Origin of the sequence: Paenimyroides baculatum, assembly GCF_008629655.1 — a bacterium.
GTDB classification, from domain to species: Bacteria; Bacteroidota; Bacteroidia; order Flavobacteriales; family Flavobacteriaceae; genus Flavobacterium; species Flavobacterium baculatum.
Genome location: NZ_VWSG01000001.1, coordinates 230,686 through 346,028, shown reverse-complemented (window position 1 = coordinate 346,028; position 115,343 = coordinate 230,686). Strand labels below are relative to the sequence as shown.

The window sequence follows — 115,343 nt, the reverse complement described above, 5'->3', positions numbered from 1 at the left end:
TTAGCAGAAAAAGATGTACTTTAAATTTTGTTTTATAAGATTTTTTTTGGACTTTTGAAGGGATGTAAAAATTTTAACACAACGAAAGGACTATGAGAGACCATGAAATGCTAGAAAAAGAGGAAATTTTTTCGAAAGTATTAAGAGCCGGCAGAAGAACTTACTTTTTTGATGTAAGATCTACAAAAGCAGATGATTACTATGTAACCATTACTGAAAGTAAAAAGTTTACTGAAGAAGACGGATCATTCCACTTCAAAAAGCACAAAATTTACCTTTATAAAGAAGATTTTGTTTCTTTTAAGGAAATCTTAAACGAAATGACTGATTATGTTTTAGATCAAAAAGGTGAAGAGGTTATCTCTGAAAGACATCAAAAAGATTTCAAAAGAGAACTAGCTAACGTTGAAGAAAAAAGCTATACAAACGTAGAATTCGACGATTTTTAATATCGTTTTCATTATAATTAATACCGGCTTTTGTCGGTATTTTTTTTAAGCTTATGAAACACTTCTACACGATTATTTTACTTTTAAGCACTATTTTCACATGGGCGCAAAAAAAGTACGAACCGGAAAACATTACATGGAACGGCACAACTTATCCGTATCGTTACCACCACATGGAGCAATATTTCAGGTATTATCCAGACAAACGTCCTGTTCCTAATATTGACACCACTATTGTTAATAGAAATTACATTGCAGCGTTTGAAGTTAAGGATAAAAAATTCTTTCTGAACAATATGTACATCACTGGAAGAAATCCTAAAACAAAAGATTTATCGGTACTTGCCGAACTAAACAAAAAAGACGAAGCCATGTTTTTAAGCTGGGTAAGCGGTTTGTTTGATATTGGTTTGGGTGCAGAAAAGTTTTCAGTAAACGATTCTTTAGTTCCAATTTATGACAATTACATTGTGTTTGAAGTTCAAAAAGGAAACATTGGCAGAACAGAGACTTTTACTTACAACCAATTAAAGCTTTTTAAAGATTATCAGCACAGGCGATTTAAGGAAACTGAAGATTATAAACGTTTAGTCCGCAGGTTAACCTACAACGGAATGACTGAAGGAGAAGCATCACTACATGTTTACCAGTTTATACTGTTCTATAGCAAATCGAACTTTTTAAAGAAAACATAAAAAAGCGTTTCAAAATTGAAACGCTTTTTGTTATTATATATTCATCAAAGATTATTGCCAACTGCTGTACAATACATAATTATTACTTATACGGTCAATTTCTCCAGCAAAATCAGATGCGTTTAATTCTTTCACTCTTTTAGCGGGAATTCCAGCGTAAATTCCATTTGGTAATAACTCCATATTCTGTGTAACCACCGCACCAGCACCAACAATAACATTGCTGTGAACAACGCAATTATCCATAACAATTGCTCCCATACCAATCAATACATTATCATGAATAGTACAGCCGTGCACAATAGCATTATGACCAATAGAAACATTGTTTCCTATTATTGTCGGATGTTTTTGATACGTACAATGTATTACTGCGCCATCTTGCACGTTTACTTTGTTGCCCATTTTAATATAATGAACATCGCCACGTACCACTGCATTGTACCAAACACTACAGTGTTCGCCCATTTCAACATCGCCTAACAAAGTTGCGTTTTCTGCAATAAAACAATTATCGGGAAATTTAGGTTCTTTTCCGTTTATAGATTTAATTAAAGCCATATTATAAAATAAAAAATCCCGATAAATATCGGGATTTTCTGTTAATATTAAAAGTTAACTGACGGACAGTTACATTTGTAATTACTTTCTTTACATAAGAAGTTAAATCCTAGAGTTAACTGATGAAACCCTCCTTTCGCAAATCCAATTTCTCCAAACTGGTGTGAGTAAGTATAACCAACCATTATTTGTTTAAACTTAACACCTAACAATGGTGAAACCGAATGATAGTTTTGTTTTTTAACGTCTGCATTATTCTCCATGTATTCAGCGCCTTCAAACATTGTTCTGTAAGAAACACCTGCAAAGAATTGTCCGTTTGCAAATTCTTTATACATTTTTAAATTCACATCTAACATTTTTTCCTGTGTTTGCTCTGTATATTGAAACAACACAGATGGTTCCCATGAAAAACCTTGATCTCTATAAGATCTGTATCCTCTGTTTTTTGCAAAAACATATCCTGCAGAAACAATATACTTACGTAAATTATCACTTTCTATATCTGAATATATCTCACGATCAGAAGTAATAACGTTTTTAGCTGTTGCGTGTGCATAAAAATCCAAATAATGGTAAGATGCACCGATATCAACATTAAAATAATTGTATTTCAATTCAGCTCCGTTTACAGAAGGATCAAACACACCATTACCCCATTCAGACTGGTCTAATTGAGAATTAACCATACCTCCGCTAATACCAAACGAAAGTTTATTCAAATCGTAATCGCTTCGTGAAAAAGTAATATGGTGTGCATATGTTATTTTTGCTCCGGCTTGTTTATGATATCCATTTCTATCGTTAAATGCTACAAAACCCACACCAGATCTTTCAGAAATCGAGGTGTTAAAACTGGCTGTTTGCAAAGCAGGTGCATCTTTTTCACCAAACCATTGTTGGCGCGCCGTTAATCGAACTTTTGCACAATTTGCTATACCAGCCATTGAAGGGTGGATAAGATAATAGTTATCTGTTAAATAATCTTGATACACTGCAATTCCTTCTTGCGCGTTACTTACTTGCGACACAAATAATGAAGATATAACAACTACTAAGGATTTAGTAAATATATTCATAAATTCTTTTTTTCTCTTTAGAAATGGTTAACAAATATATATAAAAAGTATAATATTTTATATCATGATTATAAAATATATTCTACAAAATCATGAATTCAAATATGTTAATTTTACGTTTAATTTCCAAATATAAATATTCAATTGATATTTCTTTGTTAATTTTGAAAAAAATCTTAAAAAATGTTTAAAATAAATATAAAAGAAACCCAAAATCCAGCAATAATCAAGTTTGAATTCCCTGATTTTATTAGCTATGGATCTAATTTTGAGTTCAAAAACATCGACGATACGGCAAATTCTCCTTTAGCAAGACAGTTATTTTACCTACCATTTGTAAAATCGGTTTATGTTTCAGGGAATTTTGTGGCTGTTGAACGCTTTTCTATTGTGGAATGGACAGATGTACAGGATGATGTTAAAAAGCAAATTGAAGACTTTGTTACTAACGGTGGAAAGGTTTTAATTGAATCGCAGAAAGAAACTACCAAAAAAATCCCGGTAACTGTTTATGGCGAAACTACTCCGAACCCGGCGGTTTTAAAATTTGTAGCAAACAAATCGCTTACCAAAACGGCGGTTGAATTTAAAAACATCGATGAAGCCAAACCATCGCCTTTAGCGATAGAATTATTCAAACTTCCTTATGTAAAAGAAGTCTTTATTGATGAGAATTACGTTTCGATCACTAAATTCGAAAGTTATTCATGGGATGAAATCACTATTGAAGTGCGAACTTTCATTAAACAATTCATTGAAAACGGTGGAACGGTTATAGATGAATCGTTAATTGTTGAAACAAAAGCTCATGAACAACAGCAGGAGCAATACTTTGACAATTTAGATGTAACATCGCAACAAATCATCAATATTTTAGAGGAATATGTAAAACCGGCAGTTCAATCAGACGGTGGAAATATCACTTTTGAAAATTACGATGACAAAACAAAACGAGTTACCGTAATCTTAAAAGGTGCTTGTAGCGGTTGTCCGTCGTCAACATTTACGCTGAAAAACGGTATCGAAAACATGTTACGCCAAATGCTGCATAACAACGATATTGTTGTTGAGGCTTTAAACGGTTAAAAAATAAGGTTGAGTTTTCTCAACCTTTTCATTTCTAAAATAGTTCTATGCGCAATCAGTTAATCAATTCGTACTCTCCTTATTTGCTTCAGCACGCAGAAAATCCGGTGTATTGGCAACCTTGGAACAATGAAAATATTCAAGAAGCAGAAAGCAAAAACAAGTTGCTTATTATAAGTATTGGTTACGCAGCCTGCCACTGGTGTCATGTTATGGAAAAAGAGTGTTTTGAAAATGATGAAGTCGCGGCTGTCATGAATGCTTATTTTACCAGTTTTAAGATCGATCGGGAAGAATTACCGGCTGTTGACGCATATTACATGCAGGCTTTGCAGTTAATGACTAAACAAGGTGGCTGGCCGCTAAACATAGTGGCTTTACCTAACGGATTGCCGCTTTGGGGTGCAACGTATGTTCCAAAAAGTCAATGGATCGATATTTTGCAGCAATTGAATGTATTGTTTGAAGAAGAGCCTGAAAAGATGTATGATTATGCAGAGAAACTTCAAAACGGAATATCGTTAGCGAATAATACATTAGAGATTTATCCTAAAGAAACAACAGATTTCAACCTTGAGCCACTGCTTGAGAATTGGAAAAAAAGTTTTGATTTGGAATTGGGAGGATACCAACGCGCACCAAAATTCATGATGACCACCAATTTAAATTTCCTTTATCAATATGGTTTAATTAACAAGGATACTTTTTTAACCAATTATGTAGAATTAACGCTTACTAAAATGGCTTACGGCGGCTTGTTTGATGTTGTTGAAGGCGGATTTTCAAGATACAGCGTAGATCACAAATGGCATATTCCGCATTTCGAGAAGATGTTGTACGACAATGCACAACTTTTAGTCACTTACAGTAATGCTTACATCGCTACTAAAAATGAACTTTTTAAAGAAGTTGTTGAAAAAACCGTTAGCTTTATATTGAATAATTGGCAGGATTCTTCTAGTGGATTTTATACCGCTTACGATGCCGACAGTTTAAACAGCAACAACAAATTAGAAGAAGGTGCGTATTATTTTTGGACGAAAACTGAACTTGAACAATTAATCAGCAAAGATGAATGGAAGTTATTTGTTGATGTATTTTCAATTAATTCCGATGGATTTTGGGAAGAAGCAAATGCGTATGTTTTATTTCAGAAAGATGATTTAAAAACCATTGCAAAAAAGCATAATTTCGATGTAGATCAACTTAAAATTCTAAAAGCAAATTGGGAGAATCTTCTTTTGAAAAATCGTGAACAGCGAACAAAACCATTGCTTGATGATAAAATAATTATCTCATGGAATGCGCAACTTTTAAGCGGATTTTTAAGTGCCCGAAAAATTATTTATTCAACAGAATTAAATACTGCAATTGAAAATTTAACAACATTTTTACAGTTTAAAGTATATAAAAATGATAATTTAGGACACGTTTATAAAAACAACCAAAATTACATTTCAGGAAATTTAGAAGATTACGCTTTTACAATTAAATCTTTTTTAGAATTATTCAATGAAACGCAAGATTTGCAGCATTTAAAATTTGCACAAAATCTTACTTTTCAAGCACTAGATTTATTCTTTGACACTAAACAAGGTTTCTTTAAATCTTCTGAAAATGAAACAATTGGTACAGTTTTTGAAATTGAAGACAATGTAATACCTTCTGCAAATGCAGTAATGGCAAAAAATCTATTTTATGTAGGTTTTCTATTTAAAAACGATTATTTCATGCAGTTATCAAAAGAAATGACCACTCGAATTTTAGGTCAGATTAATTATGGAAGTGCGTATTCAGAATGGTTAACAAACAACTTAATCTTTAAAGATGATTTTGAATACATTGTTTTAAAAGGTGTTTCAAGAGAAGAATTAACAATAATTAATCAAAAAAGTGCGTTTAAAATAGTTTTAGACAATTCACTAAATATACCTATTTTAAATGACTATAAAAGTCAAGATAAAAAATTTCAAATCTGTAATATAAATAGTTGCAGATTAGCAACAAATCACATTAACAATATTTAAGTAACAACAAATTTTATAAAGTAAAAATGAAAAAAATAATTTTAATCTTTTCAATTGGAATATTTTCTATAACCTCTAACGCACAAGTAAACTTAGGTAGTAGTGGTGGAACTCTATCTTTTAGAAAAAGTGCCGATTTCAAAGAAACAGAAGCAGCTGGTTCAAGATATTACATTGATAGATATCAAAATGCAAGAGTTAACAAAGGAGATCAGAATTTTTTAATACGTTATAATGCCTACAGCGATATAATGGAGTATAAAAATGGCACTGACATGTTAGATTTAATCAAAGAAAAAAACGCACATTTTACTTTTCAAGATGGCAGCGTTTACGAATTATTTGTATATGATTTAAAAGGTACATCTGTAGATCGCTATCATAAAGTACTTGTTTCTAACAATAACATAAAAATATCGAAATTCCAAAGCATTAAATTAATTCCTGCTTCAAAAGCATCTAACAGCTACGACAAAGACACACAGGCGGAATATAAACCAAATGAAGAAGTTTACTTTATAACTTACAATAACCAAACATTTGAATTTGATGGTAAGCAAAAATCTTTAGAGAAAATTATTCCGGGTAAAAGTGATGCGATTAAAGCTTTTTACAAGGAAAATAAAATTAAAGAAAACGATAGCGATATGATTAAGTTAGGAAATTTCTTAGCGACTATCTAGTAACAAAAAGACTCCAAATTGGAGTCTTTTATTTTTTTGTGGTAAGCATAAAATCTTTTAAATAATACGGCTCAAAATAGGCAACGTCTTCAAAAGTGTTTTCTACATATTTTTTATATGATATTCTACTCATTTCATTTGCCGACGGATAGACAACATCTTCATGATAAATAAATTTATTGTCTGTTAAAACAATTTTACATTTCAAGGCTCCGTCACCTATTAAATGAATATATTCCGTTATATCAGCAAAAGCAGTTTCATCAACGATTAGAGCTTCGGCAACTGATAAAGGTGCATAATCTTTATCAAACATTTGAGTAAAAACTTCCATTCTTCTGGCATCAATCATTGGGATTATGATTCCTGAATTAATCGAAACCTTTTCAGCTAAAACAGCCAATGTATCAACTGCAATTAAAGGAATATTTAAAGCATAACAAAGACCTTTTGCAGCCGAAACACCAATTCGCAAGCCTGTGTAAGATCCCGGACCTTTGCTTACAGCGACAGCGTTTAAATTTTCTAATGAAATATTTTCTGTTGCTAAAACTTCCTTTATAAATAAATGCAATTTTTCGGCATGGCTAAATTGCTCTTCGCTCACCTCTTTAATTGCAAAAGTTTGTCCGTTTTTACTTAAACTTACCGAACAGTTTTTTGTAGCTGTTTCAATATTTAAAATATAAATCATCAAGCTAAACTTTATTCTTCTTTTTACCTTTCATGATTCGGAAAATAACAATTCCGCCAACCAGCAACAATAAATAGGGAAATGCCATTAAATAGACAATTCCATCGTTTACGGCTCCAGCCTGCATTCCGGTTTCTTCGGTTTCTAACGCCGCACGACACATGGCACATTGAGCGAATCCTTCAATAGAAAATAGAAGAAAGAAAATAGAAAATAGATAGTATGTTTTTTTAGTGAACATAGTAAGGAGAGATCATTAAATAAACAATAACGCCAGTTACAGCTACATACAGCCACATTGGATACGTAATGCGCGCCAGTTTTTTATGACGTTGGTACGAACCCGAAATTCCGCGAACAAATGTTACCAATACAAACGGAATAATGATAATTGATAATAAAATATGGGTTATCAATATAAAAAAGTAGATGTAACGAACTGCACCTTCTCCACCAAATTTTGTTTCAACCGATGTCATGTGATATGCAACATACATAGCTAAAAAGGCTACCGAACATGCAATACAAATCTTAATTAATCGTTCGTGTAACGCCTGATTTCCTTTTTTAATTGCCCTAACTGCCGAGAACAACAATATTGCCGTTAAACCGTTAATTGTAGCGTAAATTGGAGGTAGAAACGAAAGAGGTTTAACATCGTAACCTAAATCGTGCAGGTTTACACTAAATAATATGGCAACAACAACCGGTATTGCTATTGATAAAATCCAAATCCAGATACTGTATTTTTTTTCAGTTTGTATATGATCCATTATTCTTTAATTAATTGTTGAATATCTTCGCGAAGCATTTGCACACCTTCTTCTGTAGTTCCATCGTAATATATAATCGGATAATCCATGTTTTCCATATTACGTGAACGGATTTTTCCTTTTTTATCGATCAAAGCAAATAAGCCTGAATGTTCAAAACCACCCGGAGCATCATCGTTTTTACCAACATACATATTGAATTTTTTAGCAAGAGCGAAAATAGCATCTTCAGACCCTGTTAAAAAATGCCAGTTTTTCATAGTTACCTTTAAAAATTTCGCATGTTCTTTTAGATGTTCTGGTGTATCGGTTTCAGGATCGATCGTGATAGACGCAATTGCAAAACGATCGTCTTTACCAAATTCGCCTTGAAGTTTGACCATGTTTTCATTCATTACAGGACAAATTGTAGGACATGTACTGAAGAAAAATTCAACCAAATGAACTTTTCCTTCATAATCGGCATTTGTAATGGTTTTATTATCTTGATTAGTAAACGAAAAAGCAGGTGCTTTACCAATTTCTTTCAGTTCTCTGCGGTTCGCTACATTTAAACGATCGCTTTCTACTACCGAAGCAGTTTTAAAACGAGCTACAATTTTTGGAACAAAATAGATTCCGAAAATCAAAACGATCAGCGAAATCCAGATGTATGAATAATTTTTTTTCATTACTAATTTGTTATGTTGTCTTTATTGTTGTTTTTCTTAAGTGCCAAACGATATTCTGCCAGAATTACCTTTACATCGTCTGACATTTCGTTATGCAGGTCGGCTGCAGAAATGGTGTTGTATCCTTCACGATACTCGTCTTCTCCTTTTTTGTTCTTGCCTTTTCTACCGCGAAGATTTAGTTCTTTATCGATAATATATACGTTTGATGTACCAAATTTTGAATCTAATCCACCAACTAAATTCAATTTTTTAAAGTACTCTTGAATTTCGTTTTCAGTTGCCATTACGTAATGCCAATGTTTTAAATCGATATTAACACTTAACTGCTGATCCAATTTATTGATCTCTTCTTCGGTTCCTTTCGGTGCAATCATAATCACCTGAAAATCGACAAAGTCTTTATTTTTATCGTAAATTTTATGAGCTAGGTTGGTTATGTTTCCTTCGACATATTTAATATCGTTTCCTGCAAAACCTAAAATGGTAATTTTATTTTTCATTTCAACAGGATTTCCCGAAAGTGGTTCCCAGCTTGCAGAAAGTTCAGGGATTTTTTCTGTAACAACAGGTAGTTTTATAAAAGAGTTTACACCTGAGGCAAAAAATAGGTAAGCAACAACGGGCACTACAAAAAGAGCGACCAAAAGAAGTACTTTTTTCATTATAAAAAGTTTTTACAAAAATAAAAAAAGGCGGTGTAATTACCGCCTTTTTAACTCTTATTTATGGATTAAAATATCCATCTCATTGATGATGTTTTAAATACATCGTGAATATATTCTCCTTCAATTAACAACAAACAAACAAGGTAAGCTATTAAGAATACCATTGGTGCTACAATTGACCAGCGGAATGATGATTTTTCGCCTTCTAGGTGCATAAACGCCCACATAATGTAGTAAGCTTTTACGATTGTTAAGATGATGAATATCCAGTTTAAGTAACTTAAGCTAAATAATTCGTTATGAAATAAAGCATCTGGTTTTAAAATACCCAAGATAACTTCAACTATAGTAAGTACAGATAAATAAATGAATACCTGCCAAATTCTTTTTGTATTTGATGCGTGTGCTCCCATTTTTTTAATTTTTAATAGATTATACTAAATAGAAGAATGTAAATACAAACACCCATACTAAATCTACAAAGTGCCAATATAATCCAACTTTTTCAACCATTTCGTAAGTTCTTCTTTTTTCGTAAGTACCTAACAACACATTAAAGAAAATAATGATGTTTAACAACACACCTACAGAAACGTGGAATCCGTGGAAACCTGTAATGAAGAAGAATAAATCTCCGAAACTTTTGTGACCGTATTCGTTACGAACCAAGTTTGCACCTTCTACCACAAATTTAAAATCGTTTGCACGCTTTAAAGTTTGTTCACGGTTTAAAGTTATTTTCTCGTGTTTGTTACCAGGAACAGTATGTTGTGTTCTGATTAAAACATCTGGATTTTTTTCTAATCCGGCTTTTACCTGACTTAAAGAAACAGAAGTATTGCTACCGCCTGACATTCCCCAAACACCTTTGTTTTTTGTTAAAGCAGCATCTTCTCTTGCCATTGTAGTATCAGCAAAATCTGCCAACGCCAAACGTTTACCGTCTTTATCAACAAACTGCAGTATTTCACCACCTCTTGTTTCAACAGCACCGTAAGTACCTGTAATAAAGTTTTTCCACTCCCATGCCTGTGATCCAACGAAAACAAGACCACCAACAATGGTTAATAACATATAAGTTGCCACTTTCTTTTTCTTCATCTGATGACCAGCGTCTACCGCCAATACCATCGTTACCGATGAAAAGATCAAGATAAATGTCATTAATGCTACGTAATACATTGGTGCATCTACACCATGCATAAACGGAAAGTGATTAAAAACCTCATCGGCAATTGGCCAAGAGTCCATAAATTTAAATCTTGTAAATCCATACGCAGCAAGAAATCCTGCAAAAGTTAATGAATCTGACAAGATAAAAAACCACATCATCATTTTCCCATAGCTCGCTCCAAGAGGATGAATATCTTCCCCACCTTCCCAGATTTTTTCTTTAGTCGCTGCTGTAGTAACTGTCGCTCCCATAAAAAGTTTAAGTGTTAAAAAGTTCCCAAATTTACATCTTTTTTCTTTTAAAGAAAAGTAAAAAGACTATTTGTAAAAAGTAAAAAATAAAAACAAATACAACCACAAGAAACCTAAAAAGTGCCAAAACATCACACTTAACTCAATTCCAAGGGTTTGAGATGCATTATATTTTTGTTTATAATGATTATAAATTACAATTAATAATGAAATTAATCCGCCTGCCAAATGGGCAATGTGTACTAAAACCACCACATATAAAAATGATGTTGTTATGGTACTTTGACTACCCGTGAAAAAATATCCTGCTTCGATTACCTGATTGAATCCTTGAAACTGTAATGCTACGAACGCAAGACCTAAAATCAACGTGGCACCCAACATGGCACTTGTTAAAGATCGGTTGTTTTTTTCGATAGCTTTTTTAGCTATGTGAAATGTAACACTGCTTAAAACAATTACCAAAGTACTCCATAAAAAAGCCTGTGGCAAATCGAAATCTTTTAACCAGTCCGGACGGTTTTTACTGATTACATAAGCACTTGTTAAGCCCGCAAAGATCATTACGATACTTCCCATTGCAAAAATAAGCATGGTTTTGTAAGCCTTTGCTTTTTGCATTTGTTCTCTGTTAACCTCTTCAATATTCATTATCGCAGGAATTTATCTAAAATAAAAATTATCTGAATTAAAGTAATATATGTTACGCTTATCAACATTAATGTTTTTGCCGATTTATCGGTCTGTTTTCTATACAACTGCACGCCACCATACAACATCCACAAACCTGCTACCAATACCAATACTGCTGCAACTGGCGATAAATACAATCTGCCGGTATAACCTGTTGCCGGTAATAACGACGCAATGATCAACCAAACACAGTACAAAATAACCTGTAATGCTGTTTTCTTGTCTTTTTTACGCGTTGGCAATAAATAGAATCCTCCTTTTTGATAGTCGTTAAATAAGAACCAACCCAATGCCCAGAAATGAGGAAACTGCCAAAAAAACTGAATCAGGAAAAGTGTCCCGGCTTCGATACCAAACTGATCGGTATGTGCCACCCAACCCAACATAAAAGGAATGGCTCCGGGAAAAGCACCTACGAAGACAGCCAATGGTGTTAACGGTTTTAAAGGTGTGTAAACGCTTGTATATAAAAAGATAGAAATAGCGCCGAACATTGCCGTTTTTGGACTTACAATGTAAAGAATCAACAGTCCGACCACAGTTAATGCCGAAGCTAAAATAAATGCGGTATTTTTTGAAACGCGCCCCGATGAAATTGGACGGTTTTTAGTACGATCCATTTTAGCATCCAAATCTTTTTCTATGATCTGATTAAATGCGTTTGATGCACCCACCATACAATATCCACCCACCGCAAGCATCATCAGTTTCATAAAATCGATCTGCTGCCAGTCTTCTACCGCCAGCAGATATCCTGCCAAAGTAGAAAAAACCACGCTAATGGCTAAACCTACCTTGGTCATGCTTTTAAATTCTGATAGCGCTGAAACTTTTATTGTTGATGAAGGTGTTTCCAAAATGACTTGTTTGCTGATGAAATTTGGTTTGCAAATATACTTTAAAAAAAATCTTAAAACTAACTATTTACGCTTTTAAAGTGTTAAACAAAACCGAAAAAAGGTTTACAACAGTTCGGTTTCAGCAATAATTTCGTTTTGTGCAGAAGTACCAATACGCTTTACGCCCATTTCCAAATAAAACAAAACTTCTACCAAGGTTTTTATTCCGCCCGATGCTTTTACAGATAACGGCGTAGCATTTTCCAACATCAAAGTAATTGCATTGGGTGTTGCTCCGTTTGGTTGATTATCTTTTGTTTTATAAAAACCTGTAGATGATTTAACGAACACGTTTGCGTAATCGGTTTCTTTAAAATTTCGAATCACCACGTTTTTGACTAAAGCGGTAATCTGAATAATTTCTTTGTTTGATAATGCTGCGGTTTCAATAATCCATTTTACGGTTTTGTGATGTTGCAAACCCAATAGAGTACATTCTTTCACCTGATTTTGAACCAAAGCAAGCTCTCCATTTTTAAACGCCTGATAATCTATTACAAAATCCAGATCATCTGCACCGTTATCAATAGCCAATTGTGCTTGTGATAATTTTTCTTGTAAATTGGCTGTTCCTTCGGGAAAATCGATAACTGTTCCCACCAAAATCTTGCTTTTATTTTTAACCAAATACTGTTTAGCAGTTGCAACATATTCCGGACGAATCATTACACATTTGTATTTGTTTTTTACAGCATTTTGCAACAACTCTTGTACAACGGCATCATTTTCTAATTTAGAAATATTTGCTTGTTCAGGTGTTTTAAGATAGGTGGCGTCTAAAAAATCGTTTACATTCTTCATGTTACTAAAATAAAAAAACCTCACGAATTGTGAGGTTTAAATTTTGTATATATTAAATAAACGGTGGTTCCGAATAAAACGCCCAAGGTGTTACAAAGCACATCCAACCATTCAAACGAACGCTGTGTTGGCAGTATATCCTGTAAAAACTCGACCATCAATCCAAATAAAATCAAACCAAAAACAATTAAGGTAAGATTTAATTTAAAGGTGGATGCTTTTTTATTCAGCAACGCCCAAGACCATAAAAAAGACGATGTTGTGTAAAATATAAAATGAACAACTTTATCTAAATTTGGAATGCGTATTTTTTGAACTTCGTTGATGTTTGATAAATTTATCAAACAGAAAATCAATATTAAAACATTCCAGCTTATGGCAATAAGCTTTTTATTATGCACCTATTAATTCTTTATATTGATCAGCTGTTAATAAAGCATCAACCTGTGCAGTATCGGCAACTTTTACTTTAATCATCCAACCTGCAGCATAAGGATCGGTATTTACCAATTCTGGTTCTGTTTCCAGGTTTTCGTTAAATTCTACCACTTCGCCAGAAACAGGTAAAAACAAATCAGATACTGTTTTTACGGCTTCTACCGTTCCAAAAACCTCATCCTGATCTAACGTTTGGTCAAGCGTTTCCACTTCCACATAAACGATATCTCCTAATTCTTTCTGTGCAAAATCGGTAATTCCAACCGTTGCAATGTCGCCTTCTAAACTAACCCACTCGTGGTCTTTTGTATACTTTAAATTAGCTGGTATATTCATTGTTTATTATTTTAAAAGCAAATGTATAACTTTATTGATGATTGAAAAATTTTTAATGTTTAATTTCCGAAATTATATCGTAAAGTAATTCCCGAACGCAAGTTTGTAATTGGATACATGGTTGAAATTACCGCTTTACTAAACATATGTTCGTAATAAAAACGTGCGGTAAAATTCTTACTAAAATCATATTCGGCACTTACCTTAATGTTTTTAATATCCTGCCCTGCCCCAATCTGGTTGTTGTTATAATCTAAATAACGAATAAGTGTTTGGTTGCGGCGCCATGAAAATTCGGTTACAAAACGCATATCGCTTATAATTCTACCTCCATTAGCAACACCTTCAAAATTAGTGGTAAAACCAACATCTTTAATAATAAAACCTAACTTAAAGTTGTATTCGCTACCTTGAACTTCGGTTAACAAGTTATTATCAAAACTCATAGACAACATTCTGTCTTTATTTATTCCGAAACCAAAATCGAGACCCGACTTTGTTAAGAAATCAATTCGCATCAATGGTCTAAATTCTTCTGTCATAGTAATATTACTAACTACATTTTTAGTAGGATAATTACCCCCAGCATTCAATACATTTGGGTTTTCCAGATACTCATAATTTGTTTGGAAATTGTTTACAGCATAACCTGAAGTATATTTATGCGATAAAGTAACCCTTGTAAAAGTATTTTTAAACCAGCCCAATTTAGCCAGTCCGTTATACCTTAATTCCCAGTTTGGCAACGGAATACTTCTTAAAAAGCCGTTGTCTTGTTTTGATATATCTCTACCCGAATATGCCGCCAGGAACGAAGGCATTAATACTTCTTGATTGGTTCTACTGTAGCCAACCGGATAACCATATTCATCGATATTTGCAGGATCTGATAAATCAATACCGCGTGCTGCAGCTAAACGATTTGCTACTACTATTCTATTTGCTTTAAATTGTTCAAAAGCAGCCGATCCGTTAACATCGCTTCTACCAAATGCAGTTCCGATCATGATGTTTGATGTTTGAAACATTCCGTATTCGTAAGGCGAACGCGAATTATACATCCCGTCTACCACATCATATTGTTCAGACATGTTTGAACTATATTGCTTTCTGGCATCAATCGTAAGAGTTAAATCAGTCACAGGACGAGCTTCGGCTCTGAACGATAAATTTTGAGTATGCATACGGCTGAACTCTTGGTTAAATTCTGGATAGTAAGTTAACCAACCTTTACGAGCGGCATCGTAACGAACATCTTCTTGCGAACCAAACACATAACCCAATGTAGGACGCGATGTTCCGAAAAATCCTAAACCACCCAAATAACCTGGCAATACCGTACCATTAGATTCTTCGTAAGTTACACTTGCGTTCTTAACCATGGTAACTACATTAATAAGGGCATCTAAAGCAGCCGAACCTTTTTCTTCTTGCTCTTTTTTCTCTTTATCGGTCAACTCTTTATTGCGTTCTACTTTCTCTCCAGGTTTTGGTTTTTGAGAAAGAGATGCTGCAGCTTTTTTAGGATTTTGTTTACTTGTTACCAAGCCTAAATATTTATACAGCACATCCATCTGTATGTTGGTATTTAAACTATGTCTGTTTGCATTTTGAATGGTGTTACCCAACTGGTAATTTACACCTTCGTAGTCAACACTTGAAAAAGCATCGGTTGCACGTTGCCAGCTGTAATCGCCAGTATATGAATAATCACTGTTGATGAACGACAAGAAAGGCAATTTATCAAAAGGTAATTTATAGTTTAACTGTAACGTTTGCATGCGCATATTAGGCGTACCTTGATCAAAATAACCATCCCATATTCCTAGAGAATTATCTACAAAACGGTTTTCATCCATAAAATTACGAACCACATTATTGTTAGATGCCGTGTAATTAACAGTTAAACTTTTTGTCAGGTTAAAATTAAGCCCGTAGTTGTAATTAAAGAAATAATTTCTTCGATACAACGGTTGAATTTCGATACCTTCAACATCAATCATTCTGTATTTCTGCTGGTTGTATTGACGTAATACATCAGAATGAAAAGTTACGTTTGTTGGCAAAAGATTCAAATTAAAATCGGTTATCAACTTTAAATAGCGATTCTTTTTTAAACCTTCCGCTTTTTTAAACGGTTCGATATTCCAAGGTTTGAATGAGTATGCATAATCTACAGATGAACGTGCCTGTTGATCTAACATTTGTTCCACTTCAAAATTGTGCTGCTCTACCTGATTGAACGAGTGTGAAAGCGTTAAATTTTCTACATCGTAAAAACGTTGTTTCTGGTTTTGTCCGCGTTGTTTGTTTACCCCAATAAAATTGATACTTGTACGTTTGGTATATTCTATGGCACGATCTTTAATCTGTTTACGTTCATCGGCACTTTGTGCTTCGTCCATTTTTGTTTTTAAACGAACATCCGGATCGTTTGGATCGTATTCTGGCGTAATTTTTTCTTCGGCAATAGAATAACTAAACGGAATATTCAAATTCCATTTTTTAGGTAATACCTGATGTGCATTAACTGCCGTTGTAACATTATAGTTAAAAATATCTTCACGACTGCGTTCTTGCGGACCTTGTTCTAATGAACCAAAGCCCATAGTTTGCTTGTTAACCGTTGCCGTTACCGCAGCAAAATCTGCTACTTTAGCATCAACAGTTGCAACAGCTGCCCAACCGCCTTTATTGGTCATATCGGACATACGGAGTTCGTTAAACCAAACTTCCCCGCGAATATCTCTTGGCGATTGCGGAGAATCCTGATAAAGTACTCTTGTATTATTTCGAACCCCAATCATAATGGTTCTTAACATTCCAAAGTTCGGATTTCCTTTTACACCAATTCGCAGCTTGTTGATTTTACTTGCCAATTCCGGCGCCAGTTCGTCTTCGTTTTTAAAATAGATAAAATTAGGATCTTGATTTTGATCACGGTTACGCATCAGCTTCAACTTGGTAAGCAATTCTAACTGTAATTCAATTTCATTGGCTAACGGCCAAATTTCTTCTGAAATAGTTCTACCCCATTCTGTTGTTTTCAATGGAATTTCCACCTGGTAGAAGTTGTTAGTAAAATCGTTACCAAAACGAATAAATGCTACCATTTCATCATCTTTCAACCTAGAAGCATCTGTAGCACTTTCTAATGCTTCAGCGTGTAAAAACATACGCAGTTTTTTGTACTGACGCATATCAATATTCCCTACATTTTTAAATACTGCTCTTGAATCATCAGGTTCTAAACCATCAGGAGTAACAGTTGAATTTGCCTTATACACACGTAAAGACAATGCCTGCTCGTTTTGGTTGATGATAGTATTATTTTGGTTTACACGTTCACGGTTAATACCCGGAGGCAAAACATAAGGTATAGGCGTACGCGAATAATTATTCAATATATTCAAAGTAGTAACATCGAAACCTGTGTTTGTTCCCTGCACTACAACATTTGGATCTTCTACTAAATTATCGGTGTATCTTCTCCAATCGCTTCGAACCAAATTCAAAGTTGCAAAACGCAATGTTACTTCTTCAGAGAAACCTGTAAGGAACATACGCATAAAACGTACCGACTGTAAATCTGAAATGGCTCCAACAGCATATTCCTGACTTGCAATAATTGGCACTTTATACTGCACCCATTTAACCGGAGTTGTATTTCCGTTTAAAAACTTTTCGGTAGTTGTACGAACGTCAACCACATAATTTTCACCGATTACCGGATTTGAATTTACATTAATTTCGTACTGATAATACGCATTAATGGTGTTCATGGTATTGTCGTTATCAATATCTTCTACATCGGGTAAATTGGTACTACCTCTGTTTGTATCCGAAAACTGAATAGGCGTATTGCCTTGTAAACCATTGTAATTTTTATAGCGCGAAATAATATCGCCTTGCGCAGTCAGGAAAAACTCATAATTATCTGCAGCAGGATCCGCCATGCCCGCAAACTGCGTAAACTTGGCTTTTTCTTCCTCATCGTTCAATCCGTCTAAACCTACATCCTGATAAATACGGTTGTTTGCATCGGTATCAAAAGCATAAATTAAAGCGGTTGATGCAGGAACTTTACCCCAAACCGAACTAATCGTTGGTGCGTTTGTTCCAGGCGTTGGCAATCCGTTTTCGTACTGCTTCATACCGTCCTGCAAAATATCTTCTGAAATGTATCCCAAGTTAAAATAAACCTTACCGGTATTTGCAGTACTTGTAACATCGCCCGCATTTCCTGTATAAGGATCCATCATCCAAAACTCTATGTATTCCACATTCGCTTGTTCAAAATTGGTTGATGCAATGGAACGCATAATACCTGCCCAGTTTTGTTGTGGATTTGGCAATTCGTTACCATTCAAAAACTGTGGATTAAAGTTGTAAGGTCCACGTTCTTTAGGATAATAAGTTAAGTTCAACGGATTTACCGTTAACAACTCACCTTGCGCCACATCCATGGTAGGGAATAATTCTTCTTTATTGATTCGGCGGGTTTTGTTCGATGAAATCATGGCATCGGTAACATTGTCTGGACGACGATACGGACTATAAAAAATTTGATCGATGTTGTACCACGACATTTTTGCACGACGATAGCCCGACTGTAAATCGGTAAAGTTCTCTCCGAAACCAACCGGCACCGATGATAAAAACCACATGGTGGGATTTAATACATCGATGTTACTTTGCGTTCCTTCGAAATTTTCAATGAAAGAAGTTGCTTCACCATTAAGTCGATCCATTTTAGATGCACCCGGTTTTAAATAAGCAAATTCTCCTTTAAAAGTTAAGGTTGACATTACATCGGTATCGATATTTGGCAACTTGTTTACCCAACGTGTTAAGAAAGGTAAATCGGTAGAATAATTGGCATTGAAACCGTAAATAGTGTTGTTTACAGATTCTTCGCCATAGTTTGATTTTACGGTTAAAGGTTGTTCTGTTAAGCGTAAATAGGTGGCACCTAAAATTAATTTATCGTTTACCTGATGATCAACATGAACCCCGAAAAAGTTTCTGCGGTTTTGAGAGAACATCGAATTCTCTTCCACAGAAATCTCAATAGGCGTATTACTATCTCGTAAGCCCGGATCTAAAATCTGAACCACTGCACGCTGGTAATCAACGGTATAATCGGCACCTTCCATCAATGTTCTACCACCTGCCGTAACAACAACAGATCCCTGTGCAATGTTAAATCCATTAATTGGAATCCCATCGCCTGCTGCGCTGCTTGATTTTCCTTTTAACTGAAATTTATTTTTTTCGCTTTCCTGTAATGCTTTAGTGTACGTATTACGGTATAAATTTTTGTAAACGTATTTTTTCTGGTTAGGGTTATAACTTGCATCAACTTCATAATTTTCTGTTGTTCCGCCAGAAAGTTTCTTGAATAAGTGTTCCCCAAAAGGTTCAACCGTTGTAAAAATAACACGCCCGTTTTCTTCGTCGATCGTTATACCTTCAAACTTATTGGTATTTTGTAACGCAGAGTTGTTGTTTCCATAACCACCCTGATTGCTATTATTGTTATTTGAAGGATTATTACTGGTTGGGCTGTTTGCAATATAATCGAACCAACCATCACCACCAGCTTGGGGATCATCGGTAGAATTTAATCTATCTAAATTAAAAACATTCAGTAACGGCGTATTTGCAACATCTGCTGGCAATGTAGTTCCTGCAACCGGAGAAATATAATTTAACGGAGAAGGATCGGTGTACATGATGTTTAAACGGAAACCCTCTTTTTCGATAAAACTTGTATTTGGAATTTTATACATGTTTTTCATCATTAAATCCCAAACAGGTTCGTCTACAGATGCCAAAGTACTCTTCAACATTTTTAAAACCAAGCTCTGCGTTGTTGGAATATCCTGATTGTTTCCATCCTGACCAATTACGGTAGCATCTACTCCATCGGTACCAAATTCTCCAACTTTATAAACTTTTCCACCAATGGTATATTCAAACGCTACAGCCAAAACCTCATCGTTATTCAATGGTTGCTGTAAGGTAATGTATCCCAACTGTGGATGAAACTTAAATTCGTTTCCGACTAATTTACGGGCATTTTCTAATTTCACGTAATCGCGACCTTCGGTCACCGGAATATTGAAACCTGCCTGTGCGGTATTGATCTGACGGATGCCTTCGTTTAAAAAGTTGGTACCGATTGCTCCCGGATTGAACTGGTTATTTTTATTATCAACCGGTGCATTAATTTGCGAAGTTCCAAAAAATGTAGGATTTGCTGTTACATCTAACCCAATGATACGATCGGTACTTGCGTTGCTTAATCGTGCCTCACCCAAATCTTGAAGCGCGATAATATTACGCATGTTATTGTTTGTTTGCCCAACACGGTTTTGACGGTTGGTTACCCAAACTTCCACACGGGTAATACGCACACGGCTGTCGATATACGGATAATTTCTTAATGCATTATCGTACTGATATCTAAAAAATTGCGATAAAAAGAAATTTCGGTTTTGCTCATATTCCAAAGCAAACATTTCAAAGTTTTGAACCGTTCCACCACCTTCGGCAACAATAGTTCTGCGTTCTGATGTTTGTTTAGAAACTACTCCTGTAATTGTTGTACGACCAAATTGCAACTTGGTTTTTATACCAAAAAGATTTTGCGCACCACGTACCAATGAGTTGTTTACAGGCATGCTTACGTTACCAACTTCGATTCCTTGAAGAATAGCATCTTCGTCTGGTTCATAGTTTAACTTCAGCATTTGCTTTTGAAAATCTAACGTTGACTGATTGTTAAAGTTGATATCGGTATTTAATCGCGTTCCTACTTTTCCTTGTAAACTTAAATTAATACGTTGGTTAAAATCTAACGCAAACGTACGGCGGTTTCTTGGCGATATAATCGGGTTATCTTGCTTTGTAAATCGAACCCCCAAATCTAATTCTACGTTACCGCTTGGCTTAACATCAATAGTATTACCACCAAAAATGGTTTCAAAAAGTTTAGAATTTACATAATATCCCGGTAATAAATCTTTCTTTTCATCTTCTGACAAACGGTCTTCGGCTGCTGCCAATCGTTTTGCATAGTATTCGCGCATGGCAGCTTTCAGTAAAATATCCTCGTATTCTTTACGGGTTAAAACCATAGGATATTCCAAATTGTACTCATTGTTGGTAACGGTGTACAAGTACTTGTCTGAAACCGGATCATAGGTATACATTTTCATGATACTGTCTACATCTTTCAAAGAAATAGCACCGCGCATAATTACGGTTTCTTCGTCGGTTTCTTCAATTTGTGCCAAAGCAGGTGCGGCGTTACCCAAAAAGATAACAACCAAAAAGTATTTTAAATAAATGTATATACGTGAAGATGCTCTCAAAATCTTACAACCCTTTTAATGCCAATTTAATAATTTGCTCAACAGTAGCTTCCGGATTTTGCTCTACGATTTTTTTGACTACTTTTTCGGTAGCTTTTCGTACAAAACCAAGAACTTCTAAAGCAGATAACGCTTCTTCTGCATTTGTATTGTTTACAGGTACAGATAAATCTTCTAATCCGTACAATTTCAGCACTTTTTCCTGTAAATCTAATATAATGCGTTGTGCTGTTTTTAGTCCGATTCCTTTGATCGACTGAATTGTTTTTAAATCGTTTGATGCAATTGCATTTATAAGATCTTTAGGCGTAACGTACGAAAGCATGTTGCGTGCTGTATTACCACCGATCCCCGAAACAGAAATTAGCAGCTTAAAAAGCTCGCGTTCTGTTTTTTCTATAAAGCCGTATAAAATATGTGCATCTTCCTTAATCTGAAGGTAGGTGTGAATTTGAATTGCTTCAGCATCTTTGATTAAAGAATAAGAATGCAACGAAATATGGACCTGATAGCCAATTCCGTTGCAATCTATTATAATATCTGTGGGAGTTTTTTCAACCAATCTACCTTTTAAAAACGCAATCATTTTAATGCTTTATATTTTCTTCAAAAATAGAAAATTTTATTAATAAATTAACGCTTAAAGGCTTTGGTATATTTTATAAAACTATATGTTCTTTTTTCGGGCGATTTTTTCCTGCGCATCAATCACCGCTACGGCTGTCATATTCACCATTTCTTCAACACCTGCACCTAACTGAAAAACGTGTACAGGAGCATCTAAACCTAATAGAATAGGACCTATTGATGTAGCGCCGTTCAATTCTTTCAGCATTTTATAGGTTGTATTTGCAGCATCTAAATTAGCAAAAACCAACGTGTTAACTTTCTTGCCTACAAGTTTTGAAAACGGAAACTTCTCTTTCAACATTTGTTTGTTCAATGCAAAATCCATTTGAATTTCACCGTCAACAATCATTTCAGGATACTGTTGGTGTAAAAACTCTACCGCTTTACGCATTTTCTTCGGAGATTCGTCTTTAGAAGATCCAAAATTACCAAACGATACCATTGCAACCGCCGGATCAAAACCAAACATTTTTACCACATGGCTTGTCATTAAGGCAATTTTAGCAATTTCTTCTGCTGTTGGGTTTGGATTTACCGCTGTATCAGCCAAAAATAAAGGTCCGTGATTGGTAAGCATTAAGTTGGTTGATGCTACTTTTGATACACCGTTTGCACGCGGAATTAAATCTAATACCGGTTTTAGTGACGTTGGATAACTGCGTGAATAGCCCGAAAGCATTGCATCAGCTTCACCTTGTAACACCATCATTGATGCAAAATAACTACGATCGCGCATTAATTTTTGAGCATCGATTATTGTTACACCTCTGCGTTCTCTTGATTTCCAGAAAAATTCAGCGTAACGGTTTCTGCGTTCTGATTCTTCATTGGTTTTTGGGTCAATGATCATCACATCGGCATCAAAACCAATTTCTTCTTTCAATTCTAAAATAATCTCTTTATTTCCTAATAAAATCGGAATAGCAATACCTTCTTCGTAAGCAATCTGTGCCGCTTTTAATACATTCAGCTGATCAGCTTCGGTATAAACCACTTTTTTAGGATCTAACTTCGCACGGTTCATTAACATACGAACCAATTTATTGTCTGATCCCATACGGTCTGACAATTCATCGCGGTACGCTTCCCAATTGGTGATAGGTTCTGTAGCCACACCCGATTCGATCGCTGCTTTTGCAACTGCCGGCGGAATTTCAGTCATTAAACGCGGATCAAAAGGTTTAGGAATGATATAATCTTTTCCGAAACTTAATTTCTTTGCTCCGTATGCTATATTTACTTGTTCTGGTACGGTTTCTTTTGCCAGATTTGCCAATGCATAAACGGCAGCCAGCTTCATTTCTTCGTTAATTTTAGTTGCACGAACATCCAAAGCGCCACGGAAAATGAAAGGGAAACCTAAAACGTTGTTAACCTGATTTGGAAAATCAGATCGACCTGTTCCCATAATGATATCTTTACGAGTAGCCATTGCCAAATCGTATGCGATTTCAGGGTTTGGATTTGCCATTGCCAAAACAATAGGATCTGGAGCCATGGTGTTTAACATATCGGCAGAAAGTACGTTTGCTGCAGACAAGCCAATGAAAACATCGGCATCTTTCATGGCGTCTTCCAACGTATGAATGTCGCGGTTGGTTGCCCAAACAGCTTTTGAAGGGTCTAAATTTTCACGATCGGCACGAATAACACCTTTACTGTCTAGCATAACGATGTTTTCTTTTGTTGCACCTACCGAAATATACATTTGCGTACATGAAATTGCTGCGGCACCGGCACCGTTCACAACAATTTTAACGTCTTTAATTTCTTTTTTCTGCAACTCACATGCGTTGATTAATGCCGCACCGGAAATAATTGCCGTTCCGTGCTGATCGTCATGCATTACAGGAATATTCATTTCTTCTTTTAAACGGCGTTCAATTTCAAAACACTCGGGAGCTTTGATGTCTTCCAAGTTAATTCCGCCAAAAGTAGGTTCCAAAGCCTTTACGATCTTAACAAAATCGTCTACATTCTTTGTGTCTACCTCAATATCAAAAACATCGATATCAGCAAAAATCTTAAACAACAAACCTTTACCTTCCATTACCGGTTTTGATGCCAATGCACCAATATCGCCCAAACCTAAAACTGCGGTTCCGTTACTAATAACTGCCACCAAGTTTCCTTTAGCGGTATATTTATAAGCGTTTTCAGGATTTTTTTCGATTTCCAGACAAGGTTCAGCAACTCCGGGTGAATAAGCCAATGCCAAATCGCGTTGTGTGCTTGTAGGTTTTGTTGGTACTACGGCAATTTTACCGGGTTTTGGTTTTGCGTGATATAATAAAGCTTCTCTTCTTTTTGAATCTTTGTGCATGATTTCGTTTTTTGATAAGTAACAAATATAACAAGCTTAAAATTAAGAACGAAAAAGTTTTGCTTACTTTTTTTGAAGAAATGGAATAAATAATAGCATTACACAAGATTTTGTTGTTTGTTACAAATGCTATTAATTATTTTTTACACATTTTAATAGTTCCATTGTAATTGTTCATTTTAAATAAAATAATACTGACATTTATTATAAAACTATAATACCTTACAACACTTAAATTTACAATATAAAACAAATCATACTTTTTTTAACATTTAAATAGTATATTGCGTGGATGTATATTTAAGCAGACATTTTTAGAAAACGTATGAAACAAGTTATAGCATTTGCGGATGAATTTGGTAATAATTCATTTAGATTTAATACTGAAAGTACCCATTTTATAATCGCTGCTATAATTGTAAATTATGAAGATCTTCCTGAATTTTATGAAAACATAGAAAATATTAGAAAAAAATATTTTCAAACAGGTGAAATTAAATCTTCCAAAATCAAAGGTAATTACAAAAGAAGAGAACTTATCTTAAAAGATATTGTTAAATTAAAATTTAATATTTATTCTGTCGTAGTCGATAAAACTAAACTATTTGGAGAAGGTTTCAAATTTAAAAAATCTTTTTATAAATATTTAAATGGTATACTTTACAAGGAATTATTTAAAACTTTCCCAAAATTAGAACTTAAAGTAGATGAACACGGCGGAAATGACTTTATGCTTGAATTCAAAAATTATGTTCAGCAAAACCATATCAGTACATTATTTGAAGGTTCAGAGTTTTTAGTTAACAAAAGTCATAATGAATTAGGTGTACAAGTTGCTGATTTAATAGCTGGTACTTTAGGTTATATTTTTGATGAACATAAAAAAAGTGAATACTCAGAAACATTTATGAATATAATCTCTAAAAGATTAATTTCTATAAATCAATTTCCTAAACCATACTTAATTCAAGAATATACAATTGATGATAATTTTAATCAAACTATAACTGATTTAAGTTTAAGAAGTATTTTTGACTATTTAGATACAATTCTTATAGATAACCAACAAAAACAAGATTCTGTTAATTTTTTAAAATTGCTTGTAAGATATCACGAATCAAATCATTTTAAAAATTACACAACTGCACAAGAATTTATAAATCATTTGAACGTAAATAGAGAAACTAATATTAGTAAAGAACAATTTGTGAATATGATAGGTAATTTGCGAGATAAAGGAATACTAATTGGTAGTAGTCGTGAAGGATATAAAATCCCTGCAAATTACTTAGAAGTAAAAAAATATGTTCAGCACGGAAACTCAATAATTATGCCTTTATTAAGACGAATAAATGTTTGTAGAGAGTCTATTTTGTTGGCAACTAACAAAGAACTTGATATCCTTGATGATCCAGAATTTGAAAAACTTAAAGAAATAATAAAGAATGTCTGCTAAAATCGTATTGTCTCAATATCGCAAAAAGGAGAAACTTTTCAGTTTCTTCTTTTTTATATAACAAATTACAAATCTTCTTTCTTTAAAAACGCTATATTCCGAGTTAAACCAGAAAACTTAGTACGTTTAACCGCCGATTTTTTAAAAATTTCGTTGAACAATTCGTTTGTTAAGTCGTTCCATTGCTGTTTGTCGTAATCAATCAACGTAGGTTTTGGCTTAAACAGCGGTTCTGAATTTGGTTTTGTAAAACGGTTCCACGGACAAACATCCTGACAAACATCGCAACCGTACATCCAATCGTCTAACTTACCGGAAAATTCATCGGGAATGGCATCTTTCAGTTCAATTGTCAAATACGAAATACATTTGCTACCGTTTACAATATAAGGTGATTCTATTGCCTGTGTGGGGCAAGCATCGATACAAGCGGTACACGAACCACAGTGATTTGTTGTTGCGGTATCGTACATCAAATCCAAATCAATGATTAATTCAGCCACGAAAAAAAACGATCCTTCAGTTTTTCTGATTAAATTGTTGTTTTTACCAACCCAGCCCAAACCGCTTTTTGCTGCCCAAGCTTTATCTAACACCGGAGCCGAATCGACAAAAACGCGACCATCGACCTCGCCTATCTCATCGTTAATAAAATGAAGCAAATCTTTCAATTTGTCTTTTATCACAAAATGATAATCTTCGCCGTACGCGTATTTTGAAATTTTATAAGAATCCTGATTTTGCTGTTCGGAAGGAAAATAATTCAATAGTAAAGACACAACCGATTTTGCACCGGGAACCAGCAAACGCGGATCTAAACGCTTATCGAAATGATTTTCCATATACTTCATTTCGCCGTGCATGTTGTTTTTTAACCAACTTTCTAAACGCGGCGCTTCTTCTTCTAAAAAAGTAGCTTGGGAAATACCACAATAAGAAAAGCCCAAATCGCGGGCTTTATCTTTTATAAACTGTGTATATTTTTCTTTGTTAGTCATGATCGTTAAACAAACCTGCTTGCTTGCCTAAATTCTGTTTGCCCAAATGGGTGTATGCTTTTTCGGTAACTTCACGTCCGCGCGGTGTACGGTAAAGAAATCCTTCCTGAATAAGAAATGGTTCGTACACTTCTTCAATGGTTTCCGAATTTTCTGAAACGGCTGTCGCCAACGTTGATAAACCTACCGGACCGCCTTTAAATTTTTCGATAATAGTCGAAAGGATTTTGTTATCCATTTCGTCTAATCCGTATTTATCAACATTCAATGCTTTTAAGGCGTAACGTGAAATTTCAATATCGATACTTCCGTTACCTTTTATCTGCGCAAAATCACGCACTCTACGCAACAACGCATTGGCTATACGAGGTGTTCCACGGCTTCGACCTGCAATTTCAATGGCAGCTTCCATATCAATAGGAACCTTTAAAATGGTTGCACTACGCTCTACGATGGTTGATAATAATTCGATATTGTAATACTGTAAACGACTTTGAATGCCGAAACGTGCACGCATTGGTGCGGTTAACAAACCAGAACGTGTGGTTGCACCAACCAACGTAAAAGGATTCAGGTTGATTTGAACCGAACGTGCATTTGGACCAGATTCGATCATTATATCGATCTTAAAATCTTCCATTGCCGAATACAGATATTCTTCTACAACGGGACTTAACCTGTGAATTTCATCGATAAACAGAATATCACGTTCTTCCAGATTGGTTAACAAACCGGCTAAATCTCCGGGTTTATCCAACACCGGACCCGATGTAATCTTGATTCCTACATTTAATTCGTTCGCCAAAATATTAGACAAAGTTGTTTTTCCCAAACCCGGAGGTCCGTGAAACAACGTGTGATCTAGAGCTTCGCCACGCAAATTGGCAGCTTTTACAAACACCTTTAAATTTTCTAATACCTGATCTTGACCCGCAAAATCATCAAACGAGAGCGGACGCAGCTTTTTTTCTACATCGATTTCTTCGTTCGAATAATTTTCGTTGGTTGGATTTAAATGTTCGTTCATAGTGCAAATATACTATTTTTACACAAGAAAAAATTTTCTGTTTTGTGATTGTAAAAAATGATATTACAAATTAACCCGTTGTATCTTTAGTCAAAATCACTATTAAAATTATCAAAATGAACTGTACGCTTTGCTCTACTTTTTTGACCGAAAATGCTGATGTTGATTATTACATCTGCTCTAAATGTAACGCTTATTTAAAACGTGATGATTTGTATTTTGATAAAGCAAATGAGAAAAATCATTACGAGCAACACAACAATGATGTAAACGATGTAGGTTACAAGAATTTCACCGCGCCTGTTACAGATACTGTTTTAGAATACTGTTCTAACGAAATGCTTGGGTTAGATTATGGTTGTGGTAAAGGTCCGGTGATTAGCAAACAGCTTATAGAAAAAGGATATCGCGTTGATTTGTACGATCCGTATTTTTATCCGGATACTTCGTACTTAAACAATACCTACGATTATATTTTTAGTTGCGAGGTGTTTGAACATTTTTATAATCCTTTAGAGGAAATAACTAAACTGTACAGCATTCTTAAACAAGGCGGACTTTTAATTGTGAAAACTCATTTATACAACAACCAAACCGATTTTAAAAACTGGTATTATCGTAAAGATCAAACACATGTTTTCATCTACACCTTTAAAACTTTTGAATATATAGCCGAGCATTTTGGATTTGATATCGTTACAATAGAAGAAAAATTGGTGGTTTTGAGGAAGAGGTAAAAGGATTTTTTTATTCATTTGATGCATCTAAAATAATCCACATTAAAAATACTTCGTAACTGTTTGTTGTTTGCTGAATTTGGAATACAACGCATTAATAAATTTCTAACATAAATAGAAAAATTACATATCTCCCTAAATTACAGCACTTTCATTTGATCCTTTTTAAAACTTTGAGACACTATGCCGGAAACCTTGTTTACAAAAGTCAATAAATTGTACAAAATATTATATTTTCTTTTAATTTCTAAATCCAAAACAGTAATTGCTTCGTATATAATTTAAAATTCTAAATTGAAAGTTATGAAAAAGAAAACAATTCAAAGAATCTTAAAAACATCTGTTTTATGTTTGGCTTTTGTTGGCTGTAACGATGATATTTTACCGATCGACCAAATTGGCAATCCGGTTCAAGCTCCTGATGTTAATTTTACTGCTTTAACAAACAATAACAAACTGGCATTTTATAATGCTAAAAATCTTAACAATCCTATAAGTACGGTTTCAATAACTGGTATGCAGTCTGGCGAAACAATTACGAGTATCGATTATCGTCCGGCAACCGGTCAATTATACGGTTTAGGCAGCACCGGCAGGTTGTACTTTATTCATGAAGTTTCTGGCTTAGCAACTGCTTTAAGTGACCAACCATTAAATCCTGCTGTTTCGGGTGCAAATGCTTCTATTGATTTTAATCCAACTGTTGACAGAATCAGATTAGTAACCGAATCGGGACAAAATTTAAGATTACACCCGGAGCTTGGTACGGTAGCGGCTACTGACGGATCAATAAACGGTGGAAATTCTCCAAGAATTGGTGCTGTTGCCTATACAAACAGTGTGGCAGGAGCTGCTTCAACACAATTGTACGATATTGATTTTGAAGAAGATAAACTTTACATTCAAACTCCGCCTAATGATGGTGGTTTACAATTTGTCGGTAATTTAACAGTAGATTTTAACGGTGTAGGTGATTTCGATATTAATCCCGATAATTCTGCGGCTTTAGCTGTAACCCGCAATAATGATAAATCAACACTATATACTATTAACCTGACTTCAGGAAAAGCAAGTATGGTTGGAATGTTTGCCGAACCTGTTATAAGTTTGGCATTTAAAACAAACCCAGTTGCATTTGCTACCACATCTGATAACAAGCTTATTCGATTTAATCCAATTAACGGTTCGTCTTCTCAAGCTGATCTTTTAGGTCTTGAAAGCAATGAAATGATTGTTGGTTTAGATTTTCGTCCTGCAAAAGGAATGCTATATGCCATAACTAATAAAAGCAGGTTACTTACTATTAATACATCTAACGGTCAAACAACCGCGATTGGTGCTACTCTGACTCCTGCTTTATCAGGAACCACATTTGGTTTTGATTTCAATCCAACTGTTGACCGTATAAGATTAGTTAGTAACAATGGTCAAAATTTAAGGTTACACCCAGATTTAGGAACTGTTGCAGCAACAGACGGAAATCTAAATCCCGGATCTCCCAATATTACAGGAGCCGCGTACACAAATAGTGCAGCGTCTGCAACATCAACATTATTATATGTAGTTGATTCTGAAACCAATATGTTATACACCCAAACCCCACCAAATGACGGCGTTTTAGTTTCTGTTGGGGCTTTAGGAATAAATATTGAAGCAGATAACGGATTTGATATTGGAGGAACAAGTAACAGTGCTTTCGGGTTGTTTACAGTGAACGGTGCAAAAGGAGTTTACAGTATTAATTTAATGACCGGGCAAGCTACTTTAGTATCAAGTTTTCAAAATAATATAACAGCAATGGCTGTTGGGCTTGGATTTTAAAATAAACAACAAACAATAATAAGTGTAATTTAATTAAGTAAGAAGCCATTAAGTTGGCTTCTTTTTTTATTATGTCGAATAAAAATCATTTCCAGTTTTAAGAGCACAAAAGACTTGTAAATATAATAACTCTAGCGTGACTCCAACTTCGGCAAGTGTAAACAAAATAACCTGCTCCATAAATTACGCAATCGGACAATTTTATTTAAATAGCCATGCATGTTTTTTTGCACTGAGTAATAAAAAAATACATCTGTTGATATTCATAATCAACTGTGGAATTCTTGGTTCTTTTAACTTCACGATACTCTTCACTTTTTTGCGTTTCCTAAGGAGCATACATTTTAGATATGCCTTTTGTTATTAAAAAAAATGAGTATATTTGAATTTATCAAAATACAGAGGACTTATGGAGACGACTCAAAAAAAACATTTAGGACGTAACATTAGCCGTATACGCGAAATGAAAGGAATGAAACAAGAAACACTTGCGGAGCTTCTGGGTATCAGCCAGCAAAAAATGTCGGTAATTGAAAATACAGAAGAATTAGACGATGCCAAGCTAAACGAGATTGCTAAAGCTTTAGACGTGCCAGCGAACGCAATAAAAGAATATTCGGACGAACGAATGATTAATATAATTTCTCATAATACTTTTCAAAATGATTCTTCTGCTGTGAAGAATTTGTACAATCCAACTTTCAATCCTTTAGACAAACTAGTAGAAGCGTATGATGAGAACAAGAAATTATACGAACGTCTTTTACAAGCAGAAAAAGACAAGACACTTTACTTAGAACAATTGTTAAAAAAATAAGAATTACTCAATTAACTTAATATCCCACAAAAAGTAATAAATTCTACTATTTCATAAAGAGGTAGTCGAATTTTTTGCTTTTTATCCATTTTACCGAAAATATGTTTCATACACTAGGGTAGCCTTAACCATGCTTTATCTACGGAGCATCCCCCTAGCTGCTATTTTAGAAAATCTTTCGGTTATTCGTTTTTGAGTAATTATTAGTTATGTAACCGATATATGGTAAAAATGTATGTTTTTCATAAATATCTTAATCGGCTGTTGATTTAGACTATTCACATTGTAAACATTTAGCAAAAATTTAAAATAACCTTCTCACTTCGGTCCATAGGGATGGTCCATATAAGATAAACCACATTCGGTACCAAGTACATAAAGAAAAGAAATCCTTCATAAAGGTAATGTACTTACAGAGCTAAAGATTTAAAGAAAGCCCGAACATGACTTGCATAACGCCTGCTTTTTTTGTACTTATAAGTCTTAGCTACAAATTCACTGATTGTTGAAAATCTAGGAAAAATAAATATTTAAAACAGCCTTGAGCATAACTTCTCTTTTACTAAAGCAGATGGTTTTACGGTTCAATCTTTTTAAATGCGTACGCAAGGTGCAAAAAACACACCATTTTTAAACTAATTGATAAAATGATTACCAATAAAAAGTTTAAAGATTTCTTTAATAAAAATATAGCTGCCATTTATTATAGCACGAGCAAGATGCTCGCGCCAGCGTGGGGTTATAAATTCTATCAACACTTATGATACATTACCTTACTTTTACGGTGTATCTATAATAACTTTACTACTAATTCCTTAAATAACCCACTTTAAAAATACTTTCTAACTGTTTGTTGTTAGCTGATTTTGGAATACAACGCATTAATAAATTTCTAACATAAATAATAAAACTATTTTCGAGATGAGCTATTTTACCAATTCTCCAGCTTGATTTTACAATTTCATGTGCTTTCTTGATTCGTAGCTTTTGATACTCTTTAAAAACAGTTTCTATTGGCTTATCTTCCTGATAAAGTTTGGCAAGCAAATAGGCATCTTCAATTGCCTGACAAGCTCCCTGACCTAAATTTGGAGTAGTAGCATGTGCTGCATCCCCCAATAAGCATACGTTTTTATTATACCATTTATGAATAGGTTTTAAATCTATGATTCCGTTTTTAATAACAGTACCATTAGACGTACTTTCAATAATATTTAGTACATCGTTACTAAAATCTGAAAATAAATCCTCCAAGTCATTATCATGCTGATTGATTAAAGATTCGTTTACAACGGCATACCAATAGATGTCTTGACTATTAATTTGAACAAAACCAAAGCGTTTTCCTTTACCCCAAGCTTCTACAGCTTTATTGTTGTAATCTTTAGGCAACAATACTTTTGAAACACCTCGCCAACATATCTGCTTTGTATCGCGTATTTGTGATGGATCAAACAACTGATTTCGCACAAAAGACTTAATACCATCGGCAGCAATAACAATATCGGCAGTTTCAATTGAGCCATCTTCAAAAAACAATTTGACGTTTTCGCTTTGTTCAATCTTTAAAAGTCGTTTTGATAATTTTATATTTTTAAAACCGATTTCTTCTGCCAAGATATTTTGTAAAACTGCACGGTGAATAGAAACATTACAAACGCCGTATTTAACTTCAAACTCTTTAAGATCCATAACCGAAAGTGATCGCAACTTATGATCAGTAATATTCATTGAAGAAACCTTTACGCCTGCGTTTTCAATCTTTTCGTGAATACCCAACTTTTTAAAAATCTGCATGGCATTGTTCGCTATTCCGATTCCGGCACCAACCGGTTTAATCTCAGTAGCACTTTCGTACACTGTAACATTAAAACCTTTTTGTTTAAAAGCTAAAGCAGCAGTTAGTCCGCCAATTCCTGCACCTATAATTGCAATTTGTTTCATATTAATCTTTTTATGAGCACGAGCAAGATGCTCGCGCCAGCATGATTTTTAAATTCACGGATTACAAATCCGCGTCACGGGATTTCTCTGATACAGATTTTACTTAATCTACCATGAAATAATTATAATTTATAGCTTTATAAACTTCAAAAAGATCTGATTTAGGGATTTTATATTTATTATCTATAGTAATTGGACTGCTCATTATTACGATCTTTTTATTATTATAATAGTCTCTATCACTCTTATCAGTCAAATTCCCAATGCAATATTCACTTTTTATTATAGTATAATATATTTTTATGTTCTTGGAATAAGATAAATCTTTAATCTTAATTGATGATAAATAATTCATTTCTTTTAGATTATCTATTATTCTTTCCAGATTATCCCCTCCGTAATTGCTTACAGCATTAAATGTATCTGTCGTATACACATCATTAATATTAAAAGATTTGCCTCGTTTACAATCTTCAAGTTGAACGTCAGCAAAATCATCTATTAATACAGGCATCATTCCACTATCTTTCAATGGGATATTTATCGAATCAACTTCAATAACGAAAAATTTTGTTTGATATTTATCAATAGTAAGATCATTGATCTTATCTACTCGTATAAACAGTAAATTATTATTCATTTCTTGTGGATAAACCACACCAGAAAAGATACATACAAACATATATATAAAACCAACTTTTAATTTCATGAGAGTGTCTTCATTTAAATTTAAAAAAATTCAACTATAAATATAAGCCTATTTAGCAAAATAACATCCATAAAAAAACTCCCACAAATTGCGGGAGTTTTATATATATTAAAGATGTCCACCATCTTTTTCGCCATCTCTTAAAGGCACAGTCTGCGGAACAAAATCTTCTTCGTAACCAGGCTTAGAATAATCATAAGGCCAACGGTATACTTCTGGAATTGCCCCCGGCCAGTTACCGTGCATGTGCTCTACCGGTGTAGTCCATTCTAAAGTTGTAGCTCTCCATGGGTTTCTTGGCGCTTTCTTACCATAGAAAATACTATAGAAGAAGTTAAACAAGAATACCAATTGGAACGCTGCTCCTACTAATGCAAACATGGTAATTAAGATATTCACATCTACCATATCGTCGAACATTGGGAACGCTGAGTTGGTGTAGTAACGACGTGGTAAACCAGCCATACCAATAAAGTGCATTGGGAAGAAAACTCCGTAAGCACAAACTACCGTTACCCAGAAGTGAATATAACCTAAGTTCTTATTCATCATACGTCCGTACATTTTAGGGAACCAGTGGTAAATACCAGCGAACATTCCGTAAAGAGCAGATATACCCATTACTAAGTGAAAGTGTGCAATAACGAAATACGTATCGTGTACGTTGATATCCAACGTTGAATCTCCTAATATAATACCTGTTACACCACCTGTAATGAACGTTGATACGAAACCAATACAGAATAACATAGAAGGGTTCATTTGTAAATTACCTTTCCATAATGTAGTAATGTAGTTGAACGCTTTTACTGCCGATGGAATTGCAATTAACAATGTTGTAAAGGTAAATACCGAACCTAAGAACGGGTTCATACCTGATACGAACATGTGGTGACCCCAAACAATTGTAGATAAAAATGCAATTGCTAAGATAGATGTAATCATGGCACGGTAACCAAAGATAGGTTTACGAGCGTTTGCCGAAATTACTTCTGACGTAATACCCATTGCTGGTAAAATTACGATATATACCTCAGGGTGACCTAAGAACCAGAACAAGTGTTCAAATAATACCGGAGATCCACCTTGATAATGTAACACCTCTCCTGCTAAATAAATATCAGACAAGAAGAAAGACGTACCAAAGCTTCTATCCATAATTAACAATAATGCAGCCGATAATAATACAGGGAACGATACAATACCAATAATTGCAGTTACCCATAAAGCCCATATTGTTAACGGCAAACGTGTCATAGACATACCTTTTGTACGCATGTTTAACACCGTTACCACATAGTTTAATGACCCCATTAACGATTGTGCAATGAACAATGCCATAGAAACCAACCACAACGTCATACCTGTACCAGAACCTGGAATTGCTTCAGGAACTGCCGATAACGGAGGATAGATAGTCCAACCTGCCGAAGCCGGTCCAGACTCTACGAACAATGAAGAAATCATTACGATACAAGCAATAAAGAAGATCCAATATGATAACATATTCATGAATCCTGAAGCCATATCGCGCGCTCCGATCTGTAATGGAATTAATAAGTTAGAGAACGTACCTGATAAACCTGCAGTTAATACAAAGAATACCATGATGGTTCCGTGAATGGTAACTAAAGCTAAATAAATATCGTTACGCATTACACCACCCGGAGCGAAATCGTCTCCTAATAACCAAGAGAATACTTTGAATGATTCTTCTGGCCAAGCGATTTGGATACGGAATAATAATGACATTGCAATACCAATGATTCCCATAATAATACCTGTTACAAGGAATTGTTTGGCAATCATTTTATGATCCTGACTAAAGATGTACTTTGTTACAAAAGTTTCTTTATGGTGGTGATCATCGTGTGAGTGATCGTGTGTTAATTCGTGTCCTACTACTGCTGACATACTAATAATTTTATATTGGTAAACAAATTATTTAATTACTTGAGCAACTACTGCTGTAGTATCAACTACAATTTGTGGTTCTGCTACTGGAGTTTGAACCGGCTGTGCTTCAACTTTCGGAGCTGCAGCAGCAGCTTTTTCTTCAGCTACTTGTTTTCCTAATTTAGGTTGTTGACCTATCCATTTTTTAAACTCGTTTTCTGTTTCAACTATAACTTTTGCTTGCATGTTATAGTGTGAACGACCACATATTTTGTTACACAATAAAATATAGTCAAACGTATATGGCTCTAAACCAGGCTCACCTTTTTCAACCAGCTTTTTGCTGTGTTTGTTGCGTGCTTCGTTGATTTTGTTTACACGGTCTACAATTTCTTCACGGTCTCTCATTTCTGTAGTAGTAACCGTTGGTGTCATTGCAAACTGCGTAACCATACCAGGAACAGTATTCATTTGTGCACGGAAGTGTGGGAAATAAGCAGAGTGTAAAACGTCTTGAGAACGCATTTTCAACACTACTTTTTTACCAACTGGCAAGTGTAATTCTTTTGTTACAACATCGTCTTGTGCATTTGGATCTGCCATATCGGCACCAACAACGTTGATTCCTTCAATAAAACGAACGTTTGCTTTACCTAATACGTTATCGTCACCTGCATAACGGAAATCCCAGTTGAACTGTTTTGCGTAAACTTCTACGTAAATCACTTCTTCTTCCTCGTCGTAATGCATAATGTTGTTCCAAGCGTATAATCCGTATAAGATCAATCCTGCTAAAACAATTACCGGAATAATTGTCCAGATAAACTCTAACTTATCATTATCAGCAAAGAATTCTGCTTTTCTGTCTTTATTACCACGGTATGCAAATGCAAAGTAGTGTAATAAAAACTGCGTTAAGAATTGAACAAAGAAGACAACTAATAAAGTAATCCACATTAGCTGGTCAACATCTTTACCATGTTCAGAAGCAGAATTGCTTAACAACGGCATATAACCCCATTTAACACAGCTATAAATTGTGAAAATGTAGATGAATGCCAGGAATCCGAACATTAAATATCCGTTGATATTATTGTCTTTATGTGTAGCAACCTGTGTCTTGTAATCTTCGCCAACGTGTTGTTTGCTCTGAGTTAAGTCGAAAATCTTAGTTAATTGCCAAACTGCAATTCCTAATAAAGCTACAATAACTAATATTAATAAACTCGTCATTTGTTTATTACTTTAAATATTAATAATGAAAATGTTTACTTTCTTCTACCATTGGATTATTCTTAACCAATAACGGAGCTTTAGCAATTGCCGAGAATCCGACAAAGATAAACAATCCGCCAAAGAACAATACAGATCCTATTTCGGCAGCACCAATAAACCAAGATGCACCAACAGTTCCAGGCATAATCATATTAAAGAAGTCTAAATAGTGACCTGCAATAATACATGCACCTGCCATAACGATAATCCAAGATAATCGTTTAAAGTCTGTATTAATTAATAATAATATAGGTAATAAAAAGTTTAACGCCAGCATACCAAAGAAAGGCAAGTTGTATTCTTCTATTCTGAAAATGAAGTACGTTACCTCTTCAGGAATGTTTGCATACCACATTAACATGAATTGAGAGAACCATAAGTACGTCCAGAAGATAGATAAACCGAACATGAATTTAGCTAAATCGTGAATGTGTGATGTGTTTACAAATTCTAACAATCCTTTGTTTTTAAGATATAATGTTGCCAACGCAATAATAGTTACCGCTGTTACAAAGAATGATGCAAATACATACCAACCGAACAATGTTGAATACCAGTGTGTATCGATTGACATGATCCAATCCCATGACATGATAGATTCTGTTATGATGAAAAACACCAAGTAACCTGCTGCCAATTTAAAGTTCTTTTTGAAGTACGTTAAATCGCCTGTTTCATCTAATGCCAATGAATTTCTACGAGATAAAATTCTAAATAAATTCCATCCTCCTAAAAACAATACAGCACGGATTAAAAAGAACGGTATGTTTAAGAAACCTGTTTTTCCTGCGATAAGCGGATCGTTTGCTACAACATCAGCATCCATCCAAATAAATAAATGGTTCAAATGTGCCGAACTAGCCAATAATAGTAAGAAAAACAATACAGAACCTGGTAACAAGTAAGCTGATAAGCCTTCCATTACACGGAATAATACCGGTGACCAACCTGCTGATGCAGCATATTGTATTTGATTGAATGTAAAAATACCTAAAGAAATAAGCATGAAAAAGATACACCCAACGTAAACAGCAGCCCAAGGTTTGTTTTGTAACTGGTGTAATACGTGCTCTAAATGTTTTGTGTGTTCTGCGTGCGCATCATGCGTATCTGCTTTTGCAACGTGTGCATTCGCTTCAGCATGTGCCGGAGTCACTTCTGTTACATGTGCAATGTGTGTTTCCGTTGAATCTGCAGCGTGAGCAGTACTATCATTAATAACAGCAGTTACAGTTGCAGTGTGTTCCTCATGATTTGCTGCATGTGCATCGTGACTAGCTGTATTTGCTCCATGAGCAGTAGCTTCGCCATGTGCAGGTGCTGCATGAGCATCGTGCGAACCATGACCACCATGATGTTGCTCGCTTAAAATTGCTTCAACCTCTTCAACTGTTTTAGGTGCCGTAAGAAAGCCATAAGCTATCCCGATGATCCCCAAAGCCATTAAAATAATAGAAAAGGTTTTTAATTTGCCTGAAAATGTGTACATATCTAAACTTTCAAATAAGTTTTACAATTATAATTCCGATTTCAATTTTAACACATAAGCAGCTACCATCCATCTTTCGGTTTGTGTTAACTGGTTCTTATGTGATCCCATTGCGTTCAATCCGTACGTTACAACGTGGTAAATACCACCTTCTGTCAACTCACGTTCAGCATAACTTGGTACTCCCAGGAATTTTTCTCTCTTAACTAAATTACCTTTTCCGTCTCCTGCATCACCGTGGCAAATTGCACAGTAAATAGTGTATAACTGCTTTGCTTTATCTAAATCGCCTGAAGTAATTGAATCTAAAGGAGATTTTGAATTTAGTCTTGCCGCAGCTAAACCTGCCGGTGTATTTGGATACTCTTCAGGTGTAAATCCGCGAGGTACTGATCCCTGTGCAGGCACCTGACCCTCTTTTCCGTTTTTAAATGCGCTTGATTCAGAATATGTTTCGTAGGCTACAGACTCGTACATATTAGGAAATAACTGATAATTAGGTTTTTCCTTATTAAAACAAGATGTAGCTAAAGTTGAAACTGCTGCCAACGCAACTATTTTATATAAACTCTTCATTTTTACTACTAATGTTTATCGATTACTTTAACTTCTACTGCACCGGTGTTTCTAAAGAACTCTAAAGCTTCTTCTTCGCTACCGTGTAAAGCAACTTCCATTAAAAAATGATCATCGGTTGTTCTTACATCAGGGTTTTCTGCTTTTTTAAACGGCCATAATCTACTTCTTAAAAAGAAAGTAATAACCATTAAATGGGCTGCAAAGAAAACGGTTAATTCAAACATAATAGGCACAAATGATGGCATATTTTGAATGTAACTGAAACTTGGTTTTCCACCAATATCCTGTGGCCAATCTTGAATCATAATGTAATTCATCATGAAGGTTGCGAAAGACAAACCACATAAACCATAGATAAATGCACAAATTGCTAATCGCGTTGGTTTTAATCCCATTGCTTTATCTAAACCGTGTACAGGAAAAGGTGTAAAAACCTCTTCGATATGATGATGTGCAGCTCTGGTTGTTTTTACTGCATCCATTAAAACATCATCATCATTGTATAATACGTGTAAAACTTTTGTACTCATAATTTATTAATGATTATGTGAATGGTTTTCGTTCTCTCTCTTTTTCTTGTAATTCTCACCAGAAGATTTTAAAATTGTTTTAACCTCTGCTTGTGCAATTACAGGGAATGTTCTAGAGTATAATAAGAATAATACAAAGAAGAACCCTATTGTTCCGATATAAATACCTGCATCTACAAATGTTGGTTGGAACATTGTCCAAGACGATGGTAAATAATCACGGTGTAATGATGTTACGATGATCACGAAACGCTCAAACCACATACCGATGTTTACGATAATTGATATAATGAACGATCCTAAAATTGATGTACGTATCTTTTTAAACCACATTACCTGCGGAGAAATTACGTTACACGTCATCATTAACCAGTATGACCACCAGTAAGGACCTGTTGCACGGTTTAAGAAAGCGTATTGTTCATACTCTACTCCCGAATACCAAGCTACCCATAACTCTGTGATATATGCAATACCAACAACCGAACCTGTAATCATTACAATGATGTTCATTAATTCGATATGCTGAATGGTAATATAATCTTCTAAACTTACAACTTTACGCATAATGATCAAAAGCGTGTTTACCATGGCAAACCCAGAGAAGATCGCACCCGCAACGAAGTAAGGTGGTAAAATGGTTGTATGCCAACCTGGAATTACCGACGTAGCAAAGTCAAAAGATACAATGGTGTGTACCGAAAGTACTAATGGCGTCGCTAAACCTGCCAATACTAAAGATACTTCTTCAAAACGTTGCCAGTCTTTTGCACGACCAGACCATCCGAATGATAAAGTAGAATAAATTCTTTTTGAAAAAGGTGTTACCGCTCTATCACGTAACATGGCGAAATCTGGTAATAAACCTGTCCACCAGAAAACCAATGATACAGATAAATACGTAGAGATCGCAAATACGTCCCATAATAACGGTGAGTTAAAGTTAACCCATAACGACCCGAACTGGTTTGGCATTGGTAATACCCAGTAAGCCAACCATGGACGACCCATGTGAATAATTGGGAACAAACCTGCCTGAACTACAGAGAAAATGGTCATTGCTTCTGCAGAACGGTTAATAGCCATTCTCCATTTCTGACGGAATAATAATAATACAGCCGAGATAAGTGTACCTGCGTGACCGATACCTACCCACCAAACAAAGTTGGTAATATCCCAAGCCCATCCTACAGTTTTATTTAATCCCCATGTACCAATACCTGTACCAATTGTATAAACCATACAACCAGCTCCCCAAAGGAATGCAATTAAAGCAATAGTGAAAACAGTCCACCATTGTTTATTCGCACGTGTTTCTACAGGTCTAGCAACATCTACCGTTATATCGTGATATGATTTATCACCAATAACTAAAGGTTTTCTAATGGGTGCTTCGTAATGTGACGACATAATCCTTTATTATAATGTTTCTAATTAATACTAACTTATACGTTTCTAACTTTAACATGGTAGAACACATTTGGTTTAGTACCGATATGCTCTAACAAATGATATCTTCTGTCATCTTCAAACAATGTAGCAACTTCAGACTCTTTATCGTTAACATCTCCAAAAACCATTGATCCTGATGTACATGCTGCAGAACAAGCTACTTCAAACTCATCTCCGCTTATTGCTCTACCTTCTCTCTTCGCTTTTAAGATGCTCGCTTGTGTCATTTGAATACATAATGAACATTTTTCCATAACTCCACGAGAACGTACATTAACATCTGGGTTTAATACCATACGTCCTAAATCATCGTTCATGTGGTAATCAAACGCATCGTTTTGGCTGTATAAGAACCAGTTGAAACGACGTACTTTGTACGGACAGTTGTTTGCACAGTAACGTGTACCAACACAACGGTTATACGCCATATGGTTTTGACCTTGACGACCGTGAGATGTTGCAGCAACCGGACAAACCGTTTCACAAGGTGCGTGGTTACAGTGCTGACACATTACCGGTTGGAAAACTACCTGTGGATTGTCTGCTGGATGCTCTAAACCGTTAAATGTACTGATGTTTTCCATTAAACCTTTAGCAGCATTCTTTGTAGTTACATCTTCTGCAAAAGTATCTTCAGAAGAATAATATCTATCGATACGTAACCAGTGCATATCGCGTGATCTTCTTACTTCGGCTTTACCAACAACAGGAACGTTGTTTTCTGCGTGACATGCAATAACACATGCTCCACAACCTGTACAAGAATTCAAATCGATAGACAAGTTGAAATGATGTCCTGCCGAACGATCAAACTCTTCCCAGATATCAACTGTTGATGCTTCAACCGACTGGTGATCTAAAGATACATGTGGTTTAACATTCCACTCTTTAACATCTTTTGTATTAAAGATCTCTAATGTAGTATCCTTAACAATATCTCCACGACCCATTAAAGTTCTTTGCAACTGAACACAAGCAAACTCATGATCACCTGTACCTACTTCAACAGATACGTTTTGTGTATTATTAAAATCTTTGTATAATTTGTAAGCATTAACACCTACTTGCATTTCTTCTTTTAAGGCAGATTTACGTCCGTAACCAAACGCTAAACCTAAAGTACCTTTTGCCTGACCTGGTTGGATAAATGCAGGAACATCCTCTAAAACAGTATCACCTACTTTTAAAGTAACGTAAGATCCGTTTAAACCACCGTTTGCAACATTGTAGTTTTTAATACCTAATGCTTCCGCATCAGCTTTAGAAACTGTTAAATAGTTATCCCAAGAAACACGTGTGATAGGATCAGGAAACTCTTGTAACCAAGGGTTGTTTGCCTGTTGACCATCTCCCATTCCTGTTTTTGAGTACAATACCAACTCTAAACCAGCAGCTTTTTTAGTTGCAGCTAAAGCAGATGCAGCTCCACCAAAATCAGCAGACGCAGCAGCCGAACCTGTAACTTCTACAGCAGAAAAACCGTCATGAACCATTTGGTTCCAAGTTTTCCCGTTAGTTAAACCAGCACCAGCTGTTTTTAAATAATCGTAGAAAGATTCTGTTTTACCTAACCAAGTTAATAAACCTTCTTGGAATTGTTTTGTATTGAATAACGGACGAATTGTTGGCTGCGTAATAGAATAATGTCCTTTGCGCATTTGAACATCGCCCCATGATTCTAAATAATGAGGTGCTGCAGCAGCGATTGTAGTTAAAGATACTGTTTCGTCTTCACGTAATGAAAAAGCAGCAGAAAGCTTCACTTTTTTCAATCCTTCAGCAAAAGCAGCTCCGTTTGATAATGTATAAACCGGGTTTACATTGTTCATAATTAATGTATGAACCAAACCTGCATTCATGTCTTTTACCAACTGGGTAACTTCTTTATTGTTACCACCGCGTACATATTTAGCTTGTGCAGGGTTAAAAGCAACCGAACCTAATGCCTGGTTAATAGCAAAAACTAATAACTGTGCATTTACATCGTCTAAACCTGAAACCAACACACCCGCAGAACCTGCAGCTTTTAATTGTTGTGCCGCTTTTGTAACTTCTGCATCGGCAGCAGTATTTGTAACTGCTACAGCATTACCTGTAACAATATTGTATATCTTAACTAAAGCTAATTTTTGATCTGCAACAGTTAACGGAATACGTTTGTCTGCATTTGCACCAGATAAAGACATGTTTGCCTCGATCTGAATGTGTTTAGACATTTTTCCGTTTTTAGGAACGCGGCCTTTAGCATATTCGCTATCGTATCCGCCACCTTGCCAGTCTCCTAAGAAATCTGCACCAACAGAAACAATTACATCAGCTTTTCCAAAATTGTAATCAGCCATTGCTCGTTCACCGTAAGCCTGCTGATAAGCATCTAAAGCAGCATCAGATCCTACCGCATCGTGTACGATATGCTTCGCTGTTGGATAAGCAGCTTTGAATTCTGCTATTAACTTATCTGTAGACGGCGATGCCATAGTGTTTGTTAATAAAACAATCTGACCTGTCGCAGCTGTTAAACTTGCTTTTATTTTCTGATCAACATCAGACCAAGAAGCAGCTTTGCCTTCAATTTTTGGTTGCTTTAAGCGTAAACTGTCATATAAAGACAATACAGAAGCGTGTACACGTGCGTTTGCACCTGTTAATGCGCTTTCCATAAAGTTATTTTCTACTTTAATAGGACGGCCTTCACGTGTTTTAATTAACACGTTTACGAAATCAAATCCATCTGCAACAGTAGTTGCGTAAAAATCAGCAACACCAGGAATAATTTCCTCTGGTTGAAATACATAAGGAATAGACTTTTTAACTGGTCCTTCACACGCTGCTAAAGAAGCTGCAGCTGTAGAAAATCCAACGTATTTCAAAAAGTCTCTACGAGATGTTGATGAAGACGACAACGCATTTTTGTCTCCAAGAAAATCCTCGGTTGGAATCTCTTCAACAAACTCATTGTTTCTTAGCGTCTCAACAATAGAACTGTTCTCGTTAAGTTCCTCAACACTTTTCCAGTATTTTTTGTTTGATGCCATTGTATATATATTAGCTTCTTAAATTATTATTAATAGTGACATTTACCACACTCTAAACCACCTAACTGTGCTGCTGTTAATTTCTCAACACCATACTTTTTAGATAATTCTTCGTGAATTTTAGCGTAGTACTCGTTATCCTTAACGTTTACTTCCGTTTCACGGTGACATTCAATACACCAACCCATTGTTAATGGCGAATGTTGTCTCATAATTTCCATAGATTCAACAGGACCGTGACAAGTTTGACATTCTAAACCTGCAACAGAAACGTGTTGTGAGTGGTTAAAGTAAACAAAATCTGGAAGATTGTGAATACGTACCCATTTAACTGGTTTCTCTTTACCTGTGTATGCCTGTTTTGCCGGATCCCATCCTACTGCGTCATAAATCTTTTGAATTTCTGCAGTATAGAATTCTTTACTGTAATCTACATAAGTAGAATCTGCACTTCCTGTAAACTCTGTAATATTCTTGTGACAGTTCATACAAACATTCAAAGAAGGAATTCCCGATGTTTTAGACGTACGTGCCGAAGAGTGACAATATTTACAGTCGATACCGTTTTCACCTGCGTGAATTTTGTGCGAGAAGTGAATTGGCTGGATAGGCTCGTAATTTTGATCAACACCAACCTGCATCATAAACCCGAAAGCAAAGTATGCACCTGTTAACATTAACAAGATTACTGAAGTAATTACCAAGAACTGGTTTTTTACAAAAGCTTTCCAAATTGGCAACGATTTAGTTTCGTTTACCGTTAAGTTGTTTCTATCGGCAACTTTGTTTAACACTCTTCTTACCAATACCAGCATTACTACCAACATTGCAAGAACAACGATTAAACCGCCTAAAACAACCATTTCAGAAACACCGCTTGATGCACCACCACCCGCTTGAGCAGTTCCTGGCGCTGGAGCTTTCACTTCTGGTTTTGGTTCTGATGTATAAGCGATGATGTTATCGATATCTTCATCAGATAAATTAGGAAACGAGTTCATTGGAACCTTGTTCCACTCGTTAAAAATCTTAACAGCTGCTGCATCGCCAGATTTGATTAAACCTGAACTGTCTTTAATCCATTTATGCAACCAATCGGTTGAATGGCGATCAATAACACCTCTTAAAGAAGGTCCTGTTGAATTAGCATCCAGCTTGTGACAAGCTGCACAGTTTGCATTAAATAACTCTTTACCTTTTGCAACATCTTGAGCAAAAGATCCTGTAGAAAATGTTAACACAAATGTTAAACACAAGAAAAGAATCCTTGAAAACGAAGTATGGTTACCCACTTTTTTCATAGTTAAAAAAATGATTATCAACTAATTTTGGCACCGGTTTTCCTATATTTTACTATAGTATTTGCGTTACCTTATTTATAAACTTTGACAAAAATACAACATAACACGCAGTAATTAAAACCTAATAAAAGGCAAAACTTAATTTATAACAATTCTAAATAAATTCTTAAATTCTATTTTGACGATAATTTTTTAATTTTGTAGTAAAATTTACTCATTATGAAGAATTTAAGAACTTATAAAGTTTTTATTATATTTATTTTAACATTTGTTGCAGGGCAAAATGTCAACGCACAAATTAATGTTATTGAAAACAGCGAACAAAAAACCATTGATCTGTTATTGGAACGAAAAATGAGCCAGAACAATCAGTTTTCACTTTACACAAATTATTCGGTACAGCTTAAAAACGGTTTAAAAGAAGATGTTGAAAGCATGTATAAAGATTTTACAACGCAAAATCCTGATATCGATGCTACCATTATTTATGCTAACCCTAAATTTAAATTGGTTGTAGGCAATTACAAGAATAAAATTGAAGCAGAACATCTGTTGAAAAAAATTGCAGGCAAATATCCCGATGCTTTTGTAGTAAAGCTAAAAAATTAAAAAAGCAGCACAATTGTGCTGCTTTCCGTTTTAATTAGGGTTTGGTTGGTTGTAATAATTATTTAAGGCTTTATTAATAGTAGCGATGTAGTATTTTTTAGCCAGTTGTATTTTTTATCGATCATATTACGCCACGATTTTACGGTTGTAAGAATAAGATCCTGTTGCTGGATCAGATTCAAATCGATTTCCGTGTCAGACAATACTGAAATATGATTAGGCTTTGCTTGTTCTATCAAACGGATTTCTTCTTTAATAAACGTATTTGTTTTTAAATGACCTTTAATATCCATAATTACAATCTGCGAATCGTTGTTCTGAATAAACTTCAATATAAACGGAATTAACTTTTTATCGCTTTCATGGAAAAACGGCACAAAGATCTTATTCACTTCTTCCAGGTTTTTGTCGATAAAAATTCCGACAGGTATTTTAGAGTTGGTGATTACGTAACGCGTTTGATCGTCGAACGGAGAATAATCAAAGAACTTTTCCTTACCAATTACTTTATCAACAATGATTTCGGGATTAACAATACGCGTGGTAAAGCCTAACAATCTTCCCAGAATAGTGCCATCGTAAATAGACGAACCTAGTTCCATTAAAATTAAATCATAATTACCTTTGTGCGCTACATCAACAATTTCTGAATTTACGTCGGTAGATACTTTATAAAGATTGATTAATTTCTGATTGATCTTATGAGCTTCTTCTTCGATAGGCGAAAATATCTTTTCCTCGTATTTGTTATCCATTAAATCAACATCACTACTGTTTACCAAATGCAGTGCAGTAACAACCGAATTTTCCTGCTGGTTTTTGGTAAACGTATTCGCAAGCTTCAACAGATTTTTTCCGGTAGTGATTCGTTCAAAATAAAACAGAATCTTAAACTTGGTTTCATTCAGAATTTCTTCGGCACTCTGGGTTTTATCCTTATAAATTCGGTTCAGAAAATCTAATATCGGTCCGGTCATAAAAGTAGTAACCAATGCCATAATTACCATCATTGCGAAAACTTCGGGCGTTAAAACGCCTAATTCGTAACCAATGTTCAAGGCAACCAGTTCCATTAATCCGCGGGTATTCATTAAAGCACCAATGGTTAAACTATCTTTCCAACTTTGTCCTACATACTTGGCGGCGGCGGCACTACCAACAAATTTTCCTACCACGGCAACCAGAATAATGACTCCGGTCATTTTCCATAACGATATATCGTTCAATAAACCTATTTCGGTTCTTAAGCCGGTATAAACAAAGAATAACGGTAAGAACAGTATCACAGCAACGTCTTCTACTTTCTCAACGAATATGTGGCGGAACTTATGATTATCGGGCATGATCGCACCTGCCATAAACGCACCGAACAGCGCATGAATACCAATGATTTCTGTTAGGTACGATGATAAAATCAACACCAGTAAAAATATGGCAACAACCGGCTTGCTCAATGTTTTGTTATTAGCATTTAAATTACCTATGTGACGCAAAAACGGACGAACCAGTTTAAGCATTACTATTACATACACAATTGCCAGCACAATTACATACAAAGCACTTACAAACGAACCTGCTTTTACAATGGCAATTACTACTGCCAGAATACACCAGGCAGTGATATCATCGGCAGCGGCAGCTGTCAGTACTACAGTACCCAATTTTGTTTTCTGTATACCGCGTTCTTGAACAATACGTGCCAACACCGGGAAAGCCGTAATACTCATTGCAATTCCCATAAAAAGGGCAAACGATAAAAAGTTGATTCCGTCTGGGGCGTACTGCGTGTAGGTATAATATGCCAGCACCATGCCTAATGTAAACGGAATAATGATACTTGCATGACTAATTACAACAGCATCCTGCGCCTTGCTTTTAAGAACCTTTAGATCAAGTTCCATTCCAATGACGAACATGAAGAGAATCAATCCAACCTGACTTAAAAGCTGTAAATTCCCTAATGATTCTAATGGAAACAAAGCTGCCGAGGCTTCGGGAAAATACATTCCGAATAAGGATGGTCCCAAAACAATACCTGCAATGATTTCGCCGATTACTGCGGGCTGACCAATTTTGTTGAACAGCCAACCGAAGAAACGAGCGGCTATTACAATGGCAATGATCTGCATTAACAGTAATGCCAACGGATGATGAAGATTATTTATAAACGAATCTAAAAATTCCTGCCAATCATTTTTATCTGAAGCTACATTTACGACATCGACTTCAAGGAATTTTCCCCTGTTAACCGTTAGGTACATTATAAAGGAGAAAACAACAATTACAGCCCCGTAAAAAATAGAATTCTTGTACTTGCGCATGTGTGTTATTTTAAATTTCACACAAAAGTGCTAAACCTAGCTCAAACACTTGTTAACGTTGTAAAATAAAACGCAGATAATGTAACAAAACGTAAAAAAGTTGTAATAAAGACGAATGAATAACTTTTACTTTGCAGTGCATGTCATTCCGTGCTTGACACGGACACGAGCTTGCGAACTGGCGAAGCAATCGCATCATAAATATCATCATTTTTTAATCTTGTGAGATGCTGAAACAAGTTCAGCATGACCTAGAAGCGTAAAATTAAAGCTTGATATGACTTTCACAACAATCTCCTATATTTATAACAGCATTAAAAATTCGTTTCTAAAGTTGATGCCTATTGTAAAGGTTTTAGGTTTACCATCGATTAAAATTTTAGATACAATTTCATCATGCGAGTAGTAGTTCACACTGTTCATAGCAATGATTTCGCGCTTGTTGATACGAGAAAATTTTCCGGTTGGTAGAATTTCCTTTAGTTTTTCAAAGGAATTATTTTTAACCAATAGTGTGGTTTCATCTTTAAAATGAATGATTTTATCGCGGCTGTCAACATCGGAAACCGTAATATAAAAAACATCGTTGGTGTTGATGATGCTTTTTCCTTTTTCGGAATTCAGCGTAATATATTCCGAAACCTGTTTGGCTTCTTTTGTTAGCTTTTCAATTTTACGGAATGCTTTTTCCAATCGATCTTTCTGTACCGGTTTCGTAATGTAATCGATCACTTCCAAATCAAACGCTTCTACGGCAAAATCGCGATAGGCTGTGGTAAAAACAATGTGCTTCTCCGATAATAAATTTGCAATCTGCAAGCCGTTGATCGACGGCATTTCGATATCGGAAACACAAACATCAAAATCCAATTCGTCTTTTTCCTGAATAAATTTTTCGGCGTTATTGTAGGCTTTCACAACCTCAACCCCGCTAATCTGCTCGCACAACAACTTCAAATATTGCAGTGCAAGCAACTCATCATCTAACAAAACACAGCGCAGCATTATTCTTCTAATTTAATTTTTAATGATACAGAATAAACCTGATCGTGGATACTTTTCTGCAGTTTGTATCGATCTTCATAAAGATGCTTCAATCGTTTTTCCAAACTGCTAACACCAATCCCGCCGCTTGTTTTAGCCAACGGAGTTTGAACCGATATTTTGTTGGATACCGAAAGCGTAAAATAACCGTTGTTCAATTCGACAACTATCGAAATAAAAGAATCGTTGTTCTGGGCATCGGCATGTTTAAAGGCATTCTCAATTAAATCGATTGCTACTAAAGGCGCAATAACTTTTCGTTCTAAAAACGGATCGCGGTCATCTATCAAAATTTTGGTTCGCAAATCAAAAAGCGGACTCAACTTTATTTTATTGATCTCGATTAAATTCTTTATAAAATTGATTTCATCGCGCGGTGTTACCAGCTGTTTTGGGGTTTTATATAAAACATAATCCAACACATTCGATAATTTCTCGATGGTATAATACGATTGATAAACGTGCGACTGTATAGAATTCAGTACATTTTTAAACAAATGCTGGTTTAAACGCGTATCGATATTTTCTAACTCAATAGTTTCGTACTTGCGTTCTAAATAACCGGTTGATTTATTATAATCTTCGATTGTTTGCTTGTATTTGCGCATTCTGAACCAGAAATAGCCAACAGCAACAATCAGCACTAAAATTATATAGTCTTTAAAGCCCATTAGTCGTTTACAACAATTGGTTTAGCAGGTGCTTTTGTGCTTACATCCATCACAGGAACCAAACCTTCTGCAGGCATATAGATGATTTGAGGAAGCGAGCCTTTATCTGCCAATTTCTCTAAAGTTCTAATAAACAAATATTGATTATAAGTTGTATTTAATGTTCCGTTTTCCAACTTCATTGCTTCTGCCATACCACGTGCGCGCTCAACTTCTGCCTGTGCATTTAGTTTTTCGGCTTCTAAACGGGCTTTAGCTTCTTCAATTAAAATTTTACGGTTTTGTTCTGCCTTTGCCATTTCTGCTTTACCAGCCATTTCCTGTTGCCAAACATTGTAAACCGGCAACCCAACCATTAACACCACAACCAGAATTGCAATGGCTACAAATACAATTACTAATGCTTTTGAATTTTTCATAATTAATCTAATGCTCCTTTTATTGTAAAGCCTAAAGATACAATATAATTTCTAAAATCGCTTGGTTTTGTAAAGTCGCCCTTGCCGAAAGCAAACTGATAACCCGCATTTCCGGTCACATATATTGCGGTATTACTTTTAGGATCGATGTTTGCCAATTTTACAGATAAATCAATATTAGGCGTTAATGAAAAATAGGCATCTCGGTTTAAACGAACAGGTGTTTTAACTACTGTTGTTACTCCTGTTTCTTCGTCATAATGTTCCTCTATTTTCAGCTGATTTTTATCGCGCAACGTACTTAAAGAAAGTCCCGGAGAAATTCCCATTGCAAACTGAAACTTACTTTCGTTAACCACATCGTACTGCAACGGTACATTGATACCCAAATAATGCATAATAGAATTATTGGTATCGTACCCAAAACCATGCGTAAACTTATCGTTTGTATAGATGTAGTTGTTCCCGATAGAGAAAGCATCGGTGATGTAATATCTTAAACCGACTTCGGCTCCTAAACGGTTGCTGTTAAAAACCGGCAAAACAGTTGCTTTTGCGGTAAACGCCAAATCGTTTTGTTGCGATTGAGCGAATGTTATTTGTGTAAACAAAAATGCTGATAAAAGTAGTGCGTGTTTCATAATGTTAGATTTTTCTTCTGCCAATACAAAAAGCAAGCCAAAAAGAAAACCGCTCGGTTTATTGAGCGGTTTTTGTATAAATTAATTCGAATTCATATCGTCACTTCGAGTAACGAAACGCAGTGAAGTGTATCGAGAAGTTAAGTTCTCGACAAGCTCGAACTGACGAAGGTTTCTTTTAAAACCCAGCCAAATTGATGATTTTACCAGGAACGATAATTACTTTTTTAGGAGTTTTACCTTGTAATTGCGCCTGTGTGCGTTCATCGTTCATAATAATTTCTTCGATTTGTTCTGCGGTTAAATCTAAAGGTAATTCTATTTTAAAACGCATTTTTCCGTTGAACGAAACCGGATATTCTTTTGAACTCTCTATCAAATATTTCTCCTCGAACTTTGGAAATGGTTGTTGTGAAACTGAATCAGTATGACCCAACATATTCCATAATTCTTCTGCAATGTGCGGTGCATAAGGCGAAATTACAATTGACAACGGCTCTAAAATAGCTCGGTGGTTGCATTTTTGCTGTTGCAGTTCGTTTACACAGATCATGAATTGAGAAACCGATGTATTGAACGAGAAATTCTCGATATCTTCGGTTACCTTTTTGATTGTTTTATGTAACGATTTATACATTTCAGCCGTTGGTTCATCGTTGGTAACGATTAATCCGTTATCGTCTGCATACAAACGCCAAAGTTTTTTAAGGAAACCAAATACACCAGTAATTCCCGCAGTATTCCAAGGTTTAGATTGTTCTAACGGACCTAAAAACATTTCGTATAAACGCAAAGTGTCTGCACCGTATTCGTTACAAATATCATCCGGGTTTACTACGTTATACCAACGTTTAGACATTTTTTCAACTTCACGCCCAACATAGTACTTTCCGTTCTCTAATATAAATTCTGCTTCTTTAAATTCAGGAATCCAATTTCTTAATCCTTCAATATCAATTTCATCAGAAGCATTTACTAAACTTACATCAACTCGTAATTCTTCAACTTCATAATCGCCTTTAAGATTTTTAGAAACATATTTATTTGTTCCAGAAACTCTGTAAACGATTGCACTCATTCCCAAAATCATTCCTTGATTGATTAATTTTTGGAACGGTTCTTCGGTTGGTACTATATTAAAATCTTTTAAAAACTTGTTCCAAAAACGAGAGTACAGTAAATGTCCGGTTGCGTGTTCGCTTCCACCAATGTATAAATCTACATTTTGCCAGTAATCAATAGCTTCTTTCGATGCGATTTCGTTTTCATTATCAACATCCATATATCGCAACCAATACCAAGACGAACCTGCCCAACCCGGCATGGTGTTTAGTTCTAAAGGGAAAATGGTTTGAGATCCCTCACTTTCGTTCGGGATGACAAGATCACTTGAAACTACTTTATTATTTACGGTATCCCAAGCCCAATTTATCGCGTTACCTAATGGCGGCTGTCCGTCTTCGGTTGGTAAATATTTTTCTACTTCGGGTAATTCAATCGGTAAATATTTCGGATCGATCATTTTAGGTAATCCGTTCACATAATAAACCGGAAAAGGCTCACCCCAATAACGCTGACGCGAAAAAACAGCATCACGTAAACGGTAATTTACTTTGGCTTTGCCCTGCCCTATCTTTTCTAATTCGTCGATAGCTTTTTTAGTCCCTTCCTTGTAATCCATTCCGTTTAAAAAATCGGAATTCTGTAATTCAAAACCAGCTTTTTCGGTGTACGCTTCTTCAGAAATATCCTTATTAAAAATATTAATGATTTCAGGCATTCCGTTTTGTAAGGCAAAGTGTTTCGCAAACGCATAATCGCGCTCGTCACCACACGGAACCGCCATAACCGCACCCGTGCCGTAGCCTGCCAAAACATAATCGCCAATCCAGATTGCAACCGGTTCTTTGGTGAAAGGATGTTCTGCATACGCACCGGTAAACACACCCGAAATGGTTTTAACATCTGCCATACGCTCACGTTCTGATCGTTTTGACGTTGCTTGAATATACGCATCAACAGCCGCTTTTTGATCAGCAGTTGTAATTGCAGCAACCAATTCGTGTTCCGGAGCCAATGTCATGAAATTAACACCGAAAATAGTATCAGGACGCGTTGTGAACACTTCGATTGTTTCGTTTGATTCTTTTACATTAAAAGTTACAGACGCACCAACAGATTTTCCGATCCAGTTACGTTGTGCTTCTTTGATAGATTCACTCCAGTCGATCGTATCCAAACCTTGCAACAAACGTTCTGCATAAGCAGAAATACGCATGCTCCACTGAGTCATTTTTTTACGAATCACCGGATGCCCACCGCGTTCTGAAACACCGTTTACAATTTCATCGTTCGCCAAAACCGTTCCCAATGCAGGGCACCAGTTTACTTCGGTTTCAGCCAAATAGGTCAATCTGTATTTTAATAAAATTCTTTCTTGATCATCGGCAGAAAAAGCATTCCACTGATCGGCAGAAAAAACTTCGATATTTTCATCGGATACTGCATTTACAGTCGCATTTCCTTCTTTCGAAAATAAATCGATCAACGTACAGATGCTTTCTGCTTTATCGGTATTTTTATTGTACCACGCATTAAACAACTGAATAAAAATGCGCTGTGTATGTTTATAATATTCCGGATTTGATGTACGCACTTCGCGGTTCCAATCGAATGAAAAACCAATCTTATCCAGCTGTTCGCGGTAACGGTTTATGTTTGTTTCGGTTGTAACTGCAGGATGTTGCCCTGTTTGAATTGCGTATTGTTCTGCCGGCAAACCAAAAGAATCGTATCCTTGCGGATGCAGTACGTTAAAACCCTGATGGCGTTTGTAGCGCGCATAGATATCTGACGCAATGTAACCTAGCGGATGCCCAACGTGTAAGCCTGCACCAGACGGATAAGGAAACATGTCTAACACATAATATTTTGGTTTATTAGATTGATTACTTGCTTTGAACGTATTGTTATCGCTCCAGTATTTCTGCCATTTGGCTTCTATTTCTTTTGGATTGTATTTCATTTTGTAAGCCTGTGATTTTTAACAATTACAAAATTACTTTAAATTCTTTAGATTACTAATTTTTTATTATATTAACCAATCGTCGAAATTAATCTTGATTAATTTTAAGCGATTATTTTTTTTATACATTTGATTTAATCAAAAAAATCACAAACTTGCTTGAAATAACAAAAAACTTAATTATTTTAGAAAAAATTATCTTTACAAAAATAAATTACATTATAAAGTATTAAAAACATTTGAATATGACTACAACATTTAAACCTATAGAAAAAGAAGATATAGCAAAACTGCATTTTCCTGCCGAAGATGTTTTGACAGACAAACACGAGATTTTTCAACGCAAACAAGATCTTGAAAAAGCAATGGCAATGGGAAATACAGATCACGTGAAGATTGAAATTTTCTTTGAAGACGATAAAAACCAGCTGGTAGCCAATACAACTGTTTGGGCGGTAACACCCGAACATTTGGTGCTTAAAAAAGGCGTTACCATACCCGTGAACAGAATTTACCGCATCATATAAAAGCAGTTTTAAAATATTTATTTGTGTTATTCCGGACTTGTTCCGGAATCTCTTTTTTAGTTAAGAACGTAATTAGAAACATTAGTTTTTCAACATTCTAAAGATTGGTTAAGTATATTTTTAAATTGTTTATTATCTTTACCCATTAAAAAATAAAATTATGGCTACAGCGTACGAAAAATATCAAAAGCGCAGATTAATATCGTCTTACTTTTCGGTTATTTTAAGTATTTTTTTAGTGTTGTTTTTGTTGGGATCATTAGGAATGTTCGTTATTAATTATGGAAAAATATCGAACAATTTTAAGGAAAACATTCCAATGTCGATCTATTTTAAAGAGAATGTAAACGAAACACAGCTTGCAGCCTATCAAACCGAATTAGGTCAGCAGAAATTTATTAAAGACCTTACTTTTGTTCATAAAGATTCGGCAGCAAACGCACACCAAAAAACAATTGGCGAAGATTTCGTGAAGTTTTTAGGTTTTAATCCGCTACAACATTCGTTCGATTTACATTTTAACGGAGCTTACGTTGAAAAAGATTCTATTAAAGATATTGAAATAAGCATTAAAGAAAACCCGTTGGTTGACGAAGTTGTTTACGACTCGCAATTGGTTGATTTAGTGAACAAAAACATAAAAACAATCAGTTTCTGGATATTGATTATCAGTGGCGTATTTGCTTTTATATCAATACTTTTAATTAACAGTTCACTTCGATTATCGATCTATTCAAAACGTTTCATCATAAAAACCATGCAAATGGTTGGCGCAACAAAATCGTTCATTCGTAAACCATTCATCGTTACAAGCGTTAAATTGGGTGTAATAGGATCGGTTTTGGCAATTATTGGTATTTTGGCGTTAACAGCTTATGCAGACAGCAAACTGCCTACTTTGGGATTAATGAGCGATATACAGTCGATTGTTTTAGTATGTGGAACCGTTTTTATTGTCGGAATAATCATTACCTACATTAGCACGTATTTTGCAACACAGCGCTTTTTAAATTTAAAATCAGACGATTTATACCTGTAACTTATGGAAAATAATACCGAAAAATCATTTTTGTTTAGCAAACAGAACTACATACTTTTATTGGCAGGTGTCGCAGTAATTGCTTTAGGCTTTTTACTGATGGCAGGCGGAAACAGTGAAGATCCGAATGTTTTTAACGAAGCTGTTTTCAGTTTTAGAAGAATTCGTTTAGCACCAACCGTAATTTTTATTGGTTTTGGAATCTGCATTTATTCGATCTTTAAAAACCCTGCAAAAAAATCATAAAAAACTTTTAAATGGATTTATTACAAGCCATCATCATTGCAATTGTTGAAGGACTAACCGAATATTTACCTATATCATCTACAGCTCACATGGGCTTTACCGCGGCTCTTCTAGGAATGGAAGAGTCTGAGTTTTTAAAGATGTTTCAGGTTTCGATACAGTTTGGAGCCATATTATCGATCGTTGTTTTATACTGGAAAAAATTCTTCGATTTCAGCAACCTGCAATTCTATTACAAACTGGCATTTGCCGTAATTCCTGCATTGGGATTGGGCTATTTGTTAGATGATAAAATTGAAGCCGTTTTAGGAAATCAAATTGCCATTTCATCGGTTTTAGTCATCGGCGGAATCGTACTTTTATTTGTGGATCGCTGGTTTAAAAATCCTAAAATCATTCACGAAAAAGACATTTCGTTTAAAACGGCAATCACCATAGGTTTTTGGCAATGTTTGGCAATGATGCCCGGAACATCGCGTTCGGCAGCATCGATCATTGGTGGTATGACGCAAGGTTTAAGCAGAAAAGCAGCGGCTGAATTTTCGTTCTTTTTGGCAGTTCCAACCATGTTAGCCGTTACGGTTTACTCAATTTTTGTAAAAACCTGGGGTAAAGGAACAGCAACCGAAATGAAAGGTTACGAAATGATTTTACAAGATCAGCACCACATTATATTGTTCATAATTGGTAACGTTATTGCATTTATCACCGCTTTAATTGCCGTAAAAACATTCATTGCCGTACTTACTAAATACGGTTTTAAATTTTGGGGCTGGTACCGAATCATTATTGGTATTGGGTTGTTAATTTATTTTTATACGAAATAATGCAGAAGTTATCAAAGGAAGATTTTCTGGAAGGACATATTTTACTGATAGACAAACCGTTAACTTGGAGTTCTTTTCAGGCGGTAAACAAAATAAAATACGCGTTACTAAAAAATTTAGATCTACCGAAAAAGTTCAAAATTGGTCATGCGGGAACGTTAGATCCTTTAGCATCGGGACTTTTAATTATCTGTACAGGAAAATTCACCAAACGAATTGCCGAATTGCAAGGTCAGGTTAAAGAATACACCGGAACGATTACTGTTGGGGGAACAACACCGTCGTACGATTTGGAAACCGAAATTAATCAGGAATTTCCTACAGATCATATATCGAACGAATTAATAGAAGAAACTCGCAAGAAGTTTATTGGAATTATAGATCAGTTCCCTCCTATTTTTTCAGCGTTGAAGAAAGACGGAAAACGTTTGTACGAACATGCCCGTGCTGGCGAAGAAGTTGAAATTGCATCGAGAAAAATTGAAATTACCGAGTTCGAAATTACCCGAATTGCCTTACCTGAAATTGATTTCAGAGTGGTTTGCAGCAAAGGAACTTACATTAGATCTTTAGCTTTCGATTTTGGAAAAGCTTTAAATTCAGGCGGTCATTTAACTGCTTTACGAAGAACCAAAATAGGCGATTTTTCTGTGGATGATGCCACAGAACCGTTAGCCTTTGAAAAAATATACAATCCAAATTTTAAAGAAGCCGAATAAGCTTCTTTTTTGCTTATGAGAAAGATCTTTCAGATAAGTTTATTAATTTCTATATTTCAAGTAACTGCTCAAGAGAAGAAACCTGCTTTTGAACAATATCAGGCAATAGATTACATGTTACTATTCAACGCAAATTCAGACAAAGAAAGTTATTACGATGCCAATACCGGGCAAATGGAAGAACCTTCTAAATTTGTAATTGGCGGAATTGCCGGGCATTATGAATACGGAATTGCTTACAAGCAATGGATTCGCCTTGGACTACTTACAGGAATTCATGCAAACTATTTTGACAGTGCTTATACAATTCCAATTGCTCCGACTGTAACTTTAGCACCATTAATTGGCGGCGAAACCAGAATTTACGGTAAGGTAGCATATGGCTGGAATACGGCGATTGGCAGAGGAAACTTAAACGGAGTTTTTTCTCATTATCATTTTGGGGTTGAACTTGGCGGTGGTTCCAGAATTTTCTTATTTGCTAACGACCATCAATTTAGATTAAAACAACAGGTTTACCGTACATTAGGTATTGGTTTTGGCGGTACGCTTTTTAAAGATAAAAAATAATCAACTATGAAAAATATTCTATTCTTTTTACTTTTCTCCATATCTATTTTCGCTCAAAAAACCGAATTAAAAAATGGCGATCTGCTGTTTATCAATATAAATTGCGGCGGCATGTGCGATGCTATTAATGCAGTTACAAACGGTTATAAAAACAACGATTTTAACCACATGGGTTTGGTTGTTACCACAAATAATAAAGATTTTTTTGTTTACGAAGCTATTGGCAGTGCCGTTGTAAAAACCCCGTTGAATAATTTTCTGGCTTACACCAAAAACACGGTTTATGTCGGCAAATTAAAAAGTAAGTATACTGATTTAATTCCAAAAGCTATTTCGTTTTGCGAATCACAGTTAGGCGTTCCGTACGATGATGATTTTTTATACGATAACGGTAAATATTATTGTTCGGAATTAATTTACGATGCGTTTAAATTCGCCAATAAAAACAAACCGTTTTTTAAATTGTTCCTAATGACGTATAAAGAACCAAAGTCTGACAACTTTTTTCCTGTTTGGACGGAACATTTTGCAAAACGCGGAATAGAAATACCCGAAGGAAAACCGGGCTGTAACCCAGGCGGAATGAGTCTTGATAAAAAAATAACTTTGAAAGTTTTTCAAATGTAAAAGGTGCCTAAAAATAATCATTTGTCAAGCTGAACTTGATTCAGCTTCTCATAAAGTAGATAATGAAATTCCGGATCAAGTCCGGAATGACATAGTAAGAAATGTTTTTAGACAGCTTAACCTAATATTGCTCTAAAAAGTGCTTTGTAAAAAATCTTCTTTTGTTTCGATTTAAAAAAGCGTAACTTTATAAAGAACAAGAAAATTATAAAGTTATGAGTTTAGAAAAGTTTAAATCGTTACACAACCAAAACCAGCCGTTATTAATTGCCAATACCTGGGATGCTATTAGCAGTAAAGCTGCCGAAAAAGCGGGTTTTCAGGTAATAGGAACATCAAGCCATGCCATTGCAAATATTTTGGGATATGAAGACGGCGAGAATATTCCGTTTGAAGAAATGTTTTTTGTGGTCGAAAAAATCACAAAATCAACCTCACTATTGGTTTCTGCCGATTTTGAATCAGGATATTCAGACGATCCGCAACAGGTTGCTAAAAATGTAGAAAAATTGGTTGATGCCGGTATTCTAGGAATCAATCTGGAAGACGGATTAACCAACGGAAAAGATCGATCTTTAGGCGATATTTCTGTTTTGACTGATAAGATCAAAGCAATAAAATCGCATCTTCAATCAAAAGGAAAAGACATTTACATTAATGCGCGTATCGACACTTACACAACCAAACATCCCGATGCTATCAATGAAACTTTAAAGCGTATTAAAGCTTATGAAACTGCTGGTGCCGACGGATTTTTTGTTCCATTGATAAATACCGATGAAGATATTAAAGCTGTTTTAGAAACCACGAAACTACCCTTAAACGTTTTTATGAAAGACGGATTGAAAACCTACGAGGAGTTTGCTACTTTAGGTGTACACAGAGTAAGTTACGGTAACGGAATTCATGCAAAAATAACCGAAGCTACCAATAAAGCTTTTGATGATTTAATGAAAACTAAATCATTAAGTTAAATAAAAAAACGTAAATCCTTAACCCGAAAGGTTAAGGATTTATTGTTAAATAAAAGTTCAATAAAAAACAACAAATCTTTAAATTCACTACTTTTATCCATCATAGTATTTAAGCTGTAATTTAAGTATGAGTTTTAATTATATAGAGATTGAACGCGTAACAAAGCTTACGAAAAAAGAGTTCATAGAGAATTACTACAAAAAGCAGAAGCCTGTGGTAATTACCAATCAAATTGAAGACTGGCCTGCGTTTACCAAGTGGAATTTAGACTTTATTAAAGAAATTGCCGGCGATAAAACAGTTCCGCTTTACGACAGCAGAAAAACCGATTATACCAAAAAAGTAAACGAGCCCGATTTTAAAATGACAATGGCAGAATACATTGATATTTTAGAAAAAGGCCCGACCGATTTACGTATTTTTTTGTACAACCTTATGAAAGATGCTCCGTCTATGAAAGACGATATGCGTTGGCCAGATTTAGGAATCAGATTGCTTAAAAATTTGCCTTTGGTGTTTTTTGGTGGCGAGAACGCCAAGGTTTTTATGCATTACGATATTGATTTTCCAAATATTTTCCATTTTCATTTCGATGGAAAAAAGCAGTGTGTATTGGTAGATCCTAAAGAAACAAAATACATGTACCGTTTGCCGTATTCGTGGATTTGTCATGAAGAAATAGATTTTGACAATCCCGATTTTGACCGTTTTCCGGCACTTAAAAAGGTAAATCCGTACATTACGCAGTTACAGCACGGCGAAATGCTGTACATGCCCGAAGGTTGGTGGCATTACATGAAATATCAAACACCAGGATTTTCGTTAAGTTTGCGATCGTTGGCAGGCAGACCAAAAAATTTATTCAACGGTTTAAAGAATGTAGTTTTCAACAGATATTACGATAATTACATGCGTAAAACAAAAGGTCAACAATGGTTAGATTATAAAGATGCCGAAGCAATTAGACGAACGAATGCTTTATTGAAATAATCAAAAACGCAGCTTAATTAGCTGCGTTTTTTAATAAATTTATCAGTTCATTCTGCATAGAAATTCCTTTATCGTTGTTGTACCAAATCTGGATACCTTCCTTTACTTTGTCGTTAAAACCTCCGTTTTCATCTAACAGTCGTTTTACTTCAACTTGTGCAGTTGCAGGACGTGGGCCCCAAGTAAACAATTCCTTATCTAAATCGGCAGAAACCGCAATTAATTTAGGAATAGATTTTCCACCATTGGTTAAATAATTCTGCATTAATTCGTCGTTATCATCACGTAAAACCAAACGTAAATCAATCATTGGATTTATTTCAGCAAGCTTTTGCAATACCGGAACATTCTGCGCAGCATCGCCACACCAACTTTCTGTAAGCACTATCCAAACCTGTTTTTCGGTAATCTGTTTTGTAATGTTTTCCAATTCGGGAAGTATCTGTTGGGTCTTATCTAAACGCTTCATTCTGGCACGGTTCAGTTTTGTAAAATCGGTAAGCATCTCATTTTGCTCGTGTCCGGTTGAACTGTTCTCGTTAATTTTTTGGTCGATCAAATTTAAATAATCGTTATAAGACATCGAATTTTCGATTGCTTTTTGAAATATTGCCTGCATAATTTGTATTTTTATACAAAAATAACGATTTAACGTTACAAAAAATAATGAATAACAATTCAACCGTTTTCGGTTTGGCATTATCGGGCGGCGGTCATAAAGGAATTGCCCATGCCGGTGTATTACAGTTTTTAAACGAACAGGAAATTTTTCCTGAAATTATTTCGGGAACCAGCGCAGGATCCATCGTAGGCGGATTGTACGCTAACGGAATGACACCTAAAAGCATTCTTACTTTTTTTAAATCGGTTAGTTTGTTCAGCTGGACGCATTTATCTTTTAAAAAGGCTGGTTTTTTAGATGCCGATCAGTTTGCACGTTATCTTGATAAAGAATTTGGCGATAAAACCATTAAAGATTTAGATATCGAACTGTATATTTCGGCAACCGAAATCGAACGAGGCAAGTTAAAAATCTTTCATAAAAACACAAAAGTAGTTTCGGCAATATTGGCATCAAGCGCATTTCCTGGAGTATTTTCGCCGGTAATCATCAACAACAAAGTGTACAGCGATGGCGGTATTTTAAACAATTATCCGGTAAATACCATTCAGGGGCGTTGCGATTTTTTAATAGGCAGCAACGTAAATCCGGTGTTAATGTACAATCAAACTCGGTTTACATCGATAAAATCGGTTGCTTTGAGGGCGTTTGAAATTATGATGATGCAAAACACTTTTCCGCAAAACGAATTGTGCGATTGGCACATTCAGCCCGAAGCGCTTGCAAATTACAGTACCTTTAAACATCGAAAAAAAGAATGGACGAAATTTTTGACATCGGTTATCAGGAAGCAAAAAAGAACTTCGAAAAAATAAAAGATAAATTACCTTAATGAATCCGTTCATAATTGATAACTTTCAGTTATGTGATTTTTTTCGTAAATTTGAATTGTAAAGAGTTTTAAAACCATGGACTTACAAACAAGAAAAATAGAATTTGTACAGGCTTTTCTTAAACTTCAAAGTGAAGAAATGATTTCTCAATTTGAAAAACTTTTAAGAAACGCGAAACAATCAGAATCTGAAAACGATTTTGAGACTTTTACTGTGGAAGAACTAAACGAACGTATTTTACAATCGGAAAAAGATTTTGAAAACAACAAGTTTAAAACAACCGCCGAACTTCTTTCAAAATATTAAGCTGTGAAATATAAAATTGTGTGGTCGGCATTTTCTGAAAAACAGATCGATGGTATTTTCAATTATTACACGCAAAAAGCAACCTACAAACTTGCATTAGATATTGTTACAAAAATACTTTTAGCTCCCGATATTTTAATCGACAATCCAAAAATCGGACAAAAAGAACACACTTTACAACAAAGATTAATTACTTATCACTATATTTTAGCGTTGAATTATAAAATCATTTATTCCATTGATGACGATGAAATGCTGATAAAAATTGCCGATGTTTTCGATACCCGTCAGAACCCAAATAAAATAGAACGGGAAAAATAAAAGATAAATTACCTTAAGCGTTTTTAAAGAATAGCAAAAATAATATATTTGCAAATAAATTTCCTTCAGTATGAAATACAAAAGAATACTTCTAAAATTAAGCGGTGAAGCTTTAATGGGCGATAACCAGTACGGCATTGACCCAAATCGCTTGGCAGAATATGCTCAAGAAATAAAAAAAATCGTTAATTTAGGTGTGGAAGTAGCCATTGTAATTGGCGGAGGAAACATTTTTAGAGGTGTTGCCGGAGCAAGTAAAGGAATGGATCGCGTACAAGGCGATTATATGGGAATGCTGGCAACGGTAATTAACGGAATGGCGTTACAAGGTGCTTTGGAAGATGCCGGAATGCTTACCCGTTTGCAGACTGCCTTAAAAATTGAAGCAATTGCAGAACCTTACATTAAACGTAGAGCCGTTCGTCATTTAGAAAAAGGCAGAATTGTAATTTTTGGCGCAGGTACGGGAAATCCGTATTTTACAACTGATACCGCTGCTGTTTTAAGAGGAATTGAGGTTGGTGCCGATGTTATTTTAAAAGGAACGCGAGTTGACGGTGTTTATACTGCCGATCCTGAAAAAGATCCTAATGCAACTAAATACGAAAACATTTCGTTTGCCGATGTTTTGGAAAAAGGATTAAATGTTATGGATACTACCGCATTTACTTTAAGTCAGGAAAACAACTTACCAATTGTTGTTTTTGATATGAACAAAGAGAGTAATTTATTAAAAGTTTGCCAAGGCGACTACATTGGTACAACGGTTTATTAACAAAGATATTTTAAGCAATGACAGAAGAAATTAATTTTATTATAGACGAAGCAAAAGAATCAATGAGCGGTTCTATTGAGCATTTAAACAAAGCCTTGTTAAACATTCGTGCTGGTAAAGCTAACCCGCAAATGTTGGGTGCTGTTTTTGTAGATTACTACGGATCGGCAACTGCTTTATCACAAGTAGCAAACATCAACGTACCCGATCCGCGTACGTTAACTGTTACGCCTTGGGAAAAAAACATGTTACAGCCTATTGAAAAAGCAATCATGATTGCCAATCTAGGTTTGAACCCAATGAACAATGGTGATTTGATCATCATTAACATTCCTGCGTTAACAGAAGAACGTCGTAAAGATTTAGCAAAACAGGCTAAAACCGAAGCGGAAGATGCTAAAATATCGATCCGTAACGCACGTAAAGATGCGAATACCGATATCAAAAAACAGGAAAAGGAAGGAACTTCTGAAGATGTTTGTAAAGATGCCGAAGACCGCGTTCAGAAATTAACCGATAATTTCATTAAAAAAATCGATGAAATCTACGCTGAAAAAGAAGCAGAAATCATGAAAGTATAATTAAAAAGCCACTCAATCGAGTGGCTTTTCTGCTAAATAAATAGCTATCAAAAATGTTTGTATTGGTTCTAGTTTGTAAGGGTAATTTCGCACATAAATGAATAAGCTTTGTTTTCATCAAAGGTTATTTTAGATTCCGTGGTCGTTTTCCATTCAGTTTGTATTACACTGATTTTTACTAATGCCTCATTTGGATTTTTAATTTCTTCAGCTTCAAAGTTTGGGTTATATTTAAATCTAATTTCATTGTCATGTAGATCTTCTACCAAATTCTCTTGTATTGTTAACCAATCAAATACTATTACAATGCCATTCTTTGGAAATTCAATATTCAATTCAGAAAGATCTATTTGTGATTTTTTATAACCTTTTTCCGCTACTCCATTAATAAAATTGTCGTGTAATAATTGATTTGGTTTACCATCTTCATCTGCCTCATAAATTTTGATTTCATAGGTAGAATTTTTATCTTTTGACCTTAATAAAAATGTTATTTTTTTTATAAATGGAGTTGTACTGTATTCTTCAAAATATGGAAACATGCGTCCAAAGGACCAAACAACCTTATCTGTATTAGCTCCCATTCCATAATTATAGCTAGAAAAGAGCTTTTTTTTAATACTTCCCACCTTAACTTCCTTTGTTCCTAACTTTGGAACAATCACAACCTCATCTAAAAGTTCGCTTTTTGGTTCCAATAAAACAATATCGGTTAAAAGCTGTTGTTTAGCTTCGTAGCCAACGGCATCAAAAACAAAAATTTCGTGTAAAAATTCATTGGGTATTATAAAACTTCCGTCGGGTTCGGCATTTACCTTAAAAGTTCCGTTTTCAGTAAAAATACTTGTGTATGCAATTGGTTCATTGGTTGAACTATCTTTTACTAAAAAAGATTTTTGTGCAACGGCTGGTATCGAAAGTAAAAAGAAAAGTAACAGTTGTTTCATAAATACAATTTGGTTATTGCAAACCTAATTGTTAAAACGTTAAAGAAATTTAAATAGTATATTAAATATTACAAAAATTTAATGATTGGCAAAAACGATCGCTTTTTTAAAAGTAAACGAAATAATATCTTTGATAAAAAATAACCGATGTATTTATCTAACGATCAACTGAAATTATTTTGCTTGGAATGCGTTAAAACGGTCGATGAATCTGCAGAAAGCAAAATATTTCCGCTTTTGGAACAACTGGTTAAACAGCACAGCATGGTGAATGTGTACAAAGCCGTTGATTCTATTGAAGATTTTGAAAACAGTTTAAACACGCTACTGTATGAGGATCGAAATTTTAAAGATTACGATCTGCTTTATTTTATCTGTGGCGGAAGTGAAAACGAGATTATTGTAAACGATTATTTATACACTTTAGAAGAAATCGCAGAACTTTTTGAAGGAAAATTAAAAGGTAAAATACTGCATTTCGCAAATTCTAAAACACTGAATTTGGATAGTGAAACTGCTCAATATTTTTTAGATGTCACGGGCGCAAAAGCTATTTCGGGCTATCAGGATCAAAGCTTTACGAGCAGCATGTTGTTAGATTATCATTTTTTTAGTCTGTACCCCGATTTTGATGACGTTACCGATGTTGTTGAAGCGTTGTTTCAAAAACATTACGCTCTTTGCACCAATTTAGGATTTCATCTGTATTATTAATTCCCAGTCTTCGTCGCAGTCATCCTGAACTTGATTCAGGATCGCATACTTAAATGTAAAATAATGAGAAGCTGACCCGAGCTTGCGAACAGAACGAAGTTAAACAAGTTCAGCTTGACAAATGTAAATCATAGCAGAGTTAAATTTTAAATAGGCAATTGAAGAAATTGGTATTAAAATTGTATATTTATTAAAAATGAAAATTATGAAAAAGAGAATTATAGCACTCACCGTTTTATGTTTAGGAATTGTAACCGCTGCCACTGCGGCAAAACTGATTCCTAATACTGCAAGTGAACAAAAATCAGACGATAAGCAGAAAGAAATCGTTATTGAAGGTGTCGGAATTTCTAAAACAATTGAAGCTACCGGCGATGAAACGATCAGAATTGAAGGCACCAACAACAAAATCACCATTAAAGGTTCGTGTAACGCCATTAAAATTGAAGGTGTAGACAATGTTGTTACGGTTGACGATGTAAAATCTATCAGTGTTGAAGGAACCGGAAACAAAGTCAACTATAAGAAAACATCGGCTGCCGATGGCAAAGTTATTAGTGCAGTTGCCGGTGTAAACAATAAAATCACGAAAATATAAGCAGTTAAAATCCGTTTTTAAATTGAAACGGATTTTTTGTTTTTGTACTTTTGAATGAAATCTGCATTCCATGAAAATCATTCAATTATTTCTGCTTTCTGTTATTTTTATAGTAACCTTAAGCTGTTCTGCACAAAAGAAAAAATCAGAAAACAAAACCTTTTATCAGTCCGAAACATTGATAATTACACAGGTTTCGCCGAACGTGTATCAGCATACATCGTTTTTACAAACCGAAAGTTTTGGTAATGTTCCCTGCAACGGAATGATTGTACACAACAATAACGAGACGGTTGTTTTTGATACGCCGGTTAACGATGAAATTTCAGAAGAATTGATCCAATGGATTCAAAACAGCTTAAAAAGCAAAATAAATGCGGTAGTTCCTACTCATTTTCATGATGACTGTTTGGGTGGATTGAATGCGTTTCATAAACACCATATTCCATCGATAGCAAACAGCAAAACAATCGAAATTGCAAAAGAAAAGAAACTTCCTGTTCCTTTAAAATCGTTTACCAATCAAGAAAAAATAGCAGTCGGAAACCAATTTACAGAACTTTATTTTTTTGGAGAAGGTCATACCAAAGACAATATTGTAGCGTATTATCCTAACGAAAAAGTGTTGTTTGGCGGATGTTTGATTAAGGAATTAAACGCTGGAAAAGGAAATTTAGCTGATGCAAATGAAGCAGCATGGGCAGAAACAGCAACTAAATTAAAAAGCACGATTACCGATGCCAAAATAGTAATTCCCGGACACGGTTCAACAGGAAACACCGCTTTAATTGATTACACCATAAAATTATTCACACAAAAATAATGCAGTACGTTTACATTCACGGTTTTGGCACCACAGGCGCAAACAGCACCAAGTTTAAAAAAATTCTGGCACACGCAACGGCAAAAAATGCAAAAGCAATTGCGTTGGAATGGAACGAACATCAGCCGGATATTTTAGAACAACTGACTTTGCAACTTGAAAACGAAATTGATTGGAAAGAACCGGTTTGTTTGATCGGATCATCGACCGGTGGAAATTTCACGTACCAGCTTTTAGAGCAATTTGCAGATACAGAAATATCGTTTGTTTTGATAAATCCTTTGCTGAATGTGGAACAACGAAAAATAGACAATTATCTTTTTCCGATGTTGCTGGCAAATCAATTAAAAAATCCGTCAGCAGATTTATCAAACGGATTGATTCTTTTAGGAAAAAACGACGAAGTTTTAGATTACAATTATACCTACGAGCGTTTGCATAAATTAAACGAAATCATTGTAGGCGAATGGAATCACACCTTGAGTAATTTAGATACCGCCGAATTGTTACGTTTGATTGATTCTGTAAACGAATAAATTTAATTAAAACTATCTGAAAGTTACTACTTGTCAAGCTGAACTTGATTCAGCTTCCCATCATTAATTTGAGACTTCGAATCAAGTTCGAAATGATAACCTGTTATATAATTTTTCAAGTAGCAATTTTTTTACGCTTTATCATCTGCAGACGGACCGTAAATTCCTGGAACAGGAATATCCAGCAAACGCATATAAACCGTTAACTGCCCGCGGTGGTGAATTAAATGGTTAGTTACAATAAAACGCAACGCACCGGTTTTTGGCATGGAAGCAATTACATGATCGCCCGCTTTTAAAGCCCAATCTTCAAAAACAACGGCTTCGTCCATTTGTTCAATGATTGCTTTGTTTTTTTCAAAATCACTTTCCAATTTACTCAACAAATCATCAACCGAAGTTAATTTTGTAGACGTATAATCAACATGGAAATCAAAGGTTTCTTTGCTTAAAACAAAATCAACCCAGTTGTGCAGTTCAACAATATGGTTTACCAATTCACCTAAAGTCATTGACTTTTCGTGTGGTTTGTAACCAAAACTCTCGTTGTTCAAACGACTAATAATGCGTTTTGTATTTCCTTTTTCGCGCTCTAATTCAATTAGTAATGCTTTTTTAATGCTCATTTTTATTTTGTTTTTATTGTTTAGAATTATTGTAAAATTAATCTTTACCACAGATTCTGTATTAACCACCAAATAAAATATGTATTTTTTATATATTTGAGATTCAAAACAGCTTTATGCTAGTTTCAAAGAGGGCTTGTCATTTTGTACAGCTCTCTTTTCTTTTTCATATTCAGGGTTATAGTTGATTTTGTTTTTCCAAAGGATAAAAGATAATTCCAATAATTTCCTTTGTACTGCTACTAAGCCTTTCATTTTGATTCCGTGTTTTGCCACTAATCTCGCATATAAATCCTTGTGTATCGGATTGTATTTCACGGCTGATAACGATGGTAAATGCATTGCCTTCCGTATGTGTCGATTTCCTTTTTTGGATAGTCTGGGTTTCCCTTTTACCGATGTTCCCGATTGCTTTTCTTTTATATCCATTCCTGCGTAGCTGGTCAATTGTTTCTTACTTCGTATAAGTTCAAAACCATTGGTTTCGGCTAAAATAATCGTTGCTGTTAGTTCTCCCATTCCCGGAATGGTAGAGATTCGTTTTACTTGTTCTTTTATGGCTGGGTTTTCATTTAGTATTATGGCTATTTCTTGCTTAATTTCTTGTTCTTGTTTGTTGAGGAATTTTATCAGTTCATTGATCCTTCTAATACTTCCTTCATTGGGAAAAGCCTCGCTTTCTTCTGCGTGTAAACGATTTTTACAAACAGTTCTTTCATTTACTATCTGGTCTCGTTCACGGGTTAATTGTTGTAAGCTTCGATAAGTATCATCAGGTTTGTTCCAATCTTCCAACTTTCTTTCCAAACCAAACCTTGTAATAGCTTCACTACAAGTCTTATCCGTTACGGTCTTCGTGTCCAAAGTTCGCATATAATTACTGATTTTGTTGGGAAGAACAATACTTATATTACAGCCTTTTTCTATTATAAAACAAGCGAACTTCTGATGATAAACTCCGGTGGCTTCCATCACGATACGGACGGGGAATTCAACAATAGTATTCTTCTCAAGCCATTTATACAAGGCCTCGAATCCTGTTTCTTTGTTCTTGAAAACCGATGAGAATACAACTCAATGCTTAAATCTTCGTTTAGCCTGCCTAAACTCACTTCTAATTCTTTTTGGGAAACATCGACTCCTAATACTTGCTTTAAAACTTTCATTTCCAACTTTTTTTGTGAATAAAACTAAAATTATAAGATAAAAAATCTCCCTTCGTCTTGTCTCCTGGTTGGATATTCTGGATATAATCTTATGGTTGATTATTCCTTACATTCTGTTCAGACTCTAAAAGATAAAACAAGAATGAGGTTATATCTGTGGCTGAATATACATTACTATGTTATTTAATGCACTGTCAACTCTCATCCTTTTTTATCTTATTTTATTCAAATTTATAACTTTGCAAACATAGGAGATACACAGATTTTAAAAATCAGGTCAGGAATTACGATAATAACCATCAATTCTTTCGCCAGATTCAAGAATTATATCATCATTATTAAATTCATCTATAATAAAAGAAGTACACAACATTATTCCCAAATAAATTAAAGGCAACATACTTATTATAGACCAAAAAATTCTTTTTTTAAGTTTATGATTTTTGTCATTTAATATGAATATTGAATTAATAAGCCCCCACAAAAGAGACACAGCCCATAACATGTAAATTGCTGCAATCATGGTTAAATAAATATTTCTATTAGAAACCCTATACTGTTGAGTATAGTTAGCTATTATAAATGCAATAATTGGTAAAACACAAATTATTATTGCATTTCTTTGAAATCTAGCTATTTTCATTTATTAGCAATTATAAATACACTATATCAAAGATATAAAAATCGGCAACCAACAGCTTAAAAATTAATCGTACCAAAAACTAAAAAAAGTTGTAATTTTACCCACTGTAATTATTGACATCTAAATTATAGCAAAATATAATGAAACATACTAAGATTAAAGATCTTTTAGCAGGTTCAAGTCTTTTACAAGAAGTAGTGGCTAAAGGCTGGGTTCGTACTTTTAGAAACAACCAGTTCATTGCGTTAAACGACGGATCTACCATTCATAACATACAATGCGTTTTAGAATTAGACGCTTTTCCTGAAGAAACCATTAAACGTATTACAACCGGCGCAGCAATTAGCGTTAAAGGTACATTGGTTGAAAGTCAGGGTAAAGGTCAGAAATACGAAATTCAGGCAAATACGTTGGAGATTTTAGGCGATTCTGATGCCGAAAAATATCCGATACAGCCTAAAAAACACTCGTTAGAATTTTTACGCGAAAATGCTCATTTGCGCATTCGTACCAATATGTTTGGTGCTATTATGCGTGTGCGCAGTACGCTTTCTTACGCGGTGCACAAATACTTTCAAGATAACGGATTTTTCTATGTAAACACGCCGATTATCACGGGATCTGATGCCGAAGGTGCTGGTGAAATGTTTCAGGTTACATCACTTCCTTTAGATGGTTCTGCTCCGAAAAACGAAGACGGAAGCATTAATTACAAAGAAGATTTCTTCGGCAAGCATACCAATTTAACCGTTTCGGGTCAGTTAGAAGGCGAAGCGTATGCAATGGCATTGGGATCGATCTATACATTCGGACCGACTTTCCGTGCTGAAAATTCAAACACATCGCGCCATTTAGCCGAGTTTTGGATGATCGAGCCTGAAGTTGCCTTTAATAATTTAGATGATAATATGGATTTGGCGGAAGATTTCATCAAATTCGTAATTAAATATACGGTTGAAAAATGCGAAGACGATTTATTACAGTTGGAAGCACGATTGATAGACGAAGAAAAATCGAAACCACAGGCAGATCGTTCGGAAATGACATTGATGGAGAAACTGAAATTTGTTATGGAAAACAATTTCAAACGTGTTTCTTACACCGAAGCTATTGATATTTTAAAAGGATCGAAACCGAACAAAAACAAAAAATTCCAGTATTTAATTGAAGAATGGGGTGCCGATTTACAAAGTGAGCATGAGCGTTTCTTGGTTGAAAAACACTTTAAATGTCCGGTAATTTTGTTTGATTATCCTGCAGATATTAAATCGTTCTACATGCGTTTGAACGACGATGGTAAAACGGTTCGTGCAATGGATATTTTATTCCCTGGAATCGGTGAAATCGTAGGCGGATCGCAACGTGAAGAACGCTACGATGTGTTGGTAGAAAAAATGCAGGCATTAAATATTCCCGAAGAAGAATTATGGTGGTACTTGGATACCCGTAAATTTGGATCGGCAGTTCACTCTGGATTTGGTTTAGGTTTTGAACGTTTGGTATTGTTCGTAACCGGCATGACCAACATTCGCGACGTAATTCCGTTCCCAAGAACACCACAAAACGCAGAATTTTAAAAAAGAATCTTTCATAGATTTTATAGCATATTAAGTTTGACACAACGCTAATTATTTGTTATTTTTGAATAAATTAGTTTGTGTCAAACTTTTTTTATTACTAAAAGTTATAGGAGCATTATAAAATGTTAAAACAGAATTTACAGTTTAAATTATCGCAGAAATTATCGCCTCAGCAAATTCAATTAATGAAATTGATTCAATTGCCTACGCTTGCATTTGAACAACGTTTAAAAGAAGAATTGGTTGAAAATCCGGCGTTGGAATCTGGGAAAGATGAAGTGAACGATGCAGATGAGTTTCAGGATAATTCGGACGAATTTGATGATTACGACAATGAACACATCGACACAGACGACATCAACATTGATGATTATTTAAGCGACGACGAAACCCCCGACTACAAGCTTAAAAGCAACAATTACAGCGATGATGATGACGAAACCTTTATGCCGATTGAAGCGCAGGTAAGTTTCCATCAGAACTTAATTGAACAGCTGAACACTTTTATTTTAACCGATGAAGAACGTACTATTGCCGAGTTTTTAATTGGCAGTATGGACGATATGGGTTACATTCGTCGTGATATTCAGGATATTGTAGATGATATGGCATTTACGCAGGGAATTTACGCCAGCGAAGAGCAGGTTAAAAGTATTTTGGAAAACATTATCCACGAATTGGAACCAAGCGGTGTGGGTGCTCGCGATTTGCAGGAATGCTTGTTATTGCAACTGAACAATAAAACTCCAAACGAATCGATAGATCTTGCAAAAGACGTTATTGATAATCAGTTCGAGGCTTTTACCAAGAAACATTACGATAAGTTATTGCAGAAATACAACGTTTCGCAATCACAACTTCGCAAGGCTATTGATGAAATTGAAAAACTGAACCCGAAACCGGGCGGAAGTTTTGCAGGAAATTCTCGTGCTGTAGAACACATCATCCCCGATTTTACTGTAAAGGTCGATGACGGAGAAATTGAACTACATTTAAACAGTCGTAACGCTCCGGAACTGCACGTTTCTAAAGATTATCAGGAAATGTTGCAAACCTATAAAGAAGCAAACCAAAAATCGTCGGCTCAAAAAGATGCGGTACAGTTCATAAAGCAAAAATTAGACGGTGCCAAATGGTTTATCGATGCCATTAAACAACGTCAGGAAACACTTTTTGTTACCATGAGCGCTATTATCGAATATCAACAAGAATATTTTCTGGAAGGTGAAGAAACAAAAATCCGTCCGATGATTTTAAAGGATATTGCCGATATGGTTGGTTTGGATATTTCGACCATTTCACGTGTTGCCAACAGCAAATATGTTGATACACCTTACGGAACCAAACTGATTAAGGAATTTTTCTCTGAATCAATGACCAACGATCAAGGAGAAGAGGTTTCGACAATTGAAATTAAAAATATTCTGCAAAGGATTATCGCCGACGAAGACAAGCAAAAACCTTTACCAGATGATAAACTGGCAGAAATGCTTAAGGAAAAAGGCTACCCTATTGCCCGCAGAACGGTTGCAAAATACCGCGAACAGTTAGATATTCCGGTGGCAAGAATGCGCAAAAAGATTTAATGAAGTATGTTGCTAAAATAATATCCTACATATTCCATCCTGTTTTTATTCCAACAATAATCACAGGATGTTTTTACTTATTAAATGCCGATTTTTTTATTCCGTTAGAACAATATCTAGCAACCGGTCAGGCTTTTTTAATGACTTTTCTGTTACCTGTGTGTATTTACTTTTTCTTGAAATCACTGGGATTGTTAAAATCATCGGTAATGATTCAGAATCTGCGAGAACGCAGTGCCCCAATGTTTTTGAATATCGTAATTATAAATATTCTTATTTTTAAAATCTGGGAAAACGCATCCAATTCCTCTTTAAAAGTATTTTTTATCGGATACTGTATTTCGTATACGATTTTATTCTTCGGCATATTGTTAAAGCGTAAATACAGCGTACACGTAGCAAGCGTTTGCAGTGCCATCCCGTTATTTGTAAACCAAACTACCACCTACTATTTAAACCCGTTTTATATTTTACCGGCATTACTACTAATAATCGGTTTGGTAGCTTCCTCTCGATTGTATTTAAGGGCACATACCAACGTTGAAATTATTGTTGGTGCTTTGATTGGTTTTGTACCGTCGTTTATTTTGTTTTATAAGATGTAAAACATCAAACCTACATTTAGCATGTTTATATGGCTTCCGGTATCAATTGTATTTTTGTTGTATAAAGGTTTAAAACCGTAATATCCGTATAAATTCCAGGTGTTGAAACCTGCCGAAATATAAACTCCTAAATTTGATCTTGACAGCAGATCACTGTTTTTAAAACTATGATTTCCTAAAGCACCTTCGTACTTTGAAGTTGCATTCAACAAATAACTGTATTTAATTCCGGTATAAACACGCCAAAATTTATGTGAATGTACTTTTGAATTACGCCAACGGATTTCAAACGGAATTTCGATGTAAGACAGTTTCTGTACATTTTTTTCTCGATCGTTATCAATTTCAAAAGTAACGGGATCATTATCAATCAATGCCATATTGTGTCGCAAATTATAAAATGCAAAACCAACACCCGGAGCAATTGCAACCGTTCGTTGTTTATTGATCGGAAAATCGCGCAGAAAACCAAAATTTGTTCCTATTGAAATAGAATTAGTCGAAAAATTATCGGGTTGTTTCATCATTAAACTATGCGTTACACCCACATAAAACTGATCTTCTCGATAAAACGGATCGGTTACTTTTATGGTTCTGTCCAAAGCCGGCAAACTATCAATAGCCTGCGAAAATGTTTTGACAGAAACCAACAGTATCAATATGCTAAAAAAAACTTTCATCTCTTAAAAATTATAAACCAAACCAACACTTAACAACTGTTTAAACTGCACGCGCGGACCTTCGGTAATCTGTGTTCCGTTTACATCGCGTTTGTTTTTAATATCATCATCATAAATCAAATGTCCGCCCAAAGTTGCCTTAATTAAACTGTTTACCTTCATCTCTAACTGCAACTGCCAATCTACATCAACATTTCCAAAGTTATTCAGATAATCGGTATAAAGTGTCAGATTATTTTTAAGATTAACGTTTTTCATGATCGATTTATTCCATTCGCTGGTAAACAAAAACCCCAGTTCGTTTCTCGATTTTTTTCCTGCTTTCAGTAAATTTCCATCAGCATCGAAAATACCACCTTCCAAACCAAATTCACCTTTATTTGCCAAAGTATTATCCAAAACAAACGTAGATTTCAAGGTAAGCGGCGAAATATAAGCTTTAAAGTTGTTTTTGAAATATTCGGAACCGATACCCGCAAAAAGATATGCCGGCGCAAATGCACGCGAAATTGGATCTTCTACGTTGGGATACGCGTAACCGTTCGCCATTTGGGTATTCAGCGTCATTTTTGCAGAATAATACCAGTTTGATTTTACCGATGTTTTATAACCGAAAGAGGAATTGATGTTTAAAACGTCATCGGTTTTTCGAAGTTCCAAATTTTCTTGTTTATTTAAACCATAACGCACTTTTAATTCGTTCAACCACACTGTTCGTCCTTTTTCATATTTTCTTGTAAAATCGCCTTTAACGATGCCCGAAACAGAACTAAAACCACCGGCATTCCAGTTAGAGAAGGTTCCTTGGTTGATATCTAATCCCAAACTGTTCGTTTTTTTCCAGAAACTTACTTCAGATCGAATCGGAGACAATGCATCATACGGAATTTGCGAATTGGCACGCGGTAGTCTGTCATAAACAAATCCGGTTGGTTTTGATATTAAAAAGTATGCCAGATCGGTATTTTTGTTGCGTTTGGTAACTTCGAACGTTGAAACAACAACCTGTTGCACATCGCCCGATTTTAAATTCATGAGTACCGAATCTTGCAAAACCATTTTAGGTTCTACCGTAATTGGTCGTAAAAAAAGGGTATCGTTTCTTTTTACCAGCGTATCAAAAACCGAAAACTGCGTTCTGTAAAAAGTATTTACATCTGTACTTGTTTTTTTTATGTGCAGAGAATCCAACGGTTGCGAGAAACCAACTGCCGACAATAACATAAAAAAAACAATTATCTTAAATTTAAACATTACGTATTTTTTTAAATAAATTCTGCATAGATTCCACATCTAATCCACACTGCTTAAGCTGTTCGTTCACCGTTGCGTGTTCTATAAAAACATCGGGAACACCTAAATTTATTACCTTAACATTTATATTGTTTGCCAAAATAATCTGATTGATTACACTGCCAAAACCGCCTTTAATTACTCCTTCTTCTACCGTAATAATAGTTTCAAAACCTTTAATCAACTCCACAATTTCTGTTTCGTTTAAAGGTTTTATTTGTAAGAAATGATGCACCGCAAAGTAATCTGTATCGAAACTTAATGCTTCTAAAACATTTTCTAAAATGGTTCCTGTTGAAAAAACGGCTGCTTTTTTTCCTTTTTTTATCGATTGAATTTTAGAAAGATCGACTGTTTTAAAAAGAACTTTCCAATTTTCGACAGATGAATATCCGCGTGGATAACGAACTGCCACCGGCTTTGAATTATTATTCTGCAACGTGAATAAGGTTTGACGCAATTCTACTGCATCTTTCGGAGCCAAAATGGTAAGGTTTGGTATTGCCTGTAAATACGCAATATCAAAAACGCCCTGATGTGTTGCACCGTCTTCGCCCACCAAACCGGCACGATCTATACAGAAAATAACCGGAATATTCTGCAACGCCACATCGTGAATCAATTGATCGTACGCGCGTTGCAAAAAAGTAGAATAAATGGCGCAGAAAACAGTGAAACCACTTAATGAAATGCCGGCTGCCAATGTAACCGCATGCTGTTCAGCAATACCTACGTCAATAGCGCGTTCAGGAATTTCGTCCATCATGTATTTTAGCGAACTTCCCGTTGGCATTGCAGGTGTAATGGCAAATATTTTGGAATTTTGCTGCGCTAATTCTAATAAAGTCAGTCCGAAAACATCCTGATATTTTGTAAACTTCTGTGTATTATTTTCAAGCAGATCGCCTGTAATTTTATCAAATTTTCCCGGCGCATGATACAACACCTGATTTTCTTCTGCCTGCTTTAACCCTTTGCCTTTTGTGGTGGTGATATGTAAAAACTGTGGTCCGCTTTTAACTTTCAATCTTTGCAGTTCATGAATCAATGCTTTTAAATCGTGTCCATCAACCGGTCCCACATATTTAAAATTCAATGATTTTATCATGTTGTTACTCTTTGGATTTTCGCCTTGCTTTACCTGCATTAAATAGCTTTTCAACGCACCTACACTCGGATCGATCCCAATAGCATTATCGTTTAAAACCACAATTAAATTGGCATTTGTAACACCGGCATGATTTAAGGCTTCAAACGCCATTCCCGAAGCAATAGATGCATCACCAATAACCGCAATATGCTGAATATCGTCCTCGTTTTTCAATTTGCTGGCAATCGCCATTCCCAAAGCTGCCGATATAGATGTAGATGAATGCCCAACACCAAAAGCATCGTATTCGCTTTCGCTGATTTTAGGAAATCCGCTCAATCCGTTTTTTTGTCGGTTGGTTTCAAAATCGGCTTTACGACCGGTTAAAATTTTGTGCACATACGCCTGATGTCCCACATCCCAAACCAATTTGTCAATAGGTGTATCAAACACGTAATGCAATGCAATGGTTAGTTCTACAACACCCAGACTTGCACCTAAATGACCGCCGTTTACCGAAACAACATCGATAATAAACCTACGGATTTCATCTGCCAACTGTTGCAGCTGTTCCAAGGTTTTCGATTTTAAATCGGAAGGAAATTGAATTGTTGGTAAAATTGGGGTCATTAACTTTTAAATTATTAAACAAATTTACAATAATATCTTATTTTTGAACGAATAATTTACTGATTGAAATGCTGTTGAACGACGAATATTTTATGCGGATTGCTTTAAACGAAGCAAAAGAAGCGCTTTTAAAAAACGAAATTCCTATTGGAGCGGTTATCGTGGCGAATAATTCCATAATAGCGAAGACGCATAATTTAACCGAAAATTTGAAGGATGTTACCGCTCACGCCGAAATGCAGGCAATTACAGCTGCAGCAAACGCCATTGGTGGCAAGTATTTAAAAAACTGCACCATGTATTTAACGGTTGAACCTTGCCAAATGTGTGCCGGTGCGTTGTATTGGAGTCAGATTTCTAAAATTGTGGTTGGTGCACAAGATAATAAACGCGGGTTTACCACAATTGGCGGACAACTGCACCCGAAAACGGAAATTGTTTACGGTGTTTTAGAAGATGAATGTAAAGAATTGATGCTGACTTTTTTTCAGAATAAAAGATAAAAAACTGTTTAACAAACACTAATTTGTCAAGCTGAACTTGATTCAGCTTCTCATAAAGTTTTTAATCAAAATAAATGAGATTCCGGATCAAGTCCGGAATGACAATAGTTAACTTTCCTAAACAGCTTTCTTATTTAGTTCTCGATACAGAATTCCTCCGCTTCTCTTCGAAATTCTTACTCGAACTGACGTAAAATTTAACTTATTTAAAAATCTACGAATTAAAAACGATATCCGACAGAAAGTTGCATTACGCGGTTTTTCCAGTCAACATTCGGTTCATCGATAACATTTGTCATTCCGGCATTGTAACGCGCAGAAATCATAAAGTTTAATGGTAAATTGACACTTAAACCAACATTCAGCGAAAAATCAAAGTCATTGAATTTAGTACTGTCCGGATTTAAGTCTGAAAACTTAACTTTCGAATCGGTTAAAAATCCGGCTTGTGGACCTGCTTCAATGGCAATTCCGTTGGTAATATAATACTTCAACATTAACGGCACGTTTACATAACTTAAGTTAAAATCGTGTTCAACGGTAGCGTTTTCAAATGTAGTTTTCCATTTACCACCTGCTGACGAATAATAAACTTCGGGCTGAATGGCAAATTTGTTAAAACGAATTTCTGCAAATGCACCCACGTGAAATCCATTAATGGAATTATTGTCGTGAAAATCCTGCCAGCTTTTCCCTTCTAATTTTGCATTGTTGTAACCCACTTTAGGTCCGAATGAGAAATCTTGCGCCTGTACTGCATTTCCGCATAAAAACACAGTAAAAAGCATTGTTATAATTTTAGGTAACTTTTTCATAGTATTGGGCTTTATGAATTATTTATCAAATTTTAATCCAAAGCCGAAGTTACTCAAAATAACACAAACATGTTACTGCGCAAATTATTAAACTGTAACTTTTTTCCACAAAAAAACCGCAACAAATTGTTGCGGTTTTACTTAATATCTTTACTTATTAGAATTTGTAACCAACAGAAACTTGAATGACTGCATTTTTAGTATCTAAAGCTTCAACATTAATATCAACATCTCCAAAATTTAGTGTATTATCTTTACCTACTTTTGACAAACCTAAATTATAACGAGCTCCAATAAAAAAACCATTATCTAAATTGAAACTTGCTCCAGCGCCAACACCAAAATCAATAGAGTTAGAAAAATCTTTATCATCACTCTCAATTGACACGTTTTCACCCATGGAATTAATTGTTCCTTCCGTTTTTGCAGACATTAGAAAACCAACATAAGGTCCTGCTTCAACAGCAAAACTTGGCGCTATATAATATTTAGCCATAATAGGCACATTAATATAATCAATTTTAGATGTAGTATTTGTAGTTACATTCACACCCATAACATTTCTAGTTCCTTCACGTTTTGCCCCTTGAGCCGAATACAGAATCTCCGGCTGAACAGCGAATTTTTCGTTGAACTTAATTTCTGCAAATGCTCCCACATGAAAGCCGATTAACATTTTATTGTCATTTGCATCCTTTCCACTTATATTAGCAATATTAACACCTGCTTTAGGACCAAATCTTACTTCTTGTTGCGCTAATGCACTTGTAGAGAATGCAACTAACCCTAAAAGGGTTAAGGTAATTTTTTTCATAATTGTAATTTTTAATTTTCAACAAATATAATTATGTTATATAATTTAACGAAAAAATATAAAAAATAAAACCGCAACAATATGTTGCGGTTTAACTAAATATCTTAATTATTAGAATTTGTAACCAACTCCTACTTGGATTACACCGTTTTTAATATCATCTGTTTGAACTGTAAGAATTCCTGCTGGTACATCTTCATTAGCTTTTGATAATCCTAAATTATATCTCGCTCCAACAAAAAGTCCCATAGGTAAATCATAAGCTAAACCAACACCTAAACCAAAGTCAACAGATTTATAAGAATCTTTAGCATCAGCCGTAACATCACCAACCTTTGTTTCAGATTTCATCAAGAAACCAACGTACGGTCCTAATTCAGCCGAAAAACCCTCTACTATGTAATACTTTGCCATAATTGGCACATTAATGTAGTCATTCTTTACCTCACTCTCAATAGTCCCTAATGGTGTTACTATTGAACTTTTTGCTCCTTGAGCTGAATAAAGAACCTCTGGTTGAACTGAAAATTTTTCGTTAAATTTAATTTCTGCAACAGCACCTACATGAAAACCAATTTTCATTTCACTATTGTCTAATCCAGACAAATTAGCAATATTAACGCCGGCTTTTGGACCAAATTTTACTTCTTGCTGCGCTACTGCAGTTGTAGAGATAGCAACTAAACCTAATAAGGTTAAAAAACTTTTTTTCATAAACATATCTTTTAAATTTTAATAACAAATATAACAATTAATACATTTTAACAAAATATTTCAACTACTAATTAATCGATATGTTAACAATTAAGAATTAGTACAAACAAAAAATGCCGAACGTAGGTTCGGCATTTTTTTATTCAATCTGGTTTCCTTGTTTGTCAAAGAAATGGTATTCTAAATAGGTGTAGGCATCTCGCGGTATAATTTTTATCCAACGTTTGTGTTCTAAAAACCATTTAGCACGTACCGACGGTAAACCTTTTGTAAGATACGCAGCTATAAAAGGGTGCGCACTTAAAACCATAGTTTTATGGTCTTTAACAATTCTTTCTAGGTCAGCTGATATTTTATCAATAACTAAAATTGGAGCCTCAATTTCTCCTTCACCGTTATGGTCAGGGTTTTCTTCTTTTGTTTTGATAGAAACTTCAGGTCTAACTCTTTGTCTAGTAATTTGAATTAATCCAAATTTACTAGGAGGCAAGATTTTGTGTTTTGCTTTATCATCGCTCATTTCTTCTTTTAGGTAATCGTATAAAACTTTACGATTTTCGGGATTACTCATATCGATAAAATCGACTACAATAATTCCGCCCATATCGCGCAATCTTAACTGGCGTGCAATTTCTGATGCGGCGATCATGTTTACTTCAAGAGCTGTGTCCTCTTGAGATAGAGCTTTGTTTGAGCGGTTTCCGCTGTTAACATCGATAACATGCAAAGCTTCGGTGTGTTCTATGATAAGATAGGCTCCTTTGCTCATAGATACGGTTTTACCGAATGAAGTTTTAATTTGTCGTTCAATATGATATTTCTCGAACAACGGCACTTCTTTGTTGTTATAATGCTTTACAATGGAAACTTTTGAAGGGGCTATTTCTTGCAGATAGTCCTTCGTTTGGTAATAAAGTTCATCGTCATCTATATGGATTCCGGTAAAAGTATCATTAAAAACATCGCGCAAAATGCTTGATGCTCTGTTTACTTCGCCAAAAACTTTTGATGGGTGATGAGCTGTGGTTAAACGTTTACAAAGTAAAATCCATTTATCCATTAAACCTTGTAAGTCTTTTTCTAATTCTGTAACATTTTTGCCTTCGGCTACTGTACGAACAATAACGCCGAAACCTTTTGGTTTAATAGTAAGCATCATTTTTTTAAGACGCTCTTTTTCTTGTTTTGATTCGATTTTTTGTGAGATCGAAACACGTTCGGAAAAAGGAACCAATACTAAATAACGACCGGCAAGCGAAAGTTCTGAACTAATTCGCGGACCTTTGGTTGATATAGGTTCTTTAACTATCTGTACTAAAACTGATTGGTTGGCACTTAACACATCGGTTATAACGCCGTTTTTATCAATTTCAGGTTCAAAAGGAAATTTTTTAAGAGTGAAATCATTTAATTTACCTGCAGTTACAAGTTTTGTGAACTTCATAAGCGTAGGAAGGTTTGGACCCAAATCGTGGTAATGTAAAAAGGCATCTTTATCGAAACCAACATTTACAAACGCCGCGTTTAAGCCAGGAACCGGTTTGCGTATTTTTGCTATAAAAATATCGCCTACCGAGAAACCTTTTTCGTCTTCTCTGTCTCTGTGTAATTCTACTAATTTCCCGTCTTTTAATAAGGCAAAATCTACTGTATTGGAACCAGACCTAATAATTAACTCTTTGTTCACTTGGTACATTTTTATCCATACTATTTCAGTTGAAAGTCGAAAGTAAAAAGTTGAAAGTCCAAAAACTTAAAACTTAAAACCCAAAACTAATAACTTAAAAGCACAGATGGATTAAACATTAAACAGGTATTACCCTTTCTTTTAAAATAAAATTTAAAAGATTTTTCAAAGAACTTTTTAATTTGTAATAAAAGAAAAAGTAGTTTAAAACTACTTTTTCTTCTTGTGACGGTTAGCTCTCGCTCTTTTTTTACGTTTGTGCGTAGCTACCTTATGTCTTTTTCTTTTTTTACCACTTGGCATAATCTTGTAGTTTTTAAGTTAGTAATTATTTATTTTACGTCTGTGTTTGTTTTAACACCTTCTACGAACACTTTAGCTGGTTTAAAAGCCGGAATGTTGTGAGCAGGAATTTTAATTGTTGTGTTTTTAGAGATGTTTCTTCCCGTTTTTTCGGCTCTAGTTTTAATAATAAAACTACCAAAACCTCTTAAATACACGTTATCTCCACTTTCTAAAGAAGATTTTACTTCCTCCATAAAAGATTCCACAGTTGCCTGCACATCACCTTTCTCAAGCCCTAATTTCTCTGAAATTTTAGCTACAATGTCTGCTTTAGTCATTATCTGTTTATAAATTAATTTGTTGTCTGTTTTTTGAGTGTGCAAATATATTAATTTAATTATAATATCTACCGTTCAATGCATTAAATTTTAATGAAATAAACCAATATTCTTTATTACCATTGGTTTGTTATAACTGCTAAACCACCACTTTTTCTATGTACGACGAGTTCATTGCCCGCAAAGCGCCCATATAATTTAAAGTAAATTCTAAATAATCGCCTACTTTATATTTTTTGTCGTTAGCCTGTAAATCAACAATAATCATGTCTGAACTGGCGCCAAAAAACTTTATATTTTCATCTTTAGGAAAGATATTTGCCTGATCTACATCTAAAATACCCAAATCTAAAATGGCACGGAACGATGTTTTTCCGATTTCCTTTTGATCGAAAGTAAATGATTTTCCTTCTAAATTAGTTCCAAAATCACCTTCGGGAACTTTAGGTTTTTCAATCAGTTCAATAATTTCTGCTTTCAGAGTAAAAATATCCTGCTTTAGCAGATTACTTGGTGCATCTTTATAAACATCGGTTCCCTGATAAAGCGTTTCCCCTACCCTGAAATGATTTACACCAGCCGGAAGTTTGTTTTGAAAGATCAAAGGAATTGTTACGGAAGATCCGCCAGAAACACACGGTATTTTTTTGTTGAACTTCGCCTCGATCAACTGTTTGTACAATGAAAGCTGAATTAATTTATCGGTACTTGGCAACACGCCATACAAACAAGAAAGATTGGTTCCAATCCCCGTTACTTCGATATTTTTCAGCTGAAAAACCTGATCGTAAAATGATATAATATCATCACGCATTACACCTTCTCGCAACTCACCCAATTCAATCATAATAATAATTTTATGGATTTTGTTTTGCTTTTGGGCTTCGTGCGAAAGCAGTTTAATGGTTTCAATATCAGTATTCATGCTTATATCGGCATATTTTACCACCGAAGCAACCGACCGTTTTGGAGTTGGCTTAATGTAAATGGTTTCAACCTTGGGATTTATTTTTTTGATCGCTTTTAAATTGCTAACGCGTGAATCACATACCTGATTGGGCATTAAACTTAAAACTTCTTTCAAAAAAAGTTCGTTTCCGCAGAGTATTTTGGTCACCACAGACCATTGAATTTCTTTTAGTTTAAAGAAATAATCTAAACGTTCAAAATTGTATTGTAAACGTTCTTTGTGTAAAGTAATTATCGCCATAACAATTACTTGTTTAAGCGCATTTCTAAATACTTGTTGGTAAAACCTAGCTTTTCGTAAAGTTTTATTGCAGGATTGTCTGGTTCTACGTGTAGGGCAATGTTTCCTTGGGCGTTATCAATTGCATGTTGCATTAGTGCTTTACCAATACCTTTTCCGCGTTGATTGGCATCGGTTGCAATATAAACCAGAATATTCTCGGGAATGTAGTCTTTCATGCCGGTTTCGTTAACAATCACAGCACCTGCAATGTTGTTTTCTAACGAAGCGGTTACGATGAATCCACCGAAAGAAGGTGTTTCGTTCAAGGCATAGTTCATGCACTTTTCGATATCCTGTTTTGGATCGCCGTATTGCTCTAAATTTTTAAATAGAAAGTTTAAAATTGTTTCTTTTTCATTTTGATCAGGTTTGTTTTCTTGACTGTACGTCTTGATTTCTAACATATTCATTTTTTTAATTTCTACTATTACAAAGTTACTCATTTTAAATTAAACCCTTTTTTAGGCTGATCTTCCACACTTTTATCGTGTATCTTTGCACCTTAAAATTGTATTGATGGATTTTACCCACCAACTGCTTAATTGGTATAAAAAACACAAGCGGAGTTTACCGTGGCGAACAACCACAAACCCTTACTACATATGGCTTTCTGAAATTATTCTGCAACAAACACGCATTGAACAAGGCTTGCCGTATTATGAGGCGTTTACAACTAAATTCCCGACATTAAAAGATCTGGCAACGGCAGATGAAGATGCGGTTTTAAAACTTTGGCAGGGTTTGGGATATTATTCTCGCGCACGAAACTTACATTTCACGGCTCAATACATTTACAACGAACTCAATGGCGTTTTTCCCAAATCGTATGCTGAAATTATCAAACTAAAAGGTATCGGTCCATACACGGCGGCGGCAATAGCATCGTTTGCTTATAAAGAACCGGTTGCAGTTGTTGACGGAAATGTTTTTAGAGTTTTGGCTCGATTTTTTGGAATTTATGATGATATCGCTATAACAAAAACCCGAGCTGTTTTTCAAAATCTGGCAAACGAACTGATCTCAACAAAACATCCCGATTTGTTCAATCATGCCATTATGGATTTTGGTGCAACCGTTTGTTTACCTGCAAACCCAAAATGTAGCAGCTGTATTTTTAACGAAAACTGTTTCGCTTTCCTGAAAAACGAAGTGGCACAATTACCCGTAAAAAACAAAAAGATCAGCGTTAAAAACAGGTATTTGAATTATCTTATTTTACGGAAAAACAACGAAATAGTTATTCAGCAACGAACAGAAAAAGACATTTGGCAACAGTTGTTCGAATTTCCCCTTATCGAAACTTCAACAGACAACGAAGAAGAATTTTTCCTGTATTTATCAAACCTTTATCCAAACAACTGCATAAAAAAAGTTACTGCAAATACCATCAAACACAAATTATCGCACCAGCAACTGCATATCAATTTTTATGAAATAAATGTTTCTGATTTTACTTCAAACCAACAAACATCGGCAATTCAAGATTTACATTTATATGCGTATCCGATTGTTATATGGAATTTTCTAAAAGATTTTTTTACGCTTGAAAAAATTTAGTATTTTTGATTGATAACGAACACATTTTATGTACGGAACTTTAAACAAAGTAACTTTAATTGGCCATTTGGGCGACGATGTAAAAATGCATTATTTTGAAGGCGGTAATTCTATTGCGCGCTTCTCTATTGCTACCAACGAGGTTTACATTAATAAAACTACCAACGAAAAAATTACTTCTACAGAATGGCATAATCTTGTTTTTAGAAACAAAGCTGCCGAATTGTGCGAAAAATATTTAAGCAAGGGTGATAAAATTTATGTAGAAGGAAAAATTCGTACGCGCAACTGGCAAACCGAAGACGGTACTACAAAACACACGACCGAAATTCAGGTTACCGAGTTTATTTTTCTGAACGTAAAAAAAGAAATTGATGCTAAAACCAAGGCAATGAAACATGCCGAAGAAGATAAATTGAACAATTTTGAAGTTCCTAAAATTTCTGATTACGACAAACTAAACGATATTCCATTTTAATTAATTAAACTTTTCCCCTTTGGATCCCGACCCCGCCACATTACAATTACTTTTTATAGCTTTCACAACCATTTGTTTAGTAGCTTCGTTATTTTTTGTTGCATTGTTTGCAGCAGTAGAAGTTGCGTACTTTTCAACATCTAGAAATCGTTTTGAGCAGCTTTTGGCATCTTTTCCGCAAAAAGCAAAAATGTATCAAAAATTACTCGATAAACCCATAAAACTTCAGGTAACCATTAATCTAAGCAACACCATTTTCAAGGTTTTGTTTTTGTGGAGTTTGTTCGTTATTTACAACCATTTCTTTTATACACGTTTTTGGGGAATCATCATTGTAGTATTAATTGGCACTTTTTCGTTGGCATTATTTGGCGAAATTTACCCAAGAATTTACAGCTCGCGCCAGTTAAACAAAGTGGTTGTAAAAACAATTACACCTATTTATGTTTTCTGCACCGTTTTAACGCCTGTAACCTGGATTTTTAGAAAAGCCAACAGATTTATAATGGGAAAGATCGACAAAAAAGACGATTCGTTTTCTATGGAACAATTGTCGCAGGCTTTGGAAATGACCGATTACAACCCGGCAAACGAGGACGAGCAGCGAATTTTAGAAGGAATTGCCTCTTTTGGATCAACCGAAGTTACACAAGTAATGACTCCGCGTATTGATCTTTTTGCGATAAGTGATGAAGAATTATTTCATGAAATTCTGCCTCAAATTATAGAAAAAGGCTATTCGCGTATTCCGGTTTATAAAGAAAGTATCGACAATATTACGGGCATTTTGTACATTAAAGACTTGATTCCGTTTTTGGATAAAAAAGTTTTTCAGTGGACAACTCTTTTGCGCGAACCTTATTTTATTCCCGAAAGTAAAAAGTTAGATGATTTACTGACAGATTTTCAGTCGGACAAAAACCATTTGGCGGTCGTTGTTGATGAATTTGGCGAAACCGTGGGAATTATATCATTAGAAGATATTATTGAAGAAATTGTAGGCGAAATTGCCGATGAATTAGACGAAGACGATAAATTGTATCAGAAACTAAATGCAAATGTTTATATCTTTGACGGAAAAGTATCGATTCTTGATTTTTGCAGAATTTTAGATATTGACGAAGAACCGTTTGAAGAAAGCAGACAAGATGCCGAATCGTTAGGTGGGTTTTTACTGGAACAGTTTGAAGATTTTCCAAAAATCGACGATGTAATCACTTTTGAAAACTACCGCTTTAAAGTTGTAAGCATTCACAAACGCAGATTAGAAAAAATTAAAGTAACCATTAATGAAAACTAGTAAATTTTTAATTCCCGCTATAATTGCACTGGCTTTAACAAGTTGTAAAGAAGATGCAATCCCAAAACCCGACGGTTATTTAAGTTTAGAATATCCTACAGCGGCGTATGAAACTTATACTGATCCAAGTGGAAAATTCAAATTCAACAAAAACAAATGGGCTGTTGTAAAACCCGATGAAAATTTTTCGTTTAAAATTGATTATCCTAAGATGAAGGCGAGTATTTATATGAACTACCGCCCGGTTAACAATAACTTGAATTTATTGTTGAAAGACGCACAAAAATTAACGTATAACCATACCATAAAAGCAGACGATATCCAAGAATCGATTTTTGAACATCCTGAAAAAAGAACGTACGGCATGTTTTATAAGGTAATTGGTGATGCTGCAACCAATGTACAGTTTTACGCTACAGACAGCACCAAAAACTTTGTAGTAGGTACGTTATACTTTTACTCTAAACCAAATTTTGATTCAATTTATCCTGCTACAAAATACATCGAAGATGATATGAAAGCCTTAATGGAATCGTTAGAATGGACCAACAAATAAAAAACTCTTGATTTCTCAAGAGTTTTTTATTTAGATTATATTCTGTTTTGTAGTTGCTTTCTTATCTTTTTTGTCTTTACTGCAACATCCGTCTTTTTTCTTTTCAGTACCTTTTTTGTCACCGCAAGATTTACCGTCTTTGTGAGATGAACAACATTTCTTTTGGTCTGTTTTATCATCTTGGAAAACCATTGCCATTTCTTTAGAAACATTTACATTTTCTACTTTATAAGCTCCGTTTGCAATTTCTTCTACCATTTTCTTGATAGCGTCGGTGTTTTGTTTCGCATCGTCAAACTCTACAGTTGCCGTCTTTGTATCAAAATCAACTTTAGCACTTTTCATGCCGTCCATTTTCGCTAATTTTCCTTCAATAACTTTTGCACAACCAACGGCACAAGACATACCTTCTACCTGAAATGTTGCTTTTTGCATAGTTCCAGCAACTTCTGTAGACGCTACTTTTTCAGAAGTTTCTGTAGTAACCGCTTCTTTTTGCTCGTTTGAAGTTTGTTTACAGCTTACCATAAAAGCAGCAGCCATAAATAATAATGATATTCCTTTTAATGTTTTCATATTTAGATTATTTAGTATTTGCAAAGATATTTATTTATTTTACTGATAATTGATTTTAACTTTTCTTTTTATTGATTAAGTAGTTATTGATTTTGAGCAGGTTGCTGTAAAGTATCAATCGATTTTTTATAAGCATCGTAATCTTCATCGTCCTCTGCCAAATCTTCGTTCTTGTATTTACCCAGCTTAATATCCATTTTATCACTCGTTCCGTTTACCGTGATAGGAATTCCGATGATTCCGAAAGGTGGCAAGCCCAATCGCATGCCAATATTCATTTTCCCGTCTAACGTAACCTGACCTTCCACTCTCGGGCGAAAGCCTGCAACCTTGAATTTTGTACGTTCAATTGTCATTACATTATTGGCGATCGATGTTTTAACAACCACATTTTTCACATTGGCATCGCGCAAAGCATCCGTTTTTGTTTCGCTTGCAACCGCATTAAACAATTTAAAACCTTTAAACTGAATATTCTCTAAAATTAAATCACCCGATCCTTTGATCGATTTCATATTCGGATACATTTCCTGATTAAGCGTGCCTTGCAACTGATATTTCAAAGAAACCTGCCCCGAAGCACTTTCTGCAGCCGGAGCCATTTCGCGGAATAATGCCAATTGTTTGTAAGCTTTCTGAATATCGAACTGTTGCGCATCAATATCAAAACCAAACAACGCGCGTTTGCTGTTTATTGGCTGATACGTTCCGTTTAACAAAAACTGCGTATCAATTAAACCGAATTTTGCTTCGTGCAACGCCAATTTTTGATCGAACACTTTTAAAACACCGCTTAAATTATCTAACTGTAAATCGTTGAACTTTACTTTTTGAGCGTTTGCCGTTAATTCAAAATCAATTTTATCGGGAACCAAAACAACACTTCCACCAGAATTTGATGCAGATGTTGTTTTTGATGCGTTTGGATTTGCCGGCAACATAAACGAATTAACATCGATAAACTGTGATGTAACCGCCAATTTTCCTTTTAATGTAGCGTTCGGAGTTAGAAAATAATTGATATAATTTTCCAAATCGCCATTTAACACAAACGTTTGTTTGGCGTAGTTCATTTTAATATTTTCAAGCTTCATTTGTTTTCGGAAGAACTTGAATTTCCCTTCGGTAAAAACAAAATCGTGTGGAAAAAATTCAGACTTAATATGAATATCCTTCAACAATACAAAACCACGGTTGTTAAGCGACGAAGGATCATCTGCCCCACCTTTTCCTTTCAATTTCACATCGGTTTCCAACTGTCCGGAAACACTCAATCCGTCAATTGCAAAAACCTTATACAGATTGCCCAGATTCAGTTTTCCTTTTGTTCCGATATCGAATGTAAGGTTATTAAAATTGAACAGATTGGCATCAACCATAAAAGGTTCATTAGCAAGAACAAACGAAATTGGCAGTACATTTACCCGCAAATCGTTCAGCGAACCACGTGGCGATGAAATATGCGTTTCGAGATTAATTTTTTCCAACGGAAGATCAGGCAAGCTGTTGTAACGCAGATAACCGTTTTTAAGCTTCACGATTGATGTTGTAACAGGAATTTTGTTTCGATCCAGATCCAATCGACCTTTTGCTTTGGTATCAACGGTTAATTGTCCGCCAAAATCGACTTCTTTTATAGGAAAAATATTTTTAACGTTTGATAAATTTACAAAAGCCTTCAGATCAGTATCAGTATTAAAATCGATTAAATTATCAATTTTCAAGCGTCCTTTCACGTAATCATCTGCTGCTTTAATATCGATATTTTTAAGATCTACTTTGGTAGTTTTATAATTCCCACTAGTATTTTCTGTATTCAAATCAAAGGTTAAATAATCGATCGCCAAAGGCATTTCGCTCCATTTAAAATAACCGTTTGTCCAGTTTGCCTGAACATTGAATTTAGGAATCTCGGTAATTTCAGTAATTAAAATCCCTTGTTTGTTTTTAAAAGATTTCGTTGTGTAATTACCTTTTGCAGATCCATTTAAAACAACATCGCCTTTTAGTTGCATGCCCGAAATGGCAAGCGTTTGCCACAATTGCGTAACATTTAAATTAGCATTTAAATCGGCATCAACAAACATTGGAAATTTGTACAAAGCCTTGCCTTTTGCATGACCTTTACCCAGATTAAACGCGAAATCGGGAATGGTTACCGTTAACGAATCGGGGTTTAACTGTGGCAGGTTAAGTTCGGTTTTTGTGTGTAGATTTTCAACCGGAATGTTTTGAAACTGTTTAGCTGCGATCGATCCGTTGGCGATATCGAGCTTAATATTTAAATCGGGATTTGAAACGCTATCTTGCATTAATCCTTTTAACAACAAATAAATGTTCGATGTTCCTTTAAAAGTCATTCCGTCGTACCATTTCTGATATTCCTGCGGAACAAGCGAAAACAGATTTTCAAGCGACGCATTATTAGATTTTACATCTAAATTAAAATCGATTCCTTTTTCAAGAACTGCTACTTTTCCCAGAACATTCAACGGTAAATTCGCCAAAAGCAATTCGCTTTTATTGAACTCAACAGAAACAGGATCCAAATTCACCTTGGTATTTATGGTTCCTTTTAACGGTTTATGATCGACCAAAATGCTTTTATCTAACCCAAAAAACAGAGATTTTATATCGGCTTCGGTTTCAAAATTAATGTATTTGTCGGTTACCTGCACATTTCCGCTGATGTTGGTATTTTTGGTCTGAATTTTTATTTTAGATTGATCGTCCTGATACAGTACATCGGTGTTTTTAACGTGAATTTTATTCAACGCCAAAGAGAAAGAACTGTCTGTAGAAGGTTCGTCGGAAGATTTAAAAATAGCGAACGAAAAATTGCCCAGACTATCGGTTACCACATTAAATTTTCCTTCGTTTACATACAATTTTGTAAACTTAATCTGATCTGAAAACAGACTGAACAGATCGATCCCTAAATCGACCGAATTACTTTCAACTGTTTTAAGATTACCAAACTCTTTAGGCGCATTAATGCTTAAATCTTTTAACGAAACGCTTAAATTGGGAAAGTTTGTAAAAAACGATACGTTTAAATCGGTAAAATTTACGGGAGTAGTAACAAATTCGGCAGCTGCATCTTTTACTGCTTTTTCTATTTGCGGTTTAAACAACTGTGGTGCAATAAGCACCAAACCAATCAACACAAACAGTGTGATTCCGGTATATTTAAGACCTTTTTTTATTTTTGTGTTCATTTACAACAATACAATTTTTGCAAAGATAAGGCAGTTATTGCGATTGTTTAAGAAAATTTAAAGTGCAATGTCTTCGTTTTGATAAAATTATCGAGTAGAATGCGATTTTCGTTTCATTTTCGCAGATAGATTTTCCAATTTAGTTTTCACATCATCAGCCAATTCATTCTGACTAACATACATTCTAATCTGCATATTCAGTTCGTGCAGATAAACGCCCAATATTATTTTTTCAAGACCCAATCGTTCATGCAAATCTGTCAATAATTTTGTTTTATTTTCATTATCTGCAAAAGCACTGTTTTGTTCCAGCACCTTTGCAATTATAATTTTAAGTAGATTGTATTCGTCTGAAGTAAATTTCATTTTAAAAAATTAAAGTACGAAGTAACTAAAAAGTATCTAGAAAAGCTGTTATTTTTCTAAGATTAAAATTTCAACCCTGCGATTAGCTTCCCGTTCTTCTTCGTTTTGTTCAGGAATTGCATAAATAGGTTTCGATCCACCAAAACTTTTATACTTTAACCTTTTTTTATCGATTCCGCTTTTAATAAGATAGTTATAAACCGCTAAAGCTCTTTTACCAGAAACATCATGATCATTTGATTCAGTATAGCAACAAATATGACCTTGAATTTCTATTTTGAGATTAGGATTTGATCTCATTGTTTCTAACAATTCCTTTAGAACAGGGTATGAATGAGATTTAAAAACTGCTGTTCCTCCATTAAAATTTAGGTTTTTTAAATTTATTTTCTCACCAACTTTAGCAGAATATAGTTCCTTATCGAGATTTTTTTCTGAATTGTCTTGATCTTTCAAATAAGTAAAATAAACATCAACCCTTCTATTCAAATCTTGGACTTCGTTTTGTTTAAATTCTTTTCCAAAAGATTTTGTTTTAATTGCCTGATCAATTTTAACTTTCCCAGTTAAATAGCTTAAAACAGCATTGATTCTTTTATCAGAAAGTTCATTATTGTACTGATTATTTCCTACCCAATCACAAAAACCTTCAACCTTTAAAACAGTTAGATTTGGATGAATTTTTATCCAATCATCGATCTTTTGTCTTTCGATTTCAGTAAATTCGCTTTCATTATAATTAAAATAGAAACTTTGTTTTTGCTGCGAAAACCCTTTAAAAGTTATCAAGCAAAACAGCAATAAAATTAAACGCATATGTATTTTTTTAACATTAACGTTTTAAGATTTTGTTTTAGTATAGTAAGAAGTAATTAGATCAAAATAAAAAACCTCCAATTCAAATGAATCAGAGGTTTTTGTGCGGGTAAAAGGACTCGAACCTTCACACCTTGCGGCACCAGATCCTAAGTCTGGCGTGTCTACCAATTTCACCATACCCGCGGCGTTTTTGTTAAGAACTATTGTTCTTTTAAGACGTTGCAAATATACAAATGCTTTTTTATTCTGCAACAAAATTTCATTAAATTTTTATCATTATATTTGTTCTAATCAACTGCAATCATTCAATTCATACAATGGAAGTAATAAAAAATTACGTTCAACAAAATAAGGAACGTTTTATTAATGAGCTAATTGACTTGTTAAAAATCCCTTCGGTAAGTGCCGATAGCGCCTATTCTCAAGATGTTTTAAATACTGCCGATAAGGTAAAAGAATTTTTAGAAAAAGCCGGATGCGATAAAGTAGAAATCTCCGAAACTCCGGGTTATCCGATCGTTTATGGCGAAAAACACATTAACGACAACCTGCCAACTGTTTTAGTTTACGGACATTATGATGTGCAACCGGCAGATCCTATTGAATTATGGGATTCTCCACCTTTTGAGCCAATTATCAAGAAAACGGAATTACACCCAGACGGAGCTATTTTTGCGCGTGGTGCTTGTGATGATAAAGGTCAGATGTTTATGCACGTTAAAGCATTGGAATTAATGATGCAGACCGATACGTTGCCTTGTAACGTTAAGTTTATGATTGAAGGCGAAGAAGAAGTTGGATCGGCATCTTTGGCTTGGTTTGTTGAAAGAAATCAGGAAAAATTAAAGAACGATGTAATTTTGATTTCTGATACCGGAATGATTTCTAACACACAACCATCAATCACCACAGGTTTACGTGGTTTAAGCTATGTAGAGGTTGAAGTTACGGGTCCAAATCGTGATTTACATTCGGGCTTATACGGCGGTGCTGTTGCCAACCCAATAAATATTCTTGCACAAATGATTGCTTCGTTACACGACGAAAACAATCATATCACCATTCCAGGTTTTTATGATAAAGTGGAAGAATTATCAAAAGAAGAACGCGATGAAATGGGAAAACGTCCTTTTTCATTAGACGATTACAAGAAAGCATTGGATATTAAAGAAATTCACGGTGAAGCCGGTTACACAACCAACGAACGAAATTCGATAAGACCAACGTTAGATGTTAACGGAATTTGGGGCGGATACACTGGCGAAGGCGCAAAAACGGTTATAGCATCTAAAGCATTTGCAAAAATTTCTATGCGTTTGGTTCCTAATCAAGATTGGGAAGAAATCACCGAATTATTCAAAAAACATTTTGAAAGCATTGCACCGGCATCGGTTAAAGTTGTTGTGAAACCACATCATGGCGGACAAGGTTATGTTACACCTATTGATTCTGTTGGATATCAGGCTGCATCAAAAGCTTACAGTGAATCTTTCGGCGTAACGCCAATTCCAGTTCGTTCAGGTGGATCAATTCCAATTGTGGCTTTATTCGAAAAAGAATTAAAATCGAAAACCATTATGATGGGCTTTGGTCTGGATTCTGACGCGATACACTCACCAAACGAACATTACGGTATCTTTAATTACTTAAAAGGTATTGAAACTATTCCGTTGTTTTACAAGTATTTTACAGAAATGTCTAAATAAAAAAAGTCCACTTCAATTACGAAGTGGACTTTTTTTATCGTGTAAACTAAAATTATTTTGCAGCTTGTACAGTATCTTTTGCAACTGTTTCTGCAGCAGGCTCTGTTGCCGTAACTGTAGTAACTGTACTTGTTGTATCTTGTTTAACCAATGGTTGCTCTGGCGAAAGTTCTTCTTCTACAACAATTGATTTTGTTCCTTTTTGTGGTGTAGGATCAAAAAGTGCAGTATCGCAACTTCTGTGAATAAAGAAAATCAACACTACTCCTAACATCAAAGGAATTAGACTGTATTTAAGTGCATTTCCGCTTTTGTCTTGACCGTTATGACTCATAATATTTATAGTTATTTAGTATTCTGTTATATTAAAACAGCGCAAATATACTATCTTTTTTCAGCATATTTTATTAGTTCGTCTAAAATATTAACCGAAAATAAAAAAAGCAACATTTAAAATGTTGCCTTCTTTTACTAATTTCTTATACTTAATGCTACTTTTCTATCGGTAAGTCTTAATTCTTCTGATGCATCTGCCGGATGAACTGCAAATTCAGATCCATAACCTTCGGCACCAACAACCTGCTTGCCTAAACCTTTACCTTCTAAAAACTTTTTAACAGCCATAGCTCGGTCTGTTGAAACCTTTTTATTTATGGCTTCGTCACCGGTTTTATCGGTATAACCACCAATTTTCACTTTTAGTTCAGGATAAGCCGTTAAAATTTGTGCAATGTTATCTAACTGCTTTTGTGATTCTGGTAAAACATTTGCGGTGTTATGTTCAAAATTTAAATCATCGAAATTAAACCACTTATCTTTCAACTGATCTTCGTTCATGGTTTTGTATTCGCCTTTATTTAAAAAAGCAACCATTTGATCTTCTATTCCATCGCTGTAAGCATTCAGTTTTACCTGATCGTTCACTACAATTTCCTTCGTTGTTCGGGTTGTAGTTACCGTGGTAGATGTATCGTTTTGAATGGTATCTTTAACAACCGATTCTTCTATTGTAACTTCTCGGTTACAGCCGCGATACAAAAAGAAGATCAGCACAATTCCCAAAAGCAGCGGAATTAAAATGTATTTCAACATGTTTCCGCTTTTATCTTTTTGTGGATCTGCGTAAGGCGATTCGTTGGTTTTAAACTGATCTTTCTCGTTATTGTTCACCACATTATTAATCACGGCATCGGCATGTTCGCGTTCTTCCATGCGCACAGCAGTTGGCTGATTAATTGTAGAATCTACGGTACCTAACGATCCAAAACCTACAGGAATCATAGATTTTAATGAAGTTAGATTGTTTGACATGACGCCATTTATTGTTGAAAGATCGAAGTTGGCATCCAAGCCTTTATAATAATCGATAATTCCCAAAAACGCAGTTTTTAATACGCTATGTGCCGATGTTTGAGAAATGTTTGAAAACGCCGAAATTCTTTCTACAAATTCCTGCTTATCTGTTCCCAAAAAATCGTCTAAATAAGAAGCTGTTTTTTCTAATTTAAACTCGAATTCGTTTACAGAGTTTGCAAAAACATTCTGAATTTCGCTAAACATTGATCTTAAATACGCATCGCCTTTATGATGCATTTTTAAAAGTAGTGCCGGAATGGCAACATCAAAAGCATTGTTTATTGATGCTTCTGTTTCGTTTGTACTAACAGCCAAACTTGAAATAAAGTCGGGCGAAATGTACTGTTTGATCTGATTTACTAACGGATTTTCCATAACAATTTGAATTTTCTTTTCTTAAAGATACAGCTTTATTTGATTAATCTTCAAAAAGTTAACATTAAAAAAAAAGCTATTTATTTTTTTGTTCGATCCACAAACTCATGTACTTAACAGCCTGTAAACCATTCTGCCACAGTATTTTTTGAATGAATAAATTGCTTCTATGAGTTTCGGTATTTGCATAAATTTTCAAAACAGTATCTTTTAAAATTCCGCTCCAAATTCTTTCAGAAAACTGATTGTTTAAAATATCAAATCCGTTTGCTACTGCCCTATTCCACTCCGTTTCATCTCCGTACAATTTGCAAACAGCATCAACAAAATCTGTTTCGTTTACGGCAATAAATCCACCCCAATTTTCAGCAGACATTCCTTCTGCTCCGATTTTAGAAGTTACGCTTGGCAATGCGTTTCTAAAACCATCAACAAATTTGCCTTTTAAACCCGCACCAAATGGAATTGGTGCAACCAAAACTCGATATTTTTGCATGATTTCATTCACATCATCGGCTTTTCCTTTAATGATGAAACCATCGTTTGCGTTGTTTAACTGAAGTGCTTTTTGCGATGCATACGCGCCATAAATATGAAGCTGAGTATTTGGCAATCGTTTTTTAATTGATGTCCATATTTTTTTAAGCTGAAGTACTGTTTGATAATTTGGTTCATGAATAAAATTACCAATAAACATAAAATCTTTCCGGCTATTAAAATCAGGTAGTTTCTCTTGTGTTTCGTTAGAAATTTTGGTTTCAATAAAAGGCAGATATAACAATTGTTTTGAAGGAATATTGAAATGATTGATCAGCAAATCATACTCAAATTTTGAAATAATGATCGATAAATCAGATCGATAAATTGACGATAATTCTCTGTAACAATCAGCCGTATCATAATTCACTTCTGTATTTGTCTTAAAAGCCGTAGTTCGAGATCTGCGAACAAAATGCAGATCTTCGGTATCTAAAACCGATACTATATTCGGAAAAAGCTGTTTTACGCGCCAGCCAAATTGTTCTTCGGTAATAAATCGGTCGTAGACAACAACATCTGGAATTAGACCGGCAATAAAATCATTAAAAGACGAATCGTTTAAAACAATATCGTGCGTAATAACATTCAACTCGTCTAACGGATGAGAAGAAACAGATTTAGATGCTGCACAGGCAAAATGAATATCGTTTGATATTTTCTTCAATTCATCAATCAGTTGCAACATGCGCCAACCAGCTGCCGACGAAGTAGGTTCGGGCCAAACCAAACCAATTATTAAAACACGTAATTTCATAAAGCAAATATCGAAGTAAAATGTAAAAGATACTAACTGTGCAATTAATTTGTAAATTTGCAGAAATTAAGGTTTATGTTAGGACTTAAATTGTTAACCGATCCACGATGGGCAAATATTGCCGAAGATAATTTAGAAGAAATTTTAAGCGATCATGCGTGGTGCGAACAAAAAGCGGCTACCAATGCCATTACCATTCTTACGTACAATTCTGAACATGAAGATTTAGTTACTGCGATGACCGAAATTGCTATTGAAGAAATGGAACATTTTAAAATGGTGCACGATATTATTAAACAACGTGGTTTTACTTTTGGGCGCGAACGTAAAGACGATTACGTGAACCAATTGTTTAAATTTATGCGTAAAGATGGTTCTAGAAACGATGCTTTTATTGATCGTTTACTTTTTGCAGCCATGATTGAAGCTAGAAGTTGCGAGCGATTCCGCGTGCTTTCGGAAAATATTAAAGACGATGAATTAGCGAAGTTTTATAGAGATTTAATGATTTCTGAAGCAAACCATTATACTACTTTTTTAAAATTTGCGAAAAAATACAGTGAACGTCGAAATGTTGACAAACGCTGGAAAGAATGGCTTGATTTTGAAGGTCAGTTAATTCAGAATTACGGAACAAAAGAAACAATTCACGGATAAAAAAAACACCTCAATGAGGTGTTTTTAGTTTTCAAAAGTGATTGAATCGATTAGCTTTTCTTGTTCGTTGAATTTGTACCAAGTGCCAATTTTAGTCCATGTTTTTTTAGTTGTATAACTTTTCCCTATTTGACTAACTTTTCCGTTTTTATGATACAGCACATCTACAGAATATGGGTAAAAATATCTTTCTGACCGAAAAAGTGTATCGTTGTTGTAATATTTCCAAACACCTTTTTCTCGACCATGCTTATCATATTTACCAGTAATTAAACTCCTTTCTGTTTTTGTACCTGAAACATATTTCCATTTACCGACTTCTACTCCATTTTTTTTCTGATTGATTTTGCAGGAAAAAATTAGGAACAAAATAAGAATGCTGAAAAACTTTAGCTTCATAGATTCACTTTAATTTTTATTGGTAATATGAATGTAGAGCGTACAATTTTACCTTCATGCTCTGCAGGAATCCATTTTGGCATAGTTTTTAAAACACGAATCGCTTCATCTACTAAAACCTCAGAGTCTTCAGAAGTCCCTGTTATTTCAGAAAAACTACCATCTTTTTCAATGATAAATTTCAGCTTTATTTTTATTTCATTATTAGTATTCAACAATGGATCTTTAGGTAAATTGAATTTTCTAATAAATTCATTATAGAAAGTTTGTATGCCTTCAGAAGGCTTTGCTTTTTGTTGAACTAACTGCAGTGCTTTTTCAGAACTATCATAAGCGCTTGATACTTTTTCATCTATCTGAATTTCAGCATATGGCAAATCATTTTTTTTACTCTTACTGTCGGGCTGTAACTCCTCTTTATTAGTACATGCTACAATAGTTAATATGCCAGTAACTACAAAAAGTGTAAAAAACTTTGTTGCTAATTTTGTTTGTTTTTTCGTTTTAATTGTCATCATCATTATACGTTTTTGGGTTAATTTGTAATTAAAAGTTGATGCTAACAAAATATTTGTTTGTTCAATATGATCTATTAGTTTATGTTGATAATCTTTTACATTATCAATTTCTTTCAAAACCTCTTCGTCTGCTAAATATTCGTGATTCATCTTAATATTCTTTCTGTACAAGTAGACTAAAGGATGAAACCAGAAAATAATCTTCATTAGCTCAACCAACAGAACATCAAAAGAATGTAATTGTTTAACATGTGCCTTTTCATGCAGCCATATTGCTTTATTGTTTTTGAGATCGCTAAAAACTGCTTCGTTCAAAAAAACCGTCGTGAAAAATGAAAATGCTTGATTTTCTTGCGGAAGCTTACATACAGTTATTCCTTCAAAAGCTTTTTTCTGTGAACTCCTTTTTAGTTTTAGAATTTTGATTAATCCGATTATAAAATGAATCATAAAAGCAACAAAACCTAAAGTATATACAATCCAAATAACATCAAAATATCCATAAGAATATTGAGTAGTTTTATTGCTGATATCTACCACAACTTCATTTAAAACATTTATGTTACTTGAAGAAACACTTTGCAAATAATTCACATTTTCAAACAACAAGTTAAAAGGAATTAAAGGAATAAGTAAACTTCCAACAAATGTTAATAGTAAATAAGATCTGTTGAAAACATATATTGTTTTTTTGCTCAATATAAAATGATATACTAAACTAAATATCGACCATAAAAATGTTAATTGCAATAAGTACAAAATCATAACTACTTATTTTTAAGTTCATCATCTATTAAATCACGGAGCTTTTGTAATTCATCTTTTGTCAACGTGGCATCTTTTGCAAAAAAGGAAGCAAAGTGCGATGTTGAATCATCAAAAAACTGTTTAATCATATTTTTCATTTGTTTAGAAAAATAGTTTTCTTTCTTTACTATGGCGAAATATAAACGTGTATTTCCAATTTCGTCGTATCCAACGAAACCTTTATCAATAAGCTTTTTCACCGTTGTTGCAACGGTTGTTTTAGCAGGTTTGGGATCGCCGTAACTATCAATTAAATCTTTAAGAACAATTTTATCACGTTTCCAAATGTATTGCATGAGTTGTTCTTCGGCAGCTGTTAATTTCATATTCTATAAAATTAGAATTAGTTCTATAAAAATAGAACAATATTTTAAATAAAAAAACAGTCCAACTGTTTTTTTATTTTTATCGATTAATTCAAGCGTCTGATTACGTTATTATCACTATTATTACCTCTCGTTAAATTCACTGTTAACTGTAAATAGGAGTTTACTGGTTTGTTATCTATTCTTCCTGGTATCCACTGCGTTGCTTTCTCAATAGCTTTTTGAATATCATCATTACACAATGTAACCTCAGCTTTTACAAATTCCACTTTTGCAACTTTACCTTTATCTGTAATTAAAATATCAATAATAACCGTAGTATCTTTTCCCTTAAAAGATCCTCTTTTACAGTTTTTTGTAGCATCTTCAATCTGTTTAAGAATTACCGCATAACCGCCACGATAAGTTGCCATAACATCTACATCTCGATACACAGGAATTTCTCTAACAGTTACTTTTTTTTCTGGAGCAGCAGTTTGCGCATTTAAGGTTACCGAAAATAACACAAATAATAGGTAAGCAATTTTTGTTTTCATAAGTTAAATAAGTATGTTTTTATTATCTGCAAAAATACAATTTAGTTGCAAATAACATAATTTTTAATTTTTTGGATTTCTTTACTATTTTTACACAAAAAAGATTGAACACGTTTACCTACAAAAATACCGCAATAAATTATAGTGATTCTGGCAAAGGAAACACCATTTTACTTATTCACGGATTTTTGGAGAATTCTTCGATGTGGTTCGATCTTACGTCGCATTTAGATAAACGTTACCGAATTATTTCTGTTGATCTTTTAGGTCATGGTAAAAGCGATTGTTACGGATACGTGCACACAATGGAAGATCAGGCGGATATGCTTTTTGCTTTGATTTCTGAATTACGTTTGCGTAAGGTTTCGTTAATTGGGCATTCTATGGGCGGATACATTGCGTTGGCTTTTGCCGAGTTGTATCCGGATAATGTTCGATCGTTGATTCTTTTAAATTCATCTGCTCAACCAGATTCCGATGAACGTAGAATAAATCGTGACCGTGCCATTGATGTCGTAAAGAAGAACAGCAATGCTTTTACAAGAATGGCGACGCAGAATTTGTTCGATAAAGATGCACACAATCTTTTTCCTGAGAAAATTGAAGCATTTACCCAACAGGCTTTAAAAACTCCGTTACAAGGAATTATCGCATCTTTAGAAGGTATGAAGATCCGTATAGATCGTGAAGCATTACTGCATTTTAGTCCGTACCCAAAATTGATTATTGCAAGTAAAAACGACACCATTATTCCATTAGATGATATTAAAAATCAGGTTGCAGGCGCCGAAGTTACTTTTGAAATTATTCCCGGCGGTCATGTTTCAACTATTGAACAAGAACCCAAAATAGCTTCAATCATCACATCGTTTTTAAAGAAAAATAATTAAACTACTTTTTCTTCAAATACTGTTTCCGGATCTAAAATCGTATTCAATAAAGTGATTAATTCTGCTTTAAAATCAATCAATAAATCATCGGTAATAAACTCATATGTAGTTCTATCTTCTTTCAAAACAAAAAGCAAATAACCCGATTTTCTATTCTTAAGCGAATAAATCCCCGCCTGTATTGGCAAATGCGTACTGTTTTTATACATTAAACCGTACATGAGCAACTGAATGGCTTTTTCGAACTTTAAATCAGTGGTAATCCCGCCGATTTCTTTTATTTGAACCTGATTTAAATCTACTTTTCCAGTTTTATAATCAATAATTCTAAGAACATTGTTGCGTATTTCAATTCTATCAGCAATTCCCGATAATTTAACTGCATACGGTAATTTTACATCTTCTAAAACGGTTTCCAAAGTTTGCTCTAATCCAATTATTGTAACATCGTCACCACTTTCCAACATCTCTTTTTCAAGCATCAAAAAATGATACACGTTACGTTTTGCAACTTCAAACGCCAAGAGGTTTTTACCATGTTTATCTGCACTTTCGGAATAATTCAATTTAAACTGACTAACAATTTCTGACTGGTAATTTTGAAGCATTTCATCAACCATTTCAATGGTTAATTTTTGATCAATCACAGGCTTATACAATTCTTCCAAAGCACCATGAATAATGGTCCCCAAGGTATTTAAGGCGATATTTTCTTCCACCTCATCTAACTCACGAATACCCAAAACGCGCTGCATGTAGAACTGCATCGGATTACGCATGTAATTGCCGATTGCCGACGGAGAAAAACCTTTATCTGAAGCAATTTCTTTCAATCGATTCTGCAATAATTCCGATTTTTCAACCATTAGAGGTTCGCTAATACTATCGGGCGATTTAGCGAAATAATTGTTCACTTTTATGTTATGATTTACCTGCGGATCTAAAACCAATTGTGTTATAAATCGACTTTTTTCTCCAGCGTCCAAGCCTTCGGAATTTGAATTATACAACAGATAAATATTCTTTGCACGCAATAGCAAATGGTAGAAATGGTAGGTATAAATAGCATCTTTTTCTCTGAAAGTAGGTAAACCCAATTCCATTTTAACATCATACGGAATAAAAGAATTAGCCGATTTTCCTGCAGGAAATTTCCCTTCATTTAAAGAAGTAATAATTACATTATCAAAATCTAAAACCCGACTTTCTAAAACGCCCATTACCTGCAAACCTTCCAACGGTTCGCCTTCAAAAGATACTTCAGCCAAATCTGCAACTTGCTTGTAAATGGTCAATAATTGTTGGGCGTTTTCAATAACTTTATACTTTAACTGATAGTTTTTAATCTGCGTTAAAACCTGATGAAATGCGTATAAAAATGTAAGCGAAACATCATCCTTATTCTCTCGAAGATACGTTCGAATTTCAAAAACAATCTCTTCAATTCTGTCGATAATTTCAATAACATCAATATTCCAATCTTTAATAATCAACTGCAAAAACGGATTATCAGCGGGAATAAAATCTAACGTAGAGAAGTTAAAAAAAGATAAATTTCGTTTATTAATACCATCAACAACCTGCTTTGAAGCCGCCAAATTCTCAATTAACGAATGCGATAAAACATCTAAAACCTCTTTATGATAAAAAGTAGCATTGCTTTTTCCTCGGTTTAAAGAATTAACATGCATTTTAAAAAACTTTGCAAAAAACAACTGAATAGGATTCGATTTACTGTCGTAATTCATCGTTACATTCAGCGATGCAACCGTAATTGGCAAAGCATAAAGAACCGGAATCAATAGATTTTCTTCGGATAAAACAACTGCCGTTTTTTGCAGGTTTTCATTTGATTTTTGAAGTTCTTCTACGATTGATCCAACAATTTTTGCCTGACCAACCGATTTTGGCGTACTGATAATCTCGATATTTTTTGCTTGTTTGAATTCATCAACAATCCAATCATAAGGATGCGATTTATAGTACGACCAGTTTTGTTTGATTTTACGAGCGAAGTAACCCGCGCCGTGATCTGGATCGTTCAGAAAAAGAGCGTCGGTATCCCAATAAACTTTCGCTAAACCACTTTTAAATAATTTCTGTATAATTTGTTCTTCCGCCTGATTCAATGCATTAAAACCAGCAAAATAAATGGTTTTAGAAGTATTTTCTTTTATAAAGGCATCGATATTATCAACCGCAACTCTATAAACCAATCCTTGATAACCAGAATTTTGTTCAATTAAGTGTTTGGTAAACGCCTTGTAATAGGTCGGTAACTGGTCCCAAAATGTCAGATAATTATCTATTAAAGCACTTCGATCTTCTGCTTTAACTGACCAATGGTTGATATCATCGATGTTTTTAAGATAATCAAAAACATGGCTTGGTTTTAGCAAATAACGATCAATTTCATTGAAATCTTGCAGCAGTATTTTTGCCCAATTACTGAATTGTTCAAAATCTTGTTGTACACCTTTCGGGGTGATTTCTTTATAAACCTCATAAAATTCAAAAAGCTGTTCAACACCCGAAAGCATATTCATCTTTGAAATTCTTGTAATTAAATCTTCAATACTGATAATTTCAGGCGCAAAAAATGTTTTGGTTGATGTGCTTTTAAAAGCTTCTAATAAAAACAATCTTGCACGTTTATTTGGAAGAACAATAACCGTATTTGTAAAATTCCAATCACAGTCAGCTGCGATTTGCTGTGCTATTTTATGTAGGAAAGAAGTTGTATTCATTTTATAAAAATAAAAAAACGTCCCGACAAATCGGGACGTTTTCAATTTTATTTAAACTGTAAATTATTTTACTAATTTAATTTCTGTACGACGGTTATTAGCACGTCCTGCAACAGTTTTGTTATCATCGATTGGATTTTTAGAACCAAAACCTTGAGAAGATAAACGGTTAGCAGAAATTCCTTTAGAGATTAAATACTCTCTAACTGCATTTGCACGATCGTTTGATAATGGGTCGTTGATTTTATCAGAACCTGTACTATCTGTATGACCTTCGATTGCAAATTTAGCATTAGGGAATTGGTTCATTACTTTAGCCATATTATCTAACACTGCGAAAGATTGCTCTTGGAAAGTAGATTTACCTGTATTAAACAAGATTGTTTTACCGTACTCGTTTAATTGTTTGATATGCTCTTCTTTCACTTCTGGACATCCTTTGTTAGATGCAGGACCTGCAACTTCTGGACATTCATCATCTTTATCGAAAACTCCGTCACCATCTGAATCTGGCCAAGGACAACCGTTATTAGCTTTTGGACCTGCTTCTTCTGGACATTCGTCTTCTTTATCTGCAATTCCGTCTCCATCTGTATCAGGACATCCGTTGAATTCTTTTAATCCTGGCTCTTCTGGACAAGCATCTTCATGATCAGGAATACCATCACCATCTGTATCAGGACAACCATTATATTGGGCATCTCCAAATACGTTAGGACATTGATCTAAATGATCAGGAATTCCATCTGCATCAGTATCAGGACAACCATTAAATTGTTTTAAACCTGCAACTTCTGGACATTCGTCGTATTTATCTAAAATACCATCACCATCTGTGTCTTTTCCACCAAAACGGAAAGATACACCAGCAGTGTGTTGAAAATGCGAAGGAACTGAAACATCTTGTGCTCTTAGAACACCTTCGTCTTCAAACTGTTTCTTGTACGTAGAAGATAAGTTTAAACCAATGTTCTCAGACAACCAAAAAGTAACACCTGCACCTCCGCTTACATTACCTGATGATGCTTTACCTAAAAAAGCATAACCACCACCAACATGTACAGCGGGATCAAACCATTTAGAACCGATTAATCCACCGATGCTGTATTTGAAATGACCATCAACACCATAGTACATTAAGTCTGTTGCATCAATTCTTCTTTGACCATTAAAGTCTCCGTTTGCATCCCATCCGTTTTCCATAACAACTTTTTTCATTTTGTTTACAGATCCTGTAACACCAAATGAAACGTTAGCACCTAAATAACGAGACACATTTAAAACAGAAGCTGATGGTAAAATACTCCAGTTATCTGTTTGGAAATATTGACCAAAACGATCTGCAAAGTCTGTGGCAACACTTGAACGTCCACCGTCCAAAGCATTAACACCCACGGTAATAGCCCATGGCTGATCAGCATTTTGCGCTTGTGCAGCTGTTCCAGCTAGCAACAAAGCAGCTGCAAATACTTTTAATTGTTTCATAACTATTCAATTTTCTACTTTACGTAATATTTTCACAAAAATAAATTGTTTAAACGAATATACAAAATAAATTAGTGAAAGCTTTAACATTTTTATAAGATTTTTTTAAACTACCCCTAACTCTTTAGCTACTTCAGCGAACGCTTTGATGGCTTTATCTAAATGTTCTTGTGTATGTGCTGCCGATAATTGCACACGGATACGCGCTTTATCTTTTGGTACAACAGGGAAGAAAAAACCAATTACATAGATACCTTTTTCTAATAATTTATCTGCCATTACCTGCGATAACTTGGCATCGTACAACATTACGGGAACAATTGCAGAATCGCCATCAATGAAATCCAATCCGGCTTCTCTAAGTCTTTTTTTAAAGTAATTGGTGTTCCATTCTAACTGATCTCTTAACTTGGTATCTTTCTTTAGTAATTCGAAAACTTTTAATGATGCACCAACAATTGAAGGAGCTAATGAATTTGAAAACAAATACGGACGTGAACGTTGACGCAATATTTCAATAATTTCTTTTTTAGCAGTTGTATATCCGCCCATTGCACCACCTAAAGCTTTACCTAAAGTTCCGGTAATAATATCCACACGACCCATTACGTTTTTAGCTTCCAAAGTTCCTTTGCCTGTAGCACCAATAAATCCGGCTGCGTGGCATTCATCAACCATAACCATAGCATCGTACTTATCTGCTAAATCGCAAATTTTATCCAGCGGAGCAACCAATCCGTCCATAGAGAAAACGCCATCTGTAACAATCAATTTAAAACGACGACCATCAGCAACTGCTTGTTGCAACTGCTTTTCTAAATCTGCCATATCGTTATTTTCGTAACGGTAACGCGCAGCTTTACACAAACGAACTCCATCAATAATCGATGCATGGTTTAAACTATCAGAAATAATACAATCTTCGGCACCCAATAAAGGTTCAAAAACACCACCGTTTGCATCAAAAGCAGCGGCGTACAAAATAGTATCTTCGGTTCCGTAAAAATCGGCAATTTCTTGTTCTAATTTTTTGTGAATATCTTGAGTTCCGCAAATGAATCTAACAGACGACATTCCGAAACCATGTGTATCTAAAGCATCTTTTGCTGCCTGAACAACCTCTGGATGCGACGACAATCCCAAATAATTATTCGCACAAAAGTTCAAAACTTTTTCGCCTGTACTAATAGTAATTTCGGCATCTTGCGGCGATGTTATAATGCGTTCTTTTTTATACAAACCATTGTCTTTAATGGTATCGATTTCCGTTTGTAAAAACTCTTTAATAGCTCCGTACATAGTTATATGATTTGTTTTATTTTTAAGATTGATAGGTTACAAATTTATTATTTTTAAATCGTCTTGAATATACAATAGCGTCTTTTTTGCGATTTCGTAGCCCATTTCTTCAATTGCCAAGGCATAATCGTTAATTTGTTTGGTATATTTTGCTTGTTCTTCACCCGTTTTATAGTCGATGATATACGCTTTATTTCCGCTTATGGCAACGCGATCTGGTTTTATGTTTTTGAACGATTCATGCAAAATTGGTCTTTCGTTGTAAATGATATTTTCTTTATTGAAGAAAGGTTGTAAATCTGTATGCTGAACAATTTCTGTGATTTTTTCTGATATTTCGATTTCTTCCGTTGAGGGCAACATTCCTTTTGAAACTGCATTTTTAACCACAAAAGCGATATCATCAACCGTAATAATTTCAGCCAAAAGTTCGTGTATTAAATTTCCTTTTTCAATGGCGTGCTGTTGCTTGGTATCCCACATAATTGCTTCGCGCTTAGCAATTTTTATTACCGATTGATCTATTGGTTTTTCGACCGATTTTATCACGATTGGTTTTAAATGTTGATCGGTTTTTTCGGCAGAAACTTTAATTGCTTCTCCAAAAGGATAATTTAATTCATTTTCAGAAAATCGACCTAAATCTTCTAAATACGTCACAAAAAATGCAGCCAATGTATTTGGCAACGTTCCGGTTTTAGATCTTTTATAATTACTGATAATGTACAATTGTTCTTCGGCACGCGTTAACGCCACATACAAAACATTTAAATTATCCAACAGTTCTTCTTGCTTTTTTTGATCGAATAAACGTTGCGCTGTTTCGCCATACATTTTCACGTCGTTTTTTAGATCGACCAATGCTTTAGGGATAACCAATTGATCGTTTTCTTCTAAATCGACCCAAATTTTATCGCGTGATTTCGAAAAATCTTCATCGGCAAACGGATAAATCACCACCGGAAATTCCAATCCTTTTGATTTATGAACTGTCATTAACCGCACTGCATTTTCATTTTCAGGCGACGGAATGCTCAATTTATGATAATTCTGTTCCCAATAATTTAGAAAATCGGCTATTGTGGATTGATTTTTTACGGTTCGTTCTAAAATCAAATCCAGAAAATACTGTACATAAGCTTCGGTTTTTTTGGTCGGAATAAATGCCGAAACCATTAATTCTACCGCAACGTACAAATTGTTTTTACGGAGTTCTTTAAAGTTGATTTCAATGCCGAACGTTTTCAAATAATTCTGAAAATCGGTTTCATTATCCATCAACATTCCCTTCACGATAACATCGTGTACTTTTGCATCTTTCAGAATAAATCGTCCAACATAATATAAAATCAGTGCTTTTGCTTCTTTATCGTGGTTGTTCTTTAAAAATCGCAACAAATTCAACAGTAACTGCACTTCGGTAGCGTTATTGATCAACAAAGTTTCCGACGATAAAATTCGAATTCCGTTTTTTGTTAAATGATTTGCAACCTTAACGCCGTCTTTACTTTTGCGCGTTAAAACCACAATATCGCCCAACGAAAAACCTTGATCCAACACGCTTTCAATCGTTTTTAAAACTTCGCTCAGGTACAAATCGTCTTTTGTAACCTCATCGTCGACCAACAAATCGTTGTTTAAAAACGAAATATTTACGAAACCGCCTTTTCTGGAATTTGTGTTTTGATGCGAATAATTTTCGTACAGATTTTGATACGCTTGGTTATTGAACTGATTCGCCAGAAACTTAAAAATTCCATTGTTAAATTCGATCACTTGCGAAAAACTGCGGTAGTTGGTATCTAAACTTATGGTTGCTTTTGATGGATTTGAAAACGGATTTTCGCCATCGCTCAACTGCATAAACTGCTCTGCCTTGCCGCCGCGCCAACGATAAATTGCCTGTTTTGGATCGCCCACAATCATTAACGAGCCTTCTTTGCCAAAATCATCGGCTCCGGAAAGTGCGTTATCAATCAACGGAATTAGATTTTGCCATTGCATTTCGGACGTGTCCTGAAATTCATCAATAAAAAAATGTCGGTATTTTTCGCCCAACCGCTCATAAATAAAAGGCGCTGGCTGATTTTTTAATTCTTCGTAAATAATTTTGTTGAACTGCGATATAGAAAGAATCTGTTGTTCGTTCTGAATGCGTTTAATTTCGTTACTGATGGAATTCAACAATGAAAGCGGTACCAAATTTTTCAGGAAAGCTTCATAGAAATAAATCTTTCCAAACAGCGGATAAATCTTTTTTGTAATCGCCAATAAATCGGGAATTAATTGCTCTATTGCCTCTTTGTCTTTGGCGGTTTTATTGATTTTAATATCATCAAACTCGTAATATTTTTTGTTGGCGTTGTTGTAGTTTCCATCAACAATTCCTATTAAATGTTTTGGAAAATAACCACCGCTAAACGATTTATTGTCGATACCATTCGTTTCCAGCAACTGCAACGCATTTTGAGCCAACGCAACTGTTTCGGCTTTTAACTGATTGATCTGATCGTGCAACCAATTTTTTAGCGACAAGAACGTTTGCATTTCAATGTTCTCAAAAGCTTCCAGTTCTTGTTTGTTGTTTTCGTTCAATAACAAACGACCTATTTCCATTAACTCATTGGTAACATCCCAACTTTTATCATCATCGGCTTTACTGATTGAAAAATCGACCAATAATTTCGTCAATTCTTCATCAACACCGGCTTGCGCAATCAAAGCATCAACAGCTTCCTGCAACAACGCTTCGGTATCTAACGAAACTTCAAAATGAAAAGGCAGATTCAAATCAAACGCAAACGAACGAATTACTTTGTGCGTGAATTTATCAATTGTAGAAATATCGAAACCCGCATAATTATGAATGATGTTCTTTAAAATCTTTTTAGATTTTTCGCGAATATAGGCTTCGGTAAAAGTTGTTTCGGCAACAATTTGTTCCAACAATCGGTATTCTTTCAGCGGAATTTCGTTCAATGTAAACGCATAAATACACGAAACAATACGCGATTTCATTTCGTTCACCGCTTTGTTTGTAAAGGTAATTGCAAGCACATTTCGGTAAGCATCGTCTTTATTAGAATATCCCAACAAAATTTTAAGATACTCTTTTACAAGCGTATGCGTTTTTCCGGCGCCTGCCGATGCGTTATAAATGGTAAAGGCTTTTTTTTCCAAGATACTTTATAAAAATGTTAACAAAGAAGACACATAATAATTTTTGTTGTCGTTGTATTTTGTTTAAATTTGAAATAAAAATAATACTAATCTTTAAACTATTATAGTTATGGCTTTCGAATTACCAAAATTACCATATTCTTACGACGCTTTAGAGCCTCATATTGACGCTAGAACAATGGAAATTCACTACTCTAAACATCACCAAGCATACACAACAAACTTAAATGCAGCTATTGAAGGAACTGATTTAGCAGGAAAATCTATCGAAGATATTTTAAAAAATTTAGATTTAAACAACAAACCTGTTCGTAATAACGGTGGTGGTTTTTACAACCACAACTTATTTTGGGAAATTATGGCGCCAAACGCAGGTGGCGAACCAACTGGTGAATTAGCTACTGCAATTAATGAAACTTTTGGATCATTCGATGCTTTTAAAGATGCTTTTGCTAAAGCTGGTGCTACACAATTTGGATCGGGCTGGGCTTGGTTATGTGTTAAAAACGGTAAGTTAGAAGTTTGCGCTACTGCAAACCAAGACAACCCTTTAATGCCAGGAATTGGATGTGAAGGTATGCCTATTTTAGGTTTAGATGTTTGGGAACATGCTTATTACTTAAACTACCAAAACCGCAGACCAGATTATATTAATGCATTTTTTAATGTTGTTAACTGGGATGCAGTTGCAAAAAAATATGCAGACGCTAAATAATTAAATTAGTGTTTTAATAAAAAAATCGCCTTTAAAAGGCGATTTTTTTGTTTAATCATACAACTCCTCACCTTCGTTAACTTTATCTTTCAAATCAGATAAATTTCCTTTTCTTGATTTTTTCAATCCTTTTAAATCAGTGATTTTGTTTTCTGATTCAATCACTTTAATTCCTGCTTCTAATTTGTCTACTTCTAAAAAATAGGTATCGTAAACAACATACTTTATTCCGTTGTTTGTAAAAGCTAAATATTTTAATTCCATTGCAGAATTTTTAATACCTCCACCTCTACTCCAACCAGAATATTCAAACTTCTTAAAACTCGAAAAATCTTTTTCTTTAGGATATTCTAATTCAATTTTATTTTTTGAACCATATCTATAAACAATATACTTCTCGTCTTTATCAATACAAACCGACAATTGCTTACCGTTTTTCATTTTAAGTTGATAAACCAATTTTTCGTTTTTTAACTGATAGCTTGTTTTTGAACTTTTATCAAACTGAAATATTGAAAAGAATAAAATTGAATATAACACAACAAGTTTTACCATCTTCTTTTTCTTAAAAATATAAAAATTAACTTTACAATATATATCTACTTCAAAATAATTTATCAAACCGAACGGCAAACAACACTCGCACGCAACAAAATATCACTTTAACAGTTAAAAGATCGTAACTATTTGTCGTTGGTTATAAAATGCTTGATTTTAAATTTTTAGATTTGTAAAAAAGACCGTAATGGAAATTGCTTTTTATAGCTTATCAACCCTTTTAATTTTTGCATCGTTAATTCCGCTTGTACAAGATCAACATTGGTTTTTCAGGATTTTCGATTTTGGTAAAGTCCAAATTTTAGTATTACAATTCATCGTTTTCATTGCTGCCTGGGCGTTTCTGCAAAAAACCACCGGCTTTTACATTACACAATTAATTTTGGTAGGTTGTATGGTTTACGAAATTTATCTGCTGTACCCGTACACACCTTTTTATAAGATCGAAAAAAAGGTAAAAACCAATAAATCGTCTGAAAGCATTAAGATTGTTTCCACCAATATTTATCAGTTTAATAAAGAATACGATCGTTTTTTGAAGTTTTTAGAGAACGAAAATCCCGACATTATTCTTACAATAGAATCGAACAAAGATTGGGAAGATGCATTACAGGCTTTAAAACCGAACTATCCGTATTTTTGTGAAATTGGTTTAGAAAACACTTATGGAATGCATCTGTATTCTAAAATTGAAATGGTCGATTGCCAGAAACATTATTTTGTTGCAGACGATATTCCGAGTATTGAAGCTACTTTTAAAACAAAAGACGGCTTTGAGGTTGTGTTTTTTGGCGTGCATCCGCCACCGCCAAGTCCAACCGAAGAAGAAAATGCAAAAGAACGCGATGGCGAATTATTGTCGGTTGCAAAAAAAGTCAAAGAAAATCATAAACCTACCATAGTAATTGGTGATTTTAATAATGTAGCTTGGGCAAAATCATCGATATTATTCAGAAAAACATCAGGAACTATCGATCCAAGAATCGGTCGTGGTTTAATATCAACTTTTCATGCAAAATACCGTTTGCTTCGTTTTCCGATTGATCAAATGTTTCATACCACCGATATTTTTGTGGAAGAATTAAAAGCGATGCCAACAGTTGGATCTGATCATTTGCCTTTGTACTGCAAGTTTTTTATCGATAAAATAAACGACGATCAGGAAGATTTGGTGGAACATTTGGAAAAAGACGACCGCGAAGAAGTTTCTGAAATGATTGAAGAAGGAAAAGCCGAAGAAAGCGACCGCGAAACTGTTGTTACCGAATAATTTATTTATCTTTACCACATAAACTGCTAGTTAATGAAAGCATATATATCGGTTGATACAATTACAAGAAAATCTTTAGGAAAAGAAATTATTGCACTGGGCATGGCAATGAGTACGGCGAATGTGGAACAGTTTATCTTTGTTGATAAATATCCGTTTGAAGCCGGTCAGGAAGCCGACCTAATGCAGAAAGCTATGAAAGAAATAGATTCTAGCAACTTTTTAATTATCGAAGCTACATCGGTTAACGTTACGTCGTGTATCGAACTGGGTTATGCAAAAGCAAAGCGTAAACCTATTGTTTATCTGCAAAAAGCCGAAGCCGAAACTAACGAATTACTTTTTGCTTTAAGTAATTTCCATATTTTGTATTCAAGTCCCAAAGATCTGTTCGATCAGTTAAACGAATTTCTTAAAAACGTTTTACCGCAAAATTAATAAGCTTTGAAAATTTCAAAGCTCTTTTTTTATACAGCGGTTTCAATTTCGTTAAAACTTCAAAACATAAATTTTAATATATTTGTTTTTAATAATACAACTATTAAGCATGAAATTTAGTCAGTTTACCATTATAGCAATAGCCGTTGCGAGTTTAACAGCCTGCAACAAAACCGATAAAACAAGTAAATATAAAAGCGTTACAGACAGTTTACAAAGCGTGAAATTCGAAACAGAACAGTTCGCGGACGTTCAGGTCTTGAAGTACGATATTCCGGGTTGGGAAAAACTGACCTTGAAAGAGAAAAAACTGGTGTATTATCTGGCACAGGCTGGCTATTCGGGTCGCGATATCTTTTGGGATCAAAACTACAAATACAACTTAAAAATACGTACGGCGCTTGAAAATGTTTACAAAAACTACAAAGGCGATAAAAACAGCGAAAACTGGAAAAATTTCGAGATTTATTTAAAACGCATCTGGTTTTCTAACGGAATTCATCATCATTATTCAAACAGTAAAATCAAACCAGATTTCCCGCAAACATATCTTCAGAAATTATTGAAAGAAACAAAAACAAATTTAGACGCAAGTATTGTTGAAGTTCTTTTTAATGAAGTCGATGGCAAAAAAGTGAATTTAAACGAATCGAAAGGTTTGGTACAGGGTTCTGCGGTTAATTTTTACGGAAAAGGCTTAAATGCAAAAGATGTAGAACGTTTTTACGGAAGTATGATTCCTGCTGACACCTTACGACCTTTATCTACCGGATTGAATTCAAAATTAGTAAGAACAGAATCGGGTAAAATAGAAGAACGCGTTTGGAAAAGTGGCGGAATGTACGGTGCTGCCATTGATAAAATTGTTTATTGGTTAGAAAAAGCGGTAGAAGTTGCCGAAAACAAACCACAAGCCGATGCGTTGAAGATTTTGATTGATTTCTACAAAACCGGCGATCTTAAAAAATGGGACGATTACAACGTGGCTTGGGTAAAAGCTACCGAAGGAAATATTGATTACATCAACGGATTTATCGAAGTTTATAATGATCCATTGGGACATAAAGCATCATATGAATCAACAGTTCAGATTAAAGATTTCGACATGTCGGCAAAAATGGAAGTTATTTCCAAAAGCGCGCAGTGGTTTGAAGACAGTTCGCCTTTAATGCCCGAACATAAAAAGAAAAACGTGGTAGGTGTATCTTATAAAACCGTAATTGTGGCTGCCGAAAGTGGCGATACGTCACCGGCAACGCCAATTGGTGTGAACCTGCCTAATGCAGACTGGATTCGTGCTGAACACGGTTCAAAATCAATTTCGTTAGGAAACATCATAGATGCGTACAACAAAGCTGGCGGCGGCGATAAATTAAAGGAATTTGCCTTTGATGAAAACGAAATTAAACTATCGCAGCGTTACAGTGAACTGGCTGATAAACTGCATACGGCTTTACATGAAGTGATCGGGCATGCGTCGGGGCAATTAAATCCGGGAGTTGGTACGCCAAGAGAAACACTGAAAAGTTACGCATCTACTTTAGAAGAAGGTCGTGCCGATTTGGTTGCGCTTTACTATTTGTACGATAAAAAAATTCAGGATTTAGGGATGGTTGATAATTGGCAAAATCTGGGAATGACCGCTTATAACGATTATATCCGCAACGGTTTAATGACACAATTGGTTCGCATTGAACCGGGTCAGGATATCGAAGAAGCTCACATGCGTAACCGCCAGTGGGTTTCTGCTTGGGTTTTTGAAAAAGGAAAAGAATTCAATGTGATTGAAAAAGTGGTTCGAGACAATAAAACCTACTTTAAAATAAATGATTACGCGCGTTTACATGATTTATTCGGACAATTGTTGCGTGAAACACAACGTATAAAATCAGAAGGAGATTTTAAAGCTGCAAAAGATCTTGTTGAAA

General features: G+C 34.8%; 111 protein-coding genes, 1 tRNA gene and 1 pseudogene (2 of these 113 only partly in view). 45 read left to right on the top strand and 68 right to left on the bottom strand.

Translation table 11 applies throughout. The features are described 5' to 3' along the window. The 3 genes from F0460_RS01735 to F0460_RS01725 all read left to right on the top strand — a co-directional run. Window positions 1-24, top strand: partial view of an ABC transporter ATP-binding protein gene (locus F0460_RS01735; protein ID WP_150009642.1) — the final stretch only. Its footprint begins 1,734 nt before the window's first position; the window shows 24 of its 1,758 coding nt (coding positions 1,735-1,758); the start codon falls outside the window, past its left edge; its stop codon occupies window positions 22-24. A gap of 68 nt (window positions 25-92) precedes the next feature. Beyond that, entirely contained in the window at window positions 93-449 is a 357-nt protein-coding gene (locus F0460_RS01730) for a PUR family DNA/RNA-binding protein (RefSeq protein ID WP_150009640.1), read from the top strand. Window positions 450-502: 53 nt separating this feature from the next. Next, entirely contained in the window at window positions 503-1,144 is a 642-nt protein-coding gene (locus F0460_RS01725; RefSeq protein ID WP_150009638.1) for a hypothetical protein, read from the top strand. A gap of 51 nt (window positions 1,145-1,195) precedes the next feature. On the opposite strand, the gene F0460_RS01720 is transcribed toward F0460_RS01725, so the two are convergent. Together F0460_RS01720 and F0460_RS01715 are read right to left on the bottom strand one after the other, a co-directional pair. Continuing rightward, a complete protein-coding gene (locus F0460_RS01720) occupies window positions 1,196-1,705 on the bottom strand; it encodes a gamma carbonic anhydrase family protein (RefSeq protein WP_150009636.1) in 510 nt (169 codons plus the stop codon). Window positions 1,706-1,752: 47 nt separating this feature from the next. Then, window positions 1,753-2,784: a PorP/SprF family type IX secretion system membrane protein gene (locus tag F0460_RS01715; protein WP_150009634.1), complete on the bottom strand. Its 1,032-nt coding sequence runs from the start codon at window positions 2,782-2,784 to the stop codon at window positions 1,753-1,755. A 183-nt stretch (window positions 2,785-2,967) separates the two neighbouring features. Here F0460_RS01715 and F0460_RS01710 point away from each other — a divergent pair, with 183 nt between their 5' ends. From F0460_RS01710 to F0460_RS01700, 3 genes are read left to right on the top strand one after another with little or no spacing between them, the layout of a single operon-like run. Beyond that, the gene (locus tag F0460_RS01710) at window positions 2,968-3,870 is read left to right on the top strand and encodes a NifU family protein (protein ID WP_150009632.1); all 903 of its coding nucleotides are present in this window, start codon (window positions 2,968-2,970) and stop codon (window positions 3,868-3,870) included. Between the two features lie 47 nt (window positions 3,871-3,917). Further along, window positions 3,918-5,897, top strand: a complete 1,980-nt coding sequence (locus tag F0460_RS01705; protein ID WP_150009630.1) for a thioredoxin domain-containing protein — start codon at window positions 3,918-3,920, stop codon at window positions 5,895-5,897. A gap of 26 nt (window positions 5,898-5,923) precedes the next feature. Then, window positions 5,924-6,580 carry a hypothetical protein gene (locus F0460_RS01700; RefSeq protein ID WP_150009628.1) on the top strand — a complete coding sequence of 219 codons (657 nt, stop codon included), beginning with the start codon at window positions 5,924-5,926 and terminating at the stop codon, window positions 6,578-6,580. A 28-nt stretch (window positions 6,581-6,608) separates the two neighbouring features. Here the strand turns inward: F0460_RS01700 and tsaB are convergent, their stop codons facing one another. The 9 genes from tsaB to cyoE form a co-directional block, all read right to left on the bottom strand. After that, a complete protein-coding gene (tsaB, locus tag F0460_RS01695) occupies window positions 6,609-7,274 on the bottom strand; it encodes a tRNA (adenosine(37)-N6)-threonylcarbamoyltransferase complex dimerization subunit type 1 TsaB (RefSeq protein ID WP_150009626.1) in 666 nt (221 codons plus the stop codon). 4 nt (window positions 7,275-7,278) lie between these two features. Beyond that, window positions 7,279-7,515, bottom strand: coding sequence for a hypothetical protein (locus F0460_RS01690; protein ID WP_190304064.1), 237 nt, complete (start codon window positions 7,513-7,515; stop codon window positions 7,279-7,281). Next, the gene (locus F0460_RS01685) at window positions 7,505-8,047 is read right to left on the bottom strand and encodes a DUF420 domain-containing protein (protein WP_150009624.1); all 543 of its coding nucleotides are present in this window, start codon (window positions 8,045-8,047) and stop codon (window positions 7,505-7,507) included. Before F0460_RS01685 ends, F0460_RS01690 begins: the two co-directional genes overlap by 11 nt. Further along, window positions 8,047-8,718: an SCO family protein gene (locus F0460_RS01680; RefSeq protein ID WP_150009622.1), complete on the bottom strand. Its 672-nt coding sequence runs from the start codon at window positions 8,716-8,718 to the stop codon at window positions 8,047-8,049. The genes F0460_RS01685 and F0460_RS01680 overlap by 1 nt, the downstream gene beginning before the upstream one ends. A 2-nt stretch (window positions 8,719-8,720) precedes the next feature. Beyond that, entirely contained in the window at window positions 8,721-9,383 is a 663-nt protein-coding gene (locus F0460_RS01675; RefSeq protein WP_150009620.1) for a hypothetical protein, read from the bottom strand. Window positions 9,384-9,451: 68 nt separating this feature from the next. Then, window positions 9,452-9,799, bottom strand: a complete 348-nt coding sequence (locus F0460_RS01670) for a cytochrome C oxidase subunit IV family protein (RefSeq protein WP_150009618.1) — start codon at window positions 9,797-9,799, stop codon at window positions 9,452-9,454. A gap of 19 nt (window positions 9,800-9,818) precedes the next feature. Next, the gene (locus F0460_RS01665) at window positions 9,819-10,811 is read right to left on the bottom strand and encodes a cytochrome c oxidase subunit 3 (protein WP_150009616.1); all 993 of its coding nucleotides are present in this window, start codon (window positions 10,809-10,811) and stop codon (window positions 9,819-9,821) included. Window positions 10,812-10,877: 66 nt separating this feature from the next. Next, window positions 10,878-11,462: a cytochrome c oxidase subunit 3 gene (locus F0460_RS01660; protein WP_150009614.1), complete on the bottom strand. Its 585-nt coding sequence runs from the start codon at window positions 11,460-11,462 to the stop codon at window positions 10,878-10,880. After that, window positions 11,462-12,307, bottom strand: a complete 846-nt coding sequence (gene cyoE / locus F0460_RS01655) for a heme o synthase (RefSeq protein WP_150009612.1) — start codon at window positions 12,305-12,307, stop codon at window positions 11,462-11,464. The genes F0460_RS01660 and cyoE overlap by 1 nt, the downstream gene beginning before the upstream one ends. Here cyoE and F0460_RS16085 point away from each other — a divergent pair. Continuing rightward, a complete protein-coding gene (locus F0460_RS16085) occupies window positions 12,285-12,440 on the top strand; it encodes a hypothetical protein (RefSeq protein WP_190304063.1) in 156 nt (51 codons plus the stop codon). The genes cyoE and F0460_RS16085 overlap by 23 nt on opposite strands. Before the next feature lie 26 nt (window positions 12,441-12,466). On the opposite strand, the gene deoC is transcribed toward F0460_RS16085, so the two are convergent. From deoC to F0460_RS01625, 6 genes are all read right to left on the bottom strand, one after another. Continuing rightward, the gene (gene deoC, locus F0460_RS01650) at window positions 12,467-13,204 is read right to left on the bottom strand and encodes a deoxyribose-phosphate aldolase (RefSeq protein WP_150009610.1); all 738 of its coding nucleotides are present in this window, start codon (window positions 13,202-13,204) and stop codon (window positions 12,467-12,469) included. A gap of 20 nt (window positions 13,205-13,224) precedes the next feature. Further along, on the bottom strand, window positions 13,225-13,605 hold the full coding sequence (locus tag F0460_RS01645; RefSeq protein ID WP_150009608.1) for a VanZ family protein: 381 nt from the start codon (window positions 13,603-13,605) through the stop codon (window positions 13,225-13,227). Continuing rightward, the gene (gene gcvH, locus F0460_RS01640; RefSeq protein ID WP_150009606.1) at window positions 13,598-13,978 is read right to left on the bottom strand and encodes a glycine cleavage system protein GcvH; all 381 of its coding nucleotides are present in this window, start codon (window positions 13,976-13,978) and stop codon (window positions 13,598-13,600) included. The genes F0460_RS01645 and gcvH overlap by 8 nt, the downstream gene beginning before the upstream one ends. A 59-nt stretch (window positions 13,979-14,037) precedes the next feature. Next, complete coding sequence (gene sov / locus F0460_RS01635; protein WP_223810743.1) at window positions 14,038-21,357, bottom strand: T9SS outer membrane translocon Sov/SprA; 7,320 nt, start codon at window positions 21,355-21,357, stop codon at window positions 14,038-14,040. A gap of 4 nt (window positions 21,358-21,361) precedes the next feature. Beyond that, window positions 21,362-21,943, bottom strand: a complete 582-nt coding sequence (gene ruvA / locus F0460_RS01630) for a Holliday junction branch migration protein RuvA (protein ID WP_150009604.1) — start codon at window positions 21,941-21,943, stop codon at window positions 21,362-21,364. An 81-nt stretch (window positions 21,944-22,024) separates the two neighbouring features. After that, window positions 22,025-24,310: an NADP-dependent malic enzyme gene (locus tag F0460_RS01625; RefSeq protein WP_150009602.1), complete on the bottom strand. Its 2,286-nt coding sequence runs from the start codon at window positions 24,308-24,310 to the stop codon at window positions 22,025-22,027. Window positions 24,311-24,635: 325 nt separating this feature from the next. Here F0460_RS01625 and F0460_RS01620 point away from each other — a divergent pair, with 325 nt between their 5' ends. Further along, window positions 24,636-25,766 carry a DUF3800 domain-containing protein gene (locus F0460_RS01620; protein ID WP_150009600.1) on the top strand — a complete coding sequence of 377 codons (1,131 nt, stop codon included), beginning with the start codon at window positions 24,636-24,638 and terminating at the stop codon, window positions 25,764-25,766. A 65-nt stretch (window positions 25,767-25,831) separates the two neighbouring features. Here the strand turns inward: F0460_RS01620 and queG are convergent, their stop codons facing one another. Together queG and ruvB are read right to left on the bottom strand one after the other, a co-directional pair. Then, entirely contained in the window at window positions 25,832-26,767 is a 936-nt protein-coding gene (queG, locus tag F0460_RS01615; protein WP_150009598.1) for a tRNA epoxyqueuosine(34) reductase QueG, read from the bottom strand. Continuing rightward, the gene (gene ruvB / locus F0460_RS01610; RefSeq protein WP_150009596.1) at window positions 26,757-27,791 is read right to left on the bottom strand and encodes a Holliday junction branch migration DNA helicase RuvB; all 1,035 of its coding nucleotides are present in this window, start codon (window positions 27,789-27,791) and stop codon (window positions 26,757-26,759) included. Before ruvB ends, queG begins: the two co-directional genes overlap by 11 nt. Before the next feature lie 116 nt (window positions 27,792-27,907). Here ruvB and F0460_RS01605 point away from each other — a divergent pair, with 116 nt between their 5' ends. The 3 genes from F0460_RS01605 to F0460_RS01595 all read left to right on the top strand — a co-directional run bounded on the left by F0460_RS01605 (window position 27,908) and on the right by F0460_RS01595 (window position 31,166). After that, complete coding sequence (locus F0460_RS01605; RefSeq protein WP_150009594.1) at window positions 27,908-28,528, top strand: class I SAM-dependent methyltransferase; 621 nt, start codon at window positions 27,908-27,910, stop codon at window positions 28,526-28,528. 303 nt (window positions 28,529-28,831) lie between these two features. Then, window positions 28,832-30,349 (top strand): DUF4394 domain-containing protein, encoded by a 1,518-nt coding sequence (locus tag F0460_RS01600; protein WP_150009592.1) that lies wholly within the window; start codon window positions 28,832-28,834, stop codon window positions 30,347-30,349. Window positions 30,350-30,758: 409 nt separating this feature from the next. After that, window positions 30,759-31,166, top strand: coding sequence for a helix-turn-helix domain-containing protein (locus F0460_RS01595; RefSeq protein WP_150009590.1), 408 nt, complete (start codon window positions 30,759-30,761; stop codon window positions 31,164-31,166). A 513-nt stretch (window positions 31,167-31,679) separates the two neighbouring features. On the opposite strand, the pseudogene F0460_RS01590 reads toward F0460_RS01595, so the two are convergent. From F0460_RS01590 to F0460_RS01540, 11 genes and pseudogenes are all read right to left on the bottom strand, one after another. Continuing rightward, window positions 31,680-31,778 (bottom strand): annotated as a pseudogene (locus F0460_RS01590) (IS1 family transposase); the annotation flags it as partial. A 195-nt stretch (window positions 31,779-31,973) separates the two neighbouring features. Next, complete coding sequence (locus F0460_RS01585) at window positions 31,974-33,110, bottom strand: FAD-dependent monooxygenase (RefSeq protein WP_150009588.1); 1,137 nt, start codon at window positions 33,108-33,110, stop codon at window positions 31,974-31,976. 103 nt (window positions 33,111-33,213) lie between these two features. Continuing rightward, window positions 33,214-33,819, bottom strand: a complete 606-nt coding sequence (locus F0460_RS01580; protein WP_150009586.1) for a hypothetical protein — start codon at window positions 33,817-33,819, stop codon at window positions 33,214-33,216. Window positions 33,820-33,927: 108 nt separating this feature from the next. After that, window positions 33,928-35,733: a cytochrome c oxidase subunit I gene (locus F0460_RS01575; RefSeq protein ID WP_150009584.1), complete on the bottom strand. Its 1,806-nt coding sequence runs from the start codon at window positions 35,731-35,733 to the stop codon at window positions 33,928-33,930. Window positions 35,734-35,760: 27 nt separating this feature from the next. Next, window positions 35,761-36,948: a cytochrome c oxidase subunit II gene (locus F0460_RS01570; protein WP_150009582.1), complete on the bottom strand. Its 1,188-nt coding sequence runs from the start codon at window positions 36,946-36,948 to the stop codon at window positions 35,761-35,763. A 19-nt stretch (window positions 36,949-36,967) separates the two neighbouring features. Next, entirely contained in the window at window positions 36,968-38,479 is a 1,512-nt protein-coding gene (locus F0460_RS01565; protein ID WP_150009580.1) for a quinol:cytochrome C oxidoreductase, read from the bottom strand. A gap of 27 nt (window positions 38,480-38,506) precedes the next feature. Then, window positions 38,507-39,055: a c-type cytochrome gene (locus F0460_RS01560; RefSeq protein WP_150009578.1), complete on the bottom strand. Its 549-nt coding sequence runs from the start codon at window positions 39,053-39,055 to the stop codon at window positions 38,507-38,509. A gap of 8 nt (window positions 39,056-39,063) precedes the next feature. Then, window positions 39,064-39,588 (bottom strand): DUF3341 domain-containing protein, encoded by a 525-nt coding sequence (locus F0460_RS01555; protein WP_150009576.1) that lies wholly within the window; start codon window positions 39,586-39,588, stop codon window positions 39,064-39,066. A gap of 6 nt (window positions 39,589-39,594) precedes the next feature. Next, window positions 39,595-40,998: an NrfD/PsrC family molybdoenzyme membrane anchor subunit gene (nrfD, locus tag F0460_RS01550; RefSeq protein ID WP_150009574.1), complete on the bottom strand. Its 1,404-nt coding sequence runs from the start codon at window positions 40,996-40,998 to the stop codon at window positions 39,595-39,597. 35 nt (window positions 40,999-41,033) lie between these two features. Next, window positions 41,034-44,075, bottom strand: coding sequence for a TAT-variant-translocated molybdopterin oxidoreductase (locus F0460_RS01545; protein ID WP_150009572.1), 3,042 nt, complete (start codon window positions 44,073-44,075; stop codon window positions 41,034-41,036). 29 nt (window positions 44,076-44,104) lie between these two features. After that, a complete protein-coding gene (locus tag F0460_RS01540; protein WP_150009570.1) occupies window positions 44,105-45,376 on the bottom strand; it encodes a c-type cytochrome in 1,272 nt (423 codons plus the stop codon). A 219-nt stretch (window positions 45,377-45,595) separates the two neighbouring features. Here F0460_RS01540 and F0460_RS01535 point away from each other — a divergent pair, with 219 nt between their 5' ends. Then, window positions 45,596-45,985 (top strand): SPOR domain-containing protein, encoded by a 390-nt coding sequence (locus tag F0460_RS01535; protein ID WP_150009568.1) that lies wholly within the window; start codon window positions 45,596-45,598, stop codon window positions 45,983-45,985. Window positions 45,986-46,047: 62 nt separating this feature from the next. Here F0460_RS01535 and F0460_RS01530 read toward each other — a convergent pair whose 3' ends face one another. The 6 genes from F0460_RS01530 to leuS form a co-directional block, all read right to left on the bottom strand. Then, window positions 46,048-48,306 (bottom strand): cation:proton antiporter, encoded by a 2,259-nt coding sequence (locus F0460_RS01530; protein WP_150009566.1) that lies wholly within the window; start codon window positions 48,304-48,306, stop codon window positions 46,048-46,050. 303 nt (window positions 48,307-48,609) lie between these two features. Next, window positions 48,610-49,311, bottom strand: coding sequence for a LytR/AlgR family response regulator transcription factor (locus F0460_RS01525; protein ID WP_150009564.1), 702 nt, complete (start codon window positions 49,309-49,311; stop codon window positions 48,610-48,612). Next, window positions 49,311-50,021, bottom strand: coding sequence for a sensor histidine kinase (locus F0460_RS01520; RefSeq protein ID WP_150009562.1), 711 nt, complete (start codon window positions 50,019-50,021; stop codon window positions 49,311-49,313). The genes F0460_RS01525 and F0460_RS01520 overlap by 1 nt, the downstream gene beginning before the upstream one ends. Beyond that, window positions 50,021-50,440: a hypothetical protein gene (locus tag F0460_RS01515; RefSeq protein ID WP_150009560.1), complete on the bottom strand. Its 420-nt coding sequence runs from the start codon at window positions 50,438-50,440 to the stop codon at window positions 50,021-50,023. The genes F0460_RS01520 and F0460_RS01515 overlap by 1 nt, the downstream gene beginning before the upstream one ends. Window positions 50,441-50,442: 2 nt before the next feature. Next, entirely contained in the window at window positions 50,443-51,081 is a 639-nt protein-coding gene (locus F0460_RS01510; protein WP_150009558.1) for a hypothetical protein, read from the bottom strand. A gap of 178 nt (window positions 51,082-51,259) precedes the next feature. After that, the gene (gene leuS, locus F0460_RS01505) at window positions 51,260-54,106 is read right to left on the bottom strand and encodes a leucine--tRNA ligase (RefSeq protein ID WP_150009556.1); all 2,847 of its coding nucleotides are present in this window, start codon (window positions 54,104-54,106) and stop codon (window positions 51,260-51,262) included. Between the two features lie 245 nt (window positions 54,107-54,351). Here leuS and F0460_RS01500 point away from each other — a divergent pair, with 245 nt between their 5' ends. From F0460_RS01500 to F0460_RS01460, 9 genes are all read left to right on the top strand, one after another. Further along, window positions 54,352-54,633 carry a hypothetical protein gene (locus F0460_RS01500; protein WP_150009554.1) on the top strand — a complete coding sequence of 94 codons (282 nt, stop codon included), beginning with the start codon at window positions 54,352-54,354 and terminating at the stop codon, window positions 54,631-54,633. A gap of 160 nt (window positions 54,634-54,793) precedes the next feature. Further along, a complete protein-coding gene (locus F0460_RS01495) occupies window positions 54,794-55,672 on the top strand; it encodes a cell division protein FtsX (RefSeq protein WP_150009552.1) in 879 nt (292 codons plus the stop codon). Window positions 55,673-55,675: 3 nt separating this feature from the next. After that, a complete protein-coding gene (locus F0460_RS01490; protein WP_150009550.1) occupies window positions 55,676-55,918 on the top strand; it encodes a DUF3098 domain-containing protein in 243 nt (80 codons plus the stop codon). A gap of 11 nt (window positions 55,919-55,929) precedes the next feature. Beyond that, entirely contained in the window at window positions 55,930-56,745 is an 816-nt protein-coding gene (locus F0460_RS01485; RefSeq protein WP_150009548.1) for an undecaprenyl-diphosphate phosphatase, read from the top strand. Then, the gene (truB, locus tag F0460_RS01480; protein ID WP_150009546.1) at window positions 56,745-57,464 is read left to right on the top strand and encodes a tRNA pseudouridine(55) synthase TruB; all 720 of its coding nucleotides are present in this window, start codon (window positions 56,745-56,747) and stop codon (window positions 57,462-57,464) included. Before F0460_RS01485 ends, truB begins: the two co-directional genes overlap by 1 nt. A 15-nt stretch (window positions 57,465-57,479) precedes the next feature. Next, window positions 57,480-58,034 (top strand): hypothetical protein, encoded by a 555-nt coding sequence (locus tag F0460_RS01475; protein ID WP_150009544.1) that lies wholly within the window; start codon window positions 57,480-57,482, stop codon window positions 58,032-58,034. A 6-nt stretch (window positions 58,035-58,040) separates the two neighbouring features. After that, window positions 58,041-58,661: a YiiX/YebB-like N1pC/P60 family cysteine hydrolase gene (locus F0460_RS01470; RefSeq protein WP_150009542.1), complete on the top strand. Its 621-nt coding sequence runs from the start codon at window positions 58,041-58,043 to the stop codon at window positions 58,659-58,661. Window positions 58,662-58,876: 215 nt separating this feature from the next. Then, window positions 58,877-59,635: an isocitrate lyase/PEP mutase family protein gene (locus F0460_RS01465; protein WP_150009540.1), complete on the top strand. Its 759-nt coding sequence runs from the start codon at window positions 58,877-58,879 to the stop codon at window positions 59,633-59,635. A 127-nt stretch (window positions 59,636-59,762) separates the two neighbouring features. After that, window positions 59,763-60,626: a cupin-like domain-containing protein gene (locus tag F0460_RS01460; RefSeq protein ID WP_150009538.1), complete on the top strand. Its 864-nt coding sequence runs from the start codon at window positions 59,763-59,765 to the stop codon at window positions 60,624-60,626. A 13-nt stretch (window positions 60,627-60,639) separates the two neighbouring features. Here the strand turns inward: F0460_RS01460 and F0460_RS01455 are convergent, their stop codons facing one another. After that, a complete protein-coding gene (locus tag F0460_RS01455; protein ID WP_190304062.1) occupies window positions 60,640-61,245 on the bottom strand; it encodes a thioredoxin family protein in 606 nt (201 codons plus the stop codon). Between the two features lie 47 nt (window positions 61,246-61,292). On the opposite strand from F0460_RS01455, the gene F0460_RS01450 reads away from it, so the two are divergent. From F0460_RS01450 to frr, 5 genes are all read left to right on the top strand, one after another. Continuing rightward, a complete protein-coding gene (locus tag F0460_RS01450) occupies window positions 61,293-62,063 on the top strand; it encodes a patatin-like phospholipase family protein (protein WP_317132124.1) in 771 nt (256 codons plus the stop codon). A gap of 93 nt (window positions 62,064-62,156) precedes the next feature. Beyond that, window positions 62,157-62,387: a hypothetical protein gene (locus tag F0460_RS01445; protein WP_150009534.1), complete on the top strand. Its 231-nt coding sequence runs from the start codon at window positions 62,157-62,159 to the stop codon at window positions 62,385-62,387. 3 nt (window positions 62,388-62,390) lie between these two features. Further along, window positions 62,391-62,708: a type II toxin-antitoxin system RelE/ParE family toxin gene (locus F0460_RS01440; RefSeq protein WP_150009532.1), complete on the top strand. Its 318-nt coding sequence runs from the start codon at window positions 62,391-62,393 to the stop codon at window positions 62,706-62,708. A 70-nt stretch (window positions 62,709-62,778) separates the two neighbouring features. Then, a complete protein-coding gene (gene pyrH / locus F0460_RS01435) occupies window positions 62,779-63,483 on the top strand; it encodes a UMP kinase (RefSeq protein WP_150009531.1) in 705 nt (234 codons plus the stop codon). Window positions 63,484-63,500: 17 nt separating this feature from the next. Further along, window positions 63,501-64,064, top strand: a complete 564-nt coding sequence (gene frr, locus F0460_RS01430) for a ribosome recycling factor (protein WP_150009530.1) — start codon at window positions 63,501-63,503, stop codon at window positions 64,062-64,064. 68 nt (window positions 64,065-64,132) lie between these two features. On the opposite strand, the gene F0460_RS01425 is transcribed toward frr, so the two are convergent. Further along, window positions 64,133-65,011 carry a carboxypeptidase-like regulatory domain-containing protein gene (locus tag F0460_RS01425; protein ID WP_150009529.1) on the bottom strand — a complete coding sequence of 293 codons (879 nt, stop codon included), beginning with the start codon at window positions 65,009-65,011 and terminating at the stop codon, window positions 64,133-64,135. 147 nt (window positions 65,012-65,158) lie between these two features. Here F0460_RS01425 and F0460_RS01420 point away from each other — a divergent pair, with 147 nt between their 5' ends. From F0460_RS01420 to F0460_RS01405, 4 genes are all read left to right on the top strand, one after another. Continuing rightward, the gene (locus tag F0460_RS01420; RefSeq protein ID WP_150009527.1) at window positions 65,159-65,725 is read left to right on the top strand and encodes a DUF6642 family protein; all 567 of its coding nucleotides are present in this window, start codon (window positions 65,159-65,161) and stop codon (window positions 65,723-65,725) included. 205 nt (window positions 65,726-65,930) lie between these two features. Further along, window positions 65,931-66,323, top strand: a complete 393-nt coding sequence (locus F0460_RS01415; RefSeq protein ID WP_190304061.1) for a DUF3060 domain-containing protein — start codon at window positions 65,931-65,933, stop codon at window positions 66,321-66,323. Window positions 66,324-66,393: 70 nt separating this feature from the next. Next, entirely contained in the window at window positions 66,394-67,146 is a 753-nt protein-coding gene (gene bla / locus F0460_RS01410) for a subclass B1 metallo-beta-lactamase (protein ID WP_150009525.1), read from the top strand. After that, entirely contained in the window at window positions 67,146-67,682 is a 537-nt protein-coding gene (locus tag F0460_RS01405; RefSeq protein WP_150009524.1) for a YqiA/YcfP family alpha/beta fold hydrolase, read from the top strand. Before bla ends, F0460_RS01405 begins: the two co-directional genes overlap by 1 nt. Window positions 67,683-67,813: 131 nt before the next feature. Here the strand turns inward: F0460_RS01405 and F0460_RS01400 are convergent, their stop codons facing one another. The 3 genes from F0460_RS01400 to F0460_RS01390 all read right to left on the bottom strand — a co-directional run bounded on the left by F0460_RS01400 (window position 67,814) and on the right by F0460_RS01390 (window position 70,117). After that, on the bottom strand, window positions 67,814-68,308 hold the full coding sequence (locus F0460_RS01400; RefSeq protein ID WP_150009523.1) for a DinB family protein: 495 nt from the start codon (window positions 68,306-68,308) through the stop codon (window positions 67,814-67,816). 114 nt (window positions 68,309-68,422) lie between these two features. Continuing rightward, window positions 68,423-69,334, bottom strand: a complete 912-nt coding sequence (locus tag F0460_RS01395; RefSeq protein ID WP_223810742.1) for an IS110 family RNA-guided transposase — start codon at window positions 69,332-69,334, stop codon at window positions 68,423-68,425. Between the two features lie 417 nt (window positions 69,335-69,751). After that, on the bottom strand, window positions 69,752-70,117 hold the full coding sequence (locus F0460_RS01390) for a hypothetical protein (RefSeq protein WP_150009522.1): 366 nt from the start codon (window positions 70,115-70,117) through the stop codon (window positions 69,752-69,754). A 140-nt stretch (window positions 70,118-70,257) separates the two neighbouring features. On the opposite strand from F0460_RS01390, the gene asnS reads away from it, so the two are divergent. The 3 genes from asnS (at window position 70,258) to F0460_RS01375 (ending at window position 73,888) form a co-directional block, all read left to right on the top strand. Next, complete coding sequence (gene asnS, locus F0460_RS01385) at window positions 70,258-71,694, top strand: asparagine--tRNA ligase (RefSeq protein WP_150009521.1); 1,437 nt, start codon at window positions 70,258-70,260, stop codon at window positions 71,692-71,694. A 125-nt stretch (window positions 71,695-71,819) separates the two neighbouring features. Continuing rightward, a complete protein-coding gene (gene rpoN, locus F0460_RS01380) occupies window positions 71,820-73,283 on the top strand; it encodes an RNA polymerase factor sigma-54 (RefSeq protein WP_150009520.1) in 1,464 nt (487 codons plus the stop codon). After that, a complete protein-coding gene (locus tag F0460_RS01375) occupies window positions 73,283-73,888 on the top strand; it encodes a SoxR reducing system RseC family protein (RefSeq protein WP_150009519.1) in 606 nt (201 codons plus the stop codon). Before rpoN ends, F0460_RS01375 begins: the two co-directional genes overlap by 1 nt. Here F0460_RS01375 and F0460_RS01370 read toward each other — a convergent pair. From F0460_RS01370 to F0460_RS01360, 3 genes are read right to left on the bottom strand one after another with little or no spacing between them, the layout of a single operon-like run. Continuing rightward, window positions 73,876-74,568 carry a porin family protein gene (locus F0460_RS01370; RefSeq protein WP_150009518.1) on the bottom strand — a complete coding sequence of 231 codons (693 nt, stop codon included), beginning with the start codon at window positions 74,566-74,568 and terminating at the stop codon, window positions 73,876-73,878. The two genes, F0460_RS01375 and F0460_RS01370, sit on opposite strands and share 13 nt — an antisense overlap. A gap of 3 nt (window positions 74,569-74,571) precedes the next feature. Then, complete coding sequence (locus F0460_RS01365) at window positions 74,572-75,822, bottom strand: DUF3078 domain-containing protein (RefSeq protein ID WP_190304060.1); 1,251 nt, start codon at window positions 75,820-75,822, stop codon at window positions 74,572-74,574. Further along, window positions 75,815-77,581, bottom strand: coding sequence for a 1-deoxy-D-xylulose-5-phosphate synthase (locus tag F0460_RS01360; RefSeq protein WP_150009516.1), 1,767 nt, complete (start codon window positions 77,579-77,581; stop codon window positions 75,815-75,817). The genes F0460_RS01365 and F0460_RS01360 overlap by 8 nt, the downstream gene beginning before the upstream one ends. Window positions 77,582-77,649: 68 nt before the next feature. Between F0460_RS01360 and F0460_RS01355 the strand changes: the two genes are divergently transcribed. Continuing rightward, window positions 77,650-78,084, top strand: a complete 435-nt coding sequence (locus tag F0460_RS01355) for a nucleoside deaminase (RefSeq protein ID WP_397361792.1) — start codon at window positions 77,650-77,652, stop codon at window positions 78,082-78,084. Window positions 78,085-78,305: 221 nt separating this feature from the next. Here F0460_RS01355 and F0460_RS01350 read toward each other — a convergent pair whose 3' ends face one another. The 7 genes from F0460_RS01350 to F0460_RS01320 all read right to left on the bottom strand — a co-directional run bounded on the left by F0460_RS01350 (window position 78,306) and on the right by F0460_RS01320 (window position 84,432). Beyond that, window positions 78,306-78,899, bottom strand: coding sequence for a porin family protein (locus F0460_RS01350; RefSeq protein WP_150009514.1), 594 nt, complete (start codon window positions 78,897-78,899; stop codon window positions 78,306-78,308). A 157-nt stretch (window positions 78,900-79,056) separates the two neighbouring features. Then, window positions 79,057-79,713, bottom strand: a complete 657-nt coding sequence (locus F0460_RS01345) for a porin family protein (RefSeq protein WP_150009513.1) — start codon at window positions 79,711-79,713, stop codon at window positions 79,057-79,059. Between the two features lie 111 nt (window positions 79,714-79,824). After that, on the bottom strand, window positions 79,825-80,427 hold the full coding sequence (locus F0460_RS01340; RefSeq protein ID WP_150009512.1) for a porin family protein: 603 nt from the start codon (window positions 80,425-80,427) through the stop codon (window positions 79,825-79,827). A 139-nt stretch (window positions 80,428-80,566) separates the two neighbouring features. Next, window positions 80,567-82,114 (bottom strand): Rne/Rng family ribonuclease, encoded by a 1,548-nt coding sequence (locus F0460_RS01335; protein WP_150009511.1) that lies wholly within the window; start codon window positions 82,112-82,114, stop codon window positions 80,567-80,569. A gap of 332 nt (window positions 82,115-82,446) precedes the next feature. Then, complete coding sequence (locus tag F0460_RS01330) at window positions 82,447-82,782, bottom strand: HU family DNA-binding protein (RefSeq protein ID WP_223810741.1); 336 nt, start codon at window positions 82,780-82,782, stop codon at window positions 82,447-82,449. Window positions 82,783-82,876: 94 nt separating this feature from the next. Next, a complete protein-coding gene (locus tag F0460_RS01325; protein WP_150009510.1) occupies window positions 82,877-83,947 on the bottom strand; it encodes an alanine racemase in 1,071 nt (356 codons plus the stop codon). 5 nt (window positions 83,948-83,952) lie between these two features. After that, window positions 83,953-84,432 carry a GNAT family N-acetyltransferase gene (locus F0460_RS01320; RefSeq protein WP_223810740.1) on the bottom strand — a complete coding sequence of 160 codons (480 nt, stop codon included), beginning with the start codon at window positions 84,430-84,432 and terminating at the stop codon, window positions 83,953-83,955. Between the two features lie 73 nt (window positions 84,433-84,505). On the opposite strand from F0460_RS01320, the gene mutY reads away from it, so the two are divergent. Genes mutY through gldD form a run of 4 tightly spaced genes read left to right on the top strand, consistent with a single transcriptional unit; the run spans window position 84,506 to window position 87,880 of the window. Further along, window positions 84,506-85,546: an A/G-specific adenine glycosylase gene (gene mutY, locus F0460_RS01315; protein ID WP_150009509.1), complete on the top strand. Its 1,041-nt coding sequence runs from the start codon at window positions 84,506-84,508 to the stop codon at window positions 85,544-85,546. A 28-nt stretch (window positions 85,547-85,574) separates the two neighbouring features. After that, on the top strand, window positions 85,575-86,024 hold the full coding sequence (locus tag F0460_RS01310; RefSeq protein WP_091517402.1) for a single-stranded DNA-binding protein: 450 nt from the start codon (window positions 85,575-85,577) through the stop codon (window positions 86,022-86,024). A 19-nt stretch (window positions 86,025-86,043) separates the two neighbouring features. Further along, complete coding sequence (gene gldE, locus F0460_RS01305; protein WP_150009508.1) at window positions 86,044-87,324, top strand: gliding motility-associated protein GldE; 1,281 nt, start codon at window positions 86,044-86,046, stop codon at window positions 87,322-87,324. After that, complete coding sequence (gene gldD / locus F0460_RS01300) at window positions 87,314-87,880, top strand: gliding motility lipoprotein GldD (RefSeq protein ID WP_150009507.1); 567 nt, start codon at window positions 87,314-87,316, stop codon at window positions 87,878-87,880. The genes gldE and gldD overlap by 11 nt, the downstream gene beginning before the upstream one ends. 30 nt (window positions 87,881-87,910) lie before the next feature. Here gldD and F0460_RS01295 read toward each other — a convergent pair whose 3' ends face one another. The 5 genes from F0460_RS01295 to F0460_RS01275 all read right to left on the bottom strand — a co-directional run bounded on the left by F0460_RS01295 (window position 87,911) and on the right by F0460_RS01275 (window position 93,042). Further along, window positions 87,911-88,456 (bottom strand): heavy-metal-associated domain-containing protein, encoded by a 546-nt coding sequence (locus F0460_RS01295; protein ID WP_150009506.1) that lies wholly within the window; start codon window positions 88,454-88,456, stop codon window positions 87,911-87,913. Window positions 88,457-88,539: 83 nt separating this feature from the next. Beyond that, window positions 88,540-91,674 carry an AsmA family protein gene (locus tag F0460_RS01290; protein WP_150009505.1) on the bottom strand — a complete coding sequence of 1,045 codons (3,135 nt, stop codon included), beginning with the start codon at window positions 91,672-91,674 and terminating at the stop codon, window positions 88,540-88,542. Window positions 91,675-91,761: 87 nt separating this feature from the next. Next, on the bottom strand, window positions 91,762-92,040 hold the full coding sequence (locus tag F0460_RS01285) for a hypothetical protein (RefSeq protein WP_150009504.1): 279 nt from the start codon (window positions 92,038-92,040) through the stop codon (window positions 91,762-91,764). Between the two features lie 48 nt (window positions 92,041-92,088). Beyond that, window positions 92,089-92,856, bottom strand: coding sequence for an OmpA family protein (locus F0460_RS01280; RefSeq protein ID WP_150009503.1), 768 nt, complete (start codon window positions 92,854-92,856; stop codon window positions 92,089-92,091). Between the two features lie 104 nt (window positions 92,857-92,960). Further along, window positions 92,961-93,042 (bottom strand) — tRNA-Leu (locus F0460_RS01275). Between the two features lie 134 nt (window positions 93,043-93,176). Between F0460_RS01275 and F0460_RS01270 the strand changes: the two genes are divergently transcribed. After that, window positions 93,177-94,565: a dipeptidase gene (locus F0460_RS01270; protein ID WP_150009502.1), complete on the top strand. Its 1,389-nt coding sequence runs from the start codon at window positions 93,177-93,179 to the stop codon at window positions 94,563-94,565. Between the two features lie 52 nt (window positions 94,566-94,617). Here F0460_RS01270 and F0460_RS01265 read toward each other — a convergent pair whose 3' ends face one another. From F0460_RS01265 to F0460_RS01255, 3 genes are all read right to left on the bottom strand, one after another. Next, window positions 94,618-94,899, bottom strand: coding sequence for a hypothetical protein (locus F0460_RS01265; protein WP_150009501.1), 282 nt, complete (start codon window positions 94,897-94,899; stop codon window positions 94,618-94,620). A 137-nt stretch (window positions 94,900-95,036) separates the two neighbouring features. Further along, entirely contained in the window at window positions 95,037-96,296 is a 1,260-nt protein-coding gene (locus F0460_RS01260) for an OmpA family protein (protein WP_150009500.1), read from the bottom strand. Between the two features lie 76 nt (window positions 96,297-96,372). Continuing rightward, window positions 96,373-97,590 carry a glycosyltransferase family 4 protein gene (locus F0460_RS01255; protein WP_150009499.1) on the bottom strand — a complete coding sequence of 406 codons (1,218 nt, stop codon included), beginning with the start codon at window positions 97,588-97,590 and terminating at the stop codon, window positions 96,373-96,375. 75 nt (window positions 97,591-97,665) lie between these two features. Here F0460_RS01255 and miaE point away from each other — a divergent pair, with 75 nt between their 5' ends. Continuing rightward, a complete protein-coding gene (gene miaE / locus F0460_RS01250) occupies window positions 97,666-98,247 on the top strand; it encodes a tRNA-(ms[2]io[6]A)-hydroxylase (RefSeq protein ID WP_150009498.1) in 582 nt (193 codons plus the stop codon). Between the two features lie 24 nt (window positions 98,248-98,271). Here miaE and F0460_RS01245 read toward each other — a convergent pair whose 3' ends face one another. From F0460_RS01245 to F0460_RS01230, 4 genes are all read right to left on the bottom strand, one after another. Next, complete coding sequence (locus F0460_RS01245) at window positions 98,272-98,646, bottom strand: hypothetical protein (protein WP_150009497.1); 375 nt, start codon at window positions 98,644-98,646, stop codon at window positions 98,272-98,274. Continuing rightward, a complete protein-coding gene (locus tag F0460_RS01240) occupies window positions 98,643-99,929 on the bottom strand; it encodes a M56 family metallopeptidase (protein WP_150009496.1) in 1,287 nt (428 codons plus the stop codon). Before F0460_RS01240 ends, F0460_RS01245 begins: the two co-directional genes overlap by 4 nt. 2 nt (window positions 99,930-99,931) lie before the next feature. Continuing rightward, window positions 99,932-100,297, bottom strand: a complete 366-nt coding sequence (locus tag F0460_RS01235; protein WP_150009495.1) for a BlaI/MecI/CopY family transcriptional regulator — start codon at window positions 100,295-100,297, stop codon at window positions 99,932-99,934. 86 nt (window positions 100,298-100,383) lie between these two features. Next, window positions 100,384-100,833 (bottom strand): hypothetical protein, encoded by a 450-nt coding sequence (locus tag F0460_RS01230; protein WP_150009494.1) that lies wholly within the window; start codon window positions 100,831-100,833, stop codon window positions 100,384-100,386. A 104-nt stretch (window positions 100,834-100,937) separates the two neighbouring features. Between F0460_RS01230 and F0460_RS01225 the strand changes: the two genes are divergently transcribed. Next, the gene (locus tag F0460_RS01225) at window positions 100,938-101,723 is read left to right on the top strand and encodes an alpha/beta fold hydrolase (protein ID WP_150009493.1); all 786 of its coding nucleotides are present in this window, start codon (window positions 100,938-100,940) and stop codon (window positions 101,721-101,723) included. On the opposite strand, the gene F0460_RS01220 is transcribed toward F0460_RS01225, so the two are convergent. The 4 genes from F0460_RS01220 to F0460_RS01205 form a co-directional block, all read right to left on the bottom strand. Continuing rightward, on the bottom strand, window positions 101,720-104,470 hold the full coding sequence (locus F0460_RS01220) for a PD-(D/E)XK nuclease family protein (RefSeq protein ID WP_150009492.1): 2,751 nt from the start codon (window positions 104,468-104,470) through the stop codon (window positions 101,720-101,722). The two genes, F0460_RS01225 and F0460_RS01220, sit on opposite strands and share 4 nt — an antisense overlap. Window positions 104,471-104,533: 63 nt before the next feature. After that, window positions 104,534-105,955, bottom strand: coding sequence for an OmpA family protein (locus F0460_RS01215; protein ID WP_150009491.1), 1,422 nt, complete (start codon window positions 105,953-105,955; stop codon window positions 104,534-104,536). Between the two features lie 105 nt (window positions 105,956-106,060). After that, a complete protein-coding gene (gene kbl, locus F0460_RS01210; protein WP_150009490.1) occupies window positions 106,061-107,254 on the bottom strand; it encodes a glycine C-acetyltransferase in 1,194 nt (397 codons plus the stop codon). Between the two features lie 36 nt (window positions 107,255-107,290). Further along, complete coding sequence (locus F0460_RS01205) at window positions 107,291-110,437, bottom strand: UvrD-helicase domain-containing protein (RefSeq protein ID WP_190304070.1); 3,147 nt, start codon at window positions 110,435-110,437, stop codon at window positions 107,291-107,293. 106 nt (window positions 110,438-110,543) lie between these two features. On the opposite strand from F0460_RS01205, the gene F0460_RS01200 reads away from it, so the two are divergent. Beyond that, a complete protein-coding gene (locus F0460_RS01200; RefSeq protein ID WP_150009488.1) occupies window positions 110,544-111,149 on the top strand; it encodes a superoxide dismutase in 606 nt (201 codons plus the stop codon). A 51-nt stretch (window positions 111,150-111,200) separates the two neighbouring features. On the opposite strand, the gene F0460_RS01195 is transcribed toward F0460_RS01200, so the two are convergent. After that, window positions 111,201-111,590 carry a hypothetical protein gene (locus F0460_RS01195; RefSeq protein WP_150009487.1) on the bottom strand — a complete coding sequence of 130 codons (390 nt, stop codon included), beginning with the start codon at window positions 111,588-111,590 and terminating at the stop codon, window positions 111,201-111,203. 304 nt (window positions 111,591-111,894) lie between these two features. Here F0460_RS01195 and F0460_RS01190 point away from each other — a divergent pair, with 304 nt between their 5' ends. From F0460_RS01190 to F0460_RS01180, 3 genes are all read left to right on the top strand, one after another. Next, entirely contained in the window at window positions 111,895-112,977 is a 1,083-nt protein-coding gene (locus F0460_RS01190) for an endonuclease/exonuclease/phosphatase family protein (protein ID WP_150009486.1), read from the top strand. A gap of 33 nt (window positions 112,978-113,010) precedes the next feature. Then, window positions 113,011-113,415: a hypothetical protein gene (locus F0460_RS01185; protein WP_150009485.1), complete on the top strand. Its 405-nt coding sequence runs from the start codon at window positions 113,011-113,013 to the stop codon at window positions 113,413-113,415. 109 nt (window positions 113,416-113,524) lie between these two features. Continuing rightward, window positions 113,525-115,343: the 5' portion of a dipeptidyl-peptidase 3 family protein gene (locus F0460_RS01180; protein WP_150009484.1), read on the top strand. It continues 221 nt past the right edge of the window; 1,819 of the gene's 2,040 nt are visible here — the first part of the coding sequence; it begins with the start codon at window positions 113,525-113,527; the stop codon falls past the right edge of the window.

What these genes read in the sequence shown, in the direction of transcription:
- F0460_RS01730 (WP_150009640.1), top strand. Translation starts at nt 93, where the DNA reads ATGAGAGACCATGAAATGCTAGAAAAAGAGGAAATTTTTTCGAAAGTA.
- F0460_RS01725 (WP_150009638.1), top strand. Translation starts at nt 503, where the DNA reads ATGAAACACTTCTACACGATTATTTTACTTTTAAGCACTATTTTCACA.
- F0460_RS01720 (WP_150009636.1), bottom strand. Translation starts at nt 1,705, where the DNA reads ATGGCTTTAATTAAATCTATAAACGGAAAAGAACCTAAATTTCCCGAT.
- F0460_RS01715 (WP_150009634.1), bottom strand. Translation starts at nt 2,784, where the DNA reads ATGAATATATTTACTAAATCCTTAGTAGTTGTTATATCTTCATTATTT.
- F0460_RS01710 (WP_150009632.1), top strand. Translation starts at nt 2,968, where the DNA reads ATGTTTAAAATAAATATAAAAGAAACCCAAAATCCAGCAATAATCAAG.
- F0460_RS01705 (WP_150009630.1), top strand. Translation starts at nt 3,918, where the DNA reads ATGCGCAATCAGTTAATCAATTCGTACTCTCCTTATTTGCTTCAGCAC.
- F0460_RS01700 (WP_150009628.1), top strand. Translation starts at nt 5,924, where the DNA reads ATGAAAAAAATAATTTTAATCTTTTCAATTGGAATATTTTCTATAACC.
- tsaB (WP_150009626.1), bottom strand. Translation starts at nt 7,274, where the DNA reads ATGATTTATATTTTAAATATTGAAACAGCTACAAAAAACTGTTCGGTA.
- F0460_RS01690 (WP_190304064.1), bottom strand. Translation starts at nt 7,515, where the DNA reads ATGTTCACTAAAAAAACATACTATCTATTTTCTATTTTCTTTCTTCTA.
- F0460_RS01685 (WP_150009624.1), bottom strand. Translation starts at nt 8,047, where the DNA reads ATGGATCATATACAAACTGAAAAAAAATACAGTATCTGGATTTGGATT.
- F0460_RS01680 (WP_150009622.1), bottom strand. Translation starts at nt 8,718, where the DNA reads ATGAAAAAAAATTATTCATACATCTGGATTTCGCTGATCGTTTTGATT.
- F0460_RS01675 (WP_150009620.1), bottom strand. Translation starts at nt 9,383, where the DNA reads ATGAAAAAAGTACTTCTTTTGGTCGCTCTTTTTGTAGTGCCCGTTGTT.
- F0460_RS01670 (WP_150009618.1), bottom strand. Translation starts at nt 9,799, where the DNA reads ATGGGAGCACACGCATCAAATACAAAAAGAATTTGGCAGGTATTCATT.
- F0460_RS01665 (WP_150009616.1), bottom strand. Translation starts at nt 10,811, where the DNA reads ATGGGAGCGACAGTTACTACAGCAGCGACTAAAGAAAAAATCTGGGAA.
- F0460_RS01660 (WP_150009614.1), bottom strand. Translation starts at nt 11,462, where the DNA reads ATGAATATTGAAGAGGTTAACAGAGAACAAATGCAAAAAGCAAAGGCT.
- F0460_RS16085 (WP_190304063.1), top strand. Translation starts at nt 12,285, where the DNA reads ATGGCTAAACCTACCTTGGTCATGCTTTTAAATTCTGATAGCGCTGAA.
- cyoE (WP_150009612.1), bottom strand. Translation starts at nt 12,307, where the DNA reads ATGACCAAGGTAGGTTTAGCCATTAGCGTGGTTTTTTCTACTTTGGCA.
- deoC (WP_150009610.1), bottom strand. Translation starts at nt 13,204, where the DNA reads ATGAAGAATGTAAACGATTTTTTAGACGCCACCTATCTTAAAACACCT.
- gcvH (WP_150009606.1), bottom strand. Translation starts at nt 13,978, where the DNA reads ATGAATATACCAGCTAATTTAAAGTATACAAAAGACCACGAGTGGGTT.
- ruvA (WP_150009604.1), bottom strand. Translation starts at nt 21,943, where the DNA reads ATGATTGCGTTTTTAAAAGGTAGATTGGTTGAAAAAACTCCCACAGAT.
- F0460_RS01625 (WP_150009602.1), bottom strand. Translation starts at nt 24,310, where the DNA reads ATGCACAAAGATTCAAAAAGAAGAGAAGCTTTATTATATCACGCAAAA.
- F0460_RS01620 (WP_150009600.1), top strand. Translation starts at nt 24,636, where the DNA reads ATGAAACAAGTTATAGCATTTGCGGATGAATTTGGTAATAATTCATTT.
- ruvB (WP_150009596.1), bottom strand. Translation starts at nt 27,791, where the DNA reads ATGAACGAACATTTAAATCCAACCAACGAAAATTATTCGAACGAAGAA.
- F0460_RS01605 (WP_150009594.1), top strand. Translation starts at nt 27,908, where the DNA reads ATGAACTGTACGCTTTGCTCTACTTTTTTGACCGAAAATGCTGATGTT.
- F0460_RS01600 (WP_150009592.1), top strand. Translation starts at nt 28,832, where the DNA reads ATGAAAAAGAAAACAATTCAAAGAATCTTAAAAACATCTGTTTTATGT.
- F0460_RS01595 (WP_150009590.1), top strand. Translation starts at nt 30,759, where the DNA reads ATGGAGACGACTCAAAAAAAACATTTAGGACGTAACATTAGCCGTATA.
- F0460_RS01585 (WP_150009588.1), bottom strand. Translation starts at nt 33,110, where the DNA reads ATGAAACAAATTGCAATTATAGGTGCAGGAATTGGCGGACTAACTGCT.
- F0460_RS01580 (WP_150009586.1), bottom strand. Translation starts at nt 33,819, where the DNA reads ATGAAATTAAAAGTTGGTTTTATATATATGTTTGTATGTATCTTTTCT.
- F0460_RS01575 (WP_150009584.1), bottom strand. Translation starts at nt 35,733, where the DNA reads ATGTCAGCAGTAGTAGGACACGAATTAACACACGATCACTCACACGAT.
- F0460_RS01570 (WP_150009582.1), bottom strand. Translation starts at nt 36,948, where the DNA reads ATGACGAGTTTATTAATATTAGTTATTGTAGCTTTATTAGGAATTGCA.
- F0460_RS01565 (WP_150009580.1), bottom strand. Translation starts at nt 38,479, where the DNA reads ATGTACACATTTTCAGGCAAATTAAAAACCTTTTCTATTATTTTAATG.
- F0460_RS01560 (WP_150009578.1), bottom strand. Translation starts at nt 39,055, where the DNA reads ATGAAGAGTTTATATAAAATAGTTGCGTTGGCAGCAGTTTCAACTTTA.
- F0460_RS01555 (WP_150009576.1), bottom strand. Translation starts at nt 39,588, where the DNA reads ATGAGTACAAAAGTTTTACACGTATTATACAATGATGATGATGTTTTA.
- nrfD (WP_150009574.1), bottom strand. Translation starts at nt 40,998, where the DNA reads ATGTCGTCACATTACGAAGCACCCATTAGAAAACCTTTAGTTATTGGT.
- F0460_RS01545 (WP_150009572.1), bottom strand. Translation starts at nt 44,075, where the DNA reads ATGGCATCAAACAAAAAATACTGGAAAAGTGTTGAGGAACTTAACGAG.
- F0460_RS01540 (WP_150009570.1), bottom strand. Translation starts at nt 45,376, where the DNA reads ATGAAAAAAGTGGGTAACCATACTTCGTTTTCAAGGATTCTTTTCTTG.
- F0460_RS01535 (WP_150009568.1), top strand. Translation starts at nt 45,596, where the DNA reads ATGAAGAATTTAAGAACTTATAAAGTTTTTATTATATTTATTTTAACA.
- F0460_RS01530 (WP_150009566.1), bottom strand. Translation starts at nt 48,306, where the DNA reads ATGCGCAAGTACAAGAATTCTATTTTTTACGGGGCTGTAATTGTTGTT.
- F0460_RS01525 (WP_150009564.1), bottom strand. Translation starts at nt 49,311, where the DNA reads ATGCTGCGCTGTGTTTTGTTAGATGATGAGTTGCTTGCACTGCAATAT.
- F0460_RS01520 (WP_150009562.1), bottom strand. Translation starts at nt 50,021, where the DNA reads ATGGGCTTTAAAGACTATATAATTTTAGTGCTGATTGTTGCTGTTGGC.
- F0460_RS01515 (WP_150009560.1), bottom strand. Translation starts at nt 50,440, where the DNA reads ATGAAAAATTCAAAAGCATTAGTAATTGTATTTGTAGCCATTGCAATT.
- F0460_RS01510 (WP_150009558.1), bottom strand. Translation starts at nt 51,081, where the DNA reads ATGAAACACGCACTACTTTTATCAGCATTTTTGTTTACACAAATAACA.
- leuS (WP_150009556.1), bottom strand. Translation starts at nt 54,106, where the DNA reads ATGAAATACAATCCAAAAGAAATAGAAGCCAAATGGCAGAAATACTGG.
- F0460_RS01500 (WP_150009554.1), top strand. Translation starts at nt 54,352, where the DNA reads ATGACTACAACATTTAAACCTATAGAAAAAGAAGATATAGCAAAACTG.
- F0460_RS01495 (WP_150009552.1), top strand. Translation starts at nt 54,794, where the DNA reads ATGGCTACAGCGTACGAAAAATATCAAAAGCGCAGATTAATATCGTCT.
- F0460_RS01490 (WP_150009550.1), top strand. Translation starts at nt 55,676, where the DNA reads ATGGAAAATAATACCGAAAAATCATTTTTGTTTAGCAAACAGAACTAC.
- F0460_RS01485 (WP_150009548.1), top strand. Translation starts at nt 55,930, where the DNA reads ATGGATTTATTACAAGCCATCATCATTGCAATTGTTGAAGGACTAACC.
- truB (WP_150009546.1), top strand. Translation starts at nt 56,745, where the DNA reads ATGCAGAAGTTATCAAAGGAAGATTTTCTGGAAGGACATATTTTACTG.
- F0460_RS01475 (WP_150009544.1), top strand. Translation starts at nt 57,480, where the DNA reads ATGAGAAAGATCTTTCAGATAAGTTTATTAATTTCTATATTTCAAGTA.
- F0460_RS01470 (WP_150009542.1), top strand. Translation starts at nt 58,041, where the DNA reads ATGAAAAATATTCTATTCTTTTTACTTTTCTCCATATCTATTTTCGCT.
- F0460_RS01465 (WP_150009540.1), top strand. Translation starts at nt 58,877, where the DNA reads ATGAGTTTAGAAAAGTTTAAATCGTTACACAACCAAAACCAGCCGTTA.
- F0460_RS01460 (WP_150009538.1), top strand. Translation starts at nt 59,763, where the DNA reads ATGAGTTTTAATTATATAGAGATTGAACGCGTAACAAAGCTTACGAAA.
- F0460_RS01455 (WP_190304062.1), bottom strand. Translation starts at nt 61,245, where the DNA reads ATGCAGGCAATATTTCAAAAAGCAATCGAAAATTCGATGTCTTATAAC.
- F0460_RS01450 (WP_317132124.1), top strand. Translation starts at nt 61,293, where the DNA reads ATGAATAACAATTCAACCGTTTTCGGTTTGGCATTATCGGGCGGCGGT.
- F0460_RS01445 (WP_150009534.1), top strand. Translation starts at nt 62,157, where the DNA reads ATGGACTTACAAACAAGAAAAATAGAATTTGTACAGGCTTTTCTTAAA.
- pyrH (WP_150009531.1), top strand. Translation starts at nt 62,779, where the DNA reads ATGAAATACAAAAGAATACTTCTAAAATTAAGCGGTGAAGCTTTAATG.
- frr (WP_150009530.1), top strand. Translation starts at nt 63,501, where the DNA reads ATGACAGAAGAAATTAATTTTATTATAGACGAAGCAAAAGAATCAATG.
- F0460_RS01425 (WP_150009529.1), bottom strand. Translation starts at nt 65,011, where the DNA reads ATGAAACAACTGTTACTTTTCTTTTTACTTTCGATACCAGCCGTTGCA.
- F0460_RS01420 (WP_150009527.1), top strand. Translation starts at nt 65,159, where the DNA reads ATGTATTTATCTAACGATCAACTGAAATTATTTTGCTTGGAATGCGTT.
- F0460_RS01415 (WP_190304061.1), top strand. Translation starts at nt 65,931, where the DNA reads ATGAAAAAGAGAATTATAGCACTCACCGTTTTATGTTTAGGAATTGTA.
- bla (WP_150009525.1), top strand. Translation starts at nt 66,394, where the DNA reads ATGAAAATCATTCAATTATTTCTGCTTTCTGTTATTTTTATAGTAACC.
- F0460_RS01405 (WP_150009524.1), top strand. Translation starts at nt 67,146, where the DNA reads ATGCAGTACGTTTACATTCACGGTTTTGGCACCACAGGCGCAAACAGC.
- F0460_RS01400 (WP_150009523.1), bottom strand. Translation starts at nt 68,308, where the DNA reads ATGAGCATTAAAAAAGCATTACTAATTGAATTAGAGCGCGAAAAAGGA.
- F0460_RS01390 (WP_150009522.1), bottom strand. Translation starts at nt 70,117, where the DNA reads ATGAAAATAGCTAGATTTCAAAGAAATGCAATAATAATTTGTGTTTTA.
- asnS (WP_150009521.1), top strand. Translation starts at nt 70,258, where the DNA reads ATGAAACATACTAAGATTAAAGATCTTTTAGCAGGTTCAAGTCTTTTA.
- rpoN (WP_150009520.1), top strand. Translation starts at nt 71,820, where the DNA reads ATGTTAAAACAGAATTTACAGTTTAAATTATCGCAGAAATTATCGCCT.
- F0460_RS01375 (WP_150009519.1), top strand. Translation starts at nt 73,283, where the DNA reads ATGAAGTATGTTGCTAAAATAATATCCTACATATTCCATCCTGTTTTT.
- F0460_RS01370 (WP_150009518.1), bottom strand. Translation starts at nt 74,568, where the DNA reads ATGAAAGTTTTTTTTAGCATATTGATACTGTTGGTTTCTGTCAAAACA.
- F0460_RS01365 (WP_190304060.1), bottom strand. Translation starts at nt 75,822, where the DNA reads ATGTTTAAATTTAAGATAATTGTTTTTTTTATGTTATTGTCGGCAGTT.
- F0460_RS01360 (WP_150009516.1), bottom strand. Translation starts at nt 77,581, where the DNA reads ATGACCCCAATTTTACCAACAATTCAATTTCCTTCCGATTTAAAATCG.
- F0460_RS01355 (WP_397361792.1), top strand. Translation starts at nt 77,650, where the DNA reads ATGCTGTTGAACGACGAATATTTTATGCGGATTGCTTTAAACGAAGCA.
- F0460_RS01350 (WP_150009514.1), bottom strand. Translation starts at nt 78,899, where the DNA reads ATGAAAAAGTTACCTAAAATTATAACAATGCTTTTTACTGTGTTTTTA.
- F0460_RS01345 (WP_150009513.1), bottom strand. Translation starts at nt 79,713, where the DNA reads ATGAAAAAAATTACCTTAACCCTTTTAGGGTTAGTTGCATTCTCTACA.
- F0460_RS01340 (WP_150009512.1), bottom strand. Translation starts at nt 80,427, where the DNA reads ATGAAAAAAAGTTTTTTAACCTTATTAGGTTTAGTTGCTATCTCTACA.
- F0460_RS01325 (WP_150009510.1), bottom strand. Translation starts at nt 83,947, where the DNA reads ATGGCGATAATTACTTTACACAAAGAACGTTTACAATACAATTTTGAA.
- F0460_RS01320 (WP_223810740.1), bottom strand. Translation starts at nt 84,432, where the DNA reads ATGAGTAACTTTGTAATAGTAGAAATTAAAAAAATGAATATGTTAGAA.
- mutY (WP_150009509.1), top strand. Translation starts at nt 84,506, where the DNA reads ATGGATTTTACCCACCAACTGCTTAATTGGTATAAAAAACACAAGCGG.
- F0460_RS01310 (WP_091517402.1), top strand. Translation starts at nt 85,575, where the DNA reads ATGTACGGAACTTTAAACAAAGTAACTTTAATTGGCCATTTGGGCGAC.
- gldD (WP_150009507.1), top strand. Translation starts at nt 87,314, where the DNA reads ATGAAAACTAGTAAATTTTTAATTCCCGCTATAATTGCACTGGCTTTA.
- F0460_RS01295 (WP_150009506.1), bottom strand. Translation starts at nt 88,456, where the DNA reads ATGAAAACATTAAAAGGAATATCATTATTATTTATGGCTGCTGCTTTT.
- F0460_RS01290 (WP_150009505.1), bottom strand. Translation starts at nt 91,674, where the DNA reads ATGAACACAAAAATAAAAAAAGGTCTTAAATATACCGGAATCACACTG.
- F0460_RS01285 (WP_150009504.1), bottom strand. Translation starts at nt 92,040, where the DNA reads ATGAAATTTACTTCAGACGAATACAATCTACTTAAAATTATAATTGCA.
- F0460_RS01280 (WP_150009503.1), bottom strand. Translation starts at nt 92,856, where the DNA reads ATGCGTTTAATTTTATTGCTGTTTTGCTTGATAACTTTTAAAGGGTTT.
- F0460_RS01270 (WP_150009502.1), top strand. Translation starts at nt 93,177, where the DNA reads ATGGAAGTAATAAAAAATTACGTTCAACAAAATAAGGAACGTTTTATT.
- F0460_RS01265 (WP_150009501.1), bottom strand. Translation starts at nt 94,899, where the DNA reads ATGAGTCATAACGGTCAAGACAAAAGCGGAAATGCACTTAAATACAGT.
- F0460_RS01260 (WP_150009500.1), bottom strand. Translation starts at nt 96,296, where the DNA reads ATGGAAAATCCGTTAGTAAATCAGATCAAACAGTACATTTCGCCCGAC.
- F0460_RS01255 (WP_150009499.1), bottom strand. Translation starts at nt 97,590, where the DNA reads ATGAAATTACGTGTTTTAATAATTGGTTTGGTTTGGCCCGAACCTACT.
- miaE (WP_150009498.1), top strand. Translation starts at nt 97,666, where the DNA reads ATGTTAGGACTTAAATTGTTAACCGATCCACGATGGGCAAATATTGCC.
- F0460_RS01245 (WP_150009497.1), bottom strand. Translation starts at nt 98,646, where the DNA reads ATGAAGCTAAAGTTTTTCAGCATTCTTATTTTGTTCCTAATTTTTTCC.
- F0460_RS01240 (WP_150009496.1), bottom strand. Translation starts at nt 99,929, where the DNA reads ATGATTTTGTACTTATTGCAATTAACATTTTTATGGTCGATATTTAGT.
- F0460_RS01235 (WP_150009495.1), bottom strand. Translation starts at nt 100,297, where the DNA reads ATGAAATTAACAGCTGCCGAAGAACAACTCATGCAATACATTTGGAAA.
- F0460_RS01230 (WP_150009494.1), bottom strand. Translation starts at nt 100,833, where the DNA reads ATGAAAACAAAAATTGCTTACCTATTATTTGTGTTATTTTCGGTAACC.
- F0460_RS01220 (WP_150009492.1), bottom strand. Translation starts at nt 104,470, where the DNA reads ATGAATACAACTTCTTTCCTACATAAAATAGCACAGCAAATCGCAGCT.
- F0460_RS01215 (WP_150009491.1), bottom strand. Translation starts at nt 105,955, where the DNA reads ATGAAACAATTAAAAGTATTTGCAGCTGCTTTGTTGCTAGCTGGAACA.
- kbl (WP_150009490.1), bottom strand. Translation starts at nt 107,254, where the DNA reads ATGTACGGAGCTATTAAAGAGTTTTTACAAACGGAAATCGATACCATT.
- F0460_RS01200 (WP_150009488.1), top strand. Translation starts at nt 110,544, where the DNA reads ATGGCTTTCGAATTACCAAAATTACCATATTCTTACGACGCTTTAGAG.
- F0460_RS01195 (WP_150009487.1), bottom strand. Translation starts at nt 111,590, where the DNA reads ATGAAAAACGGTAAGCAATTGTCGGTTTGTATTGATAAAGACGAGAAG.
- F0460_RS01190 (WP_150009486.1), top strand. Translation starts at nt 111,895, where the DNA reads ATGGAAATTGCTTTTTATAGCTTATCAACCCTTTTAATTTTTGCATCG.
- F0460_RS01185 (WP_150009485.1), top strand. Translation starts at nt 113,011, where the DNA reads ATGAAAGCATATATATCGGTTGATACAATTACAAGAAAATCTTTAGGA.